110 protein-coding genes, 1 tRNA gene and 3 pseudogenes (2 of these 114 cut by a window edge) are annotated in these 110,851 nt (G+C 72.5%); 63 read left to right on the top strand and 51 right to left on the bottom strand.

Translation table 11 applies throughout. From position 1 onward, the window contains the following. Positions 1 to 163, bottom strand: the 5' portion of a protein-coding gene (locus tag ABZ854_RS13970; RefSeq protein WP_361209166.1) for an ETX/MTX2 family pore-forming toxin. It extends 752 nt beyond the left edge of the window; the window shows 163 of its 915 coding nt (coding positions 1-163); its start codon is at positions 161 to 163; its stop codon lies beyond the left edge, outside the window. 299 nt (positions 164 to 462) lie between these two features. Here ABZ854_RS13970 and ABZ854_RS13965 point away from each other — a divergent pair. After that, positions 463 to 846, top strand: a pseudogene (locus ABZ854_RS13965) (FMN-binding glutamate synthase family protein); the annotation flags it as partial. A gap of 70 nt (positions 847 to 916) precedes the next feature. On the opposite strand, the pseudogene ABZ854_RS13960 reads toward ABZ854_RS13965, so the two are convergent. The 5 genes and pseudogenes from ABZ854_RS13960 to ABZ854_RS13940 form a co-directional block, all read right to left on the bottom strand. Beyond that, a pseudogene (locus ABZ854_RS13960) lies at positions 917 to 1,100 on the bottom strand (hydrolase); the annotation flags it as partial. A gap of 158 nt (positions 1,101 to 1,258) precedes the next feature. Further along, the gene (locus ABZ854_RS13955) at positions 1,259 to 2,935 is read right to left on the bottom strand and encodes an APC family permease (protein ID WP_361209163.1); all 1,677 of its coding nucleotides are present in this window, start codon (positions 2,933 to 2,935) and stop codon (positions 1,259 to 1,261) included. A 330-nt stretch (positions 2,936 to 3,265) separates the two neighbouring features. After that, positions 3,266 to 3,910 (bottom strand): SDR family NAD(P)-dependent oxidoreductase, encoded by a 645-nt coding sequence (locus ABZ854_RS13950; RefSeq protein ID WP_361209160.1) that lies wholly within the window; start codon positions 3,908 to 3,910, stop codon positions 3,266 to 3,268. Continuing rightward, on the bottom strand, positions 3,882 to 4,076 hold the full coding sequence (locus ABZ854_RS13945; RefSeq protein ID WP_361209157.1) for an SDR family NAD(P)-dependent oxidoreductase: 195 nt from the start codon (positions 4,074 to 4,076) through the stop codon (positions 3,882 to 3,884). Before ABZ854_RS13945 ends, ABZ854_RS13950 begins: the two co-directional genes overlap by 29 nt. Positions 4,077 to 4,148: 72 nt before the next feature. Then, on the bottom strand, positions 4,149 to 4,532 hold the full coding sequence (locus tag ABZ854_RS13940) for a hypothetical protein (protein ID WP_361209154.1): 384 nt from the start codon (positions 4,530 to 4,532) through the stop codon (positions 4,149 to 4,151). A 236-nt stretch (positions 4,533 to 4,768) separates the two neighbouring features. Between ABZ854_RS13940 and ABZ854_RS13935 the strand changes: the two genes are divergently transcribed. The 5 genes from ABZ854_RS13935 to ABZ854_RS13915 all read left to right on the top strand — a co-directional run bounded on the left by ABZ854_RS13935 (position 4,769) and on the right by ABZ854_RS13915 (position 9,509). Continuing rightward, a complete protein-coding gene (locus ABZ854_RS13935; protein ID WP_361209151.1) occupies positions 4,769 to 5,689 on the top strand; it encodes an NADP-dependent oxidoreductase in 921 nt (306 codons plus the stop codon). A 191-nt stretch (positions 5,690 to 5,880) separates the two neighbouring features. Continuing rightward, positions 5,881 to 6,366, top strand: a complete 486-nt coding sequence (locus ABZ854_RS13930; RefSeq protein WP_361209148.1) for a hypothetical protein — start codon at positions 5,881 to 5,883, stop codon at positions 6,364 to 6,366. A gap of 219 nt (positions 6,367 to 6,585) precedes the next feature. Next, positions 6,586 to 7,044, top strand: a complete 459-nt coding sequence (locus ABZ854_RS13925; RefSeq protein ID WP_361209145.1) for a DoxX family protein — start codon at positions 6,586 to 6,588, stop codon at positions 7,042 to 7,044. A gap of 135 nt (positions 7,045 to 7,179) precedes the next feature. After that, a complete protein-coding gene (locus tag ABZ854_RS13920) occupies positions 7,180 to 8,025 on the top strand; it encodes a DUF1206 domain-containing protein (protein ID WP_361209142.1) in 846 nt (281 codons plus the stop codon). A gap of 200 nt (positions 8,026 to 8,225) precedes the next feature. Continuing rightward, the gene (locus ABZ854_RS13915) at positions 8,226 to 9,509 is read left to right on the top strand and encodes a hypothetical protein (RefSeq protein WP_361209139.1); all 1,284 of its coding nucleotides are present in this window, start codon (positions 8,226 to 8,228) and stop codon (positions 9,507 to 9,509) included. 77 nt (positions 9,510 to 9,586) lie between these two features. Here the strand turns inward: ABZ854_RS13915 and ABZ854_RS13910 are convergent, their stop codons facing one another. From ABZ854_RS13910 to ABZ854_RS13900, 3 genes are all read right to left on the bottom strand, one after another. After that, positions 9,587 to 10,597, bottom strand: coding sequence for a LacI family DNA-binding transcriptional regulator (locus tag ABZ854_RS13910; RefSeq protein WP_361209136.1), 1,011 nt, complete (start codon positions 10,595 to 10,597; stop codon positions 9,587 to 9,589). A gap of 228 nt (positions 10,598 to 10,825) precedes the next feature. Then, a complete protein-coding gene (locus ABZ854_RS13905; protein WP_361209133.1) occupies positions 10,826 to 11,947 on the bottom strand; it encodes a glycoside hydrolase family 2 TIM barrel-domain containing protein in 1,122 nt (373 codons plus the stop codon). 23 nt (positions 11,948 to 11,970) lie between these two features. Next, positions 11,971 to 12,477, bottom strand: coding sequence for a hypothetical protein (locus tag ABZ854_RS13900; protein WP_361209130.1), 507 nt, complete (start codon positions 12,475 to 12,477; stop codon positions 11,971 to 11,973). Positions 12,478 to 13,112: 635 nt separating this feature from the next. On the opposite strand from ABZ854_RS13900, the gene ABZ854_RS13895 reads away from it, so the two are divergent. The 13 genes from ABZ854_RS13895 to ABZ854_RS13835 all read left to right on the top strand — a co-directional run bounded on the left by ABZ854_RS13895 (position 13,113) and on the right by ABZ854_RS13835 (position 25,243). Then, positions 13,113 to 14,234, top strand: a complete 1,122-nt coding sequence (locus tag ABZ854_RS13895; RefSeq protein WP_361209127.1) for an ABC transporter substrate-binding protein — start codon at positions 13,113 to 13,115, stop codon at positions 14,232 to 14,234. Between the two features lie 100 nt (positions 14,235 to 14,334). Continuing rightward, positions 14,335 to 16,023 carry a sugar ABC transporter ATP-binding protein gene (locus tag ABZ854_RS13890; protein WP_361209124.1) on the top strand — a complete coding sequence of 563 codons (1,689 nt, stop codon included), beginning with the start codon at positions 14,335 to 14,337 and terminating at the stop codon, positions 16,021 to 16,023. Beyond that, on the top strand, positions 16,020 to 16,988 hold the full coding sequence (locus ABZ854_RS13885) for an ABC transporter permease (RefSeq protein ID WP_361209121.1): 969 nt from the start codon (positions 16,020 to 16,022) through the stop codon (positions 16,986 to 16,988). The genes ABZ854_RS13890 and ABZ854_RS13885 overlap by 4 nt, the downstream gene beginning before the upstream one ends. Further along, positions 16,985 to 18,004: an ABC transporter permease gene (locus tag ABZ854_RS13880; protein ID WP_361209118.1), complete on the top strand. Its 1,020-nt coding sequence runs from the start codon at positions 16,985 to 16,987 to the stop codon at positions 18,002 to 18,004. The genes ABZ854_RS13885 and ABZ854_RS13880 overlap by 4 nt, the downstream gene beginning before the upstream one ends. A 64-nt stretch (positions 18,005 to 18,068) precedes the next feature. After that, positions 18,069 to 19,085, top strand: a complete 1,017-nt coding sequence (locus tag ABZ854_RS13875; protein WP_361209115.1) for a LacI family DNA-binding transcriptional regulator — start codon at positions 18,069 to 18,071, stop codon at positions 19,083 to 19,085. Between the two features lie 172 nt (positions 19,086 to 19,257). Continuing rightward, positions 19,258 to 19,488, top strand: a complete 231-nt coding sequence (locus ABZ854_RS13870) for a DUF2945 domain-containing protein (protein WP_361209112.1) — start codon at positions 19,258 to 19,260, stop codon at positions 19,486 to 19,488. Continuing rightward, positions 19,488 to 19,826, top strand: coding sequence for a DUF3140 domain-containing protein (locus tag ABZ854_RS13865; protein ID WP_361209109.1), 339 nt, complete (start codon positions 19,488 to 19,490; stop codon positions 19,824 to 19,826). The genes ABZ854_RS13870 and ABZ854_RS13865 overlap by 1 nt, the downstream gene beginning before the upstream one ends. Positions 19,827 to 20,154: 328 nt before the next feature. Continuing rightward, positions 20,155 to 20,568: a Rid family hydrolase gene (locus tag ABZ854_RS13860; RefSeq protein WP_361209106.1), complete on the top strand. Its 414-nt coding sequence runs from the start codon at positions 20,155 to 20,157 to the stop codon at positions 20,566 to 20,568. A gap of 172 nt (positions 20,569 to 20,740) precedes the next feature. Further along, positions 20,741 to 21,553 (top strand): alpha/beta hydrolase, encoded by an 813-nt coding sequence (locus ABZ854_RS13855; RefSeq protein WP_361209200.1) that lies wholly within the window; start codon positions 20,741 to 20,743, stop codon positions 21,551 to 21,553. Positions 21,554 to 21,558: 5 nt separating this feature from the next. Further along, a complete protein-coding gene (locus tag ABZ854_RS13850; protein ID WP_361209103.1) occupies positions 21,559 to 22,803 on the top strand; it encodes a SpoIIE family protein phosphatase in 1,245 nt (414 codons plus the stop codon). After that, positions 22,800 to 22,970 (top strand): hypothetical protein, encoded by a 171-nt coding sequence (locus ABZ854_RS13845; RefSeq protein ID WP_361209100.1) that lies wholly within the window; start codon positions 22,800 to 22,802, stop codon positions 22,968 to 22,970. The genes ABZ854_RS13850 and ABZ854_RS13845 overlap by 4 nt, the downstream gene beginning before the upstream one ends. Before the next feature lie 43 nt (positions 22,971 to 23,013). Then, complete coding sequence (locus ABZ854_RS13840; protein WP_361209098.1) at positions 23,014 to 24,705, top strand: DUF885 domain-containing protein; 1,692 nt, start codon at positions 23,014 to 23,016, stop codon at positions 24,703 to 24,705. 187 nt (positions 24,706 to 24,892) lie between these two features. Further along, positions 24,893 to 25,243 carry a hypothetical protein gene (locus ABZ854_RS13835; RefSeq protein ID WP_361209095.1) on the top strand — a complete coding sequence of 117 codons (351 nt, stop codon included), beginning with the start codon at positions 24,893 to 24,895 and terminating at the stop codon, positions 25,241 to 25,243. A gap of 20 nt (positions 25,244 to 25,263) precedes the next feature. Here the strand turns inward: ABZ854_RS13835 and ABZ854_RS13830 are convergent, their stop codons facing one another. After that, positions 25,264 to 25,848 carry a VanZ family protein gene (locus ABZ854_RS13830; RefSeq protein WP_361209092.1) on the bottom strand — a complete coding sequence of 195 codons (585 nt, stop codon included), beginning with the start codon at positions 25,846 to 25,848 and terminating at the stop codon, positions 25,264 to 25,266. 256 nt (positions 25,849 to 26,104) lie between these two features. Here ABZ854_RS13830 and ABZ854_RS13825 point away from each other — a divergent pair, with 256 nt between their 5' ends. Beyond that, positions 26,105 to 26,620 (top strand): hypothetical protein, encoded by a 516-nt coding sequence (locus ABZ854_RS13825; protein ID WP_361209089.1) that lies wholly within the window; start codon positions 26,105 to 26,107, stop codon positions 26,618 to 26,620. Between the two features lie 77 nt (positions 26,621 to 26,697). On the opposite strand, the gene ABZ854_RS13820 is transcribed toward ABZ854_RS13825, so the two are convergent. Both ABZ854_RS13820 and ABZ854_RS13815 read right to left on the bottom strand, forming a co-directional pair. Continuing rightward, positions 26,698 to 27,072 (bottom strand): peptidase inhibitor family I36 protein, encoded by a 375-nt coding sequence (locus ABZ854_RS13820; protein WP_361209197.1) that lies wholly within the window; start codon positions 27,070 to 27,072, stop codon positions 26,698 to 26,700. After that, on the bottom strand, positions 27,072 to 27,590 hold the full coding sequence (locus ABZ854_RS13815; protein WP_361209086.1) for a hypothetical protein: 519 nt from the start codon (positions 27,588 to 27,590) through the stop codon (positions 27,072 to 27,074). The genes ABZ854_RS13820 and ABZ854_RS13815 overlap by 1 nt, the downstream gene beginning before the upstream one ends. A gap of 304 nt (positions 27,591 to 27,894) precedes the next feature. On the opposite strand from ABZ854_RS13815, the gene ABZ854_RS13810 reads away from it, so the two are divergent. Continuing rightward, positions 27,895 to 28,506, top strand: a complete 612-nt coding sequence (locus tag ABZ854_RS13810) for a hypothetical protein (protein ID WP_361209083.1) — start codon at positions 27,895 to 27,897, stop codon at positions 28,504 to 28,506. A gap of 34 nt (positions 28,507 to 28,540) precedes the next feature. Here the strand turns inward: ABZ854_RS13810 and ABZ854_RS13805 are convergent, their stop codons facing one another. Both ABZ854_RS13805 and ABZ854_RS13800 read right to left on the bottom strand, forming a co-directional pair. Next, the gene (locus ABZ854_RS13805) at positions 28,541 to 29,254 is read right to left on the bottom strand and encodes a DUF1990 family protein (protein WP_361209195.1); all 714 of its coding nucleotides are present in this window, start codon (positions 29,252 to 29,254) and stop codon (positions 28,541 to 28,543) included. Between the two features lies 1 nt (position 29,255). Next, on the bottom strand, positions 29,256 to 29,483 hold the full coding sequence (locus ABZ854_RS13800) for a hypothetical protein (protein WP_361209080.1): 228 nt from the start codon (positions 29,481 to 29,483) through the stop codon (positions 29,256 to 29,258). A gap of 114 nt (positions 29,484 to 29,597) precedes the next feature. Here ABZ854_RS13800 and ABZ854_RS13795 point away from each other — a divergent pair, with 114 nt between their 5' ends. From ABZ854_RS13795 to ABZ854_RS13770, 6 genes are all read left to right on the top strand, one after another. Continuing rightward, entirely contained in the window at positions 29,598 to 30,326 is a 729-nt protein-coding gene (locus ABZ854_RS13795) for a DUF1990 domain-containing protein (protein WP_361209077.1), read from the top strand. Positions 30,327 to 30,367: 41 nt separating this feature from the next. Then, positions 30,368 to 31,261: an SDR family oxidoreductase gene (locus ABZ854_RS13790; RefSeq protein WP_361209074.1), complete on the top strand. Its 894-nt coding sequence runs from the start codon at positions 30,368 to 30,370 to the stop codon at positions 31,259 to 31,261. 127 nt (positions 31,262 to 31,388) lie between these two features. Beyond that, on the top strand, positions 31,389 to 32,150 hold the full coding sequence (locus ABZ854_RS13785) for a DUF4142 domain-containing protein (RefSeq protein ID WP_361209072.1): 762 nt from the start codon (positions 31,389 to 31,391) through the stop codon (positions 32,148 to 32,150). Between the two features lie 261 nt (positions 32,151 to 32,411). Next, entirely contained in the window at positions 32,412 to 33,779 is a 1,368-nt protein-coding gene (locus ABZ854_RS13780) for a lectin (RefSeq protein ID WP_361209069.1), read from the top strand. Between the two features lie 108 nt (positions 33,780 to 33,887). Continuing rightward, positions 33,888 to 34,865, top strand: a complete 978-nt coding sequence (locus ABZ854_RS13775) for an L-threonylcarbamoyladenylate synthase (protein WP_361209066.1) — start codon at positions 33,888 to 33,890, stop codon at positions 34,863 to 34,865. Between the two features lie 127 nt (positions 34,866 to 34,992). Beyond that, positions 34,993 to 35,355 carry an NUDIX domain-containing protein gene (locus tag ABZ854_RS13770; RefSeq protein WP_361209192.1) on the top strand — a complete coding sequence of 121 codons (363 nt, stop codon included), beginning with the start codon at positions 34,993 to 34,995 and terminating at the stop codon, positions 35,353 to 35,355. Between the two features lie 22 nt (positions 35,356 to 35,377). On the opposite strand, the gene ABZ854_RS13765 is transcribed toward ABZ854_RS13770, so the two are convergent. The 4 genes from ABZ854_RS13765 to ABZ854_RS13750 are packed head-to-tail and all read right to left on the bottom strand — an operon-like array spanning position 35,378 to position 43,597. Next, entirely contained in the window at positions 35,378 to 36,523 is a 1,146-nt protein-coding gene (locus ABZ854_RS13765) for a DUF6596 domain-containing protein (RefSeq protein ID WP_361209063.1), read from the bottom strand. Between the two features lie 8 nt (positions 36,524 to 36,531). Then, entirely contained in the window at positions 36,532 to 36,939 is a 408-nt protein-coding gene (locus tag ABZ854_RS13760) for a YciI family protein (protein ID WP_361209061.1), read from the bottom strand. 42 nt (positions 36,940 to 36,981) lie between these two features. Beyond that, a complete protein-coding gene (locus tag ABZ854_RS13755; protein ID WP_361209058.1) occupies positions 36,982 to 39,570 on the bottom strand; it encodes a SpoIIE family protein phosphatase in 2,589 nt (862 codons plus the stop codon). A gap of 7 nt (positions 39,571 to 39,577) precedes the next feature. Further along, positions 39,578 to 43,597: a HAMP domain-containing protein gene (locus ABZ854_RS13750; RefSeq protein WP_361209055.1), complete on the bottom strand. Its 4,020-nt coding sequence runs from the start codon at positions 43,595 to 43,597 to the stop codon at positions 39,578 to 39,580. 710 nt (positions 43,598 to 44,307) lie between these two features. Here ABZ854_RS13750 and ABZ854_RS13745 point away from each other — a divergent pair. Then, positions 44,308 to 44,799, top strand: coding sequence for a MarR family transcriptional regulator (locus ABZ854_RS13745; protein ID WP_361209052.1), 492 nt, complete (start codon positions 44,308 to 44,310; stop codon positions 44,797 to 44,799). A gap of 14 nt (positions 44,800 to 44,813) precedes the next feature. Here ABZ854_RS13745 and ABZ854_RS13740 read toward each other — a convergent pair whose 3' ends face one another. Beyond that, the gene (locus ABZ854_RS13740; protein WP_361209049.1) at positions 44,814 to 46,001 is read right to left on the bottom strand and encodes a PP2C family protein-serine/threonine phosphatase; all 1,188 of its coding nucleotides are present in this window, start codon (positions 45,999 to 46,001) and stop codon (positions 44,814 to 44,816) included. Between the two features lie 124 nt (positions 46,002 to 46,125). Between ABZ854_RS13740 and ABZ854_RS13735 the strand changes: the two genes are divergently transcribed. Together ABZ854_RS13735 and ABZ854_RS13730 are read left to right on the top strand one after the other, a co-directional pair. Beyond that, entirely contained in the window at positions 46,126 to 46,797 is a 672-nt protein-coding gene (locus tag ABZ854_RS13735) for a hypothetical protein (protein WP_361209047.1), read from the top strand. Continuing rightward, positions 46,791 to 47,231 carry a hypothetical protein gene (locus ABZ854_RS13730; RefSeq protein ID WP_361209044.1) on the top strand — a complete coding sequence of 147 codons (441 nt, stop codon included), beginning with the start codon at positions 46,791 to 46,793 and terminating at the stop codon, positions 47,229 to 47,231. The genes ABZ854_RS13735 and ABZ854_RS13730 overlap by 7 nt, the downstream gene beginning before the upstream one ends. An 86-nt stretch (positions 47,232 to 47,317) precedes the next feature. Here the strand turns inward: ABZ854_RS13730 and ABZ854_RS13725 are convergent, their stop codons facing one another. Next, positions 47,318 to 47,731: an SRPBCC domain-containing protein gene (locus ABZ854_RS13725; protein WP_361209041.1), complete on the bottom strand. Its 414-nt coding sequence runs from the start codon at positions 47,729 to 47,731 to the stop codon at positions 47,318 to 47,320. Continuing rightward, entirely contained in the window at positions 47,728 to 48,042 is a 315-nt protein-coding gene (locus ABZ854_RS13720) for a metalloregulator ArsR/SmtB family transcription factor (RefSeq protein ID WP_361209038.1), read from the bottom strand. Before ABZ854_RS13720 ends, ABZ854_RS13725 begins: the two co-directional genes overlap by 4 nt. Before the next feature lie 227 nt (positions 48,043 to 48,269). Between ABZ854_RS13720 and ABZ854_RS13715 the strand changes: the two genes are divergently transcribed. Continuing rightward, positions 48,270 to 50,432 carry a SpoIIE family protein phosphatase gene (locus tag ABZ854_RS13715; RefSeq protein ID WP_361209035.1) on the top strand — a complete coding sequence of 721 codons (2,163 nt, stop codon included), beginning with the start codon at positions 48,270 to 48,272 and terminating at the stop codon, positions 50,430 to 50,432. A 159-nt stretch (positions 50,433 to 50,591) separates the two neighbouring features. Here ABZ854_RS13715 and ABZ854_RS13710 read toward each other — a convergent pair whose 3' ends face one another. After that, positions 50,592 to 51,770: a type III polyketide synthase gene (locus ABZ854_RS13710; RefSeq protein WP_361209032.1), complete on the bottom strand. Its 1,179-nt coding sequence runs from the start codon at positions 51,768 to 51,770 to the stop codon at positions 50,592 to 50,594. 366 nt (positions 51,771 to 52,136) lie between these two features. Between ABZ854_RS13710 and ABZ854_RS13705 the strand changes: the two genes are divergently transcribed. The 3 genes from ABZ854_RS13705 (at position 52,137) to ABZ854_RS13695 (ending at position 53,912) form a co-directional block, all read left to right on the top strand. Beyond that, complete coding sequence (locus tag ABZ854_RS13705) at positions 52,137 to 52,673, top strand: hypothetical protein (protein WP_361209029.1); 537 nt, start codon at positions 52,137 to 52,139, stop codon at positions 52,671 to 52,673. Between the two features lie 402 nt (positions 52,674 to 53,075). Then, positions 53,076 to 53,543, top strand: a complete 468-nt coding sequence (locus ABZ854_RS13700; protein WP_361209026.1) for a hypothetical protein — start codon at positions 53,076 to 53,078, stop codon at positions 53,541 to 53,543. Positions 53,544 to 53,720: 177 nt separating this feature from the next. Beyond that, positions 53,721 to 53,912: a DUF6381 family protein gene (locus tag ABZ854_RS13695; protein WP_361209023.1), complete on the top strand. Its 192-nt coding sequence runs from the start codon at positions 53,721 to 53,723 to the stop codon at positions 53,910 to 53,912. Here the strand turns inward: ABZ854_RS13695 and ABZ854_RS13690 are convergent. Continuing rightward, positions 53,897 to 54,527 (bottom strand): annotated as a pseudogene (locus tag ABZ854_RS13690) (dihydrofolate reductase family protein). The gene ABZ854_RS13695 and the pseudogene ABZ854_RS13690 overlap by 16 nt on opposite strands. 157 nt (positions 54,528 to 54,684) lie before the next feature. Then, a complete protein-coding gene (locus ABZ854_RS13685; protein WP_361209021.1) occupies positions 54,685 to 55,944 on the bottom strand; it encodes an MFS transporter in 1,260 nt (419 codons plus the stop codon). A gap of 58 nt (positions 55,945 to 56,002) precedes the next feature. Between ABZ854_RS13685 and ABZ854_RS13680 the strand changes: the two genes are divergently transcribed. Beyond that, the gene (locus tag ABZ854_RS13680) at positions 56,003 to 56,887 is read left to right on the top strand and encodes a winged helix-turn-helix transcriptional regulator (protein WP_361209018.1); all 885 of its coding nucleotides are present in this window, start codon (positions 56,003 to 56,005) and stop codon (positions 56,885 to 56,887) included. A 91-nt stretch (positions 56,888 to 56,978) separates the two neighbouring features. Then, positions 56,979 to 57,914, top strand: a complete 936-nt coding sequence (locus tag ABZ854_RS13675) for a LysR family transcriptional regulator (RefSeq protein WP_361209015.1) — start codon at positions 56,979 to 56,981, stop codon at positions 57,912 to 57,914. Positions 57,915 to 57,943: 29 nt separating this feature from the next. On the opposite strand, the gene ABZ854_RS13670 is transcribed toward ABZ854_RS13675, so the two are convergent. The 3 genes from ABZ854_RS13670 to ABZ854_RS13660 form a co-directional block, all read right to left on the bottom strand. Next, positions 57,944 to 58,291, bottom strand: coding sequence for a hypothetical protein (locus ABZ854_RS13670; protein WP_361209012.1), 348 nt, complete (start codon positions 58,289 to 58,291; stop codon positions 57,944 to 57,946). Positions 58,292 to 58,644: 353 nt separating this feature from the next. Then, on the bottom strand, positions 58,645 to 58,806 hold the full coding sequence (locus tag ABZ854_RS13665; protein ID WP_164992463.1) for a hypothetical protein: 162 nt from the start codon (positions 58,804 to 58,806) through the stop codon (positions 58,645 to 58,647). 16 nt (positions 58,807 to 58,822) lie between these two features. Beyond that, complete coding sequence (locus ABZ854_RS13660; RefSeq protein WP_129311438.1) at positions 58,823 to 59,179, bottom strand: PRC-barrel domain-containing protein; 357 nt, start codon at positions 59,177 to 59,179, stop codon at positions 58,823 to 58,825. A 277-nt stretch (positions 59,180 to 59,456) separates the two neighbouring features. Between ABZ854_RS13660 and ABZ854_RS13655 the strand changes: the two genes are divergently transcribed. Genes ABZ854_RS13655 through ABZ854_RS13645 form a run of 3 tightly spaced genes read left to right on the top strand, consistent with a single transcriptional unit; the run spans position 59,457 to position 62,076 of the window. Continuing rightward, on the top strand, positions 59,457 to 60,317 hold the full coding sequence (locus tag ABZ854_RS13655; RefSeq protein ID WP_361209008.1) for an SDR family NAD(P)-dependent oxidoreductase: 861 nt from the start codon (positions 59,457 to 59,459) through the stop codon (positions 60,315 to 60,317). Between the two features lie 6 nt (positions 60,318 to 60,323). After that, on the top strand, positions 60,324 to 61,250 hold the full coding sequence (locus tag ABZ854_RS13650; RefSeq protein ID WP_361209005.1) for a DMT family transporter: 927 nt from the start codon (positions 60,324 to 60,326) through the stop codon (positions 61,248 to 61,250). A gap of 22 nt (positions 61,251 to 61,272) precedes the next feature. Then, positions 61,273 to 62,076 carry a polysaccharide deacetylase family protein gene (locus ABZ854_RS13645; RefSeq protein ID WP_361209002.1) on the top strand — a complete coding sequence of 268 codons (804 nt, stop codon included), beginning with the start codon at positions 61,273 to 61,275 and terminating at the stop codon, positions 62,074 to 62,076. Positions 62,077 to 62,115: 39 nt separating this feature from the next. Here the strand turns inward: ABZ854_RS13645 and ABZ854_RS13640 are convergent, their stop codons facing one another. After that, the gene (locus tag ABZ854_RS13640) at positions 62,116 to 63,186 is read right to left on the bottom strand and encodes a galactosyldiacylglycerol synthase (RefSeq protein WP_361209189.1); all 1,071 of its coding nucleotides are present in this window, start codon (positions 63,184 to 63,186) and stop codon (positions 62,116 to 62,118) included. A 257-nt stretch (positions 63,187 to 63,443) separates the two neighbouring features. Between ABZ854_RS13640 and ABZ854_RS13635 the strand changes: the two genes are divergently transcribed. Continuing rightward, a complete protein-coding gene (locus ABZ854_RS13635) occupies positions 63,444 to 63,872 on the top strand; it encodes an SPW repeat protein (protein WP_361208999.1) in 429 nt (142 codons plus the stop codon). 164 nt (positions 63,873 to 64,036) lie between these two features. Then, positions 64,037 to 64,912 (top strand): ribonuclease BN, encoded by an 876-nt coding sequence (locus tag ABZ854_RS13630; protein WP_361208996.1) that lies wholly within the window; start codon positions 64,037 to 64,039, stop codon positions 64,910 to 64,912. Between the two features lie 18 nt (positions 64,913 to 64,930). On the opposite strand, the gene ABZ854_RS13625 is transcribed toward ABZ854_RS13630, so the two are convergent. Then, complete coding sequence (locus ABZ854_RS13625) at positions 64,931 to 67,393, bottom strand: SpoIIE family protein phosphatase (RefSeq protein WP_361208993.1); 2,463 nt, start codon at positions 67,391 to 67,393, stop codon at positions 64,931 to 64,933. Between the two features lie 175 nt (positions 67,394 to 67,568). On the opposite strand from ABZ854_RS13625, the gene ABZ854_RS13620 reads away from it, so the two are divergent. Further along, on the top strand, positions 67,569 to 69,635 hold the full coding sequence (locus ABZ854_RS13620) for a SpoIIE family protein phosphatase (RefSeq protein WP_361208990.1): 2,067 nt from the start codon (positions 67,569 to 67,571) through the stop codon (positions 69,633 to 69,635). Positions 69,636 to 69,743: 108 nt separating this feature from the next. After that, positions 69,744 to 71,231 carry a glutamate-cysteine ligase family protein gene (locus ABZ854_RS13615; RefSeq protein WP_361208987.1) on the top strand — a complete coding sequence of 496 codons (1,488 nt, stop codon included), beginning with the start codon at positions 69,744 to 69,746 and terminating at the stop codon, positions 71,229 to 71,231. 20 nt (positions 71,232 to 71,251) lie between these two features. On the opposite strand, the gene ABZ854_RS13610 is transcribed toward ABZ854_RS13615, so the two are convergent. Beyond that, on the bottom strand, positions 71,252 to 71,926 hold the full coding sequence (locus ABZ854_RS13610) for an ankyrin repeat domain-containing protein (protein WP_361208984.1): 675 nt from the start codon (positions 71,924 to 71,926) through the stop codon (positions 71,252 to 71,254). 172 nt (positions 71,927 to 72,098) lie between these two features. Between ABZ854_RS13610 and ABZ854_RS13605 the strand changes: the two genes are divergently transcribed. The 9 genes from ABZ854_RS13605 to hypA all read left to right on the top strand — a co-directional run bounded on the left by ABZ854_RS13605 (position 72,099) and on the right by hypA (position 79,155). Continuing rightward, positions 72,099 to 73,697, top strand: coding sequence for a hypothetical protein (locus ABZ854_RS13605; RefSeq protein ID WP_361208981.1), 1,599 nt, complete (start codon positions 72,099 to 72,101; stop codon positions 73,695 to 73,697). Then, entirely contained in the window at positions 73,684 to 74,229 is a 546-nt protein-coding gene (locus tag ABZ854_RS13600; protein WP_361208978.1) for a hemerythrin domain-containing protein, read from the top strand. Before ABZ854_RS13605 ends, ABZ854_RS13600 begins: the two co-directional genes overlap by 14 nt. Next, entirely contained in the window at positions 74,226 to 75,314 is a 1,089-nt protein-coding gene (locus ABZ854_RS13595; protein ID WP_361208975.1) for a hydrogenase expression protein HypE, read from the top strand. The genes ABZ854_RS13600 and ABZ854_RS13595 overlap by 4 nt, the downstream gene beginning before the upstream one ends. A gap of 63 nt (positions 75,315 to 75,377) precedes the next feature. Continuing rightward, complete coding sequence (locus tag ABZ854_RS13590; RefSeq protein WP_361208972.1) at positions 75,378 to 77,171, top strand: nickel-dependent hydrogenase large subunit; 1,794 nt, start codon at positions 75,378 to 75,380, stop codon at positions 77,169 to 77,171. Further along, on the top strand, positions 77,164 to 77,757 hold the full coding sequence (locus ABZ854_RS13585) for a NifU family protein (protein ID WP_361208969.1): 594 nt from the start codon (positions 77,164 to 77,166) through the stop codon (positions 77,755 to 77,757). Before ABZ854_RS13590 ends, ABZ854_RS13585 begins: the two co-directional genes overlap by 8 nt. After that, complete coding sequence (locus tag ABZ854_RS13580) at positions 77,754 to 78,350, top strand: DUF5947 family protein (protein WP_361208966.1); 597 nt, start codon at positions 77,754 to 77,756, stop codon at positions 78,348 to 78,350. Before ABZ854_RS13585 ends, ABZ854_RS13580 begins: the two co-directional genes overlap by 4 nt. A gap of 34 nt (positions 78,351 to 78,384) precedes the next feature. Next, positions 78,385 to 78,591, top strand: coding sequence for a hypothetical protein (locus tag ABZ854_RS13575; RefSeq protein WP_129311424.1), 207 nt, complete (start codon positions 78,385 to 78,387; stop codon positions 78,589 to 78,591). Positions 78,592 to 78,608: 17 nt separating this feature from the next. Further along, complete coding sequence (locus ABZ854_RS13570) at positions 78,609 to 78,800, top strand: hypothetical protein (RefSeq protein WP_361208962.1); 192 nt, start codon at positions 78,609 to 78,611, stop codon at positions 78,798 to 78,800. 7 nt (positions 78,801 to 78,807) lie between these two features. After that, on the top strand, positions 78,808 to 79,155 hold the full coding sequence (hypA, locus tag ABZ854_RS13565) for a hydrogenase maturation nickel metallochaperone HypA (protein ID WP_361208959.1): 348 nt from the start codon (positions 78,808 to 78,810) through the stop codon (positions 79,153 to 79,155). A 59-nt stretch (positions 79,156 to 79,214) separates the two neighbouring features. On the opposite strand, the gene hypE is transcribed toward hypA, so the two are convergent. The 10 genes from hypE to ABZ854_RS13515 all read right to left on the bottom strand — a co-directional run bounded on the left by hypE (position 79,215) and on the right by ABZ854_RS13515 (position 89,018). Next, positions 79,215 to 80,306: a hydrogenase expression/formation protein HypE gene (hypE, locus tag ABZ854_RS13560; RefSeq protein ID WP_361208956.1), complete on the bottom strand. Its 1,092-nt coding sequence runs from the start codon at positions 80,304 to 80,306 to the stop codon at positions 79,215 to 79,217. Further along, positions 80,299 to 81,441: a hydrogenase formation protein HypD gene (gene hypD, locus ABZ854_RS13555; protein ID WP_361208953.1), complete on the bottom strand. Its 1,143-nt coding sequence runs from the start codon at positions 81,439 to 81,441 to the stop codon at positions 80,299 to 80,301. Before hypD ends, hypE begins: the two co-directional genes overlap by 8 nt. Further along, positions 81,438 to 81,773, bottom strand: coding sequence for a HypC/HybG/HupF family hydrogenase formation chaperone (locus ABZ854_RS13550; RefSeq protein ID WP_361208950.1), 336 nt, complete (start codon positions 81,771 to 81,773; stop codon positions 81,438 to 81,440). The genes hypD and ABZ854_RS13550 overlap by 4 nt, the downstream gene beginning before the upstream one ends. 3 nt (positions 81,774 to 81,776) lie before the next feature. Further along, positions 81,777 to 84,155: a carbamoyltransferase HypF gene (hypF, locus tag ABZ854_RS13545; protein ID WP_361208947.1), complete on the bottom strand. Its 2,379-nt coding sequence runs from the start codon at positions 84,153 to 84,155 to the stop codon at positions 81,777 to 81,779. Continuing rightward, positions 84,152 to 84,937, bottom strand: coding sequence for a hydrogenase nickel incorporation protein HypB (hypB, locus tag ABZ854_RS13540; protein WP_361208944.1), 786 nt, complete (start codon positions 84,935 to 84,937; stop codon positions 84,152 to 84,154). The genes hypF and hypB overlap by 4 nt, the downstream gene beginning before the upstream one ends. Positions 84,938 to 85,013: 76 nt before the next feature. Beyond that, positions 85,014 to 85,604, bottom strand: coding sequence for a hydrogenase maturation protease (locus ABZ854_RS13535; RefSeq protein ID WP_361208941.1), 591 nt, complete (start codon positions 85,602 to 85,604; stop codon positions 85,014 to 85,016). Beyond that, positions 85,601 to 87,334: a hydrogenase maturation protein gene (locus ABZ854_RS13530; RefSeq protein WP_361208939.1), complete on the bottom strand. Its 1,734-nt coding sequence runs from the start codon at positions 87,332 to 87,334 to the stop codon at positions 85,601 to 85,603. The genes ABZ854_RS13535 and ABZ854_RS13530 overlap by 4 nt, the downstream gene beginning before the upstream one ends. Positions 87,335 to 87,400: 66 nt before the next feature. Next, positions 87,401 to 87,769, bottom strand: coding sequence for a hypothetical protein (locus ABZ854_RS13525; protein ID WP_361208936.1), 369 nt, complete (start codon positions 87,767 to 87,769; stop codon positions 87,401 to 87,403). Between the two features lie 143 nt (positions 87,770 to 87,912). Beyond that, entirely contained in the window at positions 87,913 to 88,353 is a 441-nt protein-coding gene (locus tag ABZ854_RS13520) for a phage holin family protein (protein ID WP_361208933.1), read from the bottom strand. Positions 88,354 to 88,490: 137 nt separating this feature from the next. Then, positions 88,491 to 89,018, bottom strand: coding sequence for a hypothetical protein (locus ABZ854_RS13515; RefSeq protein ID WP_361208930.1), 528 nt, complete (start codon positions 89,016 to 89,018; stop codon positions 88,491 to 88,493). A gap of 236 nt (positions 89,019 to 89,254) precedes the next feature. Between ABZ854_RS13515 and ABZ854_RS13510 the strand changes: the two genes are divergently transcribed. Further along, entirely contained in the window at positions 89,255 to 89,743 is a 489-nt protein-coding gene (locus ABZ854_RS13510; protein WP_361208927.1) for a DUF1360 domain-containing protein, read from the top strand. Positions 89,744 to 89,757: 14 nt separating this feature from the next. Here the strand turns inward: ABZ854_RS13510 and ABZ854_RS13505 are convergent, their stop codons facing one another. After that, a complete protein-coding gene (locus ABZ854_RS13505; RefSeq protein ID WP_129311410.1) occupies positions 89,758 to 90,489 on the bottom strand; it encodes an MgtC/SapB family protein in 732 nt (243 codons plus the stop codon). Positions 90,490 to 90,770: 281 nt separating this feature from the next. Between ABZ854_RS13505 and ABZ854_RS13500 the strand changes: the two genes are divergently transcribed. Continuing rightward, complete coding sequence (locus tag ABZ854_RS13500) at positions 90,771 to 91,205, top strand: DUF2267 domain-containing protein (RefSeq protein ID WP_361208924.1); 435 nt, start codon at positions 90,771 to 90,773, stop codon at positions 91,203 to 91,205. A gap of 37 nt (positions 91,206 to 91,242) precedes the next feature. Here ABZ854_RS13500 and ABZ854_RS13495 read toward each other — a convergent pair whose 3' ends face one another. Next, positions 91,243 to 91,395, bottom strand: coding sequence for a hypothetical protein (locus ABZ854_RS13495; RefSeq protein WP_361208921.1), 153 nt, complete (start codon positions 91,393 to 91,395; stop codon positions 91,243 to 91,245). A 399-nt stretch (positions 91,396 to 91,794) separates the two neighbouring features. Here ABZ854_RS13495 and ABZ854_RS13490 point away from each other — a divergent pair, with 399 nt between their 5' ends. Then, entirely contained in the window at positions 91,795 to 92,823 is a 1,029-nt protein-coding gene (locus ABZ854_RS13490; protein WP_361209186.1) for an AI-2E family transporter, read from the top strand. Positions 92,824 to 92,839: 16 nt separating this feature from the next. Here ABZ854_RS13490 and ABZ854_RS13485 read toward each other — a convergent pair whose 3' ends face one another. The 4 genes from ABZ854_RS13485 to ABZ854_RS13470 form a co-directional block, all read right to left on the bottom strand. Next, positions 92,840 to 93,364: an N-acetyltransferase family protein gene (locus ABZ854_RS13485; protein ID WP_361208918.1), complete on the bottom strand. Its 525-nt coding sequence runs from the start codon at positions 93,362 to 93,364 to the stop codon at positions 92,840 to 92,842. Between the two features lie 32 nt (positions 93,365 to 93,396). Then, the gene (locus tag ABZ854_RS13480; RefSeq protein WP_361208915.1) at positions 93,397 to 94,026 is read right to left on the bottom strand and encodes an AAA family ATPase; all 630 of its coding nucleotides are present in this window, start codon (positions 94,024 to 94,026) and stop codon (positions 93,397 to 93,399) included. Between the two features lie 51 nt (positions 94,027 to 94,077). Then, positions 94,078 to 95,052, bottom strand: a complete 975-nt coding sequence (locus tag ABZ854_RS13475) for a MerR family transcriptional regulator (RefSeq protein WP_361208912.1) — start codon at positions 95,050 to 95,052, stop codon at positions 94,078 to 94,080. Between the two features lie 139 nt (positions 95,053 to 95,191). Continuing rightward, the gene (locus ABZ854_RS13470) at positions 95,192 to 96,367 is read right to left on the bottom strand and encodes a PP2C family protein-serine/threonine phosphatase (RefSeq protein WP_361208909.1); all 1,176 of its coding nucleotides are present in this window, start codon (positions 96,365 to 96,367) and stop codon (positions 95,192 to 95,194) included. A 201-nt stretch (positions 96,368 to 96,568) separates the two neighbouring features. Here ABZ854_RS13470 and ABZ854_RS13465 point away from each other — a divergent pair, with 201 nt between their 5' ends. The 3 genes from ABZ854_RS13465 to ABZ854_RS13455 all read left to right on the top strand — a co-directional run bounded on the left by ABZ854_RS13465 (position 96,569) and on the right by ABZ854_RS13455 (position 98,923). Continuing rightward, positions 96,569 to 97,480, top strand: a complete 912-nt coding sequence (locus ABZ854_RS13465) for a hypothetical protein (RefSeq protein WP_361209183.1) — start codon at positions 96,569 to 96,571, stop codon at positions 97,478 to 97,480. Between the two features lie 109 nt (positions 97,481 to 97,589). Further along, a complete protein-coding gene (locus ABZ854_RS13460) occupies positions 97,590 to 98,048 on the top strand; it encodes a hypothetical protein (RefSeq protein ID WP_361208906.1) in 459 nt (152 codons plus the stop codon). A gap of 134 nt (positions 98,049 to 98,182) precedes the next feature. After that, positions 98,183 to 98,923, top strand: a complete 741-nt coding sequence (locus ABZ854_RS13455) for a peptidase E (protein WP_361208903.1) — start codon at positions 98,183 to 98,185, stop codon at positions 98,921 to 98,923. Positions 98,924 to 98,939: 16 nt separating this feature from the next. Here the strand turns inward: ABZ854_RS13455 and ABZ854_RS13450 are convergent, their stop codons facing one another. After that, complete coding sequence (locus tag ABZ854_RS13450; RefSeq protein WP_361208900.1) at positions 98,940 to 99,536, bottom strand: LuxR C-terminal-related transcriptional regulator; 597 nt, start codon at positions 99,534 to 99,536, stop codon at positions 98,940 to 98,942. Further along, entirely contained in the window at positions 99,533 to 100,144 is a 612-nt protein-coding gene (locus ABZ854_RS13445; RefSeq protein ID WP_361208898.1) for a response regulator transcription factor, read from the bottom strand. Before ABZ854_RS13445 ends, ABZ854_RS13450 begins: the two co-directional genes overlap by 4 nt. Positions 100,145 to 100,550: 406 nt before the next feature. Between ABZ854_RS13445 and ABZ854_RS13440 the strand changes: the two genes are divergently transcribed. From ABZ854_RS13440 to ABZ854_RS13420, 5 genes are all read left to right on the top strand, one after another. After that, entirely contained in the window at positions 100,551 to 103,703 is a 3,153-nt protein-coding gene (locus tag ABZ854_RS13440) for a type 2 lanthipeptide synthetase LanM family protein (protein WP_361208895.1), read from the top strand. A gap of 117 nt (positions 103,704 to 103,820) precedes the next feature. Next, positions 103,821 to 104,051, top strand: a complete 231-nt coding sequence (locus ABZ854_RS13435; RefSeq protein ID WP_361208892.1) for a hypothetical protein — start codon at positions 103,821 to 103,823, stop codon at positions 104,049 to 104,051. 125 nt (positions 104,052 to 104,176) lie between these two features. Continuing rightward, positions 104,177 to 107,110, top strand: a complete 2,934-nt coding sequence (locus ABZ854_RS13430) for an AAA family ATPase (RefSeq protein WP_361208889.1) — start codon at positions 104,177 to 104,179, stop codon at positions 107,108 to 107,110. Between the two features lie 59 nt (positions 107,111 to 107,169). Further along, positions 107,170 to 107,358, top strand: coding sequence for a hypothetical protein (locus tag ABZ854_RS13425; RefSeq protein WP_361208887.1), 189 nt, complete (start codon positions 107,170 to 107,172; stop codon positions 107,356 to 107,358). A 112-nt stretch (positions 107,359 to 107,470) separates the two neighbouring features. Next, positions 107,471 to 107,563, top strand: a tRNA-OTHER gene (locus ABZ854_RS13420). A 55-nt stretch (positions 107,564 to 107,618) separates the two neighbouring features. On the opposite strand, the gene ABZ854_RS13415 is transcribed toward ABZ854_RS13420, so the two are convergent. The 3 genes from ABZ854_RS13415 to ABZ854_RS13405 form a co-directional block, all read right to left on the bottom strand. Continuing rightward, positions 107,619 to 108,464, bottom strand: a complete 846-nt coding sequence (locus tag ABZ854_RS13415; RefSeq protein WP_361208884.1) for a lysozyme — start codon at positions 108,462 to 108,464, stop codon at positions 107,619 to 107,621. A 157-nt stretch (positions 108,465 to 108,621) separates the two neighbouring features. Further along, on the bottom strand, positions 108,622 to 110,478 hold the full coding sequence (locus ABZ854_RS13410) for a M1 family aminopeptidase (protein ID WP_361208881.1): 1,857 nt from the start codon (positions 110,476 to 110,478) through the stop codon (positions 108,622 to 108,624). A gap of 247 nt (positions 110,479 to 110,725) precedes the next feature. Continuing rightward, positions 110,726 to 110,851, bottom strand: the 3' portion of a protein-coding gene (locus ABZ854_RS13405; protein ID WP_361208878.1) for a 1,4-alpha-glucan branching protein. The gene runs 519 nt beyond the window's last position; the window shows 126 of its 645 coding nt (coding positions 520-645); the start codon falls outside the window, past its right edge — the gene reads right to left on this strand; its stop codon occupies positions 110,726 to 110,728.

Below are 110,851 nucleotides of genomic sequence, written 5' to 3'. Positions count from 1 at the left end.
ACTGCTGGGCATCCGCCCAATAAACTGCCTGGACCCGGGTGACTGCATCCAGGTCCACCCAGGTGACTGGATCTGCGTGTGCCCGTCCGGTGGTCATGGGGACGGCGGCGAGCATGACGAAACATGTCACAGGCAGGATAAATGGCTTAATCGCAAATCCCATGCGTTTACCGTCCCTAATGTGTCGCGCTCTCGACGAGATGTGCACCTTCCTGGCGCTAGCGATTTTAAGGACTAGAACGCCAGAAGCAAGAGGAGACCCTCAGCCAGTTATCTGGTTCGGTTCCACAAACCCGTTCGACCACGATGACCCACTTCATTCGGTGCTACCTTTTACCGTTGTGTACGAGTCGACCGTGCACTCATGTCATGGAGCATGTATCGAGCTCATGAATCACTCGCCTTTCGCTGGATCGGCCGGTGTGCTTGATGAACCGGCCCGGCGTGACGGCCCGTGAGTCAACAGTGTCGCTGCCGTTCCGGATGGGCTTCTCCCGGGTCTACGGCACCTTCACCGAACTCGGACTGACCGACGACCTGCCCTTCATCGGCTCCGACAAGCTCGGCCTGCCCGAGACCGCCGCGGTCGCCCTGCGCCCTCGGCGTCGACATGATCAACGTGGCCCGTGGCTCTCGTCGGCCGTCGGTGTCGCGCACCCGTCGCTCATCACTGCGAACGACATCGAGATCATGAACGGCGACTACGAGGCCCGCACCCTCGCCGCCGTCTACGGCTACAAGGACGGCTGGGGCGAACTCGGCCCGGAACTCGCCCGCGAGGTCAGCTCACTGCTCGCCGCCGGGCCGATCACCGCAGGCGAGCCGTCGGTCTGGCCGGCCGTCTGACCGTCCACAGCAACACACGGGCCCCGTACGCGGACGGCTCCCGCATACGGGACCTCGTGCGAGCCAGGGATCAGCTGACCGTCAAGGCGGTGTCGTCCACGACGAAGCTGGTCTGGAGCAAGACGCCCTCGGACGCCGTTGAACTTCAGCGTCACCCTCTGGCCCGCCAGCGAGGACACGTCGAGGGACTTCTGGCTGTAGCCCGAGGCGGCGTTCAGGTTCGAGTGCGCCGCCAGGGTCTTCGAACCCGCTGTCCTCTGCCGCTCGGGTGATCCGGCTTCAGGACGAAGCGGGCTGGTGCAGGCGGACTGTGACGCGCAGTCGGCAACCCCGCCCTGGAGCGTCACCTCGTCAGCCCCTCCCACGGGCTGGGAAGGGCTGACGAGGTGGCGTGAGGGTGGGGCGGAGGGGGTCAGGCGGTTTCGGGGCCCAGTTCCTCCTCCTCGATGCGGGCCTCTTCGCGGGCCCGCTCGATGTGCTCGTCGACGCGGGCCTTGGGAAGCCTGACCCGCAGGGCCAGGAAGTAGACGATCGCGGCGAGTGCCAGGTTGACCAGGAAGCCCCAGCCGAAGCCGATGTAGCCACGGCCGCCGTCGTAGTCGCCGGCCCAGCTGATCACGGTGAGTCCGATCAGCCAGGGCATGACCCAGCCGGCGCCCGCCTTCCAGTCCAGGGCCGGGGAGCGGCCCTTGCTCGTCGCCTCGAAGATCGCCAGGAAGACGAAGCCGATCCCGATGGTGGCGAAGAGCTTCCAGTTGGTGTTCCAGCCCGCCCAGTAGACGATGAGGTTCGCCGCGTACAGCGCGAGGAACGGGATGACGTCGCCGCCGGGCACCTTGAAGGGGCGTTCGTGGTCGGGGATCTGGCGCCGCATGGCCGCGAGCACCAGGGGCCCGGAGCCGAACGACAGCACGGTGGCCGAGGTGATGAACCCGACCAGCTGCTGCCAGCTGGGGAACGGCAGGAAGATGATCAGGCCGATGACGAAGGTGACGATCAGGCTGACCAGTGGGGCGCCGCGCCGGGTGGTCTTCGTCAGGGCCTCGGGCGCGTTGCGGTTGCGCCCCATGGCGTACGAGATGCGGGCGGTGACGGTGGTGTAGATCAGGCCGGTGTCACCGGGGGAGATCACGGCGTCGACGTAGAGGGTGTACGCCAGCCAGCTGAGGCCGATGGCGCTGGAGATGGCGGCCAGCGGACCGTAGTCGTTGGCGAAGCTCAGGTTGAGCCAGCCGTGGGAGGACGTCAGGTCGTGGGCGGGGACCGCGCCGATGAAGGCGACCTCCAGCAGGATGTAGATCACGGCCGTGATCAGCACGGATCCCAGGATGGCGAACGGCACGTTGCGCTTAGGGTTGTCCGTCTCGCCGGCCAGCTCGACGCCCTGGCGGAAGCCGAGGAACGAGAAGGTGATGCCGGCGGTGGAGATGGCCGTGAAGATTCCCTTGGCACCGCCGGGCGCGAAGCCGCCGTACTCCTGGGCGTTGAAGTTGTGGGCGTGGAAGGCCGTGACGAAGAAGGCCACGATCACCAGCAGGATGATGGCGAGCTTCCACCACACCAGCACGTTGTTCACCCGGGCGAACCATCGGATGCCGAAGTAGTTCACCACCACGAAGAAGGCCATGGCGGCCGCCGCGACCGCGTATCCGAGGCCGGTGAGGGTGTACGCGCCGGAGGCTTCGTGCAGGACGGTGAAGTCCGCCCACTTCGTGGCGTACTGCAGGGCGCCCTCGACCTCGATGGGGGCGACGGTGGCGGCCGCGATCCACGTGATCCAGCCCATGGTGTAGCTGGCGAACGACCCGAAGGACAGATGGGGGAAGCGGACCACGCCGCCGGAGACCGGGAACATCGTGCCCAGCTCCGCGAAGCACAGCCCGATGAGAATGATCATCACTGCGGCGATCGCCCACGAGAAGATCGACGCCGGTCCGGCCTCCCGGGACGCCTTGAGGGCCCCGAAGAGCCAACCGGAGCCGATGATGGACCCGACCCCGGCGAACAGCAGGCCCACCCGGCCCATGTCCCGCCGGAGTCTTGGCTGTTCGACCGGCTCTCCGGTGTCGGTCTCGGACAACGAACTCATGCCACCACCGTTCCCTGGTTCCGTGTGACGCGCGTTGTACTGAGGGCCTCCTACCGGTCCTCCAGGCCCTGGTCCCGCCCGGGGCGCAGTACGGTTGTGATCACTCGCCTACCAGCATCGCGACAGACCACACATGGACCGCTTGTCAAATGAAAGTAAAATCTTGAATTCGACACGGTCTTGGTCATGCTCCGCATGCAGGCGGACACGAGGTGGTACCTGCCGGTGCGCCGCCAGGCAGGGGCCGGTGGCGTTCACTCGGCACGTCGGGGGTGCGCTGTTCGGTGTTCCTCGCTGGAACACCAGTCAGGATCGGCGCCTCGAGTTCTGTCAGTGGGTCTTTTCGTTCTGTCCCGACCCCAGTTCGGCCATTTTGCGGTGCGCCTCGGCCTTGGCCTTGTCGGGCAGGATCTTGTTCGCCATCCCCTGAGCTTTCGTCCTGGCCGAGCCGGCTACGACTTTCTCCTTGTCGGCAAGGAGCGCGTCGAGTCCTTGGCGGGCGACCTGCGCGGGGTCGTCCTTGTCCTGCCGGCCGACCTTCATGTCGTCCATGTCCGCCCGGTGGAAAAAATCGGTCTCGGTCGGACCCGGCATCAGCGAGGTCAGGGTGACGCCGGTGTCCTTGAGCTCGTTCTGCAGCGCCTGCACGAAGGACTGCAGGAACGACTTGGAGGCGTTGTAGACGGCCTGGAAGGAGCCGGGCATGGTCGATGCGATGGACGAGGTCACGAGGATGCGGCCTTCGTCGCGGGCCGCCATGTCGCGGACGACGCGCTCGGCGAGGTGCACGGTCGACCTGACGTTCAGGTCGATGATCTCCAGGTCGTCCGCCAGATCGATGTCGACGAACGCGCCGCCCCTGCCGACGCCGGCGTTCAGCACGGCGATGTCCAGCGGCCGTCCGATGGCCCGGACGGCGTCGACGAGGTGCTCGGTCTGGTCGTAGTCACGCAGATCGGCCTGGATCACGTCCACGTGCGCGCCCGCGGCCCGGATCGGTTCGGCTGCCTGCCAGCAGGCGAGCGTCGTCCTCGGCGTTGATGACGAGGTCGTAGCCGCGCTCGGCAAGTTGCCCGGCCAGCTCGAGTCCTATGCCGCTGGATGCGCCGGTGACGAGTGCGAGGGGCCTGGCATCGTTCATGACACGTTCACCTTCGTGTGCGCCTCGCGACGTGCGTTGCGTTGCCTCCGCCGCGCTCAGGCGGCGCTGGATTCAGTGTCCGGGCAGGTGGAGGCGGTGGGGGCGCCGCGGGGCCGGGGCCGGCGAGCGGGAGTCGGCGGGTGCGCCGCCGCCTTCCAGGCGCTCGGCCATGGCGTCGCGTTCCGCCCTGGTCTGGCGTACCTCGTCGCGTCGGGCGCGTCGCTTGCGGCCGCGGTAGGCGGCGAGGGCGGTTCCGCCGAGGAACATCCACAGGCCCAGACCGAACAGGATCGCCAGGGCGAGGCCGCCCAGGAAGGCGCCCAATACACTGATCGTGAAGGGGTGGCCGCCGAAGAGGGAGACGGCGTAGGTGGGTCCTCCTGAGAGGTTGAAGGCGATGAGCAGGCCGGTGAAGGCGGCGGTGGCCGCCATGAGCAGGAGACCGAGCAGCAGCATGTCCCTTCCTCCCTTCGTCGTACATGAGTCGGGTCTCCCGCTGGCCGCAGATGAATCACCCCCTCCCCTGCTGTGCGGCCGGCTCTCCCACCTCGCCGAGTGTCGTCTTGAGCGAAATGGCCTACTCGAAGCGGGTAGGAATGGCCCACACGCTTGGGCTGCCCGGATCCTAGGGTCGAAGGTGACCGACGCGGCGCATCGCAGCGCCACCTCCCGTCCCACGGAGGAGCCCCCTCATGCAAGCCATCACCGTCCAGGACCGCGAGGCCGGCGCCCGCGGGCTGGCCCTCGCCGAGCTCCCCCACCCGCATGCCGCGGAGAACGACGTGATCGTGAAGGTCCACGCCGCCGGCTTCACGCGGGGTGAGCTGGACTGGCCCGGCACCTGGACCGACCGGGCCGGACACGACCGGACCCCGAGCGTGCCCGGCCACGAGCTGTCCGGCGTCGTCACCGAACTCGGCTACGGCACGACCGGCCTGACCGTCGGGCAGCGCGTGTACGGCCTGACCGACTGGGCCCGCAACGGCACCCTGGCCCAGTACACCGCGGTCGAGGCCCGCAACCTCGCCCCGCTCCCCGCCGACGTCGACCACGTCACGGCTGCCGCGCTGCCCATCTCCGGGCTCACCGCCTGGCAGGCGCTGTTCGACCACGCCCACCTCCGAGCCGGGCAGAGCGTCCTCATCCACGGCGCCGCGGGCGGCGTCGGCTCGATCGCCGTGCAGCTGGCCCGCACGGCGGGCGCCCGGGTGATCGGGACAGGACGCCCCGACGACCGCGACACCGCACTCGCTCTGGGCGCCCATGCCTTCGTCGACCTCCAAGGCGAGAAGCTGGAGGACGTCGGCGACGTCGACGTGGTGTTCGACGTGATCGGCAGCGAGATCCTCGAACGTTCCAGCGCTCTGGTCCGCCCTGGCGGCACGTTGGTCACCATCGCCGAGCCCGTCAGCGTCCGCCCCCGCGACGGACGCGCTGTCTTCTTCGTCGTCGAACCCGACCGCGTCCGCCTGAGCGATCTCGCCCAACGCGTGCGGGACGGACGCCTCAAGCCGATCATCGGTGACGTGCTGCCGCTCGCCGAAGCGGTCGGCGCGTTCACGCCGGGCAAGCGGACCCGCGGTAAGACGATCATCCGCGTGACCGAGGACTGAAGCCGGAATGCCGCGCCGGGCCGCAACAGCCCGGCGCTCATGGTCACGTTGCCCCCAACTACCGTGGACAGGAAAGGCATTAGGCTGCTCGGGCGGGCCCACGCTCTCGTGCCGGGCTGGGCCGGGGTCGGGTTCTGGGGGGCGTTGCGGTGGCGGTTCGAGCGTCGGGAGACGTTGCGGATCGCGTGATCGTGACGGGTCTTGCGGCCGGTTGGGTGGTGGGGATCGCGCTCTGCGTGGTGCAGGCGGTGGGCCTGTACCGCGACCTGTCCGCCTATCGCCACGCCCGTCCGTGTCCCGTCGGCCGCGCCGGCCAGGCCGATGGGGCGGCCTGCCTCGGCCGGGAGACGGCGGCGATCGACAGTCGGTACGCCGTGTCCTCCGACGACGGCACGGAGTACACGGTGACGATCCGCCGGGGCGAGGGCGAAGCCTCGCGCACTGAGAAGCACCACATCAGCAAGTCCCTCTACACCTCGATCGGGCGACACGACGCCCACATCGCCCTCACCACGTGGCACGGGCACGTGGTCGCGTTGGAGTTGCACGGCCACCGGTCCACCGAGACGGTCCCGTCCAGCGGACCGGTGGTGCGGTGGCTGGTCCTCGCCTGGGTGCTGTTCGGTCTGCCGCCGATCGTGGTGCTGCTTCTCAACCGTGGGGCGGCTGCGTCGTGATGGTGTTCGCCGGCCTGGTGTGGACGATCCTGGGCGCCGGCACCGTCCTTCTGATCACTCCGTGAGCGCGCGGTCCCCGTCGCGGGCCGGCGACTTCAGAGGAAACGCAGAGCATGGGGCTCCTGGTGCGGGCCCGTGTCCTGCGCTAGACCCTTAATGACATGTTCATGTCTGAGATCTGACGCCGCCGCCAGATTTCCTAGACCGAGGAGTACCCCCATGAACTTCTCACCGGCACTGCGGTTACGCAGCCCGCGCCCCCTCGTGCAGGCCGCCTTCCGCCTCCTGACCGGGTTCCTCTTCGCCTGCCACGGCGCCGCGTCCCTGTTCGGTGTCCTGGGTGGCGCTTACGGCGGCGGCACGGTCCCCGTACTCCAGTGGCCCGGATGGTGGGCCGCGGTCATCGAACTCGTGGGCGGTGCCCTCGTGGCGCTCGGCCTGTTCACACGTACCGCGGCCCTCATCTGCTCGGGGTCCATGGCGTACGCCTACTTCAGCGTCCACCAGTCGAACGCCCTCCTCCCGATCGACAACGGCGGCGAGCCGGCCGTCATGTTCTGCTGGGCGTTCCTGCTGATCGCCTGCCTCGGCCCCGGCGCGTACTCGCTGGGGGCCCTCCTGAAGGGCGGGAGATCACCCGCCATGGACGAGGCAGTGGCGGCAGTACCCGCTCCATAGGCCCACACCCGCGGCCGCCAGGACGGCTCAAGCTGCGACAGCCCCTCGATGCGCCGATGTCTCGATGCCCCGAGGGGCTGTCGCGCGTCTGGCGGGGGCAGGTGTCGGACACCGTGGCGGGGGCACCGGCTGGATATGGATGCACAAGCATGGGCGTTGCGGGGGCGCGGCCGGGCGCGCCGTGCGGCTGATGGTGCGGTGATGGCCGTGGCGGCCCGGGCCGGGTTCGTCGCGCGCGGGCTGATCTACTGCCTGGTGGGGGTGATAGCGCTGCAGATCGCCTTCGGCGGCGACGGGGACCGGCGGCAGGCCGACCGCGGCGGCGCCCTGGAGGAGCTCGCCGGCAAGCCTTTCGGGGCGACGCTGCTCTGGGTGGTGGGCGCGGCGCTCGCCGGTATGGCGCTGTGGCGGCTGTCGGAGGCGGTGTTCGGCGGCGCGGGCCCGAACGGGCGCAAGCCGTCGAAGCGGACGGCGGCGGGCGGGCGGTGCCTCTTCTACGCCTTCGTGTCCTACTCGGTCCTCTCCTACGCGGCCGGGCACAAGGGCAGCGGGAGCGGCACCTCCGACCGCAGCACCGAGGACGTGACCGCCGTGGCACTCGGTCTGCCCGGCGGCCCGTGGCTGGTGGGGCTGGCCGGTGCGGCCGTGGTGGTCGCCGGGGTGTGGATGTCGGTCCGGGCCGTGCGGAGGAAGTTCCGGGACACCCTGCGGACCTGTGAGATGTCGGGGAGGGTGCGGCGGTTCACGGACTGCTTCGGTGTGGTCGGGGGCGCGGCGCGCGGGATCGTCTTCGCGGCGGCCGGTGTGTTCGCCGTCGTGGCGGCGGTCCGACACGAGCCTGGGAAGGCCAAGGGCATGGATGACACGCTGCGGTCGTTCCGGGAGCTGCCGGCCGGGCCCTGGCTGCTCGCCGTGGTGGCCCTGGGGCTCGCCGCGTTCGGTGTCTTCTCCTGGTGCAGCGCGCGCTGGCGCGCGGTCTGAGCCCCGGCGCGTCCTGCCTCCGCTTCACCCTGCCGCACCGCGGCCGCTGCCCGGTCACCCGTTGCTCCGTCCGGGGCAACTTCGCGTGGATCCTTCGGGACACACCGATCTAAAGACGGATAAACATATTAATAGTACTTACGGTGCTTGCCGGACAGGACTTCACGACAACGCGTCTCCGGGCGCGGGTTGGGACATCCATGGGCGAGCTGAGCCGGAGAAACGCACTGGGCATGGGACTCGGACTGGGAGCGGCGGCGATCGGTCTCGCCGGCTGCGGTTCGGCCGACGAACGCAGCTCTCCCCCCGCCGGGAGGCACACCGGGGCGCCGGGCGGCCCGAAAGGCGCTCCCCGCATCACGCCGCACCTGATCGGTGACGGCTCCACCGCCTACACCGGCCGTCAGCCCAACCAGCCCCCGACGCCGGAACGGCTCGAACCGGGGCGGAAACCACCGCAGTTCGTGATCATCTCCTGGGACGGCGCGGGCGAGGTCGGCACCGGGCTCTTCCCCCGCTTCCTCAAGACCGCCCAGGACCACGGCGTCCACATGACCTTCTTCCTCTCCGGGCTGTATCTGCTGCCGGAGTCCAAGCGCGACCTGTACAAGCCGCCGAACAACCCCGTCGGCGCCTCGGACATCGGCTACCTCACCGACGAACACCTCAAGTCCACGCTCGGCTACGTCCGTCAGGCGTGGCTCGACGGACACGAGATCGGCACGCACTTCAACGGGCACTTCTGCGCCGGCTCGGGTTCGGTGGCCAAGTGGACGCCCGACCAGTGGCGCAGCGAGATCGAACAGGCGAAGTCGTTCGTCACGTCCTGGCGCACCAACACCGGCTGGCACGCGCACGATCCGCTGCCCTTCGACTACAGCCGGGAACTCATCGGCAGCCGTACGCCCTGCTTGCTGGGCCAGGACAACCTGCTGCCCGTGGCAAAGGAGTTGGGCTGGCGCTACGACGCCTCCTCGCCCGGAGGCGTGCAGCGCTGGCCCAGCAAGCGACAGGGCGTGTGGGACTTCCCGCTCCAGGGCATCCCGTTCCCGGGCCACAGCTTCGAAGTGCTGTCCATGGACTACAACATCCTCGCCAACCAGTCCAAGAACTCCACGCGGGCGCCGTCGTACAACTACCCGGGCTGGCGCGAGCAGGCCACCGAGTCCTACCTCGCGGGATTCCGCCGCGCCTACGAGACCAACCGGGCGCCCTTCTTCGTCGGCAACCACTTCGAGGAGTGGAACGGGGGCATCTACATGGACGCCGTCGAGGAAGCGCTGAAGCAGATGTCGGACCCCAAGGACGTACGGATGGTGTCGTTCCGGCAGTTCGTGGACTGGCTCGACGCACAGGATCCCGCGCTCCTGCGCCAGTTGCGGGCCCTGGAGGTCGGCGAGGAGCCCCCCGGGGGCTGGAAGAACTACCTCACCGCCAAAGCCCCTTCACGGTCGGCCGCCCCGAAGGCGGCCGCCCACGCCTGACGGCTCCCCCGCGTGCCACCGGGAGATGAGCACCGGACGTGTCTCCTCGGGCGGGTGGCGATGCACCGGGCTGCCGTTCAGAGGCGCCCGAGTGTGCTCTCCCGGTGGATCAGGGAGTAGCCGGCGTGGATGCGGCGGGGCTGGTGGTGCGGCGCACCGTTCACCTGGGCGAGGACGGACTCCACCGCCATCCTGGCGATGGACGCCTTGTCGGGTGAGACCGAGGTGAGGGTGACGGCGCCGAACCGGCCCTCCACCACGTCGTCGAACCCGACCACGGCGACGTCCTCGGGAATGCGCAGCCCCCGCTCGGACAGGACGCGCATGGCGCCGATGGCGATGAGGTCGTTGTAGGCGAACACCCCGTCCGGCCGGTGCCCGGCGTCCAGGAGGCGGGCCATGGCCGCCGCTCCGTCGGCGTGGCCCCAGCCGTCGGTGGCCGCCACCAGCCGGTGGTCGGCGACGAGCCCGGCGGCGTCCAGCGCCTCCCGCCAGCCGTGCAGCCGCAGGTGAGCGGGCTGGCTGCGGCCGCGGCGGGCGCCCAGGAAGGCGATGTCGCGCCGGCCGAGCGAGATCAGGTGGCGCACCGCGTCGCGGGCGGCGGCGACGTTGTCGATGGCGATGTGGTCGTAGGGCAGGTCGTACTCCCGCTCGCCGAGCAGGACGAGCGGGACGGGTTCGGCCCGCTCGCGCAGGTCCTCCGCCTCCAGTTCGATGGGGCTCAGGATCAGACCGTCGATCACCCTGGTGCGGAATCCCTGGCTGACCAGGGCCTCCTGGTCCCGCCGGCCGCCCGTGTGGTCGAGCAGGACGGTGTAGTCGTGGTCGGCCGCCGCGTCGACGACCTCCGCGGCGAGCTCGGCGAAGTAGGGGTTGCCCAGTTCGGGCAGGGCGAGGGCCATGATCCCGGTCCGGCCCTTGCGCAGGTGCCGGGCGGTGAGGTTGGGGCGGTAGCCGAGTTGGTCGATGGACTTCTGCACCCGCGCCCGCATCGCCGGGGTGACGTGCGGGTGGTCGTTGACCACGTTGGAGACGGTCTTGATGGAGACACCCGCGTGCAACGCGACGTCCTTGAGGCTGACCCGCACGACGTTCCTCCCCGTCCGGGCAGGGACCCCGGGCCGGCGCGCCTGTTCCACGCCCCGCGGCCGGGCCCGGCACGCCGAAGGGCCGGCACCCGGTTTTCCAACGTTATACGGGGCTGTACGCCGCCCTGGCAAGAAAGGGGTGAAGGGAATGGCTTCCGGTCTGCCGCGGCGGCGTGCGGGTCACGCCGCCGCGGCACCTCGGCCGGGGGCCGTGCGAGGCGGATGGTGTCAGTGGGCCGGCCGGCCCGCCGAGGCGCCTGCCGCGATGAGTTGGCGGTTGATGTCCCTGACCTGGTCGGGGTACACCTTCAGCACCGCACGGTCGTAGGTCACCAGGCCGTTGAGTTCACCTTCGACGTCGCTGATCTGCGTGTAGACCGAGCCGGAGAGTCCGGCGGCGGCGTTCGGGATCAGCAGGCGGGTGTTGTCCACGTACGTCTTGGTCATCTCAGCGATGTCGGTGGGCCCGTCACCGTAGTCCTGGCCGCCCGCGACTCCGGCGATGTGCCCCGGGACGGTCAGCGAGTACCCGCCGTGCTCGCCGTCGACGGCCGCGCGGGTGGCGTCCGGCGCGGGGTTGGCCGGACCGTGGTAGAGGTGGTGGTCGATGACGTCGCCGCGGCCGGAATCGCCCTTGGAGGCACAGCAGTTGACTCCGGAGTGGGCGTCGACCAGGCGCGAGGGGTCCTGCGCCTTGACGGAGTCGGCGAGCTCACCGGTGGCCTGCTTGCTCCGCTCGCCCCAGCCCTCGTTCATCATGGTCCACATGACCACGGAGGGGCTGCTGATGTGCTGGTCCACGATCTCGTGGACCTCCTTGTCGAACTCCGCGTCGCTCGCGGCCCCGGGGGCACCGCCGTTGCGGCTGGGCATGTCCTGCCAGACCATCAGGCCGAGCCGGTCGGCCCAGTAGTACCAGCGGGCCGGTTCCACCTTGATGTGCTTGCGCACGGTGTTGAAGCCCAGCCGTTTGTGCAGTTGGAGGTCGGACTTCAGGGCGGCGTCCGTGGGCGCGGTGTAGACGCCGTCGGGCCAGAAGCCCTGGTCGAGGGTGGCCAGCAGGAAGGTCGGCTTGCCGTTGAGTTCTATTCTGTTCACCCCGCCGGCCTTGGCGACGGAGATCGACCGCATGCCGAAGTAGGAGCCGACGCTGTCGTGCGAGCGGCCGTCGGCGAGGGTGACCTTCAGGTCGTAGAGGAACGGGTGGTCGGGGCTCCACAGTCTCGGGTGCGGGACGGGCAGCCGCAGGACGGTGCCGGCGGCTCCGGTGACCGAGCCGACGCGCCGGTGGCCGTCGTACGCCGTGGCGGTCACCCGTGCCGAGGGCTTCGTGCCGGTGCCGGGGCGCACCGTGACCGACAGCGAGTCGTCCTTCAGGTCCGGGGTGAGGACGAGCGAGTCGATGCTCTCCGGGTGGCGAGGATCAGGTCGATCCAGGTGCTGGTCAGTTCGAGGACGCGGCTGTCCTGGGTGACGTAGCCGAGGTCGCCGAATCCGCGGAGCCAGTAGGGCAGTTCCTCCCAGCCGTCCCTGTCCGGGACGGCCCAGCCGCTGGTCGTCTCGTCCAGGTAGCCGGAGACCTCGGGCATGCGTCCGTTCAGGCCGTCGAGTTGCAGGTCCAGTTGGGTGCGCAGCCAGCCCTTAGGGGTGATGCTGCCGGGCGGCAGCCGCAGGAACGGCTGTTGCCGCAGCGGGTCGCGATTGGCGGTGTAGCGGGGGCCGTTGGCGGTGTGATGGGGGCGGCTGGTGGTGGGGTGGGCAGCGGTGGCCGGGACGACCGGGTCGGGCGGGGTGGCAGCGAGGGCGGGCGTGGTGGCGCCGGCCAGGGCGACGGTGCCGGCGACCGAAGTGGAGCCGACGAGGAACGTACGGCGTTCCATGTGCTGCCCTTCCTGTTCGAGGACCGTGTCGGACGAATGAGCGTGGGAGTGTAAGCCGTTGGGGCTTGGTTGACGTTCAGGCGAGGAGATGCGGTGTGCGCGGGTAGGGCGCTGCCGTGCCTTGTCCTGACGGTGTGCCAGATCGCCGGCGCTCCCGTGCGGGCCCCGGCGGCAGCTGTGCGGAGCATGGACGGGCGTCGGCCGGTGTGCGGCGTTGCGGGTCGGCGCGCGGCAGGCGCCTGACAACGTTGTAAAGCGAGGCAGCCACATGACAGCACAGCCCTGAACGGAGTGTCCACCCCCGTGCGGGATTCGCCTCGCGCGGCCTGCCCGGGACGTGGTGCGTCCGCGTGATCCCGCTGCTCACAAGGCATTTGACGGCCGCAAGTCGTGTTACGCGGGGCGGCGGCGCGGCCCGTGGCGGCCCGGATCCGGTCACGGTCGGGGACGGGAGTCGTCCCGTGAGAAGAGTCGGTGCCGCGGGTTGACATCCGGTTTGACGTTGCCTCAATGTCTACAACGTTGGAAAGCACGCCTGCCCGTATCGCCCTCATCAGCCGAGGGCCCAGGTGGCCCCACACCTTCTTCCGCTCCGCCCTTTCATCTGCACCCATCGTCGAGGATGTGATCGGCGCGTGAATGCCTCCCTCCAGGTCAAGTCCCTCACCGCGGCAGTGCTGGCCGCCGGACTCTGTCTGGCCGTCACCGGATGCACCAAGTCGGAGTCGTCCGGCTCCGGTGGCGACTCCGGGTCGTCGACGGCCTCCAAGGACAACGCGGCCGCCTCGCAGCAGGTCGCCTCGCCTTCCGCGGCCGGCCCCGGCTGCACGTACAAGACCTACGGCGGCGGTGTGCCGAAGCTGGACATCGCCGACGGAAAGACGGTCGTCGGGTTCTCTCAGTCGGAGTCGACCAGCAACCCCTTCCGGGCGACCGAGACCAGGAGCATCGAGCAGGAGGCGAAGAAGCTGGGCGTCAGACTCATCCAGCGCAACGCCAACGCCGATGTCAACGCCCAGAATTCGCAGATCGAGGACATGATCGCGCAGGGTGCCAAGGTCCTGATCGTCGCGCCGGAGAACTCCGACGGCCTCGGCCCGGCCCTGGCCAAGGCCAAGTCGGCCAAGATCCCGGTGCTGACCATCGACCGCACGGTCGGCGGCAGCGCCTGCGCGGAGTTCATGGCCTTCATCGGCTCCGACTTCTACCACCAGGCGCAGGTCGCGGCCGACGACCTCGCCGCCGCCACGAACGGCGGCGACGCCCACGTCGCCATCCTGACCGGCACACCCGGCAACAACGTCACCACCGATCGAACCGAGGGTTTCAAGGACCGGGCCGGGGCGAAGTACCCGAAGATGAAGATCGTGGCCTCGCAGACCGGCAACTTCGCCCAGACCGACGGCCAGAAGGTCATGGAACAGCTGCTGCAGTCCCACTCCGACATCAACGCCGTCTACGCGGAGAACGACGAGATGGCGCTCGGGGCGATCCAGGCCATCAGGTCCGCCGGCAAGACACCCGGCAAGGACATCAGGGTCGTCTCCATCGACGGTATCGAGCAGGCCGTGAAGAACGTCGCCGGCGGCCGGATGGTGTCGGACATCGAGACCAACCCCCGCTTCGGCCCGCTGGCCTTCCAGGCGCTGCGGGACTTCTACGGCACCACCGGCGTGCAGTCCAAGGTGATCATCAAGGACGGCCACTTCACCACCGGCAACGCCCAGCAGGCCCTCGACCAGGGCCTCGTGTACTGAGACCGGGCCGCCGCAGGCGTGCCGGAGTCATGACGCGTGGCTCCGGCCGCCCGGCACAACGGCGGGATGCCGCCGGCCGTGCGCATCGAGGAGGAAGACGTTGGTCCAGCAGGACCCGGCACCCCGCAGCGACTGGATCGTGGAAGTCGCCGGAGTGGACAAGAGCTTCGCGGGTGTCCAGGCCCTGCGCGGGGTGGACTTCCGTCTGCGCCCCGGTGAGGTGCACGCGCTCATCGGCGAGAACGGCGCCGGGAAGTCGACCCTGATCAAGGTGATGACCGGCGTGTACCGGGCCGACGCGGGCCGGATCCGCTTCGCGGGCGAGGAGTGTGCCTTCCGCAACCCCCTGGAGGCGCAGGCGGCCGGCATCTCCACCATCTACCAGGAGGTCAACCTCGTCCCGCTGATGTCGGTGGCCCGCAACCTGTGTCTGGGCCGCGAACCGCGCCGCTTCGGCCTCGTCGACGTAAGGGCCATGAACCGCTTCGCCCGCGAGACACTGGGGCGCCACGGCGTGGAGGTGGACGTCACGCGCCCGCTGGGTAGCCTCGGCCTGGGCGCCCAGCAGATGGTCGCGCTGGCCCGCGCCGTCCAACTCGACGCCCGTGTGGTCGTGATGGACGAGCCGACCTCGTCGCTGGAGCCCCGCGAGGTCGAGACCCTCTTCTCGGTGATCCGCGACCTCAAGCGGCAGGGGATCGCCGTCGTCTACGTCAGTCACCGCCTCGACGAGCTGTACGCGATCTGCGACCGGGTCACCGTCATGCGCGACGGCGCGGTCGTGCACAGCGGCGACATGGCCGGCCTGGAACGTCTGAAGCTCATCTCGCTCATGCTCGGCCGTGAGATGACCACCGTGCGGACCACGGGCGCCACGGCGTTCGGCGCCGGCCACCACGACCCGCACGAGGGCCCGCCGGCGCTCAGCGCCACCGGCCTGACCGTCCGGCACCGGGTGCACGGCGTCGACCTGGAGATCCACCGCGGCGAGGTCGTCGGGCTCGGGGGGCTGCTCGGAGCCGGACGCAGCGAGACCGCCAAGGCGATCACCGGCGCCCTGGCGACGGACGGCGGCACCGTCGAGGTGGACGGGTCCGTCCTGGCCCGCCGCAGTCCGGCGAATGCCATCCGGGCGGGCGTCGTCATGCTCGCGGAGGACAGGAAGACGGAGGGCATACTTCCCAACCTGTCCGTCAGGGAGAACATCTCACTGGCCCTGCTGCCGCGGCTGGCCCGTGCCGGGGTGGTCTCGCAGGCCAAGCAGGACGACGTCGTCCGCTTCTTCATGGAGCGTCTGCGCATCAAGGCGTCCGGCCCCGACCAGAAGGTCAGCGACCTCTCCGGCGGCAACCAGCAGAAGGTGCTCCTGGCCCGCTGGCTGTGCCTGGACCCCAAGGTGCTGCTGCTGGACGAGCCCACCCGCGGCATCGACGTGGGCGCCAAGGCGGAGGTGCAGGCGCTCGTCGACGAGCTCGCCGGCCAGGGCCTCGGCGTCCTGCTGATCTCCTCCGACCTGGAGGAACTCGTCGAGGGCTCGGACCGCATCGTCGTCCTCAAGGAGGGCCGGTCCGTCGGCCGTCTGCGGGGCGAGGACGTGACCGAGCAGGCGGTGCTCGACACGCTCGCCTCCGCGACCGGTTCCGGCGGAGCGGGGGGCGGGAGCGAGGGCGAGGGCTCGGGCGGCGGCTGCGCCGTACCGGACGACGAGGCCGCGTGCGACGACCAGCGGCACGGGCCGCGCCAGGAGCAGCCGACCGGACCCGCCCTGGCGGAGGAGGAGCGCCGATGACCCCCACGACCTGGGCCGCCGCGGACCTGCTGGACCGCGGCCGGCTGACCCGTCTGCTGCAGGCGTACGGCGTCTACGCCGCGCTGGTCGTCCTGTTCGCCGTGGCCGCGATCCTGGACACGTCGTTCCTGTCCGCGGGCAACGTCCGCATCCAGCTCTTCCAGGTCGCGCCGACCCTCATGGTCGCGCTCGGCATGGCGCTGGTGATCGGCACGGAGGGCGTGGACCTGTCGGTCGGCGCCGTCATCGCCCTGGCCGCCTCGGTCGTCCCGCTCTACCTCGGCTACGGCGCGCCGCTCGCGGTGCTGCTCGCCCTGCTGGCCGGTGCCGTCTCCGGAGCGGTCGGCGGCACGATGGTCGCCTACGCCCGCATCCAGCCGATCGTCGCCACCCTATCCCTCATGATCGGCCTGCGGGGTGTCGCCGAGCTGATCAACGGCAACTCGGCGAAGCCGGTGACCGACTCCGGGCTGCTGAGCCTCGGCGCGCACCAGGTCGCGGGCGTCCCCGTGATGGCGTGGATCACCGCGGTGTGCGCCGTGCTGACCGCTCTCCTGGTGCGCCGGACCACGTTCGGGCGGCAACTGGTCGCGATCGGGGACAACCGGCAGGCGAGCAAACTGGCCGGTCTCCCGGTGCGGCGCGTCCTCGTCACCGTGTACGTGCTGTCCGGCGTCCTCGCCGCGTTCGCCGGCGCGATGATCGTCGGGCACGGCGCCGAGGCGGACCCCGCCAACCAGGGCCTGAACATGGAGCTCAACGCCATCACCGCGGTCGTGGTCGGGGGAACCCCGCTGACCGGCGGCCGGATCCGCGTCCTCGGCACGGTGGCGGGCGCCCTGTTCATGCAGCTCATCACCGCCGTGCTCACCCAGCACGACGTGCACACGTCGTACACCCAACTCGTGGAAGCGGCCATCATCTGCTTCGCGGTCTACGCCTCACAGGAGCGCCGTACACGATGAGCCCCTCCGCCCTGCGACCCGCCACGCCGCGGCCTCGATCCACGTCCGACGCGGCACAGCCGGCCGCCCTGCGCGAACGCCTGGCGTCCCAGATCCAGCGCCGGGGCGCCCTGGTCGTACTCGTCCTGATGGTCGCCGTCGCCTCCGCGACCTCGACCACCTTCCCGACATGGTCCAACATCTCCGGCATCCTCGGCAGCAACGCCTTCGTGTGGCTGCTCGCCCTGGGCATGACTTTCGTCATCCTCACCGGTGGCATCGACCTGTCCGTCGGATCGATGTACGCGCTGGGCGGTGTCGTCGCCGCCTACGGCGCGCACACCGGCGGCACGTGGGCGGCCGTCGCCCTCCCCCTGCTCGCCGGCGCGGTGTGGGGTGCGGTCCAGGGGCTGCTCGTGGCGCGGGCCCGCATGGCCCCGTTCATCGTCACCCTCGCCGGCCTGCTGGGCGCGCGCGGGCTGCTGCAGGCACTGACGAACGAGGGGGCAACCACCTACCTCGTCCCCGCCGGCTCCGCCTTCCGGCACCTGGGCGAGGGCACCTGGGTGCCGGTGCTGATCGTCGCCGTACTGTTCGCGCTCGGTGCCCTCCTGCTCACCCGCACCCGGTTCGGCGCCACGGTCACCGCGATCGGAGGCAACGAGAACGCGGCGTCGCTGATGGGACTTCCGGTGGCCCGCACCAAGGTCCTCGTCTACGTCCTGTCCGCCACCACCGCCGCGGCCGCCGGCGCGCTCGGCAGCGCGCGGCTGGGCTCCGGCGTCACCACGATCGGCGTCGGGTACGAGCTGACGGCCATCGCGTCCGTGGTCATCGGGGGGACCCTCCTGACCGGCGGCAGTGGCTCGGTCGGCGGGACGGTGAGCGGCGTCCTGGTGCTGGCCGTCATCCACAACCTGATCGACCACTACTTCTCGCAGTACGGCTCCGCGTTCACGGACACGGTCAACGGCGCCTTCCTGGCCGTCGTTGTCCTGGCCCAGACCCTGCTCAGCCGCGCCCGGCAGGCGGACTGACCCGTCTCCACCGGGACGCGATCCGCGCCGGCCGGGGACGCCGCCGCCCGACAGAAGGAGTTCCGTGGGCGTCAGCCTGAAGGACGTCGCACAGCGCGCCGGAGTTTCCGTCAAGACTGTGTCGAACGTCGTGAACAACTATGTCCATGTCTCCCCCCGGACACGCGCGCGCGTGCAGCGGGCCATCGACGAACTCGGCTACCGGCCCAACCTGGTCGCCCGCCACCTCCGCAACGGCCGTACCGGCATCATCGCCCTGGCCGTGCCCGAGCTGGGCAACCCGTACTTCTCGGAGGTGGCCGGCGCCGTCATCGACGCGGCCGCGCGGCACGACTACACGGTGCTGCTGGACCACACGGCGGGGCTGCGGGAGAAGGAGGTCCTCGTCTGCCAGGGGTTCAGGACCCAGATCATCGACGGCCTCATCCTCAGCCCGATCCGGATGGAGACCGAGGACCTGCTGGCCCGGACGGGCACCTCCCCGCTGGTGCTCCTCGGGGAGCGCGAGTACGACGCCCCGTTCGACCACATCGCCATCGACAACGTGGCGGCGGCGCGCGCCGCGGTGCAGCACCTGATCGACACCGGCCGCCGCAGTATCGCGTTCCTCGGCGCCCGCCGTGAGAGCGCGCGGGAACCGGCCCATCTGCGGCTGCGGGGATGGCGGGAGGCGCACACCGCGGCCGGTCTGAAGCCCCCGGAGCCGCTGGTCGTCGCCACCGACGGGTACGACCGCCACGACGGGGCGACTGGCATGGCGGCCCTGCTGGACAGCGGGGAGCGGCCCGACGCGGTGTTCGCCTTCAACGACATGGTCGCGCTGGGCGCGATGCGGGTGCTCGCCGAACGGGGGCTGCGGGTCCCCCAGGACATCGCGGTGGCCGGGTTCGACGACATCGAGGAGGCCCGCTACGCGGCGGTGGCGCTGACGACGGTCGCCCCCGACAAGCAGGCCATCGCGCAGATCGCCGTCGACTGCGTCGTGGAACGCATCGCCGCCAGGACGGCGCCGGTACCGCGACGGATCCTCCCCGCCTTCGAGCTCGTGGTCAGGGAGTCCACGGTGGCGCGGGGCCGCTGAGCAACGGGCGCAGGCGGTTGCGTGCCGTCGAGCGGTTCGGCCGGCCTCTGCCACCCGTGGTGCCCCGGGCACCCTGTGCAGCGGATGCGGCACCCAGTGAACGGGGCGAGCCTGGAGGGGGATGGCGCTGCCGCTCGCACTGCTGTCAGGGTGGTTCACCGGATGAGAGGACTTGACCGTGTCGAAGAACGGTCTGCGCAGGGGCGACAAGGTCACGTGGAAGAGCCATGGGCAGACCGTTACCGGCAGGATCAAGAAGAAGATCACGGACCGCACCCGGGCCGCCGGCCGGACGGTCGCCGCATCGCCGGACGACCCGCAGTACGAGGTGGAGAGCGACAGGTCCGGGCGCTCGGCCGTGCACAAGCCCGGTGCGCTGCGCAAGAAGGGCAGGGACACGTGATGGCCGGTGGGCAGAGGCAGGACCGTGAGGACGTACTCGATGCCTTCCACGACGCGGTCAACATGGCCCCGGCCGAGCTGGAGAAGTGGCTGGAGACGGACGAGTCGCAAAGCGCCGGGCAGCGTGACGACGGCGAAAGCGTCGGTCATGCCTCCGGGCGGCGGATCGTCGAACTGCTGCGCACGAAGAAGGCCGACCTCGGCGACGACGACATCGCTCACATGCGCAAGGTCGTCGGCTACGTCCACCGCCACCTCGAACAGCGGCCCGGTCGCGACGTCACCGGCACACCCTGGCGCCATTCCCTGATGAACTGGGGCCACGACCCCCTCAAGTGAAGCTGTGGTCGCAGGGTGGGGGCGGCCTGCCGCGTCCGCCGGGGTTTGGGGCCGGGGGGAGGCCGCCCGTAGGTCAGGCGGTGTTGCCCGTGGCGGGCAGGGCGATTTGCACCAGCTACCAAGTGGTGTAGGCCGGGCGTGTTGACGCTGGATGCCGACGCTGCCTCGGGGGGGGGCCGCGGCCAGGGTGCCGGCGATGATTCCGGCGGCGGACCGGGTGGCTCGCGCGACCGGCTCCGCCCAAACGGCGGCGGGTTTCGGGCACTTCAGGCGTCCGCCCGCCGTCCTTGCAGTGGTCACCGGGCGGTGGTGCGGGAGAATGCGCGGCATGATCGAAGGCATCCACACCGAGAACGCCCCGTTCGTGCGCTTCGCCGACGGCACCGAGCCGCCCTTGTCCCAGGCCATCCGGGTGGGTGGCCTGGTCTTCACGTCCGGACAGGGGCCCCTGGACCCCGTGACGGGCGAGATACCGGTGGACTTCGCCGCTCAGGTGGCTCAGGTTCTGGACAATCTCGTCGCGGTCGTCGTGGCTGCCGGAAGCAGGAAGGACCTGATCGTCAAGTGCACCTGCTACCTCGCCGACAGGGGGGACTTCACGACGTTCAACCGGGTGTACCAGGAGTTCTTCGCGGACTGTTCGCCGTTGCCGGCCCGGACGACCGTCGTCACGCACCTCGTGCGCCAGGGCGTGCGGGTCGAGATCGACGGAGTTGCCTCCGTCGACTCGGCAGAACGGTAAGTCCCGGCGAGGTCGACTCGATCCGGCCCCGCCACGGACGGGGCGAGGACCGTGAAAGTACTCCCCCCTCATCCGGCACCGTCCGTCGGTGCTGGTGGGCCGGGTTCCATGGGGCCGAGGTGAACGGTGGCGGCCACCGGGGTTCCGGCGCGAAGGTGCGACCATGGCCGGTATGGATGTACGAGCCAGGAACCATGTGACGGTGACAGGCCGGGCGGGCGGGCCGGTGGTGATGCTCGCGCACGGGTTCGGCTGTGACCAGAACATGTGGCGGCTGGTGGCGCCGGTCCTGGAGCGCGACTTCCAGGTGGTCCTGTTCGACCACGTGGGGGCGGGACGGTCGGATCTGGCGGCCTGGAGCGAGGACCGCTACGCCTGGCTCGACGGCTATGCGCATGACGTGCTGGAGATCTGCCGCGAGCTGGATCGGGGCCCGGTGGTCTTCGTGGGGCACTCGGTGAGCGCCATGGTGGGCGTGCTGGCCGCCGCACGGGAACCCGGGTACTTCGCCGGCCTGATGCTGCTCACCCCCTCACCGTGTTACATCGACGATCCCGCCACCGGCTACCGGGGCGGGTTCAGCGCCGAGGACATCGAGGAACTGCTTCACTCGCTGGAGTCGAACTATCTGGGCTGGTCGGCGACGATGGCTCCGGTGATCATGGGGAATGCGGAGCGGCCGGAGCTGGGGCAGGAGCTGGCCAACAGCTTCTGCCGCACCGACCCGGAGATCGCCCGCGTCTTCGCCCGGGCCACCTTCCTGTCCGACAACCGCGCCGATCTCGAAGCGGTCACAGTCCCCACGCTGATCGCCCAGTGCTCCGACGACGCGATCGCCCCGCCGGAGGTGGGCGCCTTCGTCCACGCCCGCATCAAGGGCAGCGAACTGGTCACCCTGACCGCGACCGGTCACTGCCCGCAGTTGAGCGCACCCGAGGCGACCACGGCGGCGATCGCCTCGTTCGCCGCCAGAACCGCGCGGTGATGTGCGTGTCCGACGACGGTCACCACCACGAGGCAGGCTCCGCCGACGAGCAGGCGGCGTTCTCGGCGCTGCTGGAGGACAGCGTCGAGGACCTGTACGAGAACGCGCCCTGCGGATACCTGTCCACGCTGCTGGACGGACAGATCGCCAAGGTCAACACGACGCTGCTCGACTGGCTCGGCTACCGGCGTGAAGACCTGGTCGGGCGCCGGCGATTCTCCGACCTGCTCACCGTCGGCGGCAAGCTGTACCACGAGACCCACTTCGCTCCGCTGCTGTCCATGCAGGGCGAGGTCCGCGGCATCGCGCTGGAGCTGAAGGCCGCCGACGGCGCCCGCCTGCCCGTCCTGGTCACCTCCACCGTCAAGACCGGCACGGACGGGCAGCCGCTGCTGATCCGCACGACCGTCACCGACGCCCGAGACCGGCGTGCCTACGAGGCGGAGCTGCTGCGCGCCCGGCAGGAGGCCGACCGCGAACGCGACCGTCTCGAGGTCCTCGCGGCCACCCTGCAGCGCACCCTGCTCCCCCCGGTCCTGGACGACGTGCCCGGTCTGGACGTCGCCGCCCACTACCACATCGCCTCGATCGACGAGGTCGGCGGCGACTTCTACGACCTGTTCCCCCTCGCCGACGGCACCTGGGGCCTGTTCCTCGGCGACGTGTGCGGCAAGGGCGCCGCCGCGGCCGCCCTCACCTCGCTCACCCGCTACACCCTGCGCGCCGCCGCCGTCTACGATCCCGACCCCGCCGCCGTCCTCAGTAACCTCAACACGGTCCTGAACCACGAGTACGACGGCACCGACCCCCGGTTCTGCACCGTGATCTTCGGCCTGCTCACCCCCGGCGGCGACGAGGGAGGCTTCCGGATCACCCTGGCCAGCGGCGGCCATCCCCCGGCGGTCCTGATGCGCGCCGACGGCAGCGCCGACTACCTGCCCACGCCCGGCGGACAGCTCCTCGGCGTCCTGCCGGACGCCCACATCGCCCTCACCACCGTCCGCCTCGGCCCGGGCGACACCCTGCTGCTCTACACCGACGGCCTCACCGAAGCCCACACGGACCAATCCGGTGAACGCTACGGCGACGAATCACTTCTGGACTTCGCACGTTCCCTGTCCCCCACCAGCGCCTCGGACACGGTCCAGGCCCTGAGCGATCTGCTCGACGCCCTCGGCGCCGGCGTGGACGACGACACCGCCGTCCTCGCCGTCAACGTGCCCCGGCCCCTGAGTGAAGAGCAGCGGTGAACCCCCTGACCCCGACAACCGGCACCACCCCCGGCGGACCTGTCATCGAACTGGCCGCCGTCCCCGACCGCGTCCAGCCGATCTACCGCATCGTCGGCCGGGAACAGGTCTTCGCCACTCACGCCACCGTCGACGACGCGGCGGCCGCCTGGACGCCACCCACCTGATCAAACCAGCCGGTTGCCGCCGACGGTACGTCAGGATGTGCGTATGGCAGATGAAACGATCACTCCGCGCGCTGTCGCCGACCGTCATCTCGACCAGGTGGCCGCACACGACCCGATGACGTCGGCATGGCTGAACCTGAACCCCGGCGACGACCGGCAGCCCGACCTCTCGCCCGAAGGCTTCGAGGCGCACGCCGAGTTGGCACGGCACACCCTCGCCGCACTCGACGCCGCTCCCGCCTCGGACGACCCCGCCGACCAGGCCTGCGCCCGGCTGCTGCGCGAGCGCCTCACCTCCGAACTCGCGACGCACGACGCCGGCGAGAACTACCGGCAGCTGCGCACCGTGGGCGCACACGTCGACCAGGTGCGGACGATCTTCTCCTTCATGCCGACGGCCACCGACGAGGACTGGGCGGCCGTGGCCGGGCGGCTGCGCAACGTCCCGGGCGCGCTGGACGGTTACCGGGCCACCCTCACCGAGGGGATCTCGCGTGGCCTGCTCGCCGCTCCCCGGCAGGCCACCGGGGTGATCGGCCAGCTCACCGACTGGACGGGCGAGCGTGCCGGGCGGCAGGCGGGCGGGGACGCGGGCTGGTTCTCCGCCTTCGTCGCGGGCGGCCCCGACCGGTTGCGCCCCGAGTTGGACGCCGCGGCCCGCCAGGCCACCGTCGCCGTCGCCGAGTTCCGCGACTGGCTGCGCGACACGTACGTCCCCGCCGCGGCGGACACCCCGGACGCCGTCGGACGCGAACGCTACCTGCGCGCCGCCCGCCACAACACCGGTGCCGAGCTCGATCTGGACGAGGCCTACGCGTGGGGCTGGAGCGAGTTCCACCGGACACTCGCCGAGATGAGCGCCGAAGCCGACAAGGTCCTGCCCGGCTCCCCCTTCCTGGAGGCCATGCACCACCTGCAGGAGCACGGTCATGCCGTCAAGGGCGAGGAGGCGGTCCGGGACTGGCTGCAGCAGCTCATGGACGAGGCGATCACCGCCCTCGACGGCAGCCACTTCGACCTCTCGGGCCCGATCCGCAGGGTCGAGTCCCGAATAGCACCCACGGGCACCGCCTCCGGGCCCTATTACCAGGGCCCCAGTCTCGACTTCAGCCGCCCCGGCCGCACGTTCATGCCCACGCTCGGCCAGGACACCTTCCCCACCTGGCAGCTCGTCAGTATCTGGTACCACGAAGGTGTTCCGGGCCACCATCTCCAGCTCGCACAGTGGGTCGCGGTCGCCGACCGGCTCAGCCGCTACCAGGTCACCGAGGGCACCGTCAACGCCAACATCGAGGGCTGGGCCCTGTACGCCGAGCGCTTCATGGACGATCTGGGGTTCTTCTCCGAGCCCGCGCGCCGCCTCGGCTTCCTGAACGAACAGATGCTGCGTACGATCCGCGTGATCCTCGACATCGGCATGCACCTCGAACTCGCCATCCCCGCCGACTCGGGCTTCCACCCCGGCGAGCGCTGGACGCCGGCGCTCGCCACGGAGTTCATGGCCACCTACGACGGCAGCCCGGAAGCCCGCCGCAACAACGAGATCGACCGCTACCTCGGCTGGCCCGGCCAGGCCATCGGCTACAAGCTCGGCGAACGCGCCTGGCTCCAGGGCCGCGCGGCGGCCAAGCGCCGTCGTGGTGCCGCATTCGACCTCAAGGCCTGGCACATGAAGGCGCTCTCCCAGGGCTCGTTGGGGCTCGACGACCTGGTGGACAACCTCGCGGCACTGTGACCCGCGGCGAACGTGGCCGCCGGGCGGTCTTGTGCAGCGGACGGGCGGCCTGCGCGGGTGCGGACACCGGCCCCCGCTTCCGCACTCCGCGCGATGCCGACTCGCTCGACAGCGGGCAGGATGGAGGGGAACGCGGCCGTGGAGACCGGTGATGTTCGAGGCGGACGACATGGACGGACGAGGAAGCATGCGCACTCCGGATGACGAGCGCGACGGTGGTCCCCCGGTCGGGGTGCGGCCTCGCTCCGAGGTGCTGTCCGTCCTCGACGCCCTGACGACGGGCCGGGGAGCCGAATCGCCCCAGTTCCGGGCCGGACAAGCGGTGGTGTACGAGTGGGCGCTGGGCCGGGCCGAGAGTTCCCCGGTCACCGCCCGCTCCGTACGGGATGCGCCTGATCTCGGACTGATGACGGCCGAACTGGACGCGGTAACCGTTCAGTTGGAGGACACGGGGAACCTGCCCGGCAACACCGACTATCTGCGCGGGCTACGCGCCGGTCTGATCTGGCTGTGCGGCTACGGAGCCGCACCGGGCTGAGCGGAACCGGCCCGGTGGTGTCATGGCCGCAGAGCCTTGCGCGCCGGGCCGCGTTCGTCGGCGGTCCCGTTGCGGCGGGGCCCGCGTCGCACGGTGAGCGCGGGGGCGACCCGGTGCCACCAGTGGCGCCGCCGTGGGTGGACGGCCCGGCCGAGGCGGCGGCCGAGCAGCAGGTAGGCCAGCAGGGCGCCCGTCGTGTTGAGGAGTACGTCGTCGATGTCGAAGGCACGCCCGGTGATCACGGTGCCTTGAATCAGCTCGACCATGAGCATCACCAGGGCCGCGACGATCCCGACCCGGACGAGGCCCCGGGCCTTCGGTACCAGGACGGGCAGGAGCAGGCCGAACGGCATGCCGAGCACGATGTTGCCGCCGAGTTGCTTGGCCGTGTCCTGAAAAGCCGGCCGGTCCAGGTACGCCCGGATCGAGTCACCCGGCCGCAGGTTGTTGTGCGTCAGCGCCGCCGACGCCGATTTCGGCTCCAGCGTCAGCTTGGCCAGCACCACCGCGAAGAGCACCATCCCGGCCAGGGCGACCAGCATCACCACCGCCCGTAACCAGGAAGGGAACAGCCTGCCTGAATCTCGACGACGTACGGATGTCACGTTGGCGTCCCCTTCCTCGTGCACCGACGCTGCTGTCGTGCCCGGCGGGGGCCCTTCGCCCGGCCTGCGGAACCGTCTACCCCCGGCCCGCGGCGGCATTCCGTCGTACAAACGGCGGGGCGGGAGCGCAAGGACGAATCGGCACACGCGCGGCGCCGGGCTGTCAAGCCCCGAAATGCAGTGAGGTGACGCGGACCTGCGGCACCGGGCCTACTGGAAGCACCCCCTTCCCAGCAGATCCACAAGGAGAATTCCCATGGCTGTGCCGCCCCCCTTCGCTCCCCGGCCGTCCGAACCGAACGGATACGGTGCCTGGTCCCCCGCCGCCCCGCAGACCGGCCCGGACACAGGTGGTGGCCGCGGCGGCGCCGCTTTCGTGGAAGGCCAGGTGCGCGGGACGCAGATCAGGTCCGAGTACCGCGGCCAGAACCAATCGGAGGTGATCTTGAGCTTCCGCGTGGAGCGGTACGACGCCGTCGGCAACCGGATCCTGCTCGTGCCCGTCGAACTGCGCGGACTGTCCGTCGAGGGCTCCCTCGCTGACGGCGACCGGGTGCGCGCCGACGGCCGTATGAAGTCCGGAACCCTGCGTGTCACCCGGGTGGAGAACCTCACCACCGGCACCTCGGTGGTTGCCAAGGGCATCCCGAAGCCCCTGCTGGTCATTGCCGGGATCCTGATCGCCGCGATCGCCGCCTTCGTCGTCTGGGGCCTCTCCACCGTCCTCTTCGGCTCCCCGGGCCCCCCGGCCGGCTTCCCTGGCGGCGGGTGAGACCGTCGTGACGACCAGGGTACGGACCACGGCAGACCCCGCCGCGCGGCGCGCGGCGGGGTCTGCCGTGACCGGGTTCAGCAGCTCATGGTCCAGGTGTGGGAGCCGCCCTGGTCGTTCGCGCTCGCGTTGTAGCCGACCTCCTGCCCGGGGGCGAGGCAAATGGTGACGCGGCCGGTCAGCTCACGTCCCTCGTACACCTTCACGTGGTCCTTGACGCCGGGGCCCGAGATGCCGTGGTTTGCCCACGAGGAGTCCTGCTTGAACATGTCGCCCTCCCACCAGTGGTCGTCACCGCTGTGCTCGATCTTCAGGCCGGTGAAGTTCGCGTCCGTCCAGACGCAGAAGTTCCCGGTCCCGCACGGAACGGCCAGAGCCGGGCTCGCGGTGCCGGCGAGGACTGAGCCGAGGGACAGCAGGGTGGCGGTGAGGAGAACCGTGAGGCGCTTCATCATGATGACCTTCCTGGGGTGGAGCTGTTGCTGAGCAGGGCGGTTGCTTCGGTCAGGGCATGGGCCCGAAGCCGCTGCCACTCGGCGAGTTCGGCACGGTGCCGGGCTCGGACCTGCGGCAGGCTGCGGTGCGTGTAGTCGGCCTCGGGCTCGAAGTTGTCGACGACCACCGAGGTGCGGAACCAGGCGGCCTGGTCGCCGTACAGCCGCCTCTGCGCGGCGGCGAGACAGCCGTCGGTGTGGGCCCGTACGACATAGCCGGTGGGCAGAGTGAGGGAGAGCTGGGCCGGCCCGGTGCCGAACAGGGCGTCGGTGACCCGCTGCCCTTCGGCGGCCGGCACGGACTGCCCCGGGCGAGGGGCCGTGAGCCCCTTGTGCCGTAGACAGGAGTCGGTCAGCTTCACGGTCGCCGCAGTGATGATCTCTTCCTGGCTCGGACGTGCGGGCGCCGAGCCGCAGCCGGTCAGAACCGCGGTGACCACGAGGAACGTGCCGGTCGATCGCGCTACGGCTCGCATCCCCCGGCGTGACAGCGACCGGCCCGGCTTCGATGCCGGAAAGGCCCTCGCCACGCCCCTGGTTTCACGATCCCGGTCGTCCGGCTGCTGCGTCTCACCCACGGCGACATGGTGCCGTCCGGTCGATCATGAAAGGGGTGCGATCAGGGCCGGAACACCCTCAACGGGTGATCATTTCCTTCCCCGGTGGTCAGTGCCCTGCGCGGAGTTGACGCTGCCGGCCGGCCCGCCATGCTTTCGGGCAGCGCGGCGAGGGAACTCGGCCTCGCATGATGCACATGGGCGCGGCCCGGGAGCGCACGCCGTGAAAGCGGTCGTAGCGGCGCTGGGCAGAACCTGTCTGATCGGCGCGGCCACCGGGCTGCGGAGCCAGTGCGGGCTGGCAGCGGTGTCCTGGACGACCGCCCCTCCCGCTGACGTTCCGGGAGGATCCGGTTGCTCAGGTGGAGCGGGTCAGACCCCCCTGCTGGCCCGGCCGTGGGTCCGGGGTGCCACCCTCGCGGCCGCGGCCGGGGAGTTCGTCGCGGACAAGTCGTCGCGCGTGCCCAGCCGCCTCTCTGCCGCGGGTCTCGGCCCCCGCCTGGTCATGAGCGTCCTGGCCGCCGTACTGCTCGCCCGGCGCGAGCGACCCCGGCCGTCGCTGATCGCGACGGCCGTCACCGGCGCTTCGGCCGCCGTGGCGTCCTCGTACGCCGGCACCCGCTGGCGCCTGGTGGCGGGGCCTCGTGCCCAGGCTCTCGCCCCCGTGGCGGAGGATTTCGTGGCGCTGGTCCTGGCCTGGGCCGCCTGCAAGCGGACCACCGGGCCCGCGCACGCCGCCGGGCAGCCCAGCACCGGCACAAGTACCGCTCCGCGTGGAACGGAGCAGATCACCTGGGTACAGGACCGCGGTGACGGTGAGCGGCCGCCGGCCTGAGCGGTGAGCGGTGACGGTCGCCGGGTGCGGTGGGTCAGCCCGGGGCGATCCGGTGGATCGCCAGGAGGTCCGAGCGGCGCAGGGTCGCGTCGGAGGGTGCGCACACGAGGCGCCCCACGCGGGTCGGAGGGGTGGGGCGGACGCGGTCACCGTGCACGGCCGCCTCCACGCCGGCGCGCAGGCGTTCACCGCATCGGCGGTAGAAGCGCAGTTGGGTGCGGCGGCCGAACAGCCGCCACCCGAAGGTGGTGACGCGGCCCAGGGTGGGCGCGCCCTGCGAGTAGCTGGAGACCATGAACCGCACCTCGCCCGTGTCCTGCCGTTTGACCACCTCGTAGGTCACCTTGCCGCGTTCCAGGTGGCCTTCCAGGGTCTCGTAGGCCCATCCCCAGACGCGTTCGGTGTCGTCGCGGGTCTCGTCGACCACTTCGGTGACCCGGACTCCGCAGTAGAAGTGCAGGCCGTGGAAGCGGGCCTCCAGCAGCATGTCGCGGCCGAGGAGGGGGGCCGCGGGGTCGTAGAGGGCCCGGATGATCTCCGGTGGGGAGAAATCGTAGTCGCGCACGAGGGCGCAGGCCTGTTCCCAGGGGCCGCCGGGCTCCGGGGGGCCCGGGCGTTCCGGCGGAAGGGGGGTGCGGTGGGTGTCGATGTTCCAGGAGGGCCGGCGGACCTCGTCGGCCGAGTAGTTGACGTGGGCGTCCACGAGCGCTCTCCAAGCCCGTACGGCGTCCAGCCGGCCGAAGGCCACATCACCCAACGGGATCACTCGGGTTTCGCAGCGCTTCCCCGATCAGCCACAGCATCGGTGGCCACAGGCCGACGAAGAGTGCGCGTCGCTCAGCGTTTCCGCGTTGCTCCTGGTCGATGGTCTTGGCGCGTACCCACAGGGTCAGGCAGAGTCCGATGGCCGCGAACGAGGCGACATGCAGGTGGTCGCTGCGCGCACCCGCGCGGTGCAGGAGCCGGACCACCGTCATGAGGGGCCTCCGGGGTCGTGTGCTTGTTCCGTCGACGCTTTGCCCGCACCGATACATCAAGATATACACATATTTATTCCATATGCGATGCATGACCGGCCCGAAGGGGCGCCCATGTCGGGACCGAACCGTCCTCGGGTTGTCAGCGTGCTCGCCCGGTGGTTGCTGGGCACCGCCCTGGTCACCTGGCGCTACCTCTGGGAGACGACGCCCCTGCACCGCGGTGCCGAGCGGCGGGGCGAGGAGACGGACCGGCCGCCGCGGTTGCCCGCCGGCACGGTCGACGACCAGGTGCAGCGGGCGGAGGACGGTTACGGCCCCCTGTACCACCGGCGTTTCCGGGTGCGCGTCGCCGAGGCCCGGCTCGGTGCCGGGCGGCTGATCGACTGGGTCGGCGACGACTTCAAGCACTTCGTCCCGACCGAGGTGGTCGACATCCACACCGGTGAGCTGGGCGAGCGTGGCCTGGACGTCGCCGACGAGGTGCTGGTCGAGATGCCGGGGCCCTGGAACGGGCCGGTCAGGGTCGTCGGCCGGGATTCCGGATGCCTGCATCTGGCGACTCTTTTGGGCCATATGGAGGCCGGTCAGGTGCAGTTCCGGGCCCGCGAGGAGGACGGCCTGCTCGTGTTCGAGATCGAGCTCTGGGCGCGCTCCAGCAACCGCCTGGTACACCTGCTCTACTCGCACCTGCGGCTGGCGAAAGAGATCCAGTTCAACATGTGGGTCCGGTTCTGCCTGGCGGCCGCCGCGGCCTCGGGAGGGCGCGCGGTGGACGGTGTGCACATCACCACCAGCCGCCTCGACTTGCCGCGAGGGGCAGCGGCGCGAGGGGTGTCCTGACCGACCGGGGCAGGCAGTGACAGGCAGGGAAGGGACGGCCGGTGACCGACAACCCTCTGAAGAACCGGACCATCGTCATCACCGGCGCGGCCCGGGGGATCGGCGCGGCGCTGGCGCGCGAGTTGTCCCGGCGCGGGGCACGGCTGGCGCTGCTCGGCCACGAGGGGCCCCGGCTGGAGGCGCTGGCCGCGTCCCTGCCCACGCCCTCCCTCGCGATCGAGGTCGACGTCACCGACGACTCCGCGCTCCACGAGGCGGCGCGCACGGTCCGGAGCCGGCTCGGCAGGCCCTCGGTGGTCGTGGCCAACGCCGGGGTCGCCGAAGGCGGGCCGTTCGCGACGTCGGACCCCGCCACATGGCGCCGTGTCATCGACGTGAACCTGACGGGGAGCGCCCAGACCGCGCGGGTCTTCCTGCCCGATCTGACGGAGACGGCGGGCTATTTCCTGCAGGTCGCCTCGCTCGCGTCGCTGGGTGCCACCCCGATGATGAGTGCCTACTGTGCCTCCAAGGCAGGGGTGGAGGCCTTCGCCCACGCGCTGCAGGCCGAAGTCGCGCACCAGGGCGTCGCTGTGGGCGTCGCCTATCCCGCCTGGATCGGCACCGACATGATCCGTGACGCCGAGCGGTTCACTGCGATGCACGAACTGCGCACCCGGATGCCGGCGGTCGCTCACCGCGTCCACTCGGCCGACGCGGTCGCCGCCCGGCTGGCGGACGCGGTCGAGCGCCGTCGTACCGCCGTCTACTTCCCGGCGTGGCTGCGGGCGCTCCAGGCGGTGCGCGCCGTCGTACCTCCTGTCCTGCTGCGGGTCTCGCGCCACGACCTGCCGCGCGTGGACGCGGGACGGCCACTGCGTTCCACCGGCCTGCTCGGGGCCGGTGGAACGGCCGACGACGTGGCCCGTTCTCGCAGCGAGGGCGGTCGGCGCTGAGAACCGCCTTCAGCCGCCCGGCTTCGGTCCGCGAGGTGGCAGCATGCAATCTTTACCTGGAGCAAAGGTTTTTCGCCTCCGTCCTTCCGTACGGGCTGATGACATGTCGTCAGCCCTGGGAGGCACCATGCCGTTGTCGCGCGCCAGGATCGGAACCGTCTTGGTGGGCGGAGCGATGAGTGTGACGCTCGCCGCGCTGGCCTATCCGAGCATGCTCGGTCTCCAGCACGTGTCCAGCAATGGAGCGCGCGTGATCGCCAGCACTCCGTACGGTCCGCTCACCGAAGCCGACCGGAACTTCGTCGTCTTCGTGCGCTCAGCAGGACTGTGGGAGTACCCGTCCGGGCAGCTGGCTCTGAAGAAGGGGACGACCAAGGCCGTACGGACCGCCGGGCAGCACCTGGTCATCGGCCACGCGGCCCTCGACGCCAGCTGCCGCAAGATCGCCCCCGAGCTGGGCATCACGCTGCCGAACCAGCCCACCCCCCAGCAGCAGGGCTTCCTCAACAAGCTGACGTCGGACAGTGGCAAGCAGTTCGACTCGGACCTGGCCAACATCCTGCGCGTCACGCACGGCTCGATCTTCTCCTCCATCGCCAAGATCCGCGCCACCACGGAGAACACGCTCGTGCGGCAACTGGCCGAGCAGGCCAACAACGTCGTGCTGGACCACATCAGGCAGATGGAGGCCACCGGGCTGGTCAACTTCGACCAGGTCAACTTCCAGGAGACCACTCCCCCGAAGCTTCCCTCGCCGCAGGTCACCCCGCCGGTGCCGCCGGCCGGGCAGCCCGTCGTGGTGCTCACACCGCCGCCGGGGGTTCCCACGGACGGGATCCCGACGGGGCCGCCCGTGGGCGCGCCCTCGGCATCACCGACCGGCGGGTGACCTCCCCGGCCGGCCCCGGTCACCATCTGCCGCCTCCCCCCCCGCGGGCTCGTACGCCTGAGGGCGTGTGCCGGGGATCTCGGGCGGTACGACGCGGGGCCCCCTCGCCAACTCCCTTTCATCACCTCTTACTTCACACCTTGACGCAAGTGGTCCGTACCTTTAGTTTCACCGGGCGACCCCACTCTCGTGCGTGCGCCCGTCCGTTCACCTGCTGAACGCGCCGGGAGTGCGTCACCCCCCACGAAAGGCCACCCCTTCATGGCCAGACCGAGGCCCCTGCCCGCATCCGCCGTCCTGGCGGTCACCGCTCTCACCCTGTCCACGGGTCTGCTCACCGCGTCCCCCGCCCAGGCCGCCACCGGCGCCATCACCGGCCTCGCCGGAAAGTGCCTCGACGTCGCCGGCGCCGACTCCGCGAACGGTACGGCCGTCCAGCTCTACGACTGCAACGGCACCGCCGCCCAGCAGTGGAGCGTCGGCAGTGACGGCACCCTCCGGGCGCTCGGCAAGTGCCTGGACGTGACCGGCAACTCGACGTCCGACGGCGCCACGGTGCAGCTGTGGACCTGTACCGGTGGCGCCAACCAGAAGTGGACGGTCACCGCCGCCCACGACATCGTCAACCCGCAGGCGAACAAGTGCCTGGACGTCACCGGCAACTCGTCCGCCAACGGCACTCGGGCGCAGATCTGGAGCTGCACCGGCGGGGCCAACCAGAAGTGGACGGCTCCCGCCTCCGGCGGCGACAGCCCGTCCGCGCCGATGGCCGTGGCGCCGTACCTCTACAACGGCTGGGGCGACCCGCCGAACCCCAGCACCATCACCCAGGCCACCGGCGTGAAGTGGTTCACGCTCGCGTTCGTACTCAGCAACGGCTACTGCAATCCGCAGTGGGACGGCAGCCGGCCGCTGACCGGCGGGGTGGACCAGCGGACCATCGACACCGTGCGCGGCAACGGCGGCGACGTCATCCCCTCCTTCGGCGGCTACAGCGGCAACAAACTGGAGAGCTCCTGCTCCAGCGCGGGGGAACTCGCGTCCGCCTACCAGAAGGTGATCAACGCCTACGGTCTGAAGGCCATCGACATCGACATCGAGGCGGACGCCTACAGCAACCCCACGGTGCAGCAGAGGACCGTGGACGCCCTGAAGACCGTCAAGACGAACAACGCGGGCCTGAAGGTCTACATCACCATCGGCACCGGCCAGAGCGGACCCGACACCAGCCTGATCAACCGGGCCGCCTCCTCCGGGCTGACCGTCGACGCCTGGGCCATCATGCCCTTCGACTTCGGCGGCGCCGGACAGAACATGGGCAACCTCACCACCCGGGCCGCGGAGGGACTGAAGAACGCCCTCAAGAACGCCTACGGCTACAGCGACGACCGGGCCTACCGGGACATGGGCATCTCGTCCATGAACGGAATCACCGACAACAACGAGACCGTCACCGTCAACGACTTCAGGACCATCCTCGCCTACGCCCAACAGCACCACCTCGCCCGCCTGACGTTCTGGTCCGCCAACCGCGACCGGCCCTGCACCGGCGGCAGCGCCGACAGCTGCTCCGGCGTCAACCAGTCCGACTGGGACTACACCCGCGTCTTCGCCGCCTACACCGGCTGAACCCGTCCCCGCCCGAAGGCGCCCTCATGAGAATGAGGGCGCCGGCCGAGCTGTGCGGCCGCTCCCACGTGGTCGTGGCCCGTTCGCCGTGCGCCTAAAATCGCGAGGGTGACGGCAGGAACAAGTGACATCGAGAAGGCGGCCGAGGTACTGCGCGCCGGAGGGCTGGTGGCCCTCCCGACCGAGACCGTCTACGGTCTGGGCGCCGACGCCGAGAACCCCGCGGCGGTCTCCCGCATCTTCCACACGAAGGGACGTCCGCCCTCCCACCCGCTGATCGTCCACCTCGGTGGCGCCGAGCAGCTGGACGACTGGGTCGAGGACGTGCCGGAGACGGCCCGCCTGCTGGCCGAGCACTTCTGGCCGGGGCCGCTCACGCTCGTCCTTCGGCGCGGTCCCCGCGTCCCCCTCGAAGCGACCGGCGGGCTGGAGACCGTGGCCGTACGCGTGCCCGACCACCCCGTCGCACTCGCGCTGCTGTCGGCGTTCGGCGGCGGTGTCACGGCCCCGTCCGCCAACCGGTTCGGCTCGGTCAGCCCCACCACGGCACAGCACGTCCGCGCGGAACTCGGTGACGCCGTCGACTTCGTCCTCGACGGAGGCTCCTGCGAGGTGGGGGTCGAGTCGACCATCGTCGACGCCACCGGCGAGACGCCGACCATCCTCCGGCCCGGCGGAGTGACGCGCGAGGACCTCGAAGCGGTGCTGGGGCGCACGCTCGCGGTCCCCTCCACGAGCCACGTACGCGTGCCGGGCCAGCACCCGTCCCACTACGCGCCACGCGCGCGCGTGGTCCTCGTCGAGCCCGGCAAGGTCGTCACCGAAGCGCGGCTCGCGCAGGAACGGGGGCACCGGGTGGGTGTCTTCCTGCCCGCCCCCCTCGCCGGCACCCCCGTGAAGGCGCACGCCGTGGTGACCGTCCCGGACTCGACGGCCGCCTACGCGCGCGGGCTGTACGGCTACCTGCGCGAACTCGACCACGCCGGCTGTGACCTCATCATCGCCTCCCTGCCGGCCGAGGAGGGGCTGGGGCTGGCGATCGCCAACCGCCTGCGCCGCGCCGCGGGTCCCCGGACCACCGTGTGAAGCGAACGCGGCGCGCACGGTCTGCGACGCTCGGCACGGGGTAGGGAACCACGGCCGGGGCACTCGGCCGACCGGACCGGGACGGGCCGGCGGCCGGCCCTGGGGAAGGGGCGGTGTGGCCGTGGCAATGGGAGAGCGTGCCGAAGGCGTGGTGTGGGCGGTGGTCGCCGATGACGGTCAGGTGCTGCTGGTGGCGCGAGCCGACGGGTGGGGGCTGCCCTCGGGCACGCCGGAACCCGCCGAGACGGCCGGGGCGACCGCCGAGCGCGCTGTCTACGAGCTGACCGGCTACCTCGTGGACGGCTCCCAGCCGCTGCGGCCCGCGGACGACGGCCTGACGGTCGTGGTGTGCCCGCTGCTGAGCGAGTCCCCGTCCGAGGGCGCATCCCTCACACAGGAGGAGATTCGCTGGGTCCCCTTCGCGGAGGCCGCCGACGCCGGCCTGCCCGGAGCCGCGCGTGATTATCTGCGGGGGCACACGTCCGTGTGAGGAGCCCTTCGACGTTTGCTCGTCATGGGTTTCGGAGGGTGTTGAGCCGGGCTGCCTGACGGGTGAGGTGGTCGCGTTCGGCGAGGTTGAGCGCCTGGTGGGCGGCCTCGGCGTAGAGCCGTGCCGCCGTCGCGAGGTCGCCGTCGCGTTCGTGGAGGTACGCCGCCACCGCGGCGTGGCGGGGCAGTGAGGCGTCCAGCGCGGCGAGTGCCGCGAGGCCGGCGCGCGGTCCGTCGGCCTCCCCCACGGCGACCGCGCGGTTGAGCAGGACGACCGGGCTGTCGGTCAGCCGCGCGAGCTCGTCGTACCACTCGACGATCTGCACCCAGTCGGTCTCCTCGGTGGTGGGCGCGTCGGCGTGGAGGGCGGCGATGGCGGCCTGGGCCTGGAACTCGCCCAGCCGGTCGCGGGCGAGGGCCGCCTGCAGGACGGCGACGCCCTCGGCGATCAGCGCGGTGTCCCACCGGCGGCGGTCCTGCTGGGCGAGCGGCACCAGGCTGCCGTCGGGCGCCGTCCGGGCGGCCCGCCGGGCGTGGTGGAGCAGCATCAGGGCGAGCAGCCCGCCCACCTCGGGGTGGTCGACGCGGGCGGCGAGCTGCCGGGTGAGCCGGACGGCCTCGGCGGCGAGGTCGACGTCACCGGAGTAGCCCTGGTTGAAGACCAGGTAGAGCACGCGCAGCACGGTGGAGACGTCACCTGGCCGGTCGAAGCGGACGCCGGACACGGTCCGCTTCGCCCGGCTGATGCGCTGCGCCATCGTCGCCTCGGGCACGAGGTAGGCCTGGGCGATCTGCCGGGTGGTGAGCCCGCCGACGGCACGCAGCGTGAGCGCGACGGCGGAGGAGGGCGTGAGCGAGGGGTGGGCGCAGAGGAAGTAGAGCTGGAGGGTGTCGTCCACCGCGGGCGCGGGCCCGGGCGCCGGTTCCTCGTCGACGCGGTCCTCACGCCTGCGGCGGGCGGCGTCCGACCGGGTCGCGTCGAGGAACTTGCGCCAGGCCACGGTGACCAGCCAGCCCTTGGCGTCGCGGGGCGGATCGGCAGGCCAGACGCGGACGGCCTCCACAAGGGCTTCCTGTACAGCGTCCTCGGCCGCCGCGAAGTCTGCTCCGCGGCGGACGAGGACGGCGAGCACGCCCGGGGTGAGGCTCCTGAGCAGGACCTCGTCCATCGGCGAGGTCACTCCGTGACGGCGCAGTGCTCGGCCATGAACGGGCGCACCTCGAGCCACTCGTGGATGGGCCTGCCACCGGCGCCGGGGGCGGCCGACAGTTCCCCCGCCAGTTCGAGGGCGCGCTCGTAACTGTCGACGTCGATCACCATCCAGCCGGCGATGAGGTCCTTGGTCTCCGCGAAGGGCCCGTCGGTGACCGGCGGTCGGCCCTCACCGTCGTAGCGGACCCAGGCTCCCTCGGGGGCGAGCGCCTGGCCGTCGACGTACTCGCCGGTCTTCTCCAGCCGGGCCGCGAAGTCGTTCATGTACCGGACGTGTGCCGAGATCTCCTCGGGGCTCCACTGGTCCATCGGCACGTCGTTGACGGCGGCCGGGGCGCCGCGGTAGTGCTTCAGCAGCAGGTACTTGGCCATGACGGTTCTCCTCGGTGCTGGTGCGGCCCATTGTGGCCGCCTTCACCCCGGGGACGGAGCCGGACGCGGGTTCTCGACATCGTCGCCCGATTTTTTTCGCGGCCGGGGGGCGTCGCGAGACCACGCGGACGGCGCCGCCGGGGTCGCCGGGATCTTGATGCCGATGAGGCAGGTGTCGTCGTCCGTGTCGGACTTGCTGTAGGTGAGCAGGTGGTCCAGCCGCTCCCCCAGGGTGTCGACCGGGCGCTCGGCGGTGAGGAGGAGCTGGGCCAGGGATTCCTGCACGCCGGTGTCGCGCCGCTCGATCAGTCCGTCGGTGTACATCAGCAGGGTGTCGCCCTGCTGGAGCTGTGTCTCGCTCTCCTCGTACTCGGCGTCGGGCAGGGCGCCGAGCAGCAGGCCCCGGGTCAGGGGGAGCTTGGTCGCGCCTCCGGTGCGGACGAGGACGGGGGGCAGATGGCCGGCCCGGGCCCAGCGCAGGGTGCGGGTCCGGGGGTCGTACAGTCCGCACACCGCGGTGGCGGTGACCTGGTCGGTGAGGTGGTGGGCGACGTTGTTGAGCCAGGCCATGAGCTGGCCGGGACCGGCTCCCGTCATGGCGAGTCCGCGCAGCGCGTTGCGCAGGACGACCATGCCGGTGGCGGCGTCGATGCCGTGTCCGGCGACGTCCCCGACGCACAGCAGTACCTGGTCGGAGGGCAGGACGACGGCGTCGTACCAGTCGCCGCCGACGAGGGCCTCGGATTCGGCGGGCCGGTAGCGCACCGCGACCTGCAGGCCGGTGACTTCGAGCGGGCCGTGCGCCGGGGGCATGATGGCGTGCTGCAGTTGCAGGGCGAGGCGGTTGCGCTCGGCGGACTCCTGCTCGGTGTGGGCGAGTTGGTCGCGGGTGGCCGCCAGGGCCACCTCGGTCCAGTGCTGGGCCGAGATGTCCTGGTAGGCGCCCCTGATGAGGAGGAGCCGGCCGGCGGAGTCCGTCTCGGGTTCGGCGGCGACGCGGATGTGCCGGGTGACGCCGTCGGAGCGCTGGAGCCGGAACGCGGCGGTGGCGGGACGGGTGTGGTGCAGGACGGTGCGCAGGAAGCGGCCGATGGCTACGGCGTCGTCCGGGTGGGCGTGCCCGGCCAGGTCGTGCAGGGCGAGCGGGCCGGCGGCGGGCGGGCGGCCGTAGAGGGTGAAGAGTTCGTTGTTCCAGGTGATCTCGCGGGTGGTGAGGTTCTCCTCGAAGCCGCCGATCTGGCCGAGCCGTTGGGCGTGCTGGAGGATGCTCGCCAGGCGGACCGCCTCGTCCTCCGTGCGCCAGATCATCAGCAGGCCGCCGCCGTGCCGGCTGATGCTGATGTCGGCGACGGCCGTGAGCGGTACTTGGTCGATCTGGGTGGGCAGGGCCACGCGTCTGGCGCGGAACGGTTCTCCGGTCGCGTACGTCCGCTCCAGCTGGCCGTAGAGGTCGCTGCCGCCGACCGCCAGGGGGTAACTCTCCAGGATCAGGGTGCCGTTGAGGGCGCTGCGCGGGCGTCCGGCCGGGTCCTGGAAGCGGGTGTTGATGTGGTAGATGCGGAAGTCGGTGAGCCGGCCGTCGGCGTCGAGGTGCGGGGTGAGGACGAGGGCGGGGTCGTAGAGCCCGTCGGAGAGGTCCGCGAGTTCGGCCGAGGCCGAGCCCTGGCCGAGCGGGCGGGCGGGGCCGCCCTCGCCGTCGGGACGGTTCTCCAGGGTGTGGGCGCACAGCTCGGCGAGGGCTTCGAGCTGTCGTTCCACGGCGGGGGGCTGCTCGGTGAGCGGCTGAGGCCAGCAGATCTCCAGCACGCCGTAGATCCGGCCGCCCGTGCCGGCGCAGATGGCGACGCGGCCGCCGTCCGGGCACTGGGTCTGGCCGATGGAGGGCGCCTGCGCCGTCATGGAGGGGATGTACGCGGTGCAGCGGTCGGTGAGGGCCCGGCGGGCCACCGTGGCGACGCCGGGCGGTACGTAGCGCCAGCGGTCGGCCTCGTCGTCGCTGAAACCGGCGTGTCCGCTCAGGGTGAGGGAACCGTCCCGGCCCGCGCTCCATACGGCCACGGCGGTCGCGCCCAGGGGGGTCAGCGCGTGCTGGAGGAGGGATTCGGCGACGGCCTGGGTGTCGTCGGCGGCGAGCGCGGCGCTCTCCACGGCGCGCAGCCGTACGGCGAGGGAGGCGTGGGTCTGATCGTCCGTGTCGGCGCTGATGCGCTGTATGAACTGGGACGCCACCTGGGCCACATGGTCGCGGGCGGCCTGGTTGATGATGTCGGCGGCCAGTTCCAGTTCGGACGTGCCGGAGCGCGCCGCGAGTTCGGCGAGCTGCCGGGCGGCCTGGGTTGGCCCGCAGTGGAGCCGCTCGATCATGACGCCCTTGGCCACCTCGAGCAGTGCCCGGCCGTCGGCGGCCGCGCGGGCGGCGTCCACCTCGGCGCGCAGCCGTTCCACGGTGGCGGCGAGCCGGCCGACCGCGGCGGCGTCCTGGGCGGCGGTCGTCTGCGGTACGTCGGTGACCTGCGGTACGGCGGCCTGCGGCGGTACGGCGGTGGGCTGCGGGGCGGCGTTGCCGCGTTCGAGGTCGGTGTGCGGGGCGGCGGCCCCGTGCTCGGGGTCGTTGTGCGGGGTGGTGGGCACGGTCGTCCTACCGCTCGCTCAGCCAGTGGCGGATGCCCGCCATGAGGTCGTCGGCGTCCACGGGCTTGGTGATGTAGTCGCTGGCGCCGGAGGCGAGGCTCTTGTCCCGGTCTCCGGGCATGGCCTTCGCGGTGACCGCGATGATCGGCAGGTCCGCGTAGCCGGGCATCCGGCGGATGTGGGCGGTCGCGGTGTAGCCGTCCATCTCGGGCATCATCACGTCCATCAGGATCAGATCGATCTCCGTGTGCGTGTCCAGGGTGTCGATGGCCTTGCGGCCGTCCTCGGCGTGCAAAACCCGGATGCCGTGCATCTCCAGGATCCCGCTGAGGGCGTAGAGGTTGCGGGCGTCGTCGTCGACGACCAGCACCGTACGGCCGTGCAGGGCGCCGTCGACCGTGTCCGGCGGCGGGTTGGTCTTCTCCGCGCGGACCAGCGGCACCACGTCGCCGGGCTGTTCGGCGGACAGGTGCAGGGCGATGCGCTCGCGCAGTTCGTCGAGGCTGGACAGCACCTCCAGCGGCCGGCCCGCCGACCGGGACTGGAGGGCGTGTTCCTGCTCCGCGGTGAGCCGGCGGCTGTTGTGGGCGAGGACGGGGACGTTGCGCAGGGCCGCGTCGCCGTCGCTGGCGTCGAGGAAGGCCCAGGCCTGGTTGTCGTCCATGTCGACGTCGAGGACCACGCAGTGGAACGGGCCGGCCGCGAGGGCCGCCGCCGCTTCGGTGGCGCCGATGACCGTGCTCACCTCGTGCTGGGGGCGGCCGGGGGTCTCCGGGGTGTCGTGGAGGTTGCCGAGCGCGCTCTCGGCGACCAGCGACAGCAGGCCGCGCTGCCGGTGTTCGATGACCAGCAGCCGGCGTGCCGTCCGGGTGGGCACCTCTGAAGCGGGGAGGGACGGCCGGCTCTCGGACAGCAGCTCGGAGGCCGCTGCCTGCGCGGCTCGGGGTGCGGTCGCCCCGCTCTGCGCGACCGGGAGGAGGTCGGCGGACGCGGCCGGCAGGTACAGGGTGAAGGTGCTGCCCTCCCCGGGCGCGCTGCGGGCGGTGATGGCACCGCCGAGGAGGTGGGCGATCTCCCGGCTGATGGACAGGCCGAGGCCGGTGCCGCCGTACTTGCGGCTGGTGGTGCCGTCCGCCTGCTGGAAGGCGCCGAAGATGGACTCCAGCTGGTGCGCGGCGATGCCGATGCCGGTGTCCTTGACCCGGAAGGCCACCACGGGGCCGTCCCGGTGCACGGTAGCGGGGATCTCGCTGTCCCGGGCGGGCTCGATGCACAGCTCGACGCTGCCGCGCTCGGTGAACTTGATCGCGTTGGAGATCAGGTTCCGCAGCACCTGCCGCAGCCGGGCGTCGTCGGTGAGCAGGTCGGTGGGGACGCCGGCGGCCGAGGTGATGGCGAAGTCGAGGCTCTTCTGGGTGGTCACCGGGCGGAAGGTCGCCTCGATGTAGTCCAGGAGGGGGCGCAGGGCGATCCGTTCCGGGTTGATGTCCATCTTCCCGGCCTCGACCTTCGACAGGTCGAGGATGTCGTTGATCAGCTGCAGCAGGTCGGAGCCCGCCGAGTGGATGATGCCCGCGTACTCCACCTGCTTGGGGGTGAGGTTGCGGGAGGGGTTCTGCGCGAGGAGCTGGGCCAGGATCAGCAGGCTGTTGAGCGGGGTGCGCAGTTCGTGGCTCATGTTGGCCAGGAACTCCGACTTGTACGTCGACGCCAGCGACAGCTGGTGGGCGCGGTCCTCCAGTTCCTGCCGGGCCTGCTCGATCTGGAGGTTCTTGCCCTCGATGTCGCGGTTCTGTTCGGCGAGGAGCTTGGCCTTGTCCTCGAGTTCCGCGTTGGAGCGCTGCAGTTCGTCCTGCTGGACCTGCAACTCGGCGGAGCGGGACTGGAGTTCCCCGGTCAGGCGCTGGGACTCCTCCAGCAGCTCGTCGGTGCGGGCGTTGGCGAGGATGGTGTTGACGTTGACGCCGAGGGTGTCCGTGAGCTGTTCGAGGAAGTCTCGGTGGATCGCGGTGAACGGGGTGAAGGAGGCCAGTTCGATGACGCCGAGGACCTGGTCCTCCACGAGCACGGGGAGCACGATCAGGGCGCCGGGAGTGGCCTTCCCCAGTCCGCTGGAGATGCCGATGTAGTCGCCGGGCACGCCTTCGGCCGTGATGACGCGGCGGCTGCGCGCGGCCTGTCCGACGAGTGACTCGCCGGGCTTGAACCGGTCGTGGCCGTCGATGCCGACGGGCCGGCCGTAGGAGCCGACGAGCCTGAGCTCGGTGCCGTCGGGCGTCTCCTCGGCGAGGTAGAAGGCGCCGTACTGCGCGGACACCAGGGGGGTGAGCTCGTCCATGACCAGTTCGGCGACCACGGCGAGATCACGGTGGCCCTGCATGAGGCCGGAGATGTGGGCGAGGCTGGTCTTCAGCCAGTCCTGTTCCTGGTTGGCCCGCGTGGTCTCCCGCAGGGAGCCCACCATGGCGTTGATGTTGTCCTTGAGTTCGGCGACCTCGCCGGACGCCTCCACGGTGATCGACCGGGTGAGGTCGCCCTCGGCGACGGCGCTGGCCACCTCGGCGATGGCCCGGACCTGGCGGGTGAGGTTCCCGGCGAGTTCGTTGACGTTCTCCGTCAGCCGCTTCCAGGTACCGGAGACTCCCTCGACCTCGGCCTGGCCGCCCAGCCGGCCCTCGCTGCCCACCTCGCGGGCGACCCGGGTTACCTCGGCGGCGAACGAGGACAGCTGGTCGACCATCGTGTTGATGGTCGTCTTCAGCTGGAGGATCTCGCCCTGCGCGTCGACGTCGATCTTCTTCGACAGGTCGCCGCCCGCCACGGCGGTCGTCACCTGTGCGATGTTGCGGACCTGGCCGGTGAGGTTGTTCGCCATCGAGTTGACGTTGTCGGTCAGGTCCTTCCAGGTGCCCGCGACGTTCGGCACCCGCGCCTGGCCGCCGAGCCGCCCCTCCGTGCCGACCTCGCGCGCCACCCTCGTGACCTCGTCGGCGAACGCGGACAGGGTGTCCACCATGGTGTTGATGACGTCGGCGAGCGCGGCGACCTCGCCCTCGGCCTCGATCGTGATCTTCTGCGACAGGTCGCCGCGGGCCACGGCGGTGGCCACCTGCGCGATGGAGCGGACCTGGCCGGTCAGGTTGGAGGCCATCACGTTGACGTTGTCGGTGAGGTCCTTCCAGGTGCCGGAGACCCCGCGCACCGTCGCCTGACCGCCGAGGTTGCCCTCGGTGCCGACCTCGCGGGCGACGCGGGTGACCTCGTCGGCGAACGCGGACAACTGGTCGACCATCGTGTTGATGGTGTCCTTCAGCTGAAGGATCTCCCCGCGCGCGTCCACATCGATCTTCTGCGACAGGTCACCCCGCGCCACGGCCGTGGCCACCTGCGCGATGGAGCGGACCTGGCCGGTCAGGTTGCCGGCCATGAAGTTCACGGAGTCCGTCAGGTCGCGCCAGGTCCCGGAGACTCCCTTGACGTCGGCCTGCCCGCCCAGCATGCCCTCGGTGCCGACCTCACGGGCGACGCGGGTGACCTCGTCGGCGAACGCGGACAACTGGTCGACCATCGTGTTGATGGTGTCCTTCAGCTGAAGGATCTCCCCGCGCGCGTCCACATCGATCTTCTGCGACAGGTCACCCCGCGCCACGGCCGTGGCCACCTGCGCGATGTCGCGGACCTGGGTGGTCAGGTTGCCGGCCATGGCGTTGACCGACTCGGTGAGGTCCGCCCACGTGCCGGACACGCCCGGCACCTTCGCCTGACCACCGAGGGTGCCCTCGGTGCCCACCTCACGGGCCACGCGCGTGACCTCCGAGGTGAACAGGGACAGCTGGTCGATCATGCCGTTGAACACGGTGGCGATCTCACCCATGAGACCGTCCGCCCCGTCCGGCAGCCGGGTGCCGAAGTCGCCGTCGCGCACCGCCGTCAGGCCGGCCAGCAACTGGCGCAACTCGGGCTCGCCCACCTTGCCGGCGGACCGCGTCGACCTCACGCTGGGCACCTGGCCCGACGCCTCGGTCATGACCAACCTCGTTCCGTCATCGATCGCCGGTCCAGCGGCGCTGAAGCCGGCCCAGTGGGCCGCCCCGCGCCGGTGATCTTCACCACCGACGAAGACTTTTTACACAGGGAAACTATTTACTACGGCACCCAGTATGTGCGTGGCAAGTCGCGTCCCGCCGGGCCCGGCTGCCCCTCACGGTGCCCATCCGGTCCGGCAGGGGTCGTGACCTGCGGCGATCCCAGAGGATGAGCCGATCACGAGGATCGGCACCCGGCGAGCGGGTGTCGATCCGGCCACGGCCGGAATGTGTCGCCTCTGCGGCACGTTCGCCGGGGAACGGATCTGGTTCTGGGTGGCGGCCGGAATTCCTTCAAGAATGCGCCCGCCCGGGCCCACAATCTCCTCGTACGCCATTCATGTGCGGCGGGGTGGTGCGGTCGAATGTGACCGGTACTCACGGCGGGACGCATAAGGGGATATCCGGGAAAGGCGAATACTCCTCCGGGTCGCGTCGCCGGTGTCCCGGCGGGAATCCCGTGCCGTCTTCCGTGACGGCCGTGTGGTTGACTGTCCATGCCATGGGTTCGCGAGGTAGTCCTCGCCGGGGCAGCCCGTCTCATGGGAAAGCGGCACCCCGTAGCGGGAAAGGCCGTCGGAACACACGACGGACCATGGGTGATCTTTTCCGTCCGCTCGGATCGCTTGTAGCAGATTCGGAGTGTCTGAGCATGGGTGACAAGACCCGCGGGTCGTACAGATCGCAGGAGACCATCCGTACGCTGTGCGCGGCTGTCGAAGGCCTGGAGTCCCTGTGGGAAAGGGAACGGCACAGCGCCTCCCTGCCCGTCTCCGTGTCGCAACTGCGCGTCCTCCACGCGCTGGAGCGCACGCCCGACGTCAGCCTGCGTGAGTTGGGCGAGGCGCTCGACTCCGCGCCGTCCGCCCTGAGCCGCCTGTGTGCCCGCCTGGAGGCGATGGGTCTGGTCCGGCGGACGCCCAGCGGCAAGAGCCGCAGGGAGATCGCGCTTCATCTGACCGGCGAGGCGAAAGCCTGTCTGCGGGAACTGCGCGCCGCACGGGAACAGGCCCTGGCCGCCGTGCTCGACGCGATGCCGCCCGGCGCGCGGGACGCGCTGGTCGAAGGGGCCGGTGGCCTGCTGTCCGCCCTGGACTCGGCCGCCGACCGCGCCGCAGACGAGTCGGTGTCCCGCTCGGCCTGAGGACGGCGGATACGTCAGCCGGCGCCGGGTCGGGCCGCATCGGGCCGTCCGGCCCAGTCCAGGCACATCACCACCGCGTCGTCCTCCAGGGGCGAGTGCCCGAGGTGCCCTGACAGCTCTGTGAGGACGGCCACCGGTACCTGGGCCGGCGGCAGCAGCCGGGTGGCCTTCATGGTGCGGGCCAGTTTCCGCTCCCCGTACGCCTCCCCGGCGGGCGTGGCGGCGGTGTAGACGCCGTCGCTGGCGATCAGCAGCCGGTCACCGGGCGCCACGTCCACCGTCTCGGTCTCGAAGGGCGTGTCCCCGAACATGCCGAGCGGCAGCTGCGGCTCCAGTTCGAGCCGCTCGACCTCGCCCGCCCGCATCCGCCACAGGCGGGGGGACCCGGCGTCCACGGCCTCCACCCGTCCGGTCGCCAGTGCGAACCGCAGCAGGAGTACGGCGGCGTGGGCGGTGCCCCGGTACTGCGCGAAGACGGCCTCGTCGGCGAGGGCCGCCTGATCGGCCAGTCCCAGCCCGGCCCGGCGGGCATTGCGTACGGCATTCACCACGAGACCGGTCAGCAGTGCGGCGTCCATTCCCCTTCCCATGCCGTTGATGACGGCCACGCTGAGGTGCTCCGGCGAAACGGACCAGTCGAAGCCGTCACCGAAGACCGCGTATGCCGGTTCGAGGTGTGCTCCGAGGGCGAATTCGTCCCTCGCGCACGAGCGACCCGGCAACAGCAGCCACTGCAATTCGGCGGCGAGTGTCAGGCGTTCGGCCCGGCGCTGCACTTCGTACTCGTCGGTCTCCCGTCCGGCCAGCACGATTTCCCGCCCGAGGGCGGTGGCAACAGCGTGGAGTTCGGCCTGTACCGCGGGAGAGTGGGAATGGCCGGGAACGGTCACGGACAGCACACCCAGCCGGTCGCCGCGGACCGTCACCGGAAGATGGACCTCCCGTTCCTCCGACCCGGACGACACGGTGTGCGGTTCCTGCGCGTCGAACGCCCGGCCCTGCGGTGTGCCGTCGACGGAGAGCGGCTCCAGCACCAGCGGGGGCCGCTGGACCGGCTGCAGCGAGCGCATCCCGTAGTCCGCCAGGCGGAGTTCCACCCTGTCGGCGTCATAGTGCTGACGCAGGCAGGTGGCCAGCACGTCCACGAGCCTGTCGGGAGCCGCGGCCTCCAGAGCACGTACTACGGCGATTCTGCGATCCATCGGGTTCCCTACCGCCGCTCGACAGCACTGCACCCCAGCATGCGGGCACGGGCCGGATCTTGCTCAGCCAGCCGCAGGATAGCCTGGGGGCCGCCTGATCATGGTGCGGGTGAGGGGTGGGCCGATGGGTGCGTCAATGCTCTACCAGGTGCTGGAACCGCTGCCGGACGGGGAAACGGCTCTGCGCTTCGCCCGTCAGCTGCTCGCCCGGTTCGGTGCCGGGGCGCCGGAGCTGCCGTCCCTGGCCTTCGAGGACATCGCGACACGGGAACAGTTCCAGCACGCCCGGCGGTACTTCACCGGCGGGGCGTTCTCCCGCTCGACCGGGGACCGGCGGGAGCCGCGCGTCGAGGAACTCTGGGAAACCCTGGACCGCCTGGGCTTTCGGGACAGGTCCGAGGGCTGGGTGGGCACAGAGCTGCAGAGCGAACTGGCCCCCCTGTGGCCCTTGCCCCCGGAGGTCTCGTTCCAGCTGACGAACGGCAGGACACCTCACACCTTTCCCGTCCGCGACCCCGACGAGTGCACCGAGAAGGAGATCGACGACGCGGTCGCGGCCTGCGGCCCGCTGTCGATCGACATCGGCTGGCTCTCGGCACTGCGCGGCCTGCCCAGCGCCAAACTCTGCGGCGTCCAACTCTGCCTCAACAGCAGATGGACCGTGCAGTGCAGTGAGCCCGATCCCGGCCGGCACGCCGTCTACCTGTCCATCGGCACACGAAACCCGGACGAGGCCGCACAGGACTGGCTCCGTGCCACGGGACTCCGCCTCGGGAAGGCGCAGTTGGGATGGTAGAGCGGCGGCCGAGCGGCGCGGAGCGACGGGACGTCGGCATCCAGCTCCCCGAAGGATCCTGGTGGGACTGGGACGTGGTCGCCTGGGACCCCGCCGAGTTCCGGTTGGCGGCCGGGCCCGACCTGTCCTATGCGCACGGCCTGGAGCTGGTCTTCGGCGACCCCGCGTTCGTCAGTTGCCCGGCGCGGTTCGCTGATCCGGTCTTTCGCCCGCCGACGGCCGAGGAACGGTTGCGCGTCACTCGTCGACTCGGTGAGGGGCCGCCCGTTCTCGTCGCCTTAGAGGCGGACGCGGGCGGTTCGGAGCCCGTTTCCTGTCTGATCGCCGCCGAACGGATCGACGTCGTCCACGAGACCGTTCCGCGGTACTGGCGCCCGGACGCGGCCGAGGGCCTGCGCTTCGCGCCACGGGTGCGGCCGCCGACGCCGTCCTGAGTGCCGGGATCAGCGGGCGTGGCCGTCGGCGGATGTCGCGCCACGTGGTGTGGTGCCGGGCGGACGCCTGGTCCGCGGGCCCGGAGTCAGGCCGGCGTCTCGTCCAGGACTGTGCCGAGGTGGGCGAGGACGTGGGGCCAGCCGTGGCCCATGCCGTCGTGGGCCTGGCGGCCCAGCGGGGAGTCCAGGTCGAAACCGGCGTGGGTGAGGAAGAGGCGGGTGCCCCTGCCCTCGGGGACCAGCCGCCAGGTGATCGTCGTGTCGAGGGTGCCCTCGGCGAAGCGGTAGCTCAGCAGCCGCTCGGGCTCGACCTCGGTCACCTCGCACGGCTGGCTGCCCCAGGCGCCCATGTCCAGCGTGAAGCGGTGGCCCACCAGCGGCTTGACGTCTCCCGCCGCCCACCAGCGGGCGTGCAGCGCGGGGTCGGTCAGCGCGGCCCAGACCGCCGACGGGGCGTGGGGCAGGAACTTCTCGCAGTTGATCTCGTTGCTCGCGGTCACGGCGTGTCTTCCTCGTCCAGGAGGTCGCCCAGCGCGGTCAGGCGCTGGTTCCAGTAGTGCTCGAACGGATGCAGCCACTCGCCGACCTCGGCCAGGCCGGCCGGGACCAGGTGGTAGAAGCGGTGCCGCCCGCGCGGCTCCTCGCGTACCAGACCGGCGGCGCGCAGCACGGCCAGGTGCTCGGACACCGCCGGCCTGCCGAGCTCGAACAGCGCGGCCAGCTCACCCGTGGACCGCGGCCCCTCCCGCAGGTGTTCGAGCAGCTTGCGTCGTACGGGGTTGGCCAGAACGCCGAACACGTCAGTGGGCATGGAGCGAGAATACGTCGGGATGTTCCGACGCGTCAATCTTTTCCGACCGGTCCTCTGCTCACTGTGCGCGTTCGGTCCTCGCGCTCGGTGCACGATCCACTGGTGTGTGCGAAGCACCGCCCGGTGTTATTCAATGAGGTGTGCGGTCCGGGTTTCGGGGCCCCGCCGCGCGGGTTCGGGTACGCCCCGGTGCTGTGCCGGGGTTGGCGAGCGAGCTGAGAGAGCCCATGGACTCCACCCCCTCCCCCTCGTCCTCGTCGCCGTTCGACATGGTCAGCAGCGCCCTGGGGCGCTACATCCCGCGGGTCGGAGCGGCGGGGGCCGTCGGCCCTGCCGGCGTGGAGGGCGGCCGCACCGGACGCGGACCCGTTCCCGAGGACCCGGCGGACGATCGTCAGGAGCAGATCCTCGGCGCGGTCAACGTGGACCGGGAGCTGCGGATCACCCACTGCAATCTGGACGCCCCCGTCTTCTCGGGGCTCGACGCCGTGCCCGGGAGCCCGTTCGTCGACCTTCTGCCCCCCGGGGACGTGCCGACGGTCACCCGGCGGCTGCGGCAGGTGCTGGAGACCGGTGAGGCACACGTGGCCCGGGTGCAGCGCCTGCGCCGCGCCGACGGGTCGGAGCTGGTGGTCTCGATGAGCATCCTGAGCGCCGTGGCCCCCCAGGGCGGCCTGACCGTCTCGGTGATCGCCATGGCCAGGCGGCTGCACCTGTACGCCGCCGAGACGGCGATCGGGACCTCACTGGACATCGGCGAGACGGCGCAGTCGCTGGCGGAGTCCCTGCTCGCCTGGGGGGACGTGGCCGCCGTGGACCTCGACTTCGCCGTGTGGACGGGTGAGGGCGTCACCGAGCAGGCGCAGGGACGCATCCGGCTGCGGCGGGCGGCGCTGGTGCCGGACCGCGCATGGCCCGAGGGGTACGTGACGCCGGGAGACGATCTTCCCGGCGACGCCAGCCGGCTGCTGTCCCAGGCGGTACGGCGGGACGACGCCCCGCAGGCCATCGTCATACCCGACCGGAAGGCGGTCGAGCGGGTGCTCGGCAGTCCGCGGCTGGTCCGTGCCCTGGTGCCCGGTGACCGGTCGGCGGGTGTGGCGTGTATTCCGCTGGTCCTGGACGGCGTACCGCCCGTCGTCCTGGGCGTGGCGGAGGTCTGGCGGCGGGCGGACTGGCCCTTCCACGACAGCGAGCTGTTCGACCTCCAGGAACTGGTGGCCAGGACCTCCCACCACGTCGACCTGGCGCGCCAGCACCAGCGGGAGCACACGCAGGTACTGGCGTTGCAGCGCCGACTGCTGCCGCGCACCGGCGGGGACACGATCCAGATCGCCAGCGTCTACCAGCCCGCCACCCCCGACAGCGCTGGCGTCGGCGGGGACTGGGTGAACAGCTTCCCCCTGCCGGACGGCCGTACCGCCCTGGTGGTCGGGGATGTCGTGGGGCACGGTCTGGGGGCCGCGGCGACCATGGGACAGCTGAGCATGGAGGCCCGTGCGCTGCTGTCCGCCGGGCTGGCGCCCGACGAGGTGCTGGAGCACCTGGACGAGACCGTGTCCCTGCTGGACGACGCGGAGTCCGGGCTCGCGGCCGGGTACAGCGCCCTCGGATCGACCTGCTGCATCGCCGTCTACGACCCGGTCAGCCATCGCGTGTCGCTGTCCAGCGCCGGCCACCTGCCGCCGGTGCTGGTGGAACCGGACGGGCGCGCCGGCCCGCTCGCGGTCCGGCCCCATCCCGGCCTGGGCGCCGAGTTCGCGCTGCGGGAGCCGTTCGGCGTGCACACGTTCGCCGCTCCCCCGGGCTCCCTGCTCGCCCTGTACACCGACGGCCTGGTGGAGGATCCCGCCGTGCCGATCGACGAGGGCATCGACAGGCTGGCGGACGCCGTGGCGGCGGTGCACCCCTGGGACACCCTGCAACAGGCCGCGCGGCGCGTCGTCGCCACGCTGGCCCCGGTGCGCCAGCGTGACGACGTCACCCTGCTGCTCGCGCGCACGATCGGCTACCGCAAGGGGGACACGGCGACGTGGCGGCTGCCCGCCCGCGACGACGCGGCGGACCGGGCACGCACCCTGGTCGCCGCGCTGCTGCGGCGCTGGCACACCCGCGACGACACCCGGGACAGCGTGCTGCTGCTGGTCAGCGAGTTGGTGACCAACGCGGTCCGCTTCGCCGAAGGGCCCATCACGGTACGGCTGATCAGGTCCGGCCACGGACTGCTGTGCGAGGTGGCCGACACGGGCAACGGCAGACCGCGTCTGGGCCGGGGCGGCCTGCTCGACGACCACGGCCGCGGTCTGCACGTGGTCCACCGGCTCACCACCCGCTGGGGAGTGCGGTGGACGGACACCGGAAAGGTGGTCTGGGCGGAAGTCGCGAGGTGACGGGGCTCCGAGCCGGGGGCGTCCGGAGACCGGCGCCGACGGCACGGGAGCGGTGCCGGTGCCGTCGCGCCGCCGTCGGGTGCGCCGGTGGCGGCACCGGCTCACGGACGGGCCGCCGCCCCCGCTTCCCCGGATGTCACGAACGCCTGCCGGCAGGCGTCACAGCCACTCCCCCTCCAGGGCGGTCGCGGTGAGGCCCGGGGCCGCCGCGTACAGGACGGCACGGCTGCCCGGCTTCTGCCCTGCGTCGTAGGCCCTGCGCATGATGTCGAAGACGGCGGCGCCGCCCCGGTTCCCGGTGGTGTAGCTGGCTCGGCTGTAGTCCAGGAGTCCGGCCGGCCAGTCCTCCGGCATGGTCTGCTCCATGTACTCCAGCACCTTGGTCCCGCCGGGGTGCGCGAGCAGCACGTCGGGGTGCCAGGAGCCGGGGTCCTCCTGGTAGCGGACGCGGAGCCACTCCCACATCGCGGTGACCGTCTGCTGTACGGCGCGCGGCCCGCGCCGGTCCATGACGAAGTGGGTGCCGTCCGCCCGCGTCTCCAGACGGTGCAGATCCTGGGTGCCGGGCAGGGTGTGGTTCCAGGAGGCGTCGAGCCGCAGCATGGACTCGGGTCGCGGGCGGCCGGTGACCACGGTGGCGACGGCGGTGTCCGCGAACAGCAGCCGGACGATCAGGGACTCCAGGGTGTCGTCCGCGGGCTGGTAGGTCGTGCTCAGCGCCTCCGCGATCACGACCAGGACCACGCGGTCCGGGTCGGCGGCCACGAGGTCCGCCGCCAGCGCGAGGGAGCGGGTGCCGGCGATGCAGGCCCACTGCGTGGCCGGCAGCAACAGCACGTCGTCACGCAGCGGGAGCCTGTTGGCCAGGGCGACGTCCAGCCCCGGCAGGGCCGGCGTGGTGGAGTTGCTGGTGATGACGCAGTCGACGTCCGACGCGTCCAGTCCGGCGATCTGCAGGGCGCCGCGCGCCGCGCGCTCCCCGTAGGACTGCACGGCCTCCCACGCGGGCGCGGTGCGTTCCTGGACGGTCTGCGGCGCGGGCACCGCCTCCAGGGCGGCGATCGCGCGGTCCACGTCCTCGCCGGCGAAGCCGTCACGGACCAGCGCCTCCCGGGCCGCCCCCAGGTCCCCGGCCGGCAGGCCCTTGCCGGGCGCGACGGCGGTCTCCAGCGGCAGCATCCAGCCGCGGGTCTCGATGCCCGTACTGGCCGCTATGCCGTCGATCCGCGGCGCCCACGCCGCTTCCGGGTGCCGGCCGCGCACCTCCGCCACGATCTGGCTGGTCTCCACGGCGTGCTCGCCGTGTATCACGGCAGGAGGGCAGAGGTAAGCGGCCATCAGGGGGCACCTTTCTGAGGGGTACGCGGGGGAACGCCACGAGTGCTGTGTCATGGGTCACTTCGGCACGGGACGCCCAAGTTGATGCCGATGCGCTCCACTTCGGGCGCCAGCATCCGTATCGAGCATGGACGCTAAAAGGACATTTCCGCTGTGATCCAGGCAACTCGGGCGCATGTTGGCGTGGTGACACGGCACACACCGCCGAGGGGGCCGCGGTGCGGCGGAGTGTCGTACGCCACTACTGACGTGGGGTCAGCCAGAGGGCCGTCGTCGGCGCCGGTCGATTTCGCCGGACCCGGCATCAGCGGCGGGTTACTGTACGAGCACGCCGCGTTGCCCACGGCCCCGCCGAGGAGGAATCCTGTGCCATCGCCCTGCGACCCCCAGCACGCGCCCGCCGGCGATGTGGGCGCGGCCCTCATGATGATCGACTCCCGGCTCAAGGCCGTCTACGACGACAACCTCGGTTCCGACGCCGAACAGCGGGCGCTGACAGCGCAGTTCGCCGCGTCCTTGGGTCCGAGCGGGCTCGATGACCTGGTGGACGGCGCCTGCACGCTCATCTACATGTTCATGCGGTGGCTGGAGATGGCCTACGAGGACCACGACAAGGACGTCATCGAGTGCGTGGTGCCCAGCCTCGTGGCCACGCTGCGCATGATGCCGAAAAGCGTCCGCCCCGAGGCCATCCCCACCATGGCCGGTCTGGTCGTCGCCGCGGGGACGGGCCTGAGTCCCAGCCTGTGGCGCAAGCAGCTGGGGAGCTGGACCAAGGATGAGATGAACCCCCTGGAGGCCACCGCCTTCCTGCTCGCGGAGCACATCAACCGGCTCACCGACGACCGGGACTTCGCCACCCGCATGATCATCGAAGCGCTGTCGGGTGCGGAGGAGGAGTGACGCTTCGGCGTCGCGACTACCGACCCGCCACCGCAGGCCGCATGGCGGGTAGGCCCTCGAAGTGCCGTTACGGCGCTCGCCGTTCGGCTCCCCGGTGCGCCGGCCGCCACCTCGACGAGATGATCCGCACGGCCCACTGGCCGGCCTGCGGTCACGGAGGGACCCGATGATGCCCGCGGTCCGGGATGCCGACCGCACCGGCACCCATGGCACCGTCCGCTTCAGCGACGGCCGGTGGACCCTGATCATCGGGGTGCAGCTCGGGGTCCGCGGGGGCGGTCACGTCTCGACGGGACGGCCTTCTTCCGGCACCTCGCCACGAACGGGACGTGCTCTTCGCCGGCCCGGAGGCGACGTGCAGGACCGTGCTTCGGATGTCACGGTGAGGGAACTCGGGGCGGCATGATGCGGACTCTTGTACGGGGAAGCGCGGCGGGTGCCGCGGGAACGACCGTGCTGAACGCGGTGACCTACGCCGACATGGCGTGGCGGGGACGGCCCTCCAGCCAGGCTCCCGCCCAGGTCGTGGACCAGATCGCCCAGGAAGCAGGGCATCCGGTGCCCGGTTCGGGCGGCATCCGCGACAACCGGCTCTCCGGTCTGGGCGCTCTGTCCGGCATCGCCGTCGGCTGCGGAACCGGGGCGGCCGTGTCACTGCTGCGGCGCGTCGGCATCCGTATGCCCTGGTGGCTGGGCGGGGCGGTCACCGCCGCGCTGGCCATGGCCGCCACCGACCTGCCGATGGCGCGGCTGGGTGTGAGTGACCCGACGAGCTGGTCGGCCAAGGACTGGGCCTCCGACGCGGTGCCCCACCTGCTGTACGGGCTGGTGACGTACGGCATCGTGACCGCCTCGGACCGTCGGCCCTGAGGCCCGCCGCGCGGGAACGGCCGCGCTCCGGCAGCCGGTACCGGTCGGCCTCTCTACGTCGGCGGCGACGTCCGGCTGATGCCCGGCGCCCGGCGGTGCCGCCCCGGTCGCCCGGCCCCTGCTCACCGCATACGCTGCGAAGTGTGCAGCTCCCCATTTGCGATGCAAGGACGGATCATGAGTGACAGCGGAGAGTTTCGCGAACGACTCCAGCACATGCGTGAGAAGGCCCAGGAACTGATGGCGGCCGCGCAGGACACGAACGATCCCGCGAAGCGGCAGCAGCTTCAGGAGAAGGCCCGCCGGCTGCAGAGCCAGAGTGAGCAGGAGAGCGCGATGCGGAGCGGAGACATCTATCCCTCGGAATGAGGCAGCGATGTCTTCCCTCGCTGGTCGGCGTCTGTGCGCGTGTAGGTGAGGAAGGCGGCGCCGCCGGGCAGCACGGTGTGGTCGGGTGAACGCGCGCGGATCGGCGCCTGTCCTCCCCGCGAACAAGGGGATGCCCGCGCCGATGACGACCGGGTTGACCTTGAGGACGAGTTCGTCGATCTCCGGGTAGAGGGCGCCGGCCAGCTCGGCCCCGCCGACCAGCCAGATCCCCTTGCCCTCCTGGGCCTTGAGCCTCCGGACCGTCGCCGACGGATCCTCGGCGACGACCTCGACGGCAGCGTCCGGGCTCTGCGTGAGCGTGCGGGAGAAGACGTAGTGCCGCAGGTGCGGATAGGCGTCGGTGATGCCGGCGTCCAGTCCGAGCTGGTACGAGCGGCGGCCCTCCACGACGGTGTCGAAGCGGGTACCGGGCGCGGTCACGCCCAGCGCGGCGCGGGCGGGGGCCGGCAGCGCCTCCGGATAGTGCGCGATCATGTGCTCCAGGTAGTCGGGGGTGACGGTGAGGAATCCGCCGGGACCGCTGGGGTCACCCCCGTCGGGGCCCGCTATGAAACCGTCGAGCGTGGTGGCGACGTAGTAGGTCAAGGTGCGCACGGCGATCGTCCTCCGCTGGTCCGTCGTCTGCTGAGCGCCGTACGGGCGCAGCCCTCGAACAGGCTTGCCCGGTACGGGCGTTCAGGCGTCCCGGAGAACCATACGGTCCCGCTGGTCAGTCGGTTGTTGATCAGCTTGCCCGGGTGGGACGGCGGGGTCAGACCAGGTCGCGCATGCGTCGGACCGGGCCGGCGAGGAGGATCGCCGGGCTGATCGTGGAGAGCGCGGCCATGAGGGCGAGGGAGGCGCGGGTCCCCCACAGGGCGGCGGCGCCTCCCGCGGCCAGCGCACCGAAGGGGATCGCGCCCCAGGAGATGAAGCGGACCGTGGCCATGACGCGCGGCAGGAGTTCCGGGGGCGTGGCCGTCTGCCGGTAGGTGCGGGCCACGATGCTCGTCACCACCACCGCCCCGCAGAAGCCGCCGTTGCCGACGGCGAACAGCGCGAGTGCCGCGGAGTGGCCGGCGAGGGGGATCAGCGCGGCGAAGCACGGGGCGGCGAGCGCGGCCCGGCGCAGCGCGCGCCCGCTGCCCAGGCGCGCGACGATCCGGGGCGTGAGCGCCGCGCCGACGAGGGTGCCGAGGCCCTCGGTCGCGAGCAGTACGCCGACCAGGGCGGGCGGTGCGTCGAGTGTGCGGACCAGGAAGACGGGAATGAGCGCCATCAGGCCGCCACAGACGAAGTTGACGGCGGTCGCGTCGGCCGTGCAGGGGCCGATGACGGGGTGGCGGACGACGTACCGCCAGCCTTCGCGGATCATTTCGCCCACGCCGCGCCGCGGGCCCTCCTGGGCGGGGTGCGGGACCCGCGGCAGGCTCCCCATGAGCGCGGCCGAGACGACGTAGCTCACCGCGTCGACCGCGATCGAGGCCGCCGCGCCGAGCAGCTGCACGAGGACCCCGCCGAGGGACGGGCCACCGAGCTGGGTCGCGGCCCGCGTGCCGGAGGTGAGGCTGTTGCGGGCCGTGAGTTCCTCCTTGCTGACGATGGACGGCAGGAACGTCGAGTTGCCGACGTCGAAGACGACGGACGCCAGCCCGACCACCAGGGCCACGACGACCAGCTGCCCCAGGCTCAGCACGCCGAGCGCGGCAGCGGCCGGCACCGAGGCCACCGCCACGGCCCGGACCACGTCCATCGCCACCTGCGTGCCGCGCAGCGGCAGACGGTGGACGAGGACACCCGCCGGGAGGCCGATCAGGAGCCAGGAGGCGAAGCCCGCGGCCGTGATCAGGCTGACCTCGAACGCAGACGCGTGCAGGACCAGGACCGCGAGCAGCGGAAGGGCCACCGCCGTGACCGCGTCGCCGATCCCGCTCGCGGTGGAGGCACCCCAGTAGCGCCAGAACGCCGCCAGGCGCGTCGCGGTGTCCGGCCGCCCCTCCCGCGCTTCCCGCCCGTGCACCGTCGTCGTCATGACCGCCCCCTGCGACCTCGAGTAAGTCTCTTTAGGGAACTCACTATACTCATGGATCATGCGATACACAGAGCTCGGCGACCCGGACTGCGCGATCGCGCAGGCCCTGACGGTGGTCGGTGATCCGTGGACGCTGCTGCTCATCCGCGACGTGGCGGGCGGGGCGCACCAGTTCGACGTGCTCCGCGAGGGACTCGGCATCAGCCGGAAGGTCCTGACGGAGCGTCTGAAGTCACTGGTCACGGACGGGGTGCTGGAGAAGCGGCTCTACAGCCCGCACCCTCCCCGCTACGAGTACCACCTGACGCCCGCCGGACGCGGCCTGCTCCCGGTCCTCGTCGCCCTCCAGGACTGGGGCGGACGCCATGTGATGGGCGACGGCGCCCTGTCGGCCACCAGCGCGGCCGACTCCGCGGAGACCCGCCGGGTGCACGCCCTGGTGGGACGACGGCTCCCCGAACTGGAACTCGCCGGCCCCCGGGGCGAGCCGGTCGACCCGGTCTCCACGGAGCACGCCTGGACGGTCCTGTACTGCTTCCCGGGGGCCTACGCACCCGGCGGGCACGACTACCCGCCGGGCTGGGGGCTGATCCCGGGCGCCCGCGGCTGCACGCTGGAGTCGTGTACGTACCGCGACCGGATGGCCGAGTTCGCCGAGCGCGACGCGCGGGTGCACGGCGTCAGCACGCAGCGCCCCGACCAGCTCGCCGCCTTCGCGGAGCACGAGCGGATCGCGTTCCCCCTGCTGTCCGACGCCGACCTGCGGCTGGCGGCGGCACTGCGGCTCCCCACGTTCCGCGCGGCGGGAGTGGACCGGCTCAAGCGGCTCACCCTCGTCCTCGACTCCTCCCGGACGGTGCGCGGCGTGCTGTACCCGCTCGACGACCCGGCGGGCTCCGTGGAGGAGGCTCTGGCACTGGTCGACTCGCTGGCCGGGGCCTGAGGGCTCCGGCGGGGCGGGGAGTCTCGGGCGGGGCGGCGTTGCGGGGGCCGGGGCGCGCCACAACCCCTGGTTGTGGCCGTAGGGTGTCGGCGTGGACCTCGACACCGTGCGGACCTTCGTCGCCGCCGCCGACGCGGGGCGGTTCCAGGACGCGGCCGCCGAGCTGGCGGTGACCCAGCAGGCCGTCTCCAAGCGCATCGCCGCGCTGGAACGCCGGCTGGGTGTCCGGCTGTTCACCCGTACCTCGCGCGGAGCCGAGCTCACCATCGACGGGCAGGCGTTCCTGCCGCACGCCCGCGAGTTGCTGCGTGTCGCCGAGCGCGCGGTCGCGTCCGTGCGCACCGGCCGCCGTCCGCTGCGCGTCGACGTGATCGCCTCACGCGGAGCCGCGTCGGGCCTGATGCGCGGCTTCCACCGGGCCCATCCAGAGATCGACCTCGACGTGCTGATGCTGTTCGACATCGATACGGCCGTCGCCGCCATCCGGTCCGGGTCGATCGACGCGTCCTTCCGCGCCGTCGGCGTGCCCGACCGGCCCCTTCCCGACGACATCGAGTCCGTCCGGGTCCTCGATGAGCCGCTCCAGCTCCTCACCGGGCCCGGCCACGCGCTGGCGGCCGCCAAGTCGGTGACGCTCCCCCAGCTCGTCGGGCACCGGATCTGGATGCCCGGCATCGTGCCCGGCACCGAGTGGGCCGCCTACTACGACGACCTCGTCGCCGAGTTCGGCCTCACCATCGAGGCGACCGGCCCCAACTTCGGCTCCGACGCGCTGCTCGACACGATCGCCGACACCCCGGCCCTGGCCACCTTCATGGGCGGGGACACGCGCCTCGTCTGGCCCGCCGGTCACGGACTGCGCCGTATCCCGGTGACCGGCCCCGAGCCGGTCTACCCGCACTCGCTCCTCTGGCACCGCGACAACCCCCACCCGGCGCTGACCACCCTCCGCGCCCACCTGGCCGCCACGACGGCCGCCCCCGGCGCCGCCGGGACCTGGACGCCGGGCTGGGTGACTCCCGGCTGAACCGAGCTGAACCGCGAGCCCGGCGCAGGTCAGGCGGCGGGCACCGTGATACAGGGGGCCGCCCGGTTCGCCGTGGCGATCGCGGTGTCGGTGCGGGCGTGGATGACCAGGCGCGTGCACGCGGCGTCGGCGTTCGCCTCCAGCAGGCGCCGTGCCGGGGCACTGTGGGTGGCCACGGACGTCAGCAGGCCGAGGCCGCTGCACATGCGGTGGACCCGCAGCACGGTGCCGACCGCCGTGTCGGTCGCCGCGCCCTCGTCGAGCACGATGACGACGGAGCCCGGCCGGTGCGCGTGGACCAGGTCGCTGATCCGCCCGTACAACGCAGGCGCCGCGTCCTTGGCGTCGGTGTCCTCGCCGACGGTGACGACGAGCACCCCCCCGCTCGCATGAACGAGAGAGCATCACGATCCCCCCGTTCCTTCTGCGGCGATCGGTTCCCCGCTCGGGTACCCGTGCCGGGCCGGTCATCCGCTCGTGACCAGCGGCCTGTTCACCGGCCGGCCGTACGTGAAGGCCGCCGGAATGCCGGGTACGCGGTGGACACCGTCGTGTGCGCGGTGCACGCGTGGACGCCGGCCCCGCGCCCCGGGGCTGATCTTGCCCGAGGTGGACGGTCTGGACGACGAACAGCGCGTCCAATATGAACTGCTGGACCGTGACTCGTACCCGCGCGGTGGTCCGCTGATCCCGGGCGGCCCGCCACGCCGGCCCCGGCCCGGGGCAGGCCCTACCTGGGGTGCCGGCGCCGGCCCAGTCGGGCACCGAGGAGGACGAAGTCGACGACGAGGACGATCACCCCGATGATCAGCAGGTAGATCAGTCCCTTGACCGCCAGACCGACGGCGCCCAGGATCACGGCGACGAGAAGCAGCAGGAGGAACAGGCTCACGGCTCTCTCCGATCGGTCAGCGCCGCCCGAGGCGGCGTTCCCCGCGGGCGCCCTGCTCGTAGGGAAGGTCGTAGTGCGCGAAGACCGCGGACTCGTCCTCCGCGGGGAGTTCGCCGTCCGGGTCGATCGCCGGGGCGTCCTTGACCACGCTCCTGCTGTAACGCACCCTCAGGTACCCGGGCCCGACCCGCGCCTGGTCCAGCGGTACGAACACCAGTCGGCGCCGGGTGGGCAGGCCGACGGTCACCGTCGCGAAGGCGGGCACGTCGGTGAGGGTGTCGACGTAGACGGACTCCAGGGTGCCGATCTTGCGGCGGTCCGCGTCCACCACGTCGTGACCGCGCCACTCCCGGATGTTGTCGGCCTCGAACATTCCTGGCCTTCCTCTCGTTACGGATGCACCTCTTCTCCTACCCCGTCTGGGCACACCTGTCGCAGCACGTTCGCGGGGGCCGAGGGCGCGCGGGGCGGGTGACTCCCGGGTGCCCGTGCCCGCCTCGCCCGGCAGGATCGGATCAGGGTTCCCGGGCCGCCCGTGTTTCGTCACGCGGCGCCCGGGATACCCCGCGAAGGCCGGGCCCCGGGTCTCACGAACGGTCGGAGCCGGGACCTCGCGTCCGCGTACACCGTCGCTGTGAAGGTCGGTCGCCATGTCTCACGCCCCTTCCCCCGCAGGCCACAGCCGTGTCACGCCGGCCAGGCCCGTCGCTCCGGCGGTGGGCTCCGTCCGTCGGCCGGCCACCGGCCGGGGCGGGCGGGGCGTGTGTGGCGGTACGGCTCTGGTGACGGGCGCCTCCTCGGGCATCGGCGCCGCCGTCGCCCGCCGGCTCGCGGCCGAGGGAGGCTGGCGGCTGGTGCTCAACGGGCGGGACGTCACCCGGCTGGAGCAAGTGGCGAGGCAGGTGTCGGCGACGGCCTTCGCGGCGGATCTGACCCGGCCCGGCGCCGACCGCCGGCTGACCGAGCACGTGCTCGGCGAGGTGGGGGCCGTCGATCTGCTGGTGGCCGGCGCCGGGGTCGGCTGGGCCGGCGACTTCGTGGGGATGCCGCACGCGTCGATCGAGGAGGTCGTGAACGTCGACCTGCTGTCCACGGTGCACCTCGTACGCACCGTGCTGCCGCACATGGTCGCGGCCGGATCGGGACGCGTGGTGCTCATCGGATCCCTCGCGGGCAGCGTGGGTGTGCGCGGGGAGGCCGTCTACTCGGCCGCGAAGGCCGCTCTGGCCGCGTTCGCGGACGCCCTGCGGTACGAACTGCGCGGCAGCGGTGTGGGGGTCAGCCTCGTCGTGCCCGGCGTGGTCGACACCCCGTTCTTCGACCGGCGCGGCGCCCCCTACCAGCGGTCACGGCCCAGGCCCGTGCCGGCCGAACGGGTCGCGGACGCCGTCTGGACCGCCGTACGGCGCGGCAAGGACGAGGTGTACGTCCCCGGCTGGCTGCGTCTTCCCATCCGGGTACGGGGCACGACGCCGGGGCTCTACCGGCGGCTCGCCGCCCACTTCGGGTGAGGTGGCATGACCGCCCTCACGGTCGTGCTCGCCCTGCTCGCGGCCCTCTCCAACGCCTCGGCCTCGGTGCTGCAGCGGCAGGCCGCCGTGGAGGAGTCGGACGACCACACCGGGGTGGAGAACGCCGTGCGGCGACTCGGACACCTGCTACGGCGGCCGCACTGGCTGGCCGGGACGGGTCTGCTCGTGCTGTCCAGCGTGCTGCAGGCCTGGGCACTGGCAGTGGGCAGCCTGTCGCTGGTCCAGCCGCTGCTGGCCGCCGAGTTGCTGTTCACCCTGGTCGTGGGCAGTTTCGTGTTCCGCCGTCCCCCCGACCGGCGGACCTGGCTCGCGTTCGCCGCGCTCGCGGTGGGACTGGCGGTCTTCCTGCTGTCGGCGTCCCCCCAGCCCGGCCGTTCGACGGCCTCGCCCGGGGCCTGGCTCGTGGTGGGCGTGGTCATGTTCTGCGTCGTGACGCTGCTGGTGCTGATCGCGCGTCCGACGCGGGGCACCGCGCGGGCGGCCCTGCTGGGCCTGGCGTCCGCCGTGTCCTTCGCCACCACGGCCGCCCTGCTGAAGGAGGCCGTCGGGATGCTCGAACACGGGCTCCCGGTCATGCTGGCCCACTGGTCGCTGTACGCGACGGCGGGCGCCGGGTTCGTCGCCTTCCTGCTGCTGCAGGCCGCGTTCCGCGCCGGGTCGCTGGCCGCCTCGCAGCCCACGCTCACCCTCGGCGACGCCATCACCAGCGTGGCGCTGGGCTGGGCGCTGTTCTCGGAGGCCATCGACCTCGGGCTGCGGGTGCTCCCTGAACTGATCGGCATCGCGCTGATCGGGGCGGGCAGCATCGGACTGGCGAACGCCCCGTCCGTCAAGGGCGGCTGGGACACGGAGCCGGGCGGTCGCCGGCAGGACGAGGGCGGGGCGCACGTGCCGACGCCCCGCGGACACTGACCCGGTGAGGAGGCGGTCCCCGATGGCTCCGGGTTCCCGGCGGGCGTGGCGGGCCGCGGCCGTGCTGCTGCCGCCGGCCGTCGCGGGCGCGCACATCGGCCCGGCGGCCACCTGGCTGCCGGACGTACGGCGGCTGCTGTTCCCGGGGCTGTCCGGCACCGGCCACCGCCGGCACATCGCGCTGACCTTCGACGACGGGCCGGACCCGGCCTCGACGCCGCGTTTCCTGGACGCGCTGGACGCGCTCGGGGTGCGGGCGACCTTCTTCGTCCTCGGGGAGAACGTGGCCCGCCATCCGGCGCTGGCCGTGGAGACGGTGCGGCGGGGCCACGAACTCGCGGTGCACGGCTGGACCCACGAGCGGCCCTGGTGGCCCTCCCCCGCCCGTGACATCGCCGGGGTGGCCCGGACGGCCGGCACGCTGTACGACGTCACCGGACAGCAGCCGCGCTGGTACCGGCCGCCGTACGGGATCCTCACGTCCGGCCGCTGGCTGGCCGCCCGGCGGGCCGGGCTGCGGACCGTGCTGTGGTCCGCCTGGGGCCGGGACTGGACGGCGGAGGCGACCCCGGAGTCCGTACGGGCGCTCGTGGCGGCCGACCTGCGCGGTGGCGGGACCGTCCTGCTGCACGACTCCGACCGGCTCGCGGCCCCGGGCTGCTGGCGCTCCGCGCTCGGCGCGCTCCCCGGCCTCGTGGACGGCTGCCGGGAGGCGGGGCTGACGGTCGGCCCCCTGCGCGAACACGGCCCGGCCTGGGAACCGCCACCGGACCCGCACCGGCCGGCACACCCGGCCCGGGCGCACGAGGGCGCCGGGTCACGGTGAGCCTGGCGAACTGGGCACGGTGACCGCTGCTCGCCCGGTTCAGGTGGTGCTCCGCGGTGGCCCGGTGAGGCGGGTGACGTGGTCCATCGGGTCGCTTCGGAAGAGGGCCCGGCCGCGGGCCGTTCGGGCCGGGCGGGTGGTGCCCGACTCGGTGAGTGCGCCGAGGGCGCGCAGCAGTGCGGGGCCGTCCGCGGCGAGTTCGGAGACCCCGAGGCCGGCCATCTGCCGTACGCCCTCCACGCCGTGGCCGGGCAGCGGGCGGTAGCCGATCACGGGCAGGCCGGCGGCGAGGGCCTGCACGGCGGTCTGCCCGGCGGCGTTGTCGACGAGGGCGTACGAGGCTCCCAGCAGGCCGGGCATGTCGTCGACCCAGTCCAGGGCGAGGGCGCCGGGCACCCGGGACGCCTCGGCGAGGAGCCGTTCGTTGCGGCCGCACAGCACCACGGGCAGATACCCGGCGCCGGCCAGCAGCCCGGCGGTGGCGGCCGGGCGGGACGCCGCTCCCCAGGCGCCGGCGGAGAGCAGGACCGGGGGGCGGCCGGGCGCCCGGGCGGTGAAGCGGGCCCGCCAGCCGGCGGTGTCCGCGGCCGGGCGGAGGAAGGCCGGCGCGGTCACCGGGCCGGTCGTCACCACGGGGACGGACAGGGAGCGCCGTACCTGGTGGGCGGCCGGGTCTGTAAGGCACAGGTACTGGTCGTTGCCCGGGTGGAGCCACTGCCGGTGTACGGCGAAGTCGAGCAGGAACACGGCGCTCGGCACCCGCAGTTCGCCCCGGGCCCGGAGATGGCCGGTGAGCTGGGCGGCCAGATGGAAGACCGACACCACCACGTCGGCGCCCAGCCGGTCCACCAGCGCCGTCAGCCGGTCGCCGGCCAGCCGGGCGAGCGGTACGCCGCTGGGGCGGGGGCCGGTGCCGTCGCGCAGGAAAGCGCCGTACAGGCCGGCGTACACCCAGGGGAAGTGGCGTACGGACGCCTGGTAGAAGCGGCGCAGCCCGGTCCCGAGGCCGTGGGGCAGGAGGGCGAGGACATCGGCCACGTGGGGCTGGTGGCCGTGGGCCTCGGCGCGGCGGGCGAGTTCGGCGGCCACGGTGTCGTGTCCGGCGCCCATGCTCGCGCTGACGATCAGCACGCGCCGGGGGCGGCTCGCCGGAGTCCGGCCCGGGGACGACGTCTCGGCGGATGTAGGCACGGCTTCCGGTTCCCCGGTGGGACCGGACGCCAAACGGGCCGTCCGTGGGGGGCGTTTCCGGGTGACATGCGAGCGACACATCCGAATCTTTGCATAGTGCAATGAATCGAACGGCCCAGCCGGATACCCGTACGGCGCAACGCAGTCGGAGAAGCGAGTGGAAGGAGGTGGCCCTCGTGGCCACGCAACCGCGTATCGAAGACCACCCGGACCTGATGTCCATGCGTGCGCATTACGCCCAGGCGTCCGCACGGCCGTCGCTGCAGGCGGCCGAGAGGCTGAGCCTGCTGACCGGCCTGTACATGGCGATCTCGCCATGGGTGGTGGGCTTCGACGGCAACCCGCTGGCCGCCAGCAACCTCGTCACCGGTATCGCCCTGGCCGTGCTGGCCCTGGGCTTCGGCTCCGCCTACGAGCGGACGTTCGGCATGGGCTGGGTCGCCGCCGCGATCGGCGCGTGGACGATCATCAGCCCGTGGGCGGTGCAGCACGCGTCCGCGACGACGGGGACGATCGTCAGCAACACCATCACGGGAGCCGTCGCGGTACTGCTGGGGCTGGCGACCATGGCCATGGCGGCACGAGGCCGCGGGCACCGCTCCTGATCCGCACGGTGGCAGGCGCGCGCACGGCGGTCGCCGTGCCGCGCCTGTCCTTGTCTGTGCCCTCGGCCGCCGCGATCCGCGCGGCCGGGGGAGAATGCTGCTGTCGGCCATCGTCCGCGGCGACTGCGGGCGGGCTGGCGGCGGCGAGCACGGGAGGAGAGCCCGTGAGGCAGTTGCGGCGTGGCCTGCACCGTGCGTGGGAGTGGGTCGGTGTGCACGCCCTGTTCGGGCACGGCAAGGAGCTCGAACTCATGCACAGGGCCATGGGGTTCGCCACGCTGGCCCTGGTGACCCTGGCCCCGCTGCTGATCGTGGTCGCGGCGGCGGACCCGCTGGTGCGGGGAGGTTTCGCCGCATGGCTGGCCGACGGCATGGGTCTGTCGGGGAAGTCGGCCCGGGCCCTGACCATCGTGATCAGTCCGCCGCACAACGTCATCGGCACGACGAGCGTGTGGAGTGGTGTCCTGCTCGCCGTGTTCGGCGTGTCCTTCGGCGGCAGTGTGCAGAACGGCTACGAGCGGATCTGGGCGCTGCCGCCCGGCCGCTGGCACCGGATCTGGCGGCAGGCGACCTGGCTGATCGCCCTGATGGCCTATCTGTACCAGGAGGTGCAGACCCGGACGGCGCTGCACGGCTTCGCGCGCATCTCGCTGTCGTCGGCGACCGGGCTGGTGTTCTTCTGGTGGGGCCAGCACTTCCTGCTGGGCGGTCAGGTCCGCTGGCGGTCGCTGCTGCCGGGCGCGGTGGCGACCATGATCGGGCTGGGCGGGCTGCGGGCCTTCTCCTCACTCGTGTTCACCCCGCTGATCGTGACCAACGCGCTGAGCTACGGCGCGGTCGGGACCGTGCTGGTGGTGGAGTCGTGGCTGATCGGGGTGGGGTTCGTCGTGTACGGGGGTGCGCTGTTCGGCCGCTGGTTCTGTGAGCACCACTGGATGCCGGGGCAGCGGCACACCACGGCGGAGGAGCCGGCCGGGGGGCCGGGGGGTGAGGAGCCGCCCGCGGGGGCCGGGGGCGAGGAGCCGACCGTGGACGAGTGAGCGGTCGGGCGGGGCAGGTCAGGGGAGTTCCTGCTCGGCCCAGATGATCTTCCCGTCGGGGGTGTAGCGCGTCCCCCAGCGGAGCGCCAGCTGGGCCACCAGGAACAGTCCGCGGCCGCCCTCGTCGGTGCTGCGGGCGTGCCTCAGCCGCGGGGCGGTACTGCTCGCGTCGGAGACCTCGCAGGTCAGCCGGGCGTCGTGGAGCAGCCGTAGCCGGATGGGCGCTTCGGCGTAGCGGATGGCGTTGGTGACCAGTTCGCTCACGACGAGCTCCGTCGTCATCGCCAGCTCGCCCAGGCCCCAGTCGGTGACCTGGCGGGTCGCGGCGGCCCGGACCCGCGCGACGGCGGCGGGATCGGCCGGCACGTCCCAGGAGGCGACCCGGTCGGCCGGGAGGGCGCGGGTGCGGGCCAGGAGGAGGGCGATGTCGTCGGGCTGAGGCCCGGGGACCAGTTGCTGCACGGCGGACGCGCACAGCGTGTCCAGGTCCGCTGCGGTGGTGGCGAGGACCTCGGCGAGCCGGGTCATGCCCTGTTCCATGTCACGGTCGGTGCCCTCGATGAGGCCGTTGGTGTAGAGGCCGAGCAGGCTGTTCTCGGCGAGTTCGAACTCGGTGGCCTCGAAGGCCATGCCGCCCAGTCCGAGCGGGGGTCCGGCGGGTATCCGCGGGAAGTGGGCGTGCCCGTCGGGGGCGACGACGACGGGGGGCGGGTGTCCGGCGCGGGCCATGGCGCAGCGCCGGGCGACCGGGTCGTAGACGGCGTACAGGCAGGTGGCGCCTACAAATCCGGCCGTGTTCCGGTCGGCGGGCCGGCGCCCGGCCTCCTCGTCGCCGAGCCGCAGCACGAGGTCGTCGAGGTGGGCGAGGAGTTCGTCGGGGGGCATCTCCATGTCGGCGAGGGTCTGCACCGCCGTACGCAGTCTGCCCATGCTCGCCGCGGCGGTGATGCCGTGACCGACGACGTCGCCGATGACGAGGCCGACGCGGGCGCCGGACAGGGGGATCACGTCGAACCAGTCGCCTCCGACGCCGCCGGTCGCCTCCGCCGGCCGGTAGGAGGAGGCCACCTCCAGCGCGGTACCGCCGGTCAGGGCGTGAGGCAGCAGGCTGCGCTGAAGGGTGACCGCCGCCGTGTGCTCGCGGGTGTAGCGGCGGGCGTTGTCGACGCAGACCGCGGCCCGGGCGACCAGTTCGCGGGCGAGGAGGACGTCGTCGGGCGCGAAGGGGACGGGATTGACGGAGCGGGCGAACGTGGTGAGGCCCAGCGCGGTGTTGCGGGCCCGCATGGGCACGGAGATGAGGGAGTGCAGGCCGTAGCGGCGGATGCGGTCGGCGCGCTCGGGGTGGGCGGAGACCCACTGGTCGTCGTCGGGGTCGAGGACGGGTATGAGGACCGGCTCGCCCTTCAGGATCAGGTGCATGCCGTGCGGCGGCGGCAGGAAGTCGACCGCCTCGCCGATCCCGGCGACCGATTCGGGGCAGCCCTCGCGGACGGAGCTCAGTCCGGCGCGGCGCATCACGGGACGGGCGTGGGCGGGTCCGGCGTCGGTCAGCCAGGCGCCGTGGCCCTCGGTGCTGAGGACCGGTTCGAGGAGGTCGACGATGACGAAGTCGGCGAAGCGGGGTACGGCGAAGTCGGCGAGTTCCTGGGCGGTGCGCAGGACGTCGAGGGTCCGGCCGATGCTGGTGCCGGCCTCGTTGACGAGGGTCAGCAGCCGGCGGGCGGTCCAGCGTTCGGTGACGTCGAGGACCATGTAGCAGATCCCGGTGACGGTGTCGCCGGCGTCCACGAGCGGAAAGAAGGACGTGGAGTAGGCGTGCTCGCGGTGCGGGTCGGCCCAGCTCCAGCCCACGTACTCGTAGTCGGTCACCGGCATCCCGGTCGCGAGCACCTTGCGCATGAGGCCTTCTAGGGTGGCCGCCTGCAGTCCGGGGAGGAGTTCGCTGAGCCGCCGTCCGAGGCGTTGCTCGCGGGGCACTCCGCCGAAGTGTTCCAGGGTGTCGTTCAGCCAGACGTAGCGCAGGTCGGGGTCCATGACGGCCATGCCGACCGGTGAGCGGGTGAGGAAGCCGTCGAGGACGGACCGGTCCACCGTCCACTGCGGCCTCTGCTCGTGGGCCGACAGCAGGAAACACTCGTCGTCGCCGACCCGGAAGGACGCCGAGACCCGCAGATCGAGGTCGACACGGCGGCCGTCGCTGTGCCGGACGGCGACGCGTCCGCTCCAGCCCATGCCGGCGCGGCACCGGTCGGCGATGCCGGCGGCGCGGGCCGGGTCCGCGCGCATGGCCAGCAGGCGTGCGGCGGGCCGGCCGACGGTGTCGGGAGCGCGGTGGCCGAGGAGTGTCTCGGCGGCCCGGGTCCAGGCGAGCACGGTGCCGTCGGCCCGGATGACGGCCGCCGCGTCGCCGGAGGCGTCGAAGAGGTCACGCGGCTCCGGCGCCGGGGAGGCGTCGATGCCCTGTCGCGCAGATTCCATCGGGGTTCCATCCTCTACACCCCCATGGTGCTGCCAGTGCGTCGGATCCGCACGGGCCCGGCGACCGCGGTGGGCGGGCCCGGGCGTGGAGGCAGCGCGTGTGCGGTGGCGGGGGCAGCATGGAAGGTGCGGTTCCCGGGCACTCGTCCGGCCGGCCGGTGGAGGTGGAACTGGGATGGCTGTGGATTCCTACCGGGCCGGCGACGACGAGCACCGCGCCGAGCAGCCGCGACCGACCGGCCTGCTGGACGTGCTGAGCGTGGCCGCGGTGGCCCTGGACGCGGACGGCCGGATCGTCTTCTGGACGCCGCAGGCCGAGGAACTGTTCGGCTACACGTCCGAGGAGGCGCTGGGGACGCCCGCGGGACGGCTGCTGACCCGGCCGGAGCACCTCCAGGCGGCCGTCGGACTGTTCACGGAGGTGCTGCAGACGGGCCGCGGCTGGGCCGGCGCCTTCCCCGTGCGGCACAAGGACGGCACCAGCCGGCTGACGGAGTTCCGCACGATGCGGCTGCTGGACGACCTGGGCGACACCTACGCGCTGGGCATCGCGGCCGATCACACGCTGCTGCAGCGGGTCGAGACCGACCTGGCGCTGTGCGAGCGGCTGATCAACCAGTCCCCGATCGGGCTGGCCCTGTTCGACCCCGACCTGCGCTACCTCCTGGTCAATCCGGCGCTGGAGCGGATCGACGGCATCCCGGCCGGGGACCACATCGGCCGCCCGCTGCGGGAGACGCTGCCGTTCTTCGACGTCGACACCGTGGAGTCGGCTCTGCGGCAGGTGCTCACCACCGGCATGCCGCTGCTCGACCAGTACCACGTGGGCCGGCCGCCCCCGGACCCCGAGCACGAGCACGCCTGGTCGCTGTCGTTCTACCGGCTGGAGGATCCCAACGGGCGGGTGCTGGGCGCGGCCGCGTCGGTGGTCGACGTCACCGAGCGGCACCGTGCGGCCAGCGAGGCCGACCGGGCGCGGCGCCGGCTGGCACTGATCGCCGATGCCTCCACGCGGGTCGGCACCACGCTGGAGGTGGAGCGGACGGCCCACGAACTCGCCGAGATCGCGACTCCCGTGCTCGCGGACGTGGTCGCCGTGGACGTGCTCGACTCCGCCCTGGCCTGCCGGCGGATGCGCAGACCCGACAACGGTCCGGAGCTGTTCCGCGCGCTGGCCCTGAAGGCCTCCCATCCGACCGTGGCGCTGCGGGCGGCGGACCCGCCCGGCGATCTCGCCGCGTATGACGGCGACCGCCTGGTCACCCTGTGCGTGCACACCGGGCGGCCGGTCCTCGTGCCGCACGTGGGCGCCGCCGACCTGCCGCGTATCGCCCGCGACGAGAAGGGCGGCGAGCTGCTGGCCCGCGCGGGCGTGCACTCGTACCTCGCGGTGCCGTTGATCGCGCACGGCGAGGTGCTCGGCGCCCTCGACCTCAAGCGCACCGAGAACCCCGTGCCGTTCGACGAGGACGATGTCGTGCTGGCCGGTGAGCTGGCCAGCCGGGCCGCCGTGGCCATCGACAACGCCCGCTGGTTCCAGAGCGTGCGCAACACCGCGCTCACCCTGCAGCGCAGCCTGCTCCCCGACCACTCGCCGCACCACACGGGCCTGGAGCTGGCCTCCCGCTACCAGCCGGCGCAGGCCACCAGCGAGGTCGGCGGCGACTGGTACGACGTCATCCCGCTGGAGGGGGACAAGACGGCCCTGGTGGTGGGGGACGTCATGGGCAACGGCATCGACGCCGCCGCCACCATGGGTCGGCTGCGGACCGCCACCTGCGCCTACGCCGACCTCGATCTCGACCCCGGGGCGGTGCTCCAGCACCTGGACAAGATCACCTGCGATCTGGAGCACTACATCGTCACCTGCCTGTACGCTGTGTTCGACCCGGCAACGCGGCACTGCACCGTCGCCAACGCGGGGCACATGCCGCCCGCCCTCGCGCGGCCCGGGCAGAACCCCGTCCTGCTGGACCTGCCACCGGCGGCGCCGCTCGGCGTCGGCGGCGTCCCGTTCGAGACGACGACGGTCGAGTTGCGCCCCGGTGACGTGCTGGTCCTCTACACCGACGGTCTGGTGGAGACGCGGCAGCACGCGATCGACGACCGGCTGAACGCCCTGCTCGGCTTCCTGGACGAGCCCGGCCGTCCCCTCGAGGAGACCTGCGACCTGCTCCTGTACGGGCTGCGGCACCCGGACGACCACGACGACGTGGCACTGCTCGTCGCCCGCGCGCTCTAGTCGTACGACCGCCTGCCGGCCCCGAACGGCCACGCGTGGTGCGGGTGGGCCGGGAGTGGGAACCTGGGGAATGCAGAGGTGTCCGAGGAGGGCAACCCGGGAGGGCCGATGGGACGAGACGTCCCGGCGCTCGTCTTCACCCGCGAGGACCGCCGCCGGTACCGGATCAAGATGCAGGAGTGCCTGGAGGCGTTCGCGCAGATGCTGCGCGACGCACGGTTCGAGTCCGAACGGCCGCAGGTGGGCCTGGAGATCGAGCTGAACCTGGTCAACGACGCGGCCGAGCCGGCGATGCGCAACATCGACGCCCTGGAGGCGATCGCGGATCCGGCGTGGTCGACGGAGCTGGGCCGGTTCAACCTGGAGATCAACGTGCCGCCCCGCCGGCTGACGGCGGGCGGGCCCGACGCCTGGGAGTCGGAGATCCGGGCGGCCCTGAACCACGCGGAGCAGCGGGCCCGGTCGGTCGGCACCCATCTGATCATGGTCGGGATCCTGCCCACCCTGCGGCAGGAGGACGTCGGGGAGGGAGCGCTGTCGGAGAACCCGCGCTACCAGCTCCTCAACGACCAGATCTTCGCGGCCCGGGGTGAGGACCTGCGGATCGAGGTGGACGGCGTGGACCGGCTGCGGACCTACGCCGACACGATCACCCCGGAGGCGGCGTGCACCAGCACCCAGTTCCATCTCCAGGTCTCCCCGGAGGAGTTCGCCGACTACTGGAACGCGGCACAGGCCATCGCGGGCGTGCAGGTCGCGCTGTCGGCCAACTCGCCGTTCCTGTTCGGCAAGGAGCTGTGGCACGAGACCCGCATCCCGCTGTTCGAGCAGGCCACGGACACCCGCCCGGAGGAGATCAAGGTGCAGGGGGTACGGCCCCGGGTGTGGTTCGGTGAGCGCTGGATCAACAGCGTCTTCGACCTGTTCGAGGAGAACCTGCGCTTCTTCCCGGCACTGCTGCCGCTGTGCGACGAGCAGGACCCCGCCGAGACGCTGGACCGGGGCGATGTGCCCGAACTGGCCGAGCTGACCCTGCACAACGGCACGATCTACCGCTGGAACCGGCCCGTGTACGCCGTCGACCACGACCGGCCGCACGTCCGGGTGGAGAACCGGGTGCTGCCGGCCGGCCCGACGGTCGCGGACACGCTCGCCAACGGCGCGTTCTACTACGGCCTGACGCGCGCCCTGGTGGAGGAGGAGCGGCCGGTGTGGTCGCGGATGTCGTTCTCGGCGGCCGAGGACAATCTGCACACGGCGGCCCGGCACGGCATCGAGGCGCGGCTGTACTGGCCGGGGATGGGCGAGGTCCCGGTGCCCGAACTCGTGCTCAGGCGTCTGCTGCCGCTGGCGCACCGGGGACTGGAGCTGTCCGGCATGGACGCGGCCTGGCGGGAGCCCCTGCTCGGCATCATCGAGCAGCGCTGCGTCGTCGGCCGCAACGGCGCCGTCTGGCAGAAGGAGATGTTCCAGCACCTGGACGCCTCCAGCCGGGCCGGCCGGCACGAGTCCCTGCGGCGCATGACCCAGCTGTACGTCGACTACATGCATCTCAACGCGCCGGTGCACACCTGGCCGGTCGACCTCAGTCCATAGCGGCCGCCGGCACGGCGGTGTCAGAGCAGGCCGCCCTCCTGGAGGTGCACCCCCTCGGCCGTGACCCGGTCCGTGCGCTCGGAGCCCTCGGCGACGCGGACCCAGCTGTCCACGGTGAGTTCGCCGCCCGTCAGCTCGATCCGGAAGCCGCCGTACATGCCCGGGACCGGGAACCAGCAGACGGGGCGGGCGAGTTCGGTGAGGATCTCGACGTCGGGCAGGCGCAGTTCCTCGCGGGTGGCCAGGTCGGGCCGGTTGCCGTCGCCGGTGCGGTGGTGGATCAGGCGGTGCAGGTTCCGTCGCAGTGCCGCGCGCACCTGCGGTGGCAGGGGGTGCCGGATCTCGGGCCGCAGCAGGCCGGTCAGGTGGTCGTGGCCCCGGTCGGCGGCGATGTCCGCGGGGCGGGCCCCGTCGCGGGTGCGCAGGGTGCGGAAGGCGCCGTGTCCCAGGAGCCGCCGGGCGATCTCGGGGGTGGTGCCGTACCAGGCTGCCTGGTGCAGGGGTGTGTAGCCGCTGCTGCCGCCGAGGCGCGTGGAGTTGGCGAGGGACGGGGCCTCGTCGAGGATCTCGAAGACGGTGTGCCAGCGGCCGTCGCGGGCGGCGTCGGCCAGGCGGTCTCGCAGGGCCACGCCCTCCGGCAGGAGCGTCGACCGAAGGGTGATGCCGTCCCATTCCGCTGTGCGCTCGTCGTCCATCCGGCCGAGTGTAGGGCAGCCCGCCCGCCTCGCGACCCGTCGCTGACCTCGGCGAACGTCACCCGCCGTCGCCTGAGCGGCCCAATGCCGGCCCGTCCGGCGGGCGTGGGTGTGTGGAGGGTGTGACCGTGGTGGAAGGCATGGCGGGTGCACCGGCGAGCGAGGAGGCGGGATGTCGGACAGGGCCGGCGGGCGTGGCACGGTCTGTGCCGCCGTGGCGGAGCGGGCGGAGCCCTCGGACGGGCCGGCCGTGGGCGGCCTGGAGCAGCTGGGCGCGGTCGCCGACGCCGTGCTGTACGAGGGCTACCTCCTCTACCCGTACCGCCGTTCGTCGGCGAAGAACCGGGTCCGCTGGCAGTTCGGGGTGCTGCTGCCCAGGGACTGGGTGGAGGCCGACGGGCCCGTCGTTCCGGGTGTCTCCGGCTCGGCGGACTCCTGGTACCAGCGCACCGAGTGCCTGGTTCGGGCGCGGCGGACGGACGCGGCCGTACGGGTGCGGATGCGGTACCTGCAGATGCAGCACAAGCAGGTGGAGGCGGCGGAGGCGGACGGCGGCCACCGGGCCGTGGAGTCGTTGCGGGACGCGGCGGGAACAGCGCATCTGACGTTCGACGAGGCGGTGCCCCGCGAGGTGGACCTCGCCTGGTCCGTGGCGGAGCTGCTGCGCGGCCCGTGCGCCGCCGACGTCGGCGCGCCGGCCGGGGAGGAGACCGAGGCTCTGGCGGGCGGCGCCGGGCGCGTGGTGCGGCGGCGGCCGGAAGTACGGGCGCGTACGACCGTCGAGGCCGAGCCGCTCGGCGAGGAGCTGTACCGGTTGCGGGTGCGCACCGAGAACACGGCAGGCGCCCCCGACGTACGGGCGGTCCGCGGCGACGCGCTGCGGCAGGCGCTGATCGCCGCGCACACCCTGCTCGGCGGAGACGGCGTGGAGTTCGTCTCGCTGATCGATCCGCCCGCCGGGCTCCGGGAGCAGGTGCGGGGCTGCCGCAACGCGTTCACGTTTCCCGTCCTCGGCGGCGAGGCCCCGCCCGCGGGCACGGGCACGGGCGCGACGGGGAGTGTCATGCTCTCCGCGCCGATCATCCTGCCGGACCATCCGCGGGTGGCACCGGAGAGCCCGGGGGACCTGCACGACGCGGGAGAGATCGACGAGATCCTGACGCTGCGCACGATGCTGCTCACGGACGAGGAGAAGGCCGAGGCGCGGGCGACCGACCCGCGGGCCGCGCAGATCCTCGACCGGGTGGACACCATGCCACAGGAGGTCTTCGCCAAGCTGCACGGTGCGATCCGCTCGCTGACCCCGGCAGGCCCGGCCCAGCAGGCTCCGGCGCCGGAGGCGGACGCGCCCGCCGGGCGGCCCGCCTGGTGGCAGGAGGGGGGCGACGACGGCCTCTCCCCCACCACCGACACAGTCCTCGTCGACGGCGTCCCCCTCGGCAAAGGCAGCCCGGTGCGGCTGCGGCCGCGCGGCCGGGGCGCCGACGCCCAGGACATGTTCCTCGCCGGACGGAACGCACACGTCGCCGCCGTCTTCCACGACGTGGACGGCAGCGTGCACCTCGCGGTGACCGTCGACGACGACCCGGCCGCCGAACTGCACGGCTGGTACGGCCGTTTCCACTACTTCCGGCCCGACGAGGTCGAACCGCTCGGACGCGCGGACGCGCCCCGCCCGGCGGACCCCGTCCACCCATCCCGGCCGCAGTCCCCGCGGCCACTGCGTCCGGCCGACGGGCCGGAGGAGGGACGGTCCGATGGACGCCCTTGAGGTGCTCAAGCACGACCACCGGATGGTCGAGCAGGTGTTCAGCGACTACGACTCCGCCGCGTCCGACCGGCAGCGGCGCGGCGTGGTCGAACTGCTGGTGCGCGAGCTGTCCAAGCACGCGGCGCTGGAGGAGATGCTCGTCTACCCGCTGGCCAGGAAGGTGCTCCCGGACGGTGAGCAGGAGATCGACGAGCACCTGGACGAGCACATGGCGGTGAAGAAGACGCTCCTCGCCCTCGACAAGCTGGACGAGGGCGACCGGCGCACCGGCGACCTGGTCGCCTCGCTGCGCCGCGACGTGGCGGAGCACATCCGGGAGGAGGAGGGCGTCCTGATGCCCCGGCTGCGGGAGGCCGTCTCCCAGCAGGACCTGGACGAGCTGGGCGAGCTGATCGGCAGGGCCAGGCAGAGCGCGCCGACCCGCCCGCACCCGAACGCCCCCGCCGCGCCGCCCGCCCTGACCCTCGCGGCCCCCGTGGCCGCGGCCTACGACCGGCTCCGAGACCGACTGCAGCAAAGGCCGACGACATGACGACCCAGAGCGGTACCACCGAAGTCCGCGGCGAGCCCAGCCGGGCCGAACAGCGCAAGGGCATCGACGAGATCCACATCCTCTGGATCTCCGAGGGCATGAGCTGCGACGGCGACACCGTCTCGCTGACGGCCGCCGACCAGCCCTCCATCGAGGACGTGGTGCTCGGACTCATCCCGGGCCTGCCCAAGGTCAACCTGGTCAACAAGGTGCTCTCCCCCAGCCTGGGCGGCGAGGACTTCCTCGCTCCCTACCGGGCGGCGGCCCGCGGTGAACTGGGTCCGTTCATCCTGGTCATCGAGGGTTCGATCCCCAACCAGAACATCATCGAGGGCGACGGCTACTGGACCTCCTTCGGCAACGACCCGGAGACCGGGCAGCCGCAGACCCTGAACTGGTGGATCGACCAGCTCGCCCCGAAGGCCTGGGCCGTGGTCGCCGCCGGCACCTGCGCCACCTACGGCGGCATCCACGCCATGGCCGGCAATCCCACCGGCTGCATGGGCCTCGCGGACTACCTGGGCTGGGACTTCAAGTCCGAGGCCGGGCTGCCGGTCGTCAACGTGCCCGGATGCCCCATCCAGCCGGAGAACTTCATGGAGACGCTGGTCTGGGTGCTGCAGCACGCCGCCGGCGCCGCTCCCCCGCCGCCGCTGGACCACATGCTGCGCCCGCAGTGGCTGTTCGGGAAGACCGTCCACGAGGGCTGCGACCGGGCCGCGTACTACGAGCAGGCCGACTTCGCCGAGGACTACACCTCCCCCAAGTGCCTGGTGAAGACGGGCTGCTGGGGGCCGGTCGTCAACTGCAACGTGCCCAAGCGGGGCTGGATGGCCGGCATCGGCGGGTGCCCGAACGTCGGCGGCATCTGCATCGGGTGCACGATGCCCGGCTTCCCCGACGCGTTCATGCCGTTCATGGACGAACCCCCCGGCGGAACGCTGTCGTCGATGGTGATCAAGCCGTACGGCGCCGTCGTGCGCCGGCTGCGCGGCATCACCAACGTCATGGTCAACCACGAGCCCAAGTGGCGCCACAACAAGGGCGAACTGACCAGCGGTTACGACCCGCGCTGGCGCGCCTGACGCCGTAGGTCCCCTTCCCCCCACCAGCCCGCACGACCCGAACAGCGAGGGGCAGTACCGCAGATGACGACCACCGACTCCCGGACGACGGATCGCAAACCCGCCCAGATCGTGGACATGTCCTGGGACCCGATCACCCGCATCATCGGCAACCTGGGCATCTACACGAAGATCGACTTCGCCAACCGGGAAGTCGTGGAGTGCCACAGCACCTCCTCGCTGTTCCGGGGCTACTCCGTGTTCATGAAGGGCAAGGACCCGCGCGACGCCGGGTTCATCACGTCCCGCATCTGCGGCATCTGCGGCGACAACCACACCACCTGCTCCAACTACGCCCAGCAGATGGCCTACGGCGTCAAGCCGCCGCGGATGGCCGAGCACATCACCAACCTCGGCGAGGCCGCCGAGTACATGTTCGACCACACGATCTTCCAGGACAACCTGGTGTTCGTGGACTTCTGCGAGGCGATGGTCAAGGCCACCAACCCCGGTGTCCTGGCCCGCGCCGAGCAGACCGCGGCGCCCCGCGGTGACGTGCACGGCTACCGGACCATCGCCGACATCATGAAGGCCTTCAACCCCTTCGAGGGCGAGGTCTACAAGGAGGCGCTGAAGGTCAGCCGGGTCACCCGGGAGATGTTCTGCCTGATGGAGGGGCGGCACGTCCACCCGTCCACGCTGTACCCGGGCGGCGTCGGCACGATGCCGCAGCCCAACACGTTCACCGACTACCTCAGCCGGCTGATGCGCGTCATCGACTTCATCAAGAAGGCGGTGGCGATGAACGACGACGTCTTCGACTTCTTCTACGAGGCGCTGCCCGGCTACGAGGAGGTCGGCAAGCGCCGTATCCTGCTGGGCTGCTGGGGCGCCTGGCAGAACCCGGACGTCGTCGACTACCGGTACCAGTCGATGAACGAGTGGGGCAAGGCGATGTACGTCACCCCGGGCATCGTCGTCGACGGCAAGCTGGTCACCAACAACCTGATCGACATCAACCTCGGTCTGCGCATCATGCTGGGCAGCTCCTTCTACGAGGACTGGGTCAACGAGCAGCCGTTCGTCACCCACGACCCGCTCGGCAACCCGGTCGACATGCGCCACCCGTGGAACCAGACGACGGTCCCGGTGCCGCAGAAGCGGGAGTTCGACGGCAACTACAGCTGGGTGATGAGCCCGCGCTGGTTCCACCAGCAGACCGGCGAGCACCTGGCGCTGGACACCGGCGGCGGCCCGCTGGCCCGGCTCTGGTCGACCGCGCTGAGCGGCCTGGTCGACACGCCGTACATCAAGGCGACCGGCAGCAGTGTGCGGATCTCGCTGCCCAAGGGCGAGTCGCTTCCGGAGACCACGCTGGAGTGGCACATCCCGAAGTGGAGCAACACCATCGAACGGGACCGCGCGCGGCCGTACTTCGTCGCCTACGCCGCCGCGATGGCCCTCCAGTTCCTGGAGGAGGCGATGGGGCTGCTGCGGGCCGGCGAGACCAAGGTGTTCGAGAACTTCGAGGTGCCCGACGAGGCGATCGGCTGCGGATTCCACGAGGCGGTCCGCGGTGTCCTCTCCCACCACCTGGTGATCCGGGACAAGAAGATCGCCAACTACCACCCGTACCCGCCCACCCCGTGGAACGCCAGCCCCCGCGACATCTACGGCACCCCCGGTCCGTACGAGGACGCGGTGCAGGGCCAGCCCATCTTCGAGGAGAACGGGCCCGACGACTTCAAGGGCGTCGACATCATGCGCACGGTGCGCAGCTTCGACCCCTGCCTGCCGTGCGGCGTGCACATGTACATGGGCAAGGGCAAGACGCTGTCGACCGTGCACTCGCCGACGTACGGGGCCAACCATGGCTGACGACGACGCCCAGGCCGCCGTACGCCTGCCGGACCGCGCCGTGGAGGCGCGGCTCGCCCGGCTCGACGAGGGCCTTGAGCGGCTGGAGTCCGCGCCCGGCCCGGCCGCCCGGGACGCCCTGGAGGCCGTACGGCTGCTCACCGAGGTCTATGGCGAGGCGCTCGCCCGGGTCGTGGACCGCGCCGACGACGCGCTGTGCGAGGCGCTCGCGGACGACGAGTTGCTGGCGCACCTGCTGGTGCTGCACGGCGTCCATCCCGAGCCGGTGGAGCGCCGGGCAGCCCGCGCGGTCGAGAGGCTGCGGCCCGCCGTGCGCGAGCGCGGCGGTGACGTGGAGTGGGCCGGTGTTCAGGACGGGGTGGGCAGGGTTCGGGTGAAGAAGTCGGGCGGGGGCTGCGGCTCGGGCTGCGGCGGCGGCTCGTCCGACGTCACCGAGGCCGTCCGCGCCGCCGTGCTGGCCGTCGCGCCCGAGCTGGAGGGCGTGGAGCCGGTGCCGGAGGGCGGCGAGCGGCGGGCCGCGCCCGCGTTCGTGCCGCTGGCCACGATCAAGCGCCGGGCCGCGCCGCAGCCACAGGAGACCCGGTGACGTCCCGAGGAGCGCTGGCCCGGGTCATCCGCTCCGCCGCCGAGCAGTCGGCGGCGGCCGCGGCCGAGGTGTGCGAGCTGTGCGCCGCACCGGTGGCCGGGGAGCACCCGCACCTGCTGGAGACGGCGGTCGCCGAGGTCAGATGCGTGTGCCGCCCCTGCTCGGTGCTGTTCGCCGGGGACGGAGCGGGCGAGGGGCGCTACAAGCTCGTCCCGCGCCGCCGGGTCAGGCTGCCACCGGTCGACACCGCTCTGCTGGGCGTACCCGTCGGGCTGGTGTTCTTCGTGCCCCGCTCCGACGGCACGGTCACCGCGCAGGGACCGAGCCCGGCCGGGGCCATGCGCTGGGAGGTGGACGCGGCCGCCTGGCGGCGGCTCGCCGAGAGGTGTCCGCCGCTCGCCTCGGTGACACTTGATGTGGAGGCGCTGCTCGTGAACACCGTGCGGGGCCTCGACGAGCACTGGATCGTCCCCGTCGACGACTGCTACCGGATGGTCGCCCTCGTCCGCCGGGAGTGGCGGGGCCTGTCCGGCGGCGGCCGGGTCTGGCCGGCCGTCGAGGAGTTCTTCGCGGCGCTCACCGAGCGGTCGTGACACCGGCCTCGGGGACACCAGGAAGGAGAGCACCATGGGGAGCATCCGAGTCGGCCAGGCCGAGGCCAGGCCCGACACGCCCACCCATGTGCGCGGGCTGCACCAGGGCAACAAGGGCCCGTACGGCGATCAGCCCGGGCACCACGAGGACGGCACCTCCGACGCGCGCCGTTCCACGGGGATCCACTGGAAGCGGCATGACGCCCTGCTGAAGGCCATGCCGAACATCTCGCCGGGATGAGAGGGCAGGAAATGATCGTGACGAAGTTCCTCCGCCGACGCAGGAGAGCGGCACGCGGCATCTCCGGACGTCAGGTGCTCGCCGCGCAGGCCGTGGCGCTGGGCTGCCTGGGGGCGGCCCTGTTCGTGAAGGAACTCCCCGGTATCGCCCGGGAACTGAAGATCTACCGGCTGACCGGGGGGCTGCGCGCGGCCCGCCGTTATCCCTGAGCCGGCCGTGCACGAGGTGTCGATCGCGAGCGCGATCGTGGAGCAGGCCGGGGAGATGGCCCGCGCGGACGGGACCGGCGACGTGTCGTCGGTGACCGTCCGGGTCGGTGAGCTGTCCGGGGTGGTGCCCGACGCGCTGCGGTTCGCCTTCGAGGTGGTCCGCGACGGCACCGCGCTCGCGGCGGCCTGCCTGGTCGTCGAGCAGGTGCCCGCGCTGGCCTGGTGCGACCGTTGCGCCGAGGAGTTCGCGGTGGGCATGCCGCCGTTCTTCTGGTGTCCGGCGTGCGACCGGCCGTCGCGGGATCTGCGCAGCGGCCGGGAGCTGGAGATCACCGGCGTCGAGGCGGCCGCCTGAGCATGACGGAGCCGGCCCCGCCCTGAGGGCGGGGCCGGCTCTCCCGTGCGCACCCGGATTCAGCAGATACGGGGCAGCTGCTCCCCCAGCGGCAGGTCCACCACGCGGGTGCCGCCGAGGCCGGTGGCGACGACGACCATGCCCGGGTGGTCCTCCACGCACCGGCCGACGACCACCGCGCCGGTGCCGTGCGGGTGGGTGTGCATCGCCGCCAGCACGGCCTCGGCCTGCTCGGGCGGGACGAAGGCCACGAGCCGGCCCTCGTTGGCGACGTACAGCGGGTCCAGGCCGAGGAAACCGCAGGCGTTGGCGACCTCCTCGGGCACCGGGATGGCGCGCTCGTTGAGCCGGACGCCGGTGCCGGAGGCGCGCGCGATCTCGTTCAGGGAGGCCGCCAGCCCGCCCCGGGTGGGGTCGCGCAGGACGTGGATGTCCGGGGTGACCTCCAGCATGGTGGCGACCAGTCCGGCCAGGGGCGCCGTGTCCGAGGCGATCTCCACGCCGAACTCCAGGCCCTCCCGGACGCTCATGATGGCCACGCCGTGCAACCCGATGGGGCCGCTGACGATGACGGCGTCGCCGGGCCGGGCCCGCTGCGGGCGGATGTCGACGCCGTCGGGGACGACGCCGACGCCTGCGGTGGTGACGTACACGCCGTCGCCGTGACCGGACTCGACCACCTTGGTGTCACCGGTGGCGACGGTGACACCGGCCGCCTCGGCCGCCGTGCCGAGGGCGCGGGCCACGCGTTCGACGACGGCGATTTCGACGCCCTCCTCCAGGATGAACGCGGTGGACAGGTAGGCGGGCCGGGCGCCGCTCATCGCGAGGTCGTTGACGGTGCCGTTGACCGCGAGGTCGCCGAGGCTGCCGCCGGGGAAGAACAGCGGCCGTACGACATAGGAATCGGTGGAGAAGGCCAGCCGGGCGCCGGCCAGGTCGAGGACGGCGGAGTCGGCCAGTCCGGCGAGGGTGGGGTTGCCGTAGGCGGGGGCGAAGACCTGATCGATCAGTTCGGCGGACAGGGCGCCGCCTCCGCCGTGGCCCATCACGACGACGGGCTGGTCGCGCACGGGGGCCGGGCAGGTCCAGTTCGTGGGGTCGACGGCCGTGTCGGGGGCGGCGGTCGTGGGGGTGGCGAGGTCAGCCAACGGGGTTCATCTCCTCCTGCGGGACGCGGGATCCCTGGGGGGCCGGGCTGTTCATCCGGCGGTACAGGTAGTAGGCGGCGCAGGCGCCCTCGCTGGAGACCATGGTGGCGCCGAGCGGGGTGCGCGGGGTGCAGGCCTTGCCGAACGCCTCGCACTCGGTCGGCTTGATGAGGCCCTGCAGGACCTCGCCGGCCCGGCACACCGCGGGTTCCTCGGTGCGGATGCCGGCGACGTCGAAGCGGTGCTCGGCGTCGTAGGCGCGGTAGGCGTCGCTGAGCCGCCAGCCGCTGGCCGGGATCGGGCCGATGCCGCGCCAGTTGCGGTCGGCGACCTCGAACACCTCCTCCAGCATGCGCAGCGCCGCCGGGTTGCCCTGGTCGCACACGGCGCGCGGGTAGGCGTTCTCCACCCGGTGCTCACCGCGCTCCAGCTGGTGGACGGCACGGCGGATGCCTTCGAGGATGTCCAGCGGCTCGAAGCCGGTCACGACGATCGGCACCCGGTGCTTCGCGGCCAGCTCCGGGTACTCGGCGGTGCCCATCACGCTGCACACGTGCCCGGCGGCGAGGAAGCCCTGCACCCGGCAGCTGGGGGCGGTCATGATGGCCTCGATCGCCGGGGGGACCCGGACGTGGGAGACCAGCAGGCTGAAGTTGTCCAGGCCGAGCCGGCGGGCCTGGTGGACGGCCATGGCGTTGGCCGGGGCGGTCGTCTCGAAGCCGATCGCGAAGAACACGACCTGCCGGTCCGGGTTCTTGCGGGCGAGGTCGAGGGCGTCGAGCGGGGAGTACACGACGCGTACGTCGCCGCCCTCGCCCTTGACGCGGAAGAGGTCCCGGTCGGTGCCGGGCACGCGCAGCATGTCACCGAAGGAGCAGAAGATCACGTCGGGGCGGGCGGCGATCTCCAGGGCCTTGTCGATGACGTCGAGCGGGGTGACGCACACCGGGCAGCCGGGTCCGTGGATCAACTCCACTTCCTCGGGCAGCAGCTGGTCGATGCCGTGCCGGATGATGGAGTGCGTCTGCCCGCCGCAGACCTCCATCAGCGCCCAGGGCCGGGTGACCGTGGCGCGGATCTCGTCCAGCAGCCGCCGGGCCAGGCCGGGGTCGTTGAACTCGTCGATGTACTTCACCGGATCTCAGCTCCGCTCTCCCCGCGCTCCGCTGCCACGGGGGCGTGCGGGGCGCCGCTCCCGGCCTGCTGTGCCGCCTGCTGCCAGGCGTCGCCGAACTCCTCCTCCAGGAGTCCCAGTTGCTCGAAGAGCTCCAGGGACGCCCGCGCAGACTCCTCGTCCAGGCGTTGCAGGGCGAAGCCGACGTGGACGATGACGTACTCCCCCACCCGCACATCGGGCAGGTATTCCAGGCACGCCTGTTTCCTGACGCCGCCGAAGTCGACCAGCCCGGTGCGGGGGTCGGCGTCCTCGTCGATGGCGACGACCTTGCCGGGCACTGCCAGACACATGGGTCACTCCGTCTCGTGGTGGGTTGCTGGTCCGCCGGTGGCCGCGACCATGAGCTGTCCGAGCGCCAGCCCGCCGTCGTTCGGCGGGACCTCGCCGTGCCTGAGGACGGTGAAGCCGTCCGCGGCGAGCCGGGCCGCGCTCATCTCCTCCAGCAGGCTGTTGGCGAAGACTCCGCCGGTGAGGGCCACGGTCGTCAGGCCGGTGGCCGCTCGGGCGTGACCGCAGATCTCGGCGACGGCACCTGCCACGCCCCGGTGGAAGCGGGCGGCGAGGACGGAGGCGGGGGTGCCCCGGCGCTGATCGGCGAGGAGCGCGTGGAGGAGGGGCGCCGGGTCGATGTCCCAGCCGTTCGCCAGGGCGCCCCGGCCGGGTACGCAGTCGAAGGGGTACGCCCGCGCGTCCGCGTCCCGGGCCCGCGCGGCCGCCGCCTCCAGCTCCATCGCCGCCTGCGCCTCGTAGCCGGCCCGGTGGCACACGCCGACCAGGGAGGACACGGCGTCGAAGAGGCGGCCCATGCTGGAGGTCGGCACACAGGCCAGGTTCCGCTCCAACTGGCGTCCGAGTACGACGCGTTCGGCCTCGGTGCAGGCGGTGACGCTGGGCAGGTGCGCCTCCCAGGGCAGTCCGGCGGCCCACAGCCGGGCCAGGGCCAGCCGGCAGGGGTTGGCGACGCCCGCGTCCCCGCCGGGCAGCGGGGCGGGGCTGAGCCGGGCGAAGCGCCGGTAGCCGGTGTAGCCGGCGAGCAGGACCTCGCCGCCCCAGACGGTGCCGTCGTCGCCGTACCCGGTGCCGTCGAAGGCGACGCCGATGACGCGTGTGGTGCCGTCGAGGCCGTGTTCGGCCATCGCGGAGGCGACGTGGGCGTGGTGGTGCTGGACCAGCCTCGGTGTTCCGCCGGGCAGTTCGGACGCGCGCCGTCGCGCCCAGCCGGTGGAGTGGTAGCCGGGGTGCCGGTCGCCGGCCACCAGGCCGGGTGTGACGCCGGTGAGCCGGGTGAGCCGGTCCTCGGCGCGCCGGGCGGCTTCGAGGGTGGCCAGGTCGCCCATGTCCCCGATGTGCGGGCCGAACCAGGCGTGTTCACCCTCCCCCAGACACGGCACGTTCTTCAGGTCGCCGCCGACCGCGAGCGCGGGGCGCACCGGCACGGGCAGCGTCAGGGGTCGGGGGACGTAACCGCGCGAGCGGCGCAGCACCTGTGCGGTGCCGTCGGCGCGGACCCGCAGCAGGGAGTCGTCGCAGGGGGAGGCGATGGGCCGGTCGTGGGCCAGCCAGGCGTCGGCCAGTCCCGCGAGCCGGGTCAAGGCCTCCTCGTCGTCGGTGACGATGGGCTCGCCGGAGCGGTTGCCGCTGGTCATGACCAGCGCCCGCGGGCCGGGCGGGTCGCCGGGCAGCCCGAACAGCAGGGTGTGGACGGGGGTGTACGGCAGCATCACGCCGACGTGCGGGCTGCCCGGGCACACCTGGTCGGCGAGGTGTAGGCCGTCGGCGGGGGTGCGGCGGCGCAGCAGCACGATGGGGCGCCGGGCGCTGATGAGTTCGGCCCGTTCGGCGGCGGAGACGACCGCGATCCGTTCGGTGGTGGCGAGGTCGGCGCACATCACGGCGAAGGCCTTGCCACCGCGTTCCTTGCGGTCGCGCAGGGCGGCCACGGCGCGGGCGTCGGAGGCGTCGCAGGCCAGGTGGTAGCCGCCGACGCCCTTGACGGCGACGATCCGTCCGGCGGTAAGGAGTTCGCGTGCGCGGGCCAGGGCTTCGGCGTCCCGGGCGGGCCGTACGCCGGTGCCGTCGGCCGGGATCAGGCTCAGCCGGGGACCGCAGTCGGGGCAGGCGACGGGCTGGGCGTGGAAGCGCCGGTCGACGGGATCGCCGTACTCGCGGGCGCAGGCGGGGCACATCGGGAAGCCGGCCATGGTGGTGGCCGAGCGGTCGTACGGCATCGCGGTGGCGATGGTGAAGCGGGGCCCGCAGTGCGTGCAGGTGAGGAAGGGGTGGCGGTGGCGGCGGTCGGCCGGGTCCGCCAGTTCGCGCAGGCAGTCGGCGCAGGTCGCGGTGTCGGGCGGGAGCTGGGTGCGGCCCGTGGAGCGGTCGGTGGAGCGGATGGTGAACGGGTCGGCGGTGCCGGTGGCGGGGAGGTCCTCCCAGCCGACGCCGGTGACCGAGGCCAGCGGGGGTGCCTGTTCGGGCAGCAGCGCGCAGAACCGTACGACGTCGTCGGCCGGGCCCTCCACCTCGATGAGGACGCCGTTCGCGGTGTTGCCGACGAATCCGGCCAGCGCGAGATCGACGGCCAGCCGGTGCACGTAGGGCCGGAAGCCGACGCCCTGCACGGTGCCGCGCACGGCGACCCGGCGGCGGAGCCGGCCGGTGGCGGGGGCCGTCACGAGACGGTGGCGCGGTGGCCGTGGCCGTGGCCCTGCGGGGCGCCTGCGGGGTCGTGGCCGTGGCCGTGCGGGGTGCCCGCGTGGTCGTGGCTGTGCGGGTGCGGGGCGAGTGGGGGGTGGTGGGCGGGGGTGCCGGTGCGGGCGGCGAGGGCCTGTTCGAGGAGGGTGTCCACGCCGTCTCCGGTGCGGGCGCAGGACCGTACGACCTCCACGCCCGGGTTGACCCGCTCGACGTGCGCCCGGAAGGCGGCCTCGTCGAAGCCGGCCGGCCCGGCCAGGTCGGTCTTGGTGATCACGACGAGGTGGGCGGAGCCGAACGCCGTCGGGTACTTCAGCGGCTTGTCCTCGCCCTCAGTGACGGCCATGAGGACGATCCGCAGGGTCTCGCCGAGGTCGTACGACGCGGGGCAGACGAGGTTGCCGACGTTCTCGACGAACAGCACGGCGGTGTCGTCCGGGAGCCAGCCGTCCAGGCGGGCGCGGACCTGACGGGCCTCCAGGTGGCACAGCCCGTCGGTGAGGACCTGCTGGACCGGTGCTCCCGAACGGGCCAGCCGGACGGCGTCGTTCTCGGTCGCCAGGTCGGCGGTGAGCGCGGCCACCGGGACCCCCCGCTCCCCGGCCCGGGCCAGGACCCGGCCGAGGAGTTCGGTCTTGCCGCTGCCGGGGCTGGACAGCAGGTTCACCACGGTGACGCCGCGCCCGGTCAGTTCGCCGCGCAGCCGCGCGGCCAGGTCGTCGTTCTTCGCCAGGACGGCTCGGGTGACGTCGGACCGGCACATGGGCGCTGCTCCTCGGGGTTCGGGCGGGAGAACGTGCGCGGGTCCCGGGCCGTGGCGTCCACGGCCCGGGGGCTCCTCATCGATCTTCGGGTCCACCGGGCGCCGGTCCGCGCAGCGCTGCCGTGGGCGGGGTCCCGGATTCCATCGGGCGGCCCAACGGCGGCGTGGGCGCGGCCGGGTCGGCCAGCAGGGCCGGCACCAGCAGGTGCAGCGCGTCCACGGCCCGGCCGACGGCGTCCTGAACGGTCGCGGTGAGTCCCGGGAGGATGTCCTCGTCGCCCCGGGGCAGCACCTCGGGTTCGCAGGCGAGGACGAGGACCCGGGGCAGCGGCTCGTCGCCCAGGTGGGTGGCGAGGGCGAGGACCTTCTCCGGGTCCATGCCGTGAGCCTCGGGCACCACGGTGGCGTCGGGCGGTTCCGCCTCGATCAGGGACAGGGTGCCGGGGCGGTGTCCGCGCGGGGCGGCGTCGACCAGGACGGCGGTGGCGCAGCCGTCCAGCAGGGCGTACGCGAGGTCCATGCCGCGGATGCCGTAGTCGCGGACCAGCACCTCGGGCGGGAGCGGGCGCCGGTCGAGGGCGCGGATCACCTCGGGGCCGAACGCGTCGTCACCGAGGAAGATGTTGCCGACGCCCGCGACCAGCAGCCGTCCTGCGCGGCGGGTCACCGCCCGTCTCCGCCGACGGGTGCCAGGGGCCGTACGGACCCGGCCGGGGTCTTGCGGACGAACGCGGAGCGCAGGGCGTGGTAAGGCGCCTCGGGGTCGTAGAAGATGGCGTGCATGCGGGCGAGTTCGTCGCGCCGGTACGCGGCGAGCGGTCGTACCTCCTCGTCCTTACGGCGGGTGGCGGCCTTGTCGGCGATCCGCCGGCCGAGGTCCGGCGCGGCGGCGAGGGCGGTGGCGAGGCGTTCGACGTCGGTGGCGAAGTCCCCCGGGGCGGCAGGCACGAGCCGGTCCACCATGCCCAGGCGCTCGGCGGTGGCCGCGCTCACCGGCAGGGCCTCGGTGGTGAGCCGGCGGGCCGTGTCCGCGCCGACGCGACGCGGCAGCGAGTACGTCCAGAACTCGGAGCCGTACAGGCCCATCCGCCGGTAGTGCGGGTTGAGGACGGTGCCCGTGCGGCTCCACACCTCGTCCGCGGCGAGGGCGAGCATGGCGCCGCCGGCGGCCGCGTTGCCGGCGAGCGCGGCCACGACCAGCCGGTCGGTGGTGCGCAGCACGGCCTCGACGAGGTCGTCCATGGCGTTGAGGTTCGTCCAGGATTCCTCGGCGGGGTCGGCGGCGGCCTCGATGACGCCCAGGTGGATGCCGTTGGAGAAGAAGTCGCGGGGCGCGCCGAGGACCAGGACCGAGGTGGGGCGGGTGAGGGCGTGTTCGTAGGCGGCGAGCAGGCGGCGGCACTGGTCGGTGCTCATGGCGCCGCCGGGGAAGGAGAAGGTCAGGAAGCCGGTGGTGCCGGACTGCCGGTAGCGGATGTCGCTCCAGGTGCGGCAGCCGGGGGGCAGTTCGAGCGGTACGGGGGATTCCGGCAGGCCGAGGGCGCCGTGCTCGCCGTGCTCGCCGTCGTCGACGAGGGAGGCGAGGACGGACGCGGCGGGGCGGCGGAACGGTGCCGGGTCGCCGGAGTTCTTGCGGGGGCGGAGTTCGGGGATCCATACGGCGCCGTCGCGGGTGGCCCGGCAGACCGCGCCGTTCCGGGTGGCGAGGAGTTCCCCGGGGCGGCCGCGCAGTTCGTCCTCGGGGTGACCGCCGTGCAGGAACAGCTCCCGGCCGAGGAGTTCGTCGCGGATCCCCGGCTGGGAGTCGGCGCCGCGGAGTTTGCGCAGGACGGTGTCGGTGGTGTCGTGCTCCCAGTCGATGCGGCGGCGCTCCTGGCGGAAGAAGTCCCGCCACACCACGTGGACGGAGTCCTCGGTCTGCGGGCGGGGCTTGTGGGAGCCGTCGGCGTAGCGCCGTACCGCCTCCAGGACGGCTTTCGCGGCGGCGTCGGACGCCTCGTTGCGGTACAGGTCGCTCTTGCCGACGTCCGCCACGGCGAACGGCTCGGACGCCCAGATGTCCCCCGCGTCCATGCCCGCCTCGGCCTGGAGCACCGTCACGCCCCAGTGCGTGGCCCGTTCGGCGGCGGCCCAGTCGAGCGAGGAGGGGCCGCGGTCGCCGGGCGGTCCCGGGTGCACGATCAGGCAGGTGTGCTCCCGCCAGACGTCCTCCGGCACGGCGGTCTTCAGCATCGGCGCGACGATCAGTTCCGGCCGGTGTTCGCGGACGGCCGCACGGACCGGGTCGGCGCCGTGGGTGGCGAGGACGGCGTCCACCCGGTGGTCCTGGTCGGACAGTTCGGCGTAGATCCGCTGGGAGAGGCTGTTGAACGCGCTCGCGACGAGGAGAATGTCCATGACCGGGCATGTTCGTCCCTTCCCCGGGGTCCGTGAAGGACCTGTGCGGCGTTTCGCCCGCCCCGGTCAGGTCTCTTCCTCCATCCGGATCGCATTGCGCAGGTCCTCGAAGGCCTGGCCGCGGTCGTCCCTGTGCGCTTCCAGGAGGGCGCCGGCGATCGCGTCGAGCTTGCGCTGGATGGCGTGTTCCGCCCGCATCTCGGCGTTCTTCAGCAGGGCGAGGAGCAGCAGCGTCACGGCGGTCATGCACTCTCCGGCGAGGAGCAGCAGTTCCACGGTGAGGTGGGCGGCGTGGGTGGCGATGAAGAAGCCGACGAGGAGCAGGCAGAAGCCGAAGAACAGCGGCGAGCTGGTGAAGTTGGACGCGTATTCGGCGAACTGGTCGAACCTGCTGCGGTTCGGGCCACCGCGGTGGACGGGGTTCTTGAACGTCATGCGCCGAGGCTTACCCCGCGGAGGGCTCCATGCGGCGGGAGGGGGGCCGGGTGGGGGTCGGGTCGGGGGCGTGGGGCTCGGGCGGGCCGGGGCCAGGGGGGCCGGGGTTCGCGTCGCGCCCGGCGTGATCCGGTCGAGAGACCCTAGGTCTCCGGGGCGTCCGGGGTCCCGTCCTCAGCGGCCGTCCGTTCCTGCTGCCGCTCCAGGTGGCCGGCCTCCTTGTCGAGGGCTCCGGCGGTGGCCTGGGCGGCGGATCGGACCCGGCCGCGCGCGGAGAGGCCCAGGCCGACGGCCGCGGCGGCGTACGTGCAGGTCAGCAGGGCTGCCGCCCGGCCCCTGGGCAGGACCGACTCCATGCCGCGCAGCAGGGTTTCGTGCGCGGCCCAGAGCGCGAGCACACCGCAGGTGCCGGCCCCGGCGAGCAGGGCGCCGCCCGAGGCGAACCGCTTGAGCGCGGTCATGACCTCGTCCTGGACCGCTTTGATCTCCTGGCGGGCCAGTTCGGTGGTGTCCTGCGCCAGCCGGGCGGCCGCGTCCTGCATGCCGCCACCGGCCGACGCCGCGTTCTCGCCTCGGGTGCGCATGGCCTTCTCCTCGCCTGCCGTGCCGCGGGGTGCCGCCACCGTCGCGGCGGGCGTCCCCGATCAGCTCCGCAGTACCCCGGCCGGCTCGTCCGACACCGGCGCGGTACCGATGCCGAGGGTGGGCGTGAGCGTGACCGTCAGGCTGCGAGGGCGCGGCCCGGGTCGAGGCGGTCCCGGAGCTGGGCGTGGTGGAGGCCGGCCACCGGGGCGACCAGGTCGGGGTGGCGCAGCAGCGCGGCCGCGGTGCGGTCGCCGTCGTCGGGGGTGAGCAGACGCCTGAACTCTACGGGCGTGCGCCCGGCGTGCTCACCGTGGGCGAGCGCGTCGACGGCCAGGCCGGCCAGTTCCGGGTCGGTCAGCAGGGCGGCCGCCCAGCTGGCGACGACCTCGTCGACCCAGGTGCGCCAGGCCCACTCCGCCGCCGGGGTGTCCGCGGACTGCTCGGCGCCGGTGATCCAGTCGAGGCGACCGGAGCCACCGGGTCCGGCCATGGTGACCAGGGCCGCGTCGATCTCGGTCGGGTAGCGCAGCCAGGCGGCGACCGTCACGGCCTGCCGGGCCTGCACCTCGCACAGGGCGGAGGCCAGGGCGCCGCCGCCGGCCGGGTAGGCGCCGGTCAGCCAGCGGGTCGTCGCGGCTATGAGGGGGGACAGATCTGTGAGCACTGCCGGGCCGTCCGAGTCGCATACGGGGAATGGGGGGCTCGACGACACGCTAGCCGCTCGTCCCGCGACGCAGGGGCGACTGGGAGGTACGTCATATGTGGTCTCGGCCACGACCGGGCGGTGCGCGACGAGTGTGGACGGGCCGGGTGGGGGCCGGCCGGGTGTGGGCGTGATCGTGCCGGGGAACTCGGCGCGCAGCCGATCAGCAGCTTCGCAGCCCCACCCCTGGAGGTCCCATGACGACGGACGCCGTACGGTACGACGACCAGGGCGATGTCCCCCTCGCGGGGTACGCCGCTCTCGTCTCGGTGTTCGGCGCGGGTGTCGGCGCGTTCACCGCTGTGGCCCGGCACCGGGGTGTGCGGTTGCCCGAGGAGGTGCCGCCGTGGGACGTCGCCCTGTTGGGGGCCGCCGCCTACAAGGCGTCCCGGCTGCTGGCCAAGGACAAGGTGACGAGCTTTCTGCGGGCGCCGTTCACCCACCGCGCGGACGAGGGTGAGGCGAGCGAGGTGATGGACGAGCCGCGCGGCAGCGGGGTCCGGCGCGCGGTCGGTGACCTGGTGGCGTGCCCGTTCTGCATGTCGTTCTGGGTGGGCGGCGCCCTGGTGTGCTCCTACGCGGCCTCGCCGCGGCTCACCCGCCTGGTGTCCGCCGGCCTCGGCGCGCTGACCCTCGCGGACTGGCTGCAGTACGCCTGGACCTGGACCCAGCAGGCCGACTCCTGAGCGGGGCGGGATCGTCAGTCGTCGTCCGCCGCCGCACTCAGCTCGACGTCGATGACGCCGTCGTCCTGGAACAGCTCGGAGGCCAGCTGGGTGGGGTCACCGGTGCCCTCCAGTTCCAGCAGGACCCGGGCGGCGTCGTCGGTGCGGCCGGGCAGGCGTTCCACCTTGACCTGGAGGATGCGGAAACCGCGCCCGGTGCAGATCTGCATCAGGCGCGGCAGGAGCGCCGTACCGGTGCGGTAGGTGAGACGGGCCTCGAAGGCACCGGCGGCGGTGCCCGGGGTGAGGCGCGCCGACAGCAGCGGATAGCCGCGCACGACCAGGAAGTGCACGGCGGTGGTGGCCAGCGCCAGGACGGGCAGGCCGCCGCCGCAGGCCATGCCGACGGCACAGGTCAGCCAGATGGTGGCCGCGGTGGTCAGGCCCCGTACGGCGTCCCGTCGCACGAAGATCAGGCCGCCGCCGATGAAGCCGATCCCGGAGACGATCTGCGCGGCCACCCGGGAGGGGTCGAAGGAGACGTTGTCGAGGCCGAGCACGCCGGTGAAGCCGTGCTGGGAGATCTCCATCATCAGCGCGCTGGCGATGCCGACGAGCGTGTGCGTGCGCAGCCCGGCGCTCTTCTGCTGCGCCTCCCGCTCCCAGCCGATCAGGGTCGAGAGCAGCAGCGCCAGGCCCAGCTCGGCGAGCTGGCGCAGGCCCTGGCCGTTGTGCAGGTCCCACAAGGGCGCCGCGAGGCCCGTCATGCGCGCCTCCCGTCCGTGGTGTCACCGGTCCGTGCGATCCGGTCGCGGGTCCCTGAGGTCCGGTCACCGGTTCTCGAGGTCCATACGTACCCACTGGCGGGACCGGTGCCACCGGGGCGTTTACCGCCCGGAGGCGACGGGGACCCGGCGGCACGAGTCACAGCGGCGGCAGACCCCGCGGCCCGGATCCCCGTGGCACGAGCCCCGCGGGCGGGAGAAGACGTGGCGAGGCCCGGAGGGCGGGCGGCAGGTGCGGCGCACCGTGCGGAAGGAACACGCCCATGCATCACGACGAGATGATCGGAAAAGTGCAGGCGCTCGCCCAGTTGCCGGACCGCGGCTCGGCCGAGCGGGTGACGCGGGCGGTGCTCGGCACGCTGGCCGAGCGGCTCCCGGCCGGACTCGCCCGGCATGTCGCGGCTCAGCTGCCGCACGAGCTGGCCGCCTCGGTGCGCGAGGCGACACAGGCCTGGGAACCGCCCGGGGCCGGCCCGTCGGACGGCTCGGGCGAACGGTTCGACCTGACCGTCTTCGCCGGGCGGATCGCCGGACGTGCGGGCACGAACGAGGACACGGCGCTGCGGGAGGCGGCAGCGGTCCTGGAGGTGCTGGACGCGGCGCTCGCGCCCGAGCTGACGGAGAAGGTGGCCGGCGTTCTGCCGGGGGACATCCGGGAGTTGCTGCCGGTGGGGCGGGCGGCCGAGACCGCGGACTGAGCGCCGTACGGCGAGCCCCGTGTCGGCGCCGGCCGTGTCACCGCCCCGGCACCCGGCCCCGGTGACGCAGCGCGTGCCGGGGACCCCGCGCCTGGTGGTCCGGCGTGGTGAACCACACGTCCTCGACCCGGTCCAGCCCAAAGAGCAGCAGGCTCAGCCCGGGAAGCAGCAGCAGCGCGACGATGATCATGGCGGGCGTCCTCCCAGCCGGTGACCCGCGCCGAGTGCCCCTCGCGTCGTACGGCATCGCCGCCACGCTGTGAAGGTCCTGTGACTGTCGGTCCGGGCGCGAGTCCGCCGTCACGGCGAGGGGTCGCGGGCCGGGCCGCGCCTGCGACGGCGGCTCCGCCAAACGGGCCTGCCGTCCGTCGCCCGCCGCCGGTCCGGCCTTTACCGTGCTCTAGACGTGACGGGTGGTCATGGACGCGGTGCGGGGAGGAGGTGGACGGTGGCGGTTCCTCGGCGTCGGGGTGCCCGACGGGGAAGCCGGGAGCTCCCGGCGGGCGTCGGGGCGGGGCGGCGGCCGGGGCTTCCGGTGCGCGTGGCTGCGCGTGGCCGGGAGCGGCCGGTGGTGCCGGGCGAGCGCACGATGCCCTGGCTGCGGGTCGCCGCGGCCTACGCCTGGCGCCTCGTCCTGGTCGGCGTCGTCGTCTACGGCGTCTTCATCGTGCTCGGCCGCTTCCAGCTCGTCGCCGTGGCCCTGTTCCTCGCGCTGGTCGTCACCTCGCTCCTGCGTCCGCCCGTAGACCTGCTGAACCGGTTCCTCCCCCGTGCGCTGTGCGTGGCGGTCGCGCTCGTCGGCAGCATCCTGTTCCTGGCGGCGCTGCTGGCCCTGGTGGGGAACGCGGTCGCGGGCGAGTGGGGCAACCTGGTGTCCGAGTTCCGCGGCGGCATCCACCGGATCGATGTGTGGCTGCAGCGCCCTCCGTTCAGGCTCGGCCCGGGCACGCTCTCCCATCTGCAGCAGCAGGTGACGGACTACGTCTCCGCGCACCGGGCGAGTCTGCTCAGCCGGGCCGCCACGGAGGTGGGCCGGGTCGTCGAGGTGGTCACCGGCGGCGCGCTCGCGCTGTTCGTGTCGGTGTTCTTCATTCACTCCGGCGAGCGCATGTGGGCCTGGGCGCGTGAGGAGCTGCTGCCCGGCGCCGCGCGCCCTGCGTGGGACCGGGCGGGACGCGCGGCCTGGCGGACGTTCGCGGGGTACACGCGGGGCATCATCATCGTGGCCGCCACGAACGCCGTGCTCGTCGGTGTGGCGCTGCTCGTGCTGCGGGTACCGCTCGCGCTGCCGCTGGCGTTGCTGGAGTTCTTCGCCGCGTTCGTGCCGCTGGTGGGCTCGCCGGTCGCGCTGGCCGTCGCCACGGTGGTCGCGCTGGCCGGGCGGGGTCCGCTCACGGCGGCCGCGGTGCTGGTCCTGATCGTCGTCATCGGCCAGCTGGAGGGGCACGTGCTGCATCCGGTGGTGATGAGCTGGGCGGTGCGGCTCCATCCGGTGGTGGTGGGTGTGTCGGTCATCGCGGGGAGCATCGTCGCCGGGGTGATCGGCGCGGTGGTGGCCGTGCCGTTCGTCTCCGTGGTGTGGGCGGTGCGGCGCGCGCTGCGGACCGTACCGCCGTGATCGGCCCTGCGGTCGGCTAGGGCTCGTCCGGTGGTGTCAGGGTGCGCTGCATCAGGTGGGTGTCGATCCAGCGGCCGTGCTTGCGGCCCACGCCGACCAGCCGGCCGGCGTCGGTGAAGCCGGTACGGCGGTGCAGGGCCCGGGAGGCCTCGTCGCCGGTGTCGGCGATGACCGCGATCATCTGTCGTACGCCCGCCCGTTCGCAGCCCTCGACGACGGCTCGGAGCAGGGCGGTGCCCAGGCCGCGACCGGTGGCTCCGGGCGCCAGGTAGACGGTGTCCTCCACGGAGTGCCGGTAGGCCGGCTTCACCCGCCAGGGTGCGGCGTAGGCGAATCCGGCGACGGCGCCGGAACGTTCGGCGACCAGGAAGGGCAGGCCGCGCGCGGTGAGGTCGGCCAGCCGGTCCGCCCATTCGGCGGTGGACCGCGGGGTCTCGTCGAAGGTGACCACGGTGTGGTGCACGTAGTGGGCGTAGACGGCGGCGACCGTGTCGAGGTCGGAGGCGGTCGCCGGGCGGATCACGACGGCGGGGTCGGTCATCACGGCCTTCCTTGTGTCATGTTCTCCGGCGGTCACGGTGCCGCCGGCCGCAGAGGGCGCAGATCACGTCGGAGCCGCTCGAAGGCCGTGGGGCGGGTACGGCGCCGGAGGTGGTTCCTGACGCGGCGGGCGCAGGCGGCCGGGGTCTCCCGGGAGGTGTCGACGTCGAGGTCGTGCGTTCCGTGGGAGTGGACGTGGTCGTACTGCGTCGCCGCGAGGCCGGGCTGCCGGTCGCCGCGTTCGGTCTCGCGGCGCTCCAGTTCGGGCAGCGGGCACCGCACCGCGACGAGGACGGTGTCCTCGGGGACGAGCAGGTCCAGGAGGTCCAGCAGGCGCCAGCGGCGGCTGAGGGGGTAGTCGACGACGAGGTTGTTGCCGCCCGCGGCCATGCCGGCCACCGCCCGATGGAAGCCCTTCGCGGTGCGGTCGATCTCGGCCTGGACGTCCTCGTCGGCGAGGGGGCTGCCGCCGCGCAGCGCGTGGAAGGCGTCCACCGGCAGATGGAACCAGCTTCCTTCGAGCATGCCGAGGAGTTCGCGGGCGATGCTGCTCTTCCCGGAGCTGGAGGTGCCGTTGAGCAGCACGACGGTGCCGGCGGACGGGGTGTCCGGGATCCGCGCGTGCTCCTCGGCCGCCGGATCCGTGGCTGTCCCGGTCGTCATGACGGTCTCCCCCTCGCGTCGCGCGGTTCCCGCTCTCCCCCGCTGATCATCTCAGGTTCCGTCCGGGCCCGCGGCCCTGGCCCTCAGCGGGTGGGCGCGCAGCCAGGAGAGGACCTGTCCGGCGTGCTGGTCGGGCGGGAAGACCGGGTAGAAGGTGTGCTCCACCACTCCGTCGCGCACGATCAGGGTGATCCGGCGGTACAGGGTCGTTCCCTCGACGTCGAACGTGGGCAGACGCAGGGCGCGGGCCAGGCCGAGACCGGGGTCGGAGAGCATGTCGAAGGGGAGGCGGAGTCGTTCCACGACCTCGCGCTGGTAGGCGGGGTCCTGACCGGACAGGCCGTAGACGCGGCTCGCACCCGCCTCCAGCAGTTCCTGGAAGTGGTCGCGGAAGCCGCACGCCTCGGCGGTGCAGCCGCGGGCGCCCGGGATCGTGTTCCAGCCCTCGGGCAGGTCGGTCCCGGGGCGGCCGGTGAGCGGGTAGACGTAGAGGACCGTGCGACGCGGCCCGAGGCTGTCCAGCCGCACCCGCCGGCCCGTGGTGCCCTCCAGGGCGAGGGGCGGCATCGCCGTACCGGACAGGTGCCGGGCGGCGCCGTCGTCCTGCGGGGCGGGGAGGTTCAGGGGCAGCGACAGGTGATCGTCTTCCTCCACGGCACTGCTATGGCGGTGGGCGGCGGTGTTCAGCTGGGCGATCAGCGCGCTGCGACGGGCGGTCAGCTCCTCGATGCGTACGGTGAGCTCGTCGATGGCCTCCCGGTACCCGGCCAGCGACGCCGGGCAGTCGTCGGCGTGCGGCCGCCCGGCCCCGAGGCACTCCAGGAACGGCCGGGTGCGCTCCACGGGGATGCCGAGCGCCCGCAACGCCCTGATCTCCCGCACCAGCCGCACGTCACTTTCGCCATAACTGCGGTACCCGTTGGCCAGCCGCTCCGGCACGACCAGCCCCAGCGACTCGTAGTACCGCACCGCCTTGACAGTGACCCCGCCCCGCCGGGCCACCTCACCGATCCTCAACCCGTCCATGAGGCATGACGCTAGACGTTGCCCCGGGGGGCAAGGTCAAGCGGCTGAGGCGTAGAACCTACCCGGTGAGGGCGTCGCGGGCTCCAGGGGTGCCGGCGGAGTGAGGCGACGTGGCGGGGCGGGGTGCCGTGGCCGGGGGTCAGCGGAGGGGCTGCCATTCGAACATGAGGATCGTGGCGTCGTCGCGGAGGCGGCTGTCCTGGGAGTCCAGGAGGGAGTGGATGAGGCGTCTGAGGGTCTCCGGGGCGAGTTCGCCGGACGTGCTGGCGCGGATGACGTAGTCGGCGAAGCGTTCGAGGCCGAGCAGCTGGCCGTCGGGGGTGCGGGCCTCGGTGACGCCGTCGGTGTGGAGCAGCACCCGGTCGCCGGGCCGGAGGCGGGCCTCGTGGACCTGGCGTGCCCGGCCGGCGAGCAGTGAGCTGAGGCCCATCGGAGGGTCGGGCTCGCGTTCCAGCGCGTGCGGCACGAGTCTGCTGTCGCGGATCAGCAGCGGTTCCGGATGGCCGCAGTTGCTCCATTCCAGCACGCCCGTGGTGAAGTCGAGCTGGGCGAGGATCCCGGTGCAGAACTGGTCCGGCAGCCACTGGCCCAGCGCCTGGTCGACGCCCTCGACGAGGGCCGACAGGCCGGAGTCGGTGCGGCGGGCGTTGCGGCAGGCCGCGAGGGCCACCGCGCTGGTCAGGCCGGACGCCAGGTTGTGCCCCATGGCGTCGAGGACCACAGCGTGCAGCGCGGTGGCCGTCAGCGAGTGGTCGAAGGCGTCCCCGCCGATGTCGTAGGCGGGTTCGAGGACGGCGGTGGAGACGACGTGGGCGTTGCCGATGGTGCGCGGCGGCAGGAAGGCGCGCAGCATCTCGGCCGGCAGCCGCATGTCCTCGGTGCGGGTGCGCCGTACGAAGGAGTCCTTGTACGTGCGCTTCGAGGTGATCATCATCGCGAGGAGTGAGGCGAGCGCGCGGCCCTGGCGCAGGGACTGCGCGGTGAGCGCCTCGGTGTGGATGCCGAGGACGCCGAGCCGTTCGGCGCCGTCGAGCAGGGGGATCCAGGCGCTCACCCCGTGCTGGTCGGACTCCTCCACCCGCAGGGACTGGGTGCGGTACGTCCACCCGGCGAGCGAACCGTCGATCGGCAGCGTCGCCGTCACGTCGGTGAGCGGCACGAGATGGCGTTGCTGCAGGTCGGCCAGGTAGGCCACGGCATGCCGCAGCCCGAGCGCCTTGGCGCAGTGGGCGACGGCCGTCGCCAGGTCGAGGGTGGAGTGGGTGGGGTCGGCGAGGAAGTCCTCCAGCGGCGCACCGCTCGGATCTGCCGTCACCGCTACACCACCGCCCTGGACATCCATTCCATTGCTCAGCAGTTTCACAGTGGATGGCGAAAGACGCCGTTCTCCCGCGTCCGGGCAGGTGAATACGGCGATGTCGTGTGACGTGGGTCACATGTATTTCACTCATATTTTCCCGCCCTCTCCGCAGTCTCCCCGGTGACGCACACGCAAGTGAGGAGGTACACCGTGGGGATGTCCCGGATCGGTCCGATCGGCCGTCGGCCGGCCGTGCTCGTCTGCGCCGCCGCCCTGGCCCTGACCGCGTGCTCCGCCTCGAGGGGCAGCGCCACCGGGCGGCCCGCCGGCCATGTCCGGCAGGCATCCGGGACCGCGGAACAGACGCTCCGGCTCGCCGAACAACTCCTCATCAAGTCCTGTATGGAGAAACACGGATATCGGTATTGGGTCGAGCAGGAGGACGGTGAGGACGGCGGGAATTCCGCACGCCGATTTCCCTATGTCGTCGATGACTTGGCCTGGGCCACCGCACATGGATACGGCAACGATCTGCGCCGGGAACGGCAGAAGGAGGTCGAACACGACCCGAATCAACGGTATTTCCGGTCGCTGCCCGCCGACCGCAGAACCGGTGCGCTGAGCGCGGTCAACGGGCCCCGCCCGCGCGGTCTGTCCGCCCGGCTGCCGACCGGGCAGCTGGTCACCCACAGCGATCAGGGCTGCACCGCCGAGGCCGAACGGGCCTTGTACCGGGATCTGTCCTCCTGGTTCCGGGCCACCCGGGTCACGGACAGCCTGGCCGGCCTGCGCGTCGGGCTCGTCCTCGACGACAGGCGGTACCGGTCGGCCACAGGACCCTGGTCACGCTGTATGCGGGGCAAGGGCCACACGTACGGCAGCCCCGCCGAGGCCCGGGCCGCCGCCACCGCACCGGGGAACGAATGGCCGCACGGCAAGGAGGTGCGGCTGGCCAGCGCCGAAGCCTCCTGCGCGCGTTCCTCGGGGCTGGCCGCCGTGGCCCGCACCCTGGACGCCGAGTACCGCTCGCGGCTGGCCCGCAGCAGGCCCCGCGAGACGGCCGACCGGGCCCGGCTGGCGCGCGAGGCCCTGCCGCGGGCCCGGGCCGTCATCGCCCGCACAGGCTGACCCGCACCGCGTGATCCGCACCGCGTGATCCGCACCAGCTCGTACCAGATCAGCCATCACCACACCACCCGTCATCACATCACCGCATCACCACGAAGCGAGGGACCCCATGTCCATCAAGCACGTCTCCGTCATCGCCGCCGCGGCCGCGGCCCTCACCGTTTTCGCCGCCCCGCTGGCCACCGCCGACCCGCAGGAGCACGGCGCGCAGCCGGCCACGTCGTCCCGGCTCCTGTCCGCCGACGGGCGGCTGCACGTGTACACCCAGCCGTACGGAGGCGGCCGGACCTGCTCCTGGGTCGGCAACGCCGACACCTGGGGTTCCTGCCGCAACCTGGTCTCCGACATCTGGAACAACGGCTACCCGGGCGGCAACGACGCCGTCGACCTGTACTGGGGCGTCAACGCCACGGGCGCGCACGCCTGCCTCAGCCAGGGCGATCGCTGGCCCGATCTCATCAACGACCCGCAGCACTTCACCTACGGTGCCGGACAGGGCGGTTTCGGGCAGAGCCTCAACAACAACGTCTCCTCCCACCGCTGGGTCGACTACTGCAGCCAGGGCTGACCGCGCCGCCGTCCGTGGGTCCCGGCGCCGCCCGCGGCAGGGCGCCGGGACCCACGGATCGCCAGGTCCCGCAGCGCCTCACCTTCACCACTCCCCCACGCCCGCGCGGGAGTTGCCACGCTACGATCACGCCTGTGACCGCTCCGGAACCGACCATCCTCGCCACCTCCGGAGGGTTCCGCGCCGGCACGCGTACAAGGCTGTTGTTCGACGCCCTCGTGCACCACGCGGTCGACCTCTCCGGCGTGCACGGCAGACGCCCGCGGATCCTCTACGTGGGCACGGCGACCGGGGACGCCGAACACGTCACCGCGCGGATCTCGGAGGCGGCCCGGGTGGCCGGCTTCGACCTCACCCCGCTGTACCTGTTCCCCATGCCCAACGTGGCAGACGTCGAGGGCACCGTCCTCGACCACGACGTGGTCTGGGTGATGGGCGGTTCGGTGGCCAACCTGCTGGCGGTGTGGCGGGTGCACGGCCTGGACTCCGTGCTGCGCCGCGCCTGGCGTGCGGGCGTCGTCCTCGGCGGTGTGAGCGCGGGCTCGATCTGCTGGTTCCGGGGCGGCGCGACGGACTCCTTCGGCCCCGAACTGCGCCCGGTCACCAACGGCCTCGGCCTGCTGCCGTACGGCAACGGGGTCCACTACGACACCGACGCGGGCCGGCGTCCGCTGATCCACCGCCTGGTCGCGGACGGCACGCTCCCCTCGGCACACTGCACCGACGACGGAGTGGGCCTGGTGTACCGGGGCACCGAACTCGTCGAGGCCGTCACGGAACTGCCCGGGAAGGGCGCCTACCTGGTGACCCGGGAAGGCGGGCGCGCCGTAGAGGAGCGCCTCGAGCCGCGGAGGCTGCCGGCGCCCGCCTTCTGACGCCCTGTTCGCGGGCTCAGACGAGGCCCAGCCGCACCGCCCGTGCCACGGCGTGGGCCCGGTTGCGGGCCTGCAGGCGGGACATGACCTCGTGGACGACGTTCTTGACCGTGTGCTCGGAGCAGCTCAGCAGCCGGGCGATGTCCGCGTTGGCGTGCCCCTCGGCCATCAGCCGCAGCACGGAGACCTGGCGGCCCGTCAGGGTCGTCGGCACCCCGGAGGGCGGCCACCGGTCGCCGTGCTCCCGGCTCCCGGCCAGGAGCTGGGAGAGCACCGGGTAGGGGATGCTCTGGTGCGGGCGGCCGGCGCGGCGGACGGCCGCTGTGAGGGTGTCCTCGCTGAGCTCCACGCTCCGCAGGACGACCGCGCCCGAGCGCAGGGCCAGCAGCAGTCCCGTCCGGGTGACGCCGTCGCACACGAGCACCAGCGGGCCGGGGCCACGTACGCCCCGCAAGGCGTGTTCCGCGTCGCCGGCGACGATCACCGTGAGGGCACGCGGGTCGTGGCCGGGAGCGCAACTCAGGCCGGCGCGGCGGGCGACGGCGCGCACCCGGTCGGCGCCCGGCGCGGGCAGGACGCGGATCGCGACGGGGGTGGTGAGGTCCGTGGTCACAGCAGGCCCGCCCGCAGCGCGTAGGCCACCGCGTGGGCTCGGTTGCGCAGCCGGAACCGCTGTGTGATGTCGTGGACGACGGTGGTCACGGTGCGCTGCGAGTACGCGAGGCGCTGGGCGATCTCCGCCGTCTCGTGGCCGTCGGCGACCAGCCGCAGCACCGAACGCTCCCGGTCCGTCAGCGCGTTGCCGGCCCACCCGCCGGACGCGGGCGGGGCCGGGCCGGTCCGGTCCAGGACCTGTTCGAGCAGGTCGAGGGGGAGCGTGCAGTCGTCGCGGGCGGCGGCCAGCACCGCCTCGCCGAGCCGGGAGGCGTCGGCCTCGCGGCGCAGCAGCAGGCCCCGCGCGCCGGCGGCCAGCGCGTGCAGGACGTCCCCGGGGGCGAGGACGCCCGCGACGAGGACGACCGCGGGGCGGTGGAGGTGGGCCCGGGTCAGCCGTACGGTGTCGAGTTCGTCGTGTCCGAGCCGGTCCACCGTGAGGACGACGACCCGTGCGTCCTCCAGCTCGCACACCTCCAGTTCCGGGCACGCCAGCAGGGTGCTGCGGGTGCCGGCCTCCAGCACGGGGTCGAGCGCGACCACACCGACGGGTAGGGGTGCTCCCATCTGCTGCTCCTTGGAAGGTCGTCCGCCCGGTGGTGAGTGCCGCGGGCGGTCTGGGGTACTGCGCAGCACCGTGCCGCCGCGGCCGGTGGCCCGGCATCGGTAGCCGATCCCCACCTTTCCGTCCGGGCGCGCCCCGGGCGTCCCGTGCCGGGCCGGGGAGACGGGGGCGGGGTCCGCCGGTGCGCCGGGGCGGCCTGGCCGGCGGGCCCGTCCCCCCGGGCCGGGGGCTGGGCGCGATGCCGTGCGGCACGGCCGGTACTCCCCTGGGGGCCGTCGTCGTAGCGGCGTTGACCTGCGACTGCGGCCCGCGTGCCGCCGAGCGCGGCCGGGGTGGCGGGGGTTCCGCGCAGAATATGGGGGCCACTTCCCCATGTGGGGGCGGTACGGCCTCTGCGACCTTCGGTGCGTGACCAAAACCGCCAGCCTCCCGGCTCCCAGGAGCGCCGGCCTGCCGCTCGCCTGGTGGGCTCCGGCGCTGACCCTCGCGGAACGGCTCGCCGCCCCGGAACCGCCCACGGCGCCGGCGGCGAGAGCCGCCGGCCGCGCCCCCTGGGCGGCCGGTGACCCCGAGGGGTTCGCGGCGCGGCTGGCGCACCTCGGGGTGGACACGAACACGGCGGCGGCGCTGGCGGTGGAGCCCGCCGAGCGGCTGGCCGCCCGCACCGCCAAGCCGCGATGGGCCGGCTACGCCGAACGGGCCCTGGAGAGTGCGGACTTCCCCGGGTCCGGTATCGGCCGCTCCCCCGCGGACGCGGAGGGACCCGACGCCTTCGCCCCGGTCGTACGCCCCCTCGTGACTCCCGCGACGGCCGCGCTGGAGCCGGTGCTGGCGCGACTTCCGGAGGCCGAACAGGGGGTGTGGCGGCGGGACTTCGAGGCGCGGCTGACGTATCAGCTGGTACGGCAGGCCGCCCGCACCCTGGTGCGCGAGCTGGACTCGGCCCGGCGGGCCGGGCGGCTGGCCGGGGCGGGCCCGCGTGACCGGTTCGCCTCCTTCGTCGCCACGACGGGCACCCGGCGCGGCCTCGGTGAACTGTTCGCCGCCTACCCGGTGCTGGCCCGGATGCTCGCCCAGACCGCGCTGGACTGCCTCGCCGCCACGGCCGAGCTGGTCCGGCGGTTCCGGGCCGACCGGGACGAGCTCGTCGCCGGACTCCTCGGCGGGCGCGAGCCCGGCGCCCTGACCGGCGTGGACCTCGGCCGCGGAGACGCCCACCAGGGCAACCGGGCCGTGGCGGTGCTGCGCTTCGCCCACGGCGACCGGCTGGTCTACAAGCCCCGGCCGCTGGAGCAGCACGCGCTGCTGGACGACCTGACGGCGTGGCTGGACGCCAAGGTGCCCGGGCTGCGGCTGCGCACCCCCGGCAGCCTGCGGCGTGAGGAGTACGGCTGGCTGGAGTTCGTCGAGCACCGCTGGTGCCGCTCGGTGACCGAGACGGACGCCTTCTACCGGCGGCAAGGGGCGCTGCTCGCGCTGCTGTACGCGGTGGACGGCGCCGACATGCACTACGAGAACGTCGTCGCGTGCGGCGACCAGCCGGTGCTGGTGGACGCCGAGACCCTGCTGCACACCGGGCTCCCGCAGGCCATGACGGTTGGCGCGGATCCGGCCGCGGACGCCCTGCACGCCTCGGTGCACCGCACCTGCCTGCTGCCCCACCTGCTGATCGGGGAACACGGCGCGCTGGACATCTCCGCGCTGGGCCGGTCGGCCGAGGGCATCTACCCGAGCGAGGGGCTGCGCTGGGTGGACAGCGGCACGGACACCATGCGGGCCGTCCGGGCTCCGCTCAGCAGCCCGGCCGCGCAGAACCACCCCCTGCCCGAAGGACACCCGCAGGCCGGCGCGGACCACCGGGCCGCCCTGCTGGAGGGGTTCCGCAGCGCGTACGCTGCCATCGCCGCCCACGGGAACGAACTGCTGGGTACCGACGGGGCGTTGGCCCGGGCGGCCGACAGCCCGGCCCGGCTGATCCCGCGCTCGACCCGGCTGTACGCCACCCTGCTGGAGGAGTCCACCCATCCCGCCCTGCTGGGCGACGCCCTGGCCCGGGACGGCGTCTTCGCCGTGCTGTGGACCGAGTCGCTCCACGACCCGGCGCGCCGGCGGCTCGTCGAGCACGAGACGGCGGACCTGTGGCGCGGGGACGTGCCGCTGTTCGCCCACCGGCCGTCCGGTACAGGGGTCCGGGCGGCCGACGGGACCTGGCTGCCGGACCTGCTGCCGGTGGCGAGCCTGACCGCCGTACGGGAGAAGATCGCCCGGATGGACGAGGTCGACTGCCACGACCAGGAGTGGATCGTCGCCGCCACGCTCGCGGCGCGGGGGGCCGGTTCCCCGCTGGACCGGCCGCGGTCGGAACTGGCGGTGGCGGCGGTGCCCGCGGTCGTGGCCGACTCCTCGCGGCTGCTCGCCGCGGCGTGCGGGATCGCCGACGAGATCGCCGCCCGTGCGGTGCGCGAGGGCGGCCGGACCAACTGGCTCGGCCTGGAACGGGTGTCCGGCCCGCACTGGGCGGTGCTGCCGATGGGCGCCGGCCTGGCGCAGGGCTACTGCGGGGTCGCTCTCTTCCTGGCGCACACGGACGCACTGGCCGGGGGCGGGCGCTACGGCACCCTCGCCCGGGAAGCAGTACGGCCGCTGCCCGCGCTGCTGCGGGCGCTGGCCGCCGACCCCGAACTGAGCGCGGCGGCCGGGCCGGGAGCCTACGACGGGCTCGGCGGCATCGTGTACGCCCTGGTCCGGCTGTCCCGGCTGCTCGGCGAGGATCTGACGGCCTGTCTTCCGGACGCCCTCACCGCACTCGGTCACGCCGTCGCCGACTGCCCGGACCCTGGGTTCGCCACCGGCGCGGCGGGGGCGCTGGCCGCCGTCGTCGCGGCGCACGAGGCGACCGGGGACGGCCGGGCCCTGAGGCTGGCGGACGCCGTAGCGGACCGGCTGCTCGCGGCGGTGGAGGGGACCGCCGCGAGCCTGCCGGCCGTGCCGGGGGACGGCAGCCCCGCGAGCCCGCTGTTCACGACGGAGGACCGGCAGGACGTGGCACCCGGGTTCGCGGACGGGGCCGCGGGCATCGCAGGGGCGCTGTCGCGGTACGCGGCGCACCGGGCCGGCGGACGGGCGGACGCGCACGCGGACGCCGGCCGGTCCCTGCTGCGGGCGGCGCTGCGGCACGCGGACACGGCGCCGGCGGACATCTCCTGGTCCTCGGGACTGGCCGGCGTGGCGGCGGCCGCGGCCGCTCCGGTCGCCCCGCACCGGCTGCTGACCGCCGAGGTGGGACCGGACCTGAGCCTCGCGCGGGGCACCCTCGGCACGCTGGAGGCGCTCACCGTGCGCGCGGAACGGGGTGACGCCGACGCGTCCGCCGCCCTGGCCCGCCGTACCGGACAGGTACTCGCCCTCGTCGAGGCGCGCGGCCACCGGTGCGCCACACCCGACCACGTGCCCTCCCCCGGCCTGCTGACCGGGTTGGCCGGCATCGGCTACGGGCTGCTCCGCCTGGCGCACCCGGCGTCCGTACCCTCCGTCCTGCTCCTGGACCACCCGCGGAACTGACCGCTCCACCCGGCACCACGGCACCGCCGCACCACCCGCACCACCCGCACCACAGCTCTGACGCACCACCCGTCCCCCGTGCTCGCCCGCACGGGACATCAGAAGGGGATCACCGTCATGGACCAGTACTTCACCACCACCCCCGCCGCCGACGTCACCGCCGACGTCCCCGAGGCCACCGCCGGCACCGGCCTCGACTCCGCCGGTCAGGACGCGGCGGGCGGGATCGCGCTCCGGGGCCGCAACCGGGCCTGCGCGCGAGCCCGCGTGCTGGCCGGCATGGTCCTGACCAGCGGGATCGTGATCACGCTGAGCACGATCGACACGTCGGTGTCCGCACCCCGGTGACGACCGGTCAGATGTAGCGGCATACGGGGATGGCGCGGACACGCGCCACCCCCTTCGCAGGTCGCTCGGGAGGAGAACCGGGCGACCTGACACACGTCCCGATATTCCGATTATCATCAGCGTTCATGCGTTCCCATGCGCCATCCCTGGTCGGTCGGGACCCCCAACTGGGTCTGCTGGAGCGTGCGTTGTCCGCCGCCCGGCAAGGACGCGGCGGCGTCGTGTTCCTGGTCGGCGAGGCCGGTGTCGGCAAGTCACGGCTGGCCGCCGAGGCCGTGGGCAGTGCCCTGGGGTCCGGGATGCGGGTGCTGCGCGGCCGCAGCAGCACCACGGGTCCGGCGGTGCCGTTCCGGCCGCTGACCGAGGCGCTGATGTCGCTGTTCCGCAGCGGCGAACCGCTCGACGACCTGCCCCTCGGCCCGTACCGTCCGGTGCTCGGGCGGCTGATACCCGACTGGGACACCGGGGAGCGGGACAGCAGCTCCATGGTCATCCTCGGCGAGGCGGTGCTGCGGCTGCTGATCGCGGCCTCCCGCGGGCAGGGACAGCTCCTGCTGCTGGAGGACCTGCACGACGCGGACCCCGAGACGCTCGGCGTCCTCGAATACCTGGTGGACAACCTCGAATACACCCCGGTGCTGCTGCTGGCCACCGTACGCACCGACTTCAGCGACGCCCTGGACCTCGCCCAGTCGGCTCGCCGGCGCGGTGCCGCCGCTCTCGTCGAACTCCCGCCGCTGACCCGGCCGGAGGCCGACGCCATGGTCGCGGCGCAGCTCGGCACCGACGACCCCGGTGAGATACCCGCCCCGGTGCTGCGGCGGCTGTGGGAGGACTCCGCCGGCAGCCCGTACCTGGTGGAGGAGCTGCTCCAGTCCATGATCGGCGCCGGCACGCTGGTGCAGTCGGCGGACGGCTGGCGGGCCGTCGGCGACCTGCGCAGCGACGTCTCGTCCACCGTGGCCCGCGGCATCCTGCGCCGCATCGACCGCCTCGGCACCCAGGGCCTGACCCTGCTGTCGGCGGCCGCGGTCCTCGGCCGGCGCTTCCCGCTGTCCGTGCTGCAGCGCATGACGGGCGTCGACGACCGGGCACTGCTCAGCCATCTGCACGCGGGCGTGGCCGCCCGGCTGGTGCTCCCCGACGAGCCCGCCCCGGACTGGTACTCCTTCCGCCACTCCCTCACCGTGGAGGCGCTGTTCACGCAGATGACGACCGGTCAGCGCGCGGAGCTGGCCCGGCGGGGCGCGACGGCGATCGAGGAACTGCACCCCGGTCTCGGCGGCGACTGGTGCGCGCTGGCGGCCGGGCTGCGGTGTGAGGCCGGTGACCGGGCGGCGGCCGGGCGGCTGTTCGCCGAGGCGGGCGGCCGGGCGCTGGCGGCGGGCGCCCTCGGCTCGGCGGTGACCCTGCTCGGCCGGGCCGAGGAACTGCTCGCCTCCGGCAGCGATCCGCAGGCCCGCGCCGAGGTGCTCGAACACCTGCTGCCGGCGCTCGCCGAATCGGGGGACTTCGCGCGCGCCTTCGACCTGGCCGAGGATTTGCACGTCCTCGACGGCTCGGGGCTGAGCCCGGCCCGGCTGGCCACCCTGCACACCCGGCTGGCCAAGGTCGCGCACACGGCGGGGCGGTGGAGCGACGGCAACCTCCAGGTCGCCCGGGCCCGCGAGGTGCTCGCGGGCGCGCCCGACGAGGCCACGGCGGCGGCCGTCGACGTCACCGCCGCCTACCTCGCCCTGGACACGCCCGGCGCGGACCGCACGCAGCACGCGGAGAAGCTGGCCCGGTCGGCCGCCGACACCGCCGAACGGTACGGGCTGCCGGTCGTCGCCTGCCAGGCCCGCGAGCTGCTGGCCACGGTGGCCCGGGAACGGGACCCGGACGAGTCCGCCGCGATGCTGGAACAGGCCCTCGCCACGGCCGAGCGGCACCGCCTCCCCCTTCAGCGCATGTACGCGGCGACCCGCATGGGCGGCAACACCTGGCTCGCCGAGGGCGATCCGGCCGGGCTCCTCGCGGCCCGCGAGGAGGCGCTGCGGCTGGGCTCGGTGAACATCGTGCACACCGTGGACGGCATCCTCGTCCTGGACGCGGTGCTGCGCGGCGCGTACGACACCGCCCGCACGGCCGCCGCCGAGTGCCTGGCCGTCGTACGACGGCTGCGGCTCGCCCCCGCGGTCAGGTACGTGCTGATGGCGCGGGCCACGCTGGAGGCGCACCACGGCGACCGTACGGCGATGGAGGCGACGCTCGCTTCGATGGCAGAGTGGGACGGGGCCGGCTCGCAGGAGGAGCCGCTGGGCTTCGGTCTGGCCCGCGCGTTCTGCGCCCTGATGGAGGAGGACCGCGGCCGGGCGCGGGCCGAACTGGGGCGGGTGCGGGAGCTGGAGGCGGGCAACCCCTCCACCTACCATCTCGGCGGCACCCACGGGCTCGGGCTGCTGCTGGACGTGCTGGCCGGCGACGCGGACCGGGCCCGGCACGAGGAGGTCACCGCGACCGCCGTCGCCCGGATGCGCTGGAACCGCCAGTTCGTCCTGCTCGCCGACGCCGTGCTGCTCGGCCGCGAGGGCAGGGGCGGCGCGGCCGCCGAGGCCGTCGAGGCGGCGCTGGAGGTGGCCCGGCCGTATCCGCCCGCCCAGCAGCTGGGGCTGCGGCTTATCGCGGACCCGGCCCACGCGGACGGCTGGGGCGATCCCGTCGGCTGGCTGCGGCGGGCCGAACACTACTTCCACGAACGGGACGTGCCGGCCGTCTCGGGCGCCTGCCGGGCCGCGCTGCGCCGGCTCGGCGCCCCCGTGCACCAGCACCGCACCGGCACCAGCGGCATCCCCGAGCAGTTGCGGGCGCGCGGCGTCACCGTCCGCGAGTTCGAGGTGTTCCTGCTGCTGGCGGAGCGGCTCGGCAACAAGGACATCGCCGACCGGCTGTTCATCTCGCCCCGCACGGCGGAGAAGCACATCGCGAGCCTGATGACCAAGACCGGGGCGGCCAACCGTGCGGACCTGTGCGCGCGGTCGGCCGCCCTGCGGGCCGGGCGGCCGGGCCCGGGTGAGTAGGCGGACGGCCCGCCGCTGAGTACGGGGACTCAGGTGAGGGCTCCGGGGCCGCTTCTAGCGTGGCGGGCACACCGGCCCCGAGGAGGCGAGCCCCGGATGAGCGCAGGCGTGTACGGACAGCAGGTCCCCCGAGCAGCCACCTGGCCCACGCGTACCTGATCGTGGTCGGCGCGCTGGGCGGCTGCGGCGCGCTGTTCAACGCGCTCGGCTGCTACGTCTCGATCTTCGCCCTGGACATGACGTCGTGACCGGCTCCGGGGAACCGGCCGCCCGGGTGTCAGCCCGGTGTCAGGCCGCTGTCAGCGCTCCCTGGCACTGTTGTTCTCGTGAACGGCACGGGAGACCGGGAGCCGGACACAGGGAGAGGTGCCCGGAGTGGCTTATCGGGGACCTGGAGGCTTGCCTCACGGTCGGGTCCGAGGACCCGCGCAGGTTCGAATCCTGCCCTCTCCGCCCGTGCCCGCCCGGGCGGGCCGCCGCTGTCACGCGGGGCTCGCCCGGGGGCGGGTCAGCCGGTGGCGAAGTCGCGGAGCTTGGTCAGGGAGCCGTTGAAGCGGTCGTGGTCGCCGACCGTGGCGCCGGAGGACGTGTACTGCCACATCGTGTACGCGGACCAGCCCGACGGCAGTGTCCCGGCCGAGGAGGCGTAGCGGGCGATCCAGAGCGGGCTGGCGGAGAAGCCGCCGTAGTCGCCGGTGCACTGGCTCCACCAGCTGGTGGCGGTGTAGATGACGGGGCTGCGGCCGGTGCGGGACTTGTAGCGGTTCAGGAAGTCCCGGATCCAGCTGACCATGGCGCTCTCGGACTTGCCGTAGCAGGAGTCGCCGTAGGGGTTCCACTCGATGTCGAGGGCGCCGGGCAGGGTCTTGCCGTCCTTGGACCAGCCGCCGCCGTGGTCGACGAAGTAGTCGGCCTGGGTGGTGCCGCTCGTGGTGTCCGGGGTGGCGAAGTGGTAGGCGCCGTGGACCATGCCGACGTTGTAGGAGCCGGTGTACTGCTGGGCGAAGTTGGGGTTCTTGTAGTAGGTGCCCTCGGTCGCCTTGGAGTACGCCCATTTGGTGCCGCTGCCCCACAACGTCGACCAGGCGACGTCGCCCTGGTAGCTGGAGACGTCGACGCCCTCGGTGAGGTTGGCCCGGGAGCCGGGGGCGGCGGTGTCGGGCAGGTCGTCGGCGCCGTCGTGGGCGAGGACGCCCATGCCCATGTAGGCGCTGCCGCGTATGGGTATGGCGCCGCCCGGGGCCGGCGTGGCGGGGGGACTGGACAGGAGCAGGAGGAGGCCGGTCAGGACGCCGGTGAGGCCGAGTCGTGACGGGCGGCTGGGGAAGGTCATGGAGGTTCGCACGCCATCCATCTGACCCGGCATCGGGTGGTCCCGCACTCCGGGTTCCGCCCAACGAAGCCATCCACGGCCAGGGTTAGGCCAAGCGGGTGTCTCCGTCGCCCGCGCGTGCCCGCCGGGGGGCGGTGCCTGGGAGGGCACCGCCCGTGACGGTCCGTGCGGGAGGCGGTCAGCCGTCGATGCGGTGCTGGGTCCAGAAGGAGGTGAGGTCGGTGCCGGTGGCGGCCTGGGCGGCTGCCTTGAACTCGGCGGTGGTCGAGACGCCGTACCAGTGCGCGGTGGCGTAGTCCTTCAGCAGCTTGGTCATGGCGGTGTCGCCGATCAGGCGCCTGAGGTCGTGCAGGGCGCACTTGCCGTAGCCGTAGACCACGGTGGAGTAGCGGGAGGAGTGGGCGTCCCAGTAGGCCATCGAATTGGTGATCTTCTCGGCGCCGGAGGCCCAGGAGACGCTGTTCCAGCAGTTGCTGCCGGTCTTGCCCTGGGCCAGGTCGGTGGAGTAGTCGGCGAAGGCCTCGTCCAGCCAGGGGCTGTTGTACTCGTCGTCGCCCACGATGCCGTACCACCACTGGTGGCCGATCTCGTGGGTGAGCGCGGTGGTGCTGACCAGGTCGAGGACGAAGCCGGGGTACTCCATTCCGCCGAACCAGTAGTTGTTGTCGATGACCGCGTCCAGCTCGCCGTAGGGGTAGGCGCCGAAGCGGGCGGCGTGGGCGTCGACGGCGGACTCGGCGGTGCTGAGCATCGACTGGGCGCTGGAGGAGCTGATGCCGGAGACGGAGTACACGTTCACGGCGACGCCGGCGGGCGAGGTGCCGGAGATCTTGCTGAAGGGCCCGGCGGCCCAGGCGAAGTCGCGCACCTTGCTCGCGGTGGCGGTGGTGACGGTACGGCCGCTCGTGCCGGGGGTGTCGGTGGACGTGCCGGTGGCCGGGACCAGCAGGGAGCTCGGGTGGTCGAGGGTGACGTGGAAGTCCGCGGCCAGGGAGTAGAACGACTCGCCGTTGTTCGTGTAGGGGTCGAGGTGCCAGCCGGCGCCGTCGCGGACGGCGAGGACGGGCAGGGCGTTGCCGATGAAGGCGAACGCGCCGTCGTGCCCGAACCGGTCCGCGCCGCTGGGCACGGTGATGCCGAGGTCGAAGCCGATGGTGGCGCTCTGGCCCTGCTCCAGCGGGGCGGGCAGGGTGACGGCGAGGGCGGTGCAGCCGACGGAGAGGTCGCCGGCCGTGCCGCCGGTGACGTTGCTGACCTTGATGGGCATCGCCGAGCAGCTGCCGTGGTAGTTGTCCCACAGCCGCAGGTAGACCTCGTTCAGCGGGCTCGCGGAGGCGTTGGTGAAGGTCGCGCTCTCGTGCCCGTTCCAGACGGTCCCGGCGCTGTCGCTGCTGAGGCTGACGGTGTAGGCGGGCGCGGCCGGGGTGCGGGTGGAGTCCGCCGGGGGCGGGGTCGTGCCGCCGCCGGAGGTGTCGAGGGCGATGTCGTCCAGGACGAAGCTGGTCTGCAGGCTGGTGTCCTCGACGCCGGTGAAGGCGAGGTTCACGGTCTGGCCGGCGTAGGAGGACACGTCGAAGGACTTCTCGACGTAGCCGGCGGCGGCGTCGAGGTTCGAGTAGGTAGCCAGCGTGGTGCCGCCGATCTTCGCGGTCAGCTTGTCGTAGGCGGTCGACGAGGTCGTCTCGCCGGTGTCGACGTGCAGCCAGAAGGTGAGGGTGGCGGTGTCGCAGCCTGCGGGGACGGTGACGCTCTGGGACAGGGTGTCGGTGTGACTCCTGCCGTATCCGTCCAGCCAGGCGTAGGAGCTGCCGCCGTGGGCGCTCTGTCCGCTGTCGCTGGTGATCACGCCCGAGCTCTGGCTCCAGGGCGAGGTGCCGCTCTCGAAGCCGCCGTTGGCGACGGCCTGGGTCGGTGTGCAGGTGGCGGCGGCAGACGGCGGCGCGGCCGCTGCCGGGGTGACGGGGAGGGAGGCGGCGGCCAGCGCGACGACGGTGAACGCGGTCGCGGCGAGCGCCTTGTGGGGGATCGGTCTCACACGCTGCTCCTTCTGCGGCGGCCGGATTCCGGCCTGCTCGATGGCCGCGGGACCGGCTGGGGTGCGCCGGGGCGGCCGGGGAACGGAATTGCGCGAGCACGGTGGTGAGTACGGCCATGCCCTCATGGGGCTGTGGAGCCATGGGGTCGGGGGCGCGGCCGTCCGAAAGCCTGACAGATTTGACCAGGGCATGCCAGGAGGAGGCGGGAAGTGGGGGCCGGTGCGCCGCTTCTACGGGGGTAGAGGCTCAGGCACCGCGCAGGACCATGAGCACCGCCCGCGCGCGCTCGCCGTCCTGCCCCTGCCAGACACCGGCGACATGACCGAGGGCGTCCTCGGGCGGGGTGGGCGCGGACGCGTCGAGGACACGGTG

Source organism: Streptomyces sp. NPDC047028 (assembly GCF_040644095.1).
In the GTDB taxonomy this organism is placed as follows: Bacteria; Actinomycetota; Actinomycetes; order Streptomycetales; family Streptomycetaceae; genus Streptomyces.
The sequence above is the reverse complement of the archived record's forward strand: the minus strand, read 5'-3'. Positions and strand labels throughout refer to the sequence as shown.

Coding starts and splice junctions, on each gene's coding strand:
- ABZ854_RS13955 (WP_361209163.1), bottom strand. CDS start 2,935: ATGAGTTCGTTGTCCGAGACCGACACCGGAGAGCCGGTCGAACAGCCA.
- ABZ854_RS13945 (WP_361209157.1), bottom strand. CDS start 4,076: ATGAACGATGCCAGGCCCCTCGCACTCGTCACCGGCGCATCCAGCGGC.
- ABZ854_RS13940 (WP_361209154.1), bottom strand. CDS start 4,532: ATGCTGCTGCTCGGTCTCCTGCTCATGGCGGCCACCGCCGCCTTCACC.
- ABZ854_RS13935 (WP_361209151.1), top strand. CDS start 4,769: ATGCAAGCCATCACCGTCCAGGACCGCGAGGCCGGCGCCCGCGGGCTG.
- ABZ854_RS13925 (WP_361209145.1), top strand. CDS start 6,586: ATGAACTTCTCACCGGCACTGCGGTTACGCAGCCCGCGCCCCCTCGTG.
- ABZ854_RS13920 (WP_361209142.1), top strand. CDS start 7,180: ATGGATGCACAAGCATGGGCGTTGCGGGGGCGCGGCCGGGCGCGCCGT.
- ABZ854_RS13915 (WP_361209139.1), top strand. CDS start 8,226: ATGGGCGAGCTGAGCCGGAGAAACGCACTGGGCATGGGACTCGGACTG.
- ABZ854_RS13900 (WP_361209130.1), bottom strand. CDS start 12,477: ATGGAACGCCGTACGTTCCTCGTCGGCTCCACTTCGGTCGCCGGCACC.
- ABZ854_RS13885 (WP_361209121.1), top strand. CDS start 16,020: ATGACCCCCACGACCTGGGCCGCCGCGGACCTGCTGGACCGCGGCCGG.
- ABZ854_RS13880 (WP_361209118.1), top strand. CDS start 16,985: ATGAGCCCCTCCGCCCTGCGACCCGCCACGCCGCGGCCTCGATCCACG.
- ABZ854_RS13865 (WP_361209109.1), top strand. CDS start 19,488: ATGGCCGGTGGGCAGAGGCAGGACCGTGAGGACGTACTCGATGCCTTC.
- ABZ854_RS13860 (WP_361209106.1), top strand. CDS start 20,155: ATGATCGAAGGCATCCACACCGAGAACGCCCCGTTCGTGCGCTTCGCC.
- ABZ854_RS13855 (WP_361209200.1), top strand. CDS start 20,741: ATGGATGTACGAGCCAGGAACCATGTGACGGTGACAGGCCGGGCGGGC.
- ABZ854_RS13840 (WP_361209098.1), top strand. CDS start 23,014: ATGGCAGATGAAACGATCACTCCGCGCGCTGTCGCCGACCGTCATCTC.
- ABZ854_RS13835 (WP_361209095.1), top strand. CDS start 24,893: ATGCGCACTCCGGATGACGAGCGCGACGGTGGTCCCCCGGTCGGGGTG.
- ABZ854_RS13825 (WP_361209089.1), top strand. CDS start 26,105: ATGGCTGTGCCGCCCCCCTTCGCTCCCCGGCCGTCCGAACCGAACGGA.
- ABZ854_RS13820 (WP_361209197.1), bottom strand. CDS start 27,072: ATGAAGCGCCTCACGGTTCTCCTCACCGCCACCCTGCTGTCCCTCGGC.
- ABZ854_RS13815 (WP_361209086.1), bottom strand. CDS start 27,590: ATGCGAGCCGTAGCGCGATCGACCGGCACGTTCCTCGTGGTCACCGCG.
- ABZ854_RS13800 (WP_361209080.1), bottom strand. CDS start 29,483: ATGACGGTGGTCCGGCTCCTGCACCGCGCGGGTGCGCGCAGCGACCAC.
- ABZ854_RS13795 (WP_361209077.1), top strand. CDS start 29,598: ATGTCGGGACCGAACCGTCCTCGGGTTGTCAGCGTGCTCGCCCGGTGG.
- ABZ854_RS13785 (WP_361209072.1), top strand. CDS start 31,389: ATGCCGTTGTCGCGCGCCAGGATCGGAACCGTCTTGGTGGGCGGAGCG.
- ABZ854_RS13780 (WP_361209069.1), top strand. CDS start 32,412: ATGGCCAGACCGAGGCCCCTGCCCGCATCCGCCGTCCTGGCGGTCACC.
- ABZ854_RS13770 (WP_361209192.1), top strand. CDS start 34,993: ATGGGAGAGCGTGCCGAAGGCGTGGTGTGGGCGGTGGTCGCCGATGAC.
- ABZ854_RS13765 (WP_361209063.1), bottom strand. CDS start 36,523: ATGGACGAGGTCCTGCTCAGGAGCCTCACCCCGGGCGTGCTCGCCGTC.
- ABZ854_RS13760 (WP_361209061.1), bottom strand. CDS start 36,939: ATGGCCAAGTACCTGCTGCTGAAGCACTACCGCGGCGCCCCGGCCGCC.
- ABZ854_RS13750 (WP_361209055.1), bottom strand. CDS start 43,597: ATGACCGAGGCGTCGGGCCAGGTGCCCAGCGTGAGGTCGACGCGGTCC.
- ABZ854_RS13745 (WP_361209052.1), top strand. CDS start 44,308: ATGGGTGACAAGACCCGCGGGTCGTACAGATCGCAGGAGACCATCCGT.
- ABZ854_RS13740 (WP_361209049.1), bottom strand. CDS start 46,001: ATGGATCGCAGAATCGCCGTAGTACGTGCTCTGGAGGCCGCGGCTCCC.
- ABZ854_RS13735 (WP_361209047.1), top strand. CDS start 46,126: ATGGGTGCGTCAATGCTCTACCAGGTGCTGGAACCGCTGCCGGACGGG.
- ABZ854_RS13730 (WP_361209044.1), top strand. CDS start 46,791: ATGGTAGAGCGGCGGCCGAGCGGCGCGGAGCGACGGGACGTCGGCATC.
- ABZ854_RS13720 (WP_361209038.1), bottom strand. CDS start 48,042: ATGCCCACTGACGTGTTCGGCGTTCTGGCCAACCCCGTACGACGCAAG.
- ABZ854_RS13715 (WP_361209035.1), top strand. CDS start 48,270: ATGGACTCCACCCCCTCCCCCTCGTCCTCGTCGCCGTTCGACATGGTC.
- ABZ854_RS13710 (WP_361209032.1), bottom strand. CDS start 51,770: ATGGCCGCTTACCTCTGCCCTCCTGCCGTGATACACGGCGAGCACGCC.
- ABZ854_RS13700 (WP_361209026.1), top strand. CDS start 53,076: ATGATGCGGACTCTTGTACGGGGAAGCGCGGCGGGTGCCGCGGGAACG.
- ABZ854_RS13695 (WP_361209023.1), top strand. CDS start 53,721: ATGAGTGACAGCGGAGAGTTTCGCGAACGACTCCAGCACATGCGTGAG.
- ABZ854_RS13685 (WP_361209021.1), bottom strand. CDS start 55,944: ATGACGACGACGGTGCACGGGCGGGAAGCGCGGGAGGGGCGGCCGGAC.
- ABZ854_RS13680 (WP_361209018.1), top strand. CDS start 56,003: ATGCGATACACAGAGCTCGGCGACCCGGACTGCGCGATCGCGCAGGCC.
- ABZ854_RS13660 (WP_129311438.1), bottom strand. CDS start 59,179: ATGTTCGAGGCCGACAACATCCGGGAGTGGCGCGGTCACGACGTGGTG.
- ABZ854_RS13655 (WP_361209008.1), top strand. CDS start 59,457: ATGTCTCACGCCCCTTCCCCCGCAGGCCACAGCCGTGTCACGCCGGCC.
- ABZ854_RS13650 (WP_361209005.1), top strand. CDS start 60,324: ATGACCGCCCTCACGGTCGTGCTCGCCCTGCTCGCGGCCCTCTCCAAC.
- ABZ854_RS13645 (WP_361209002.1), top strand. CDS start 61,273: ATGGCTCCGGGTTCCCGGCGGGCGTGGCGGGCCGCGGCCGTGCTGCTG.
- ABZ854_RS13640 (WP_361209189.1), bottom strand. CDS start 63,186: ATGGGCGCCGGACACGACACCGTGGCCGCCGAACTCGCCCGCCGCGCC.
- ABZ854_RS13625 (WP_361208993.1), bottom strand. CDS start 67,393: ATGGAATCTGCGCGACAGGGCATCGACGCCTCCCCGGCGCCGGAGCCG.
- ABZ854_RS13620 (WP_361208990.1), top strand. CDS start 67,569: ATGGCTGTGGATTCCTACCGGGCCGGCGACGACGAGCACCGCGCCGAG.
- ABZ854_RS13615 (WP_361208987.1), top strand. CDS start 69,744: ATGGGACGAGACGTCCCGGCGCTCGTCTTCACCCGCGAGGACCGCCGC.
- ABZ854_RS13610 (WP_361208984.1), bottom strand. CDS start 71,926: ATGGACGACGAGCGCACAGCGGAATGGGACGGCATCACCCTTCGGTCG.
- ABZ854_RS13605 (WP_361208981.1), top strand. CDS start 72,099: ATGTCGGACAGGGCCGGCGGGCGTGGCACGGTCTGTGCCGCCGTGGCG.
- ABZ854_RS13600 (WP_361208978.1), top strand. CDS start 73,684: ATGGACGCCCTTGAGGTGCTCAAGCACGACCACCGGATGGTCGAGCAG.
- ABZ854_RS13595 (WP_361208975.1), top strand. CDS start 74,226: ATGACGACCCAGAGCGGTACCACCGAAGTCCGCGGCGAGCCCAGCCGG.
- ABZ854_RS13590 (WP_361208972.1), top strand. CDS start 75,378: ATGACGACCACCGACTCCCGGACGACGGATCGCAAACCCGCCCAGATC.
- ABZ854_RS13585 (WP_361208969.1), top strand. CDS start 77,164: ATGGCTGACGACGACGCCCAGGCCGCCGTACGCCTGCCGGACCGCGCC.
- ABZ854_RS13575 (WP_129311424.1), top strand. CDS start 78,385: ATGGGGAGCATCCGAGTCGGCCAGGCCGAGGCCAGGCCCGACACGCCC.
- ABZ854_RS13550 (WP_361208950.1), bottom strand. CDS start 81,773: ATGTGTCTGGCAGTGCCCGGCAAGGTCGTCGCCATCGACGAGGACGCC.
- hypB (WP_361208944.1), bottom strand. CDS start 84,937: ATGTGCCGGTCCGACGTCACCCGAGCCGTCCTGGCGAAGAACGACGAC.
- ABZ854_RS13530 (WP_361208939.1), bottom strand. CDS start 87,334: ATGGACATTCTCCTCGTCGCGAGCGCGTTCAACAGCCTCTCCCAGCGG.
- ABZ854_RS13525 (WP_361208936.1), bottom strand. CDS start 87,769: ATGACGTTCAAGAACCCCGTCCACCGCGGTGGCCCGAACCGCAGCAGG.
- ABZ854_RS13520 (WP_361208933.1), bottom strand. CDS start 88,353: ATGCGCACCCGAGGCGAGAACGCGGCGTCGGCCGGTGGCGGCATGCAG.
- ABZ854_RS13510 (WP_361208927.1), top strand. CDS start 89,255: ATGACGACGGACGCCGTACGGTACGACGACCAGGGCGATGTCCCCCTC.
- ABZ854_RS13505 (WP_129311410.1), bottom strand. CDS start 90,489: ATGACGGGCCTCGCGGCGCCCTTGTGGGACCTGCACAACGGCCAGGGC.
- ABZ854_RS13500 (WP_361208924.1), top strand. CDS start 90,771: ATGCATCACGACGAGATGATCGGAAAAGTGCAGGCGCTCGCCCAGTTG.
- ABZ854_RS13495 (WP_361208921.1), bottom strand. CDS start 91,395: ATGATCATCGTCGCGCTGCTGCTGCTTCCCGGGCTGAGCCTGCTGCTC.
- ABZ854_RS13490 (WP_361209186.1), top strand. CDS start 91,795: ATGCCCTGGCTGCGGGTCGCCGCGGCCTACGCCTGGCGCCTCGTCCTG.
- ABZ854_RS13485 (WP_361208918.1), bottom strand. CDS start 93,364: ATGACCGACCCCGCCGTCGTGATCCGCCCGGCGACCGCCTCCGACCTC.
- ABZ854_RS13480 (WP_361208915.1), bottom strand. CDS start 94,026: ATGACGACCGGGACAGCCACGGATCCGGCGGCCGAGGAGCACGCGCGG.
- ABZ854_RS13475 (WP_361208912.1), bottom strand. CDS start 95,052: ATGGACGGGTTGAGGATCGGTGAGGTGGCCCGGCGGGGCGGGGTCACT.
- ABZ854_RS13465 (WP_361209183.1), top strand. CDS start 96,569: ATGTCCCGGATCGGTCCGATCGGCCGTCGGCCGGCCGTGCTCGTCTGC.
- ABZ854_RS13460 (WP_361208906.1), top strand. CDS start 97,590: ATGTCCATCAAGCACGTCTCCGTCATCGCCGCCGCGGCCGCGGCCCTC.
- ABZ854_RS13445 (WP_361208898.1), bottom strand. CDS start 100,144: ATGGGAGCACCCCTACCCGTCGGTGTGGTCGCGCTCGACCCCGTGCTG.
- ABZ854_RS13435 (WP_361208892.1), top strand. CDS start 103,821: ATGGACCAGTACTTCACCACCACCCCCGCCGCCGACGTCACCGCCGAC.
- ABZ854_RS13430 (WP_361208889.1), top strand. CDS start 104,177: ATGCGTTCCCATGCGCCATCCCTGGTCGGTCGGGACCCCCAACTGGGT.
- ABZ854_RS13415 (WP_361208884.1), bottom strand. CDS start 108,464: ATGGATGGCGTGCGAACCTCCATGACCTTCCCCAGCCGCCCGTCACGA.